Below are 112,196 nucleotides of genomic sequence, written 5' to 3' on the forward strand. Positions count from 1 at the left end.
TTGTCGCTTTAGCATGTATAGTTGTTGTTGTTTTTTTTTGTGTTTTTTGTGGGTGTGGGGGGGGGGGTTTTTTTTTCTTCACGTGAAACAGACGACCGCCCGGCCCCTCGGCGTTGTCAGAGCTGGAGCTTGAAGCCCACATGTGAGGCCTCGAAACCAAGTCGCTCGTAGAAGCGATGGGCGTCGGTCCGGGTGGCGTCGGAGGTCAGCTGCACCAACTGGCAGTTCTGACGGCGGGATTCATCCACGGCCCACTCGATGAGCAACGTGCCGAGCCCGCTGCCACGCTCGTCCGCGTGGATGCGGACGCCCTCGATGATCGAGCGCGTGGAGCCCTTCCGGGAGAGCCCGGGGATGACGGTGAGCTGAAGGGTGCCGACAGTGCGCCCCTCGCGCACGGCGACGGCCAGGTGCTGGTTGGGGTCCCCGGCGATGCGCGCGTGCGCCTCCAGGTAGGGCGTGAGGTCGTCCGGGGACTCGCGGCGGGCACCCAGGGGGTCGTCCGCCAGCATCTCCACGATGGCCGGGATGTCGGCGGCCACGGCAGGCCGTATCTCAAGATCTCCCATGGCCGCAGCTTATGCGGACATGGTGTCGTCAGTCCTGGACCGCCCGGCGCCGGGCGGACCCCGGCCTTTCGAGGTGACTCTCAGGCGGGGACGCGTACGGCTTCCACCGCGCGGACCAGCGGGGCGAGTTCGGGGTTCCTGGCCGCCTCGTCGAGTGCCTCGCGCAGGGCGGTGTCATTGGTGGGCCGCGCGTCGGCGAGCAGAGCCAGTCCCGCCTCGCTCACGTCCGTGTAGATGCCGCGACGGTCGGTGGGGCAGAGGTAGCGGGCGAGCAGACCGCGGTCCTCCAGACGCGTCACCAGGCGCGTGGTGGCGCTCTGGCTGAGGACAACGGCGTCCGCGACCTGCTTCATCTGCAGGTGACCGCCTTCACCGTCGTGCTGGCGGCTGAGGACATCGAGCAGTGAGTACTCCCGCACGCTCAGGTCGTGCTTGGCCTGCAGAGCGCGCTCGATGTGGGTTTCGATCCTCCCGTGGAGCAGGGAGAGGGCGCACCAGCCCTGGGCCAGGGCGGTGAGTGCGGGGTCTGTGGCGGTCATGGCTCTAGTTCCTCCGTCCCGAAGCGGCTGAACCCAGGATAGTCCACGCGTGAAATTGTCCGCGCTTGCAAGTAGTGCGCGTCTGCAAGTATTGTGAACGCACGCAAAGCGCACCTGCAACAGTCTGGGAAGGTGAACCCTATGCCTCTCGCGCTTCTGGCTCTCGCGATCGGGGCCTTCGGGATCGGAACCACGGAATTCGTGATCATGGGGCTGCTCCCCGAGGTCGCGGGTGACTTCGGCGTCTCCATCCCCACGGCCGGATTTCTGGTCACCGGCTACGCCCTCGGCGTCATGTTCGGTGCCCCCCTCATGACGATTCTGGGCACCCGCATCTCGCGCAAGCGGATGCTGCTGCTCTTGATGGGCCTGTTCATCCTGGGCAACGTGCTCTCCGCGGTGGCACCCGTCTTCCTCGTCATGGTGATCGGCCGCGTGGTCGCCTCACTCGCACACGGCGCCTTCTTCGGAATCGGCGCGGTCGTCGCGGCCGAGCTGGTCGCCCCCGAGAAGAAGGCCGGAGCCATCGCCATGATGTTCACCGGCCTGACCGTCGCCAACGTCGTCGGCGTACCCCTGGGCACGCTCGTCGGCCAGAGCGTCGGCTGGCGCGTCACCTTCGTGGCCGTCGCGGCGCTCGGAGTCGTCGGGCTGCTCGGCATCGCCAAGCTCGTCCCTGACATGCCCAAGGCCGAAGGAGTCCACCTGCGGCACGAACTCGCCGCCTTCAAGAACGTCCAGGTCCTGCTGGCGATGGCCATGACCGTGCTCGGGTTCGGAGGAGTCTTCGCCGCCATCACGTACATCGCACCGATGATGACGAACGTCGCCGGTTACGCGGACACGTCGGTGACCTGGCTCCTCGTCCTGTTCGGCCTCGGCATGGTCGCGGGCAACCTGATCGGCGGCAAGTTCGCCGACCGCAAGCTGATGCCGATGCTGTACGTCGCACTGAGCGGGTTGGCCGTCATGCTGGCCCTGTTCACGCTGACCGCCCACAACAAGGTCCTGGCGGCGATCTCGATCGCGCTGATCGGCGCTCTCGGTTTCGCCACGGTGCCGCCGCTGCAGAAGCGGGTCCTCGACCAGGCCCACGGCGCCCCCACGCTGGCCTCCGCGGTCAACATCGGCGCCTTCAACCTCGGCAACGCGCTCTCGGCCTGGCTCGGCGGCATCGTCATCGCGGCCGGCCTCGGCTACACGGCCCCCAACTGGGTCGGCGCTGTCCTCGCCGCCGCCGCACTCGTCCTGGCTGTCGTGTCCGCCGGCCTTGAGCGCCAGTCCAAGGCCTCGAGTCCGGTCGTCGCAAGCGCGACTCCCGAAGGGGCCCGGCAGGCGGAACCCGCTCGCAGCTGAGCTGACCGCAGACCCTCACTTCACCCTCACCCCGGGGCCAGCGTCGTCCCCGCACCCGTTCCACCGCACATCCCCGCAAGGAGAAACCCTCATGAGCACCACCACGGCTGTCGCGCCGCTGACCATCCAGGACGCGGAGATTCTCGTGACCGCAGCCCGTCGTGCGGCCGAGTCCGATGGAGTGAACGTCAGCGTCACCGTCCTCGACGCCGGCGGACACCTGCTCGCCTTCCGGCGTGACGACCAGGCCGTGCTGATCTCCGGCGAGACCAGCACCCGCAAGGCGTACACCGCCCTCCAGCTGAACGCCCCGACCGCGGACCTCGTCGACCTGGTCAAGCCCGACGGCCCGTTCCACAGCCTGCCCACCGCCTTGGACCGGCCGTTGCTCTTCATCGCGGGCGGCATCCCCGTCCACCGCGACGGTCGCCTCATCGGCTCGGTCGGTGTCGGCGGCGGCGCACCGGAGCAGGACCACGGGTTCGCCACGGCAGCCGTTTCAGAGCTCGTCTGACGCTCGACGAGGCTTGAGCGGGACGCGCCTCGCCACACAGAAGTCCCCCTCTGGACGCCGTGATCCCACGGTGTTCAGAGGCGGACTTCATTGCATGCGCTGCCCGGTCAGGTCAGCCCGCGGCGACCGTCAGGGGCGCGAAACGACGCGTCCAGTCGCCGGGGAGTTCGGGGGCGCCGTAGGTCATCACGGCGTTGAAGGCCTGGGACTTCACCCCTCGTGACTTGATCCACGCCAGTAGTTCCTCATGACGCACGTCGATGTCGGTACGCAGGGGGCGATCCGTACCGGCGGCGAGCGAGGTGACGAGAGCCTTCGCCGTCTCGGTGTCGCGGGCGATCAGCGGGCCGATGACATGGGTGTCCATGTTGGGCCAGGCGGCCGCGAAGCCGATGAGTTCGCCTCCGTCCTCGGCCACGCGCAACTGGTCTGCGAAAGCCGGGAGGCGGGTCAGGACATGGGTGCGGTCGGGGCCGAAGACCTCTGCGTCCAGGCGAAGCATGGCCGAGAGATCCTCAGCGGTCGCGGCGCGCGTGGCCACGGACGGCGTCGGTTCACCGGGGGTGAAGCGTCCCCGCACCATCTCCGCACGCCCGGTGACCTTGAAGCCCAACCCTTCGTAGAGCGGGCGGCCGTTCGGGGTCGCGTGCAGGGTGAGCGGTGTGGTGTCCGCCTGCTCGGCGACGTACTGCATGAGGCGGCGGCCGATGCCGCGGCGGGCGTGGCGTTCGGCGACGAGCACCATGCCGATGGCGCTCAGCGCGGGCCGGTTCGGCGGGCCGTAGTCGGTCACCACGCAGGCGCTCACCAGACCCCCGTCGGGGTCATCGATGCCGTAGCCGGTGCCGGCCGCGAGCAGCAGACCCCACTTGTGTTCCTCGCGGGGCCAGCCGCGGTCCTCGGAGAGATCGGCGCACGCCGTGAGGTCGCGCGGGGTGAGTCGGCGGATGGGCAGATCGGAGAGGGGAGGTGTCGACACGCAGGTCAGGCTGACTGACGCAGCCGGTCCGCGTCCACCGCTTTGCGGGCAGCATGCTGCTTTCGGCCACGTCGTGTCAGTCCCCATGGCTTGAGCACCGAGATCACCGTCATGAAGAGATAGGCGGTCAGGGAGACAATGGGGCCGGCCACCAGAGCGCTCGGCTGGGGCAGCGGAGTACCTGCCATGACCGTCGCGACCGCGGCGTTGACGCCGGGACGCAGCGCGAAGATCGACGCGACAGTTGTGGCCAGCGTGAGCCAGAACTTGGCATAGACCCAGCGGTGGCGGGCGAGGCCCCAGGGGGTGCCCAGTGACAGCAGCAGGCCGCTCAGCAGAGTGAGCAGAGCGAGCGGGATCACCAGCCAGTCCGTGAAGACCTTCATGGCGCGGCAGGCGGCCTCGACCATCGGGTCGGAACCCGTGGTGATCGCCGTGACGGCGAGCGCGAGCAGGCCGAGTGTGAGCCCCAGCCAGCAAGCGGAGGACGTCACATGGACGACGAGGGTGGACCGGCGAGCGGGACGGCGTAGTTTCACGTGAAACACCGTGCCGGGAGTGCCCCCTCGAGGGCGTCCGACAGAGGGAGTAACCCCAGGTACTAGCCTCGGCGTAGATGGCGAGACCGCATCCCTTGAACTGGACGGAACGCTGCTTCACGGGACGTCGGTGCCCGTGAAAATCTCCCGTCAACTGGGGCTCGAGGCCGAGATGGTGGCCCTGGACCGTGAGATCGGCGCGCAGTGCATCGGAGCGCTGGAGTGCGCGCGGCGGGTGCATGCCCTGCTCAGCGCCGCGGGGAAGGTGAAGATCGCGGACCAGCTCCGTGAAAAGTTCGGGTGTCACGGGCCGCTTGCATGGTCTGCGGCGACTCATTCTCCGATGTGGAGCTGTTCGGCGCCGTGCCGGTGTCGGTCGCGATCAATGTGGATCAGCGCGTCGCGGGTCTGGCGACTCACTGGTATGCCGGTCGCTATCTGCGGGAGGCATGCGAATTGGTGCGGCACGCCCGCTAATTGAGGGATTGCAGGGGCATATCCCCTGTCGAATTCCTTACTGGGCAAGGGGGACTTGTGCGTTTGGCGGGTGCCGGTATGGTCGACTCCGGTCCGAGGTCGGCGCGCTCGGCGCATCCCGGGCCATGCACGCAGGCCAAGTAGACAGCCTAACGGGACGGAGAGATCGAAGACCTGGTATTTCCGCTATGCGGCTTGCGGGGTCGCACCGGATGGCACGCTGCGGTGAGGAACTGCGGGCAATGTCACATTCCTCCCTTACTTGTCCGTAGCGGACCGGAATGCGGGTTCACTTGGGCCGCCGCATTCTGCCGCGGCAGAACGGGGAAAGAGCTACTTCCGATCGCGGGAGTACGCAGACCGACCGAAAGATGTTCGAGGCGAGGCACAGCATGGACGCTCCGACCACTACGTCGGCCGACTCCGGTTCCGGCGGCGGGGGCGGTTGGTTCACTCCGCGCAAGGCGCCGCCCACCGGCCCGGGCACGGACCAGCACACGCCGTCAGAGGGGCGCAAGGTCACGCCGATACGGCCCGTGGGCCGGCCCGAGCGAATATCGGACGACCACGCGGAGACGGTGCCCGCGCAGAGCCCCGCCCCGGCGGCGGAGGCCGTACCCGCACCTCAGCACGCGTCGGCCCCTGGCCCGCGCCCCCGACAGGCCGCCCCCGGCGGGAACACGCGCCCTGCCCAGCCCGGTCCGGACGCGACCGCGCGCCCCCATGCCGCCCAGCACGGACAAGGGTCGAGCCCCGCGCACCCGCCGCACTCCGCGCCCCCGGCACCGGCACCGGAGCCCACGGCAGAGGCCACCCCCCGCCCCGCTCCCGCGCCCGAAGCCTCCCCCGACGCGCGGCTCATCCGCCGCACGCTGGAGGAGGTCGGCCCCGACGCCGACAAGGTCACCTCGTACTTCTACGCGCTGCTCTTCGTGCGCCACCCCGAACTCCGGCCCCTGTTCCCCGCCTCGATGGACACCCAGCGCGACCGGCTCCTCAAGGCGCTGCTGACGGCGGCCGAGCACGCCGACAACAAGAGCGTCCTCGTCCCGTACCTGCAGAACCTGGGCCGTGGGCACCGCAAGTACGGCACGCAGCCCGAGCACTACCCCGCGGTCGGCGAGTGCCTGATCGGCGCGCTGACCCGGTACGCGACGACGACCTGGGACCAGGAGACGGAGGCGGCCTGGGTGCGCACGTACACGACGATCTCCCAGGTCATGATCGACGCGTCGGCAGCGGACGAGCTGCGCGCGCCCGCGTGGTGGTACGGCGAGGTGGTCTCGCACGACCTGAGGACCCCGGACATCGCCGTGGTCACGGTCCGGCCCGACCAGCCGTACCCGTTTCTCGCCGGGCAGTACACGAGCCTGGAGACGCCTTGGTGGCCGCGGATCTGGCGGCACTACTCCTTCGCCTCGGCGCCCCGCTCCGACGGGCTGCTCTCGTTCCATGTGAAGGCCGTCCCTGCGGGGTGGGTGTCCAATGCGCTCGTGCACCGCGCCCGTCCCGGCGATGTGATCCGGCTCGGTCCGCCCTCCGGTTCGATGACGGTGGACCACAGCTCCGACAGCGGGCTGCTCTGTCTCGGCGGAGGCACCGGGATCGCGCCCATCAAGGCTCTCGTCGAGGACGTCGCCGAGCACGGCCAGCGGCGCCGGGTCGAGGTGTTCTACGGGGCTCGCACCGACCACGACCTGTACGACATCGACACGATGCTGCGGCTCCAGCAGGCCCACCCGTGGCTGGCGGTCCGCCCGATCGTCGATCAGCAGGCCCATCTGCAACTGCCCGACGCGGTACGCGAGTACGGCCCCTGGAACGAGTACGACGCCTATCTGTCGGGCCCGCCCGGCATGATCCGCAACGGGGTCGACGCCCTGCGGGACATCGGGATCCCGGTGGACCGGATCCGCCACGACTCCGTGGAGGAGCTAGTCGCAACCGGCAACTGACGCCGGCAGCTGAGCGCCGGGCCCGAAGAAAGCCGCAGCAGGCGCCCGCGGACGAGGCCCGCGCGCTAGCCCTGAAGCCTCAGCCCTGAAGTCCCAGCCCCGCCCCGTCAGCCCAGGTCAGGCGCGTGCATCGCCCGTACGCCCTCGATGTTGCCGTCCAGGTAGTGCCGCAGGGACAGCGGGACGAGATGGACCGAGGCGATGCCGACGCGGGTGAAAGGCACCCGCACGACCTCGTACTCGCCGCACGGCTCCTCGATCTCGGGGCCGTGCCGCTGACTGAGGTCCATCGACTCGAGGCGGCAGACGAAGAAGTGCTGGACCTTCACGCCGGTGGCGCCGCCGTCCTCGCCGATGTGCTCGACGGTGTCCACGAAGCAGGGCACCACATCGAGGATCTTGGCGCCGAGCTCCTCGTGCACCTCGCGGTGCAGGGCGTCGACGACGGTCTCGTCCTCGGGTTCGACCCCGCCGCCGGGGGTCAGCCAGTACGGATCCAGGCCGGGCTTGGTCCGCTTGATCAGGATCAGGTCGTCGCCGTCGAGCAGGACGGCGCGTGCGGTGCGCTTGACCACGGGTCGGACGGTCATGGGAGAAATGTGGCCCCGCTGGTTCCACGTGAAACATTCCGTACCGACCTGGCCTCAGGCCAACGCCACCTGACCAGCGCTAGTTGATCACCAGGAATCGGTCAGCACGAACGGATCAGCACCAATCGACGGCGGTACGCAGCAGCCACTCGTGCGCCCGCGCGATGTGCGGCATGGCCAGCGTTCCCGTGCGCACAACGAGGAAGTACGTCCGCAGAGGGGGCACCGGGGGATCGAGCAGGGCCACGACCTCGCCGCGCTCCAGGGCCGGCGCGCAGAGGTAGCGCGGCAGTACCGAGAGCCCGGCACCGGCGATCGTGCAGGCGAGCACCGCGCGTAGATCCGGCACGATGACCGTGCCCGACGTGGCCGGGCGTGAGTCGAAGACAGCGGCCCAGTAGCGGGCGACGAACGGCAGCGACTCGTGCGCCTCGACCAGCGGCAGATCCTCCAGCGCGGCCACGCCGTTGCGGCGAAGGGTGCCGGGCCCTATGCGGGCAGCCCACCGTGGCGAGGCAAGGAGGACGTGCTCCTCGTCGCAGAGCGCAGTCGCGGAGAGCAGGGTGCCGCGCGGGCGGGCCGTCGTGATGGCCAGATCATGATGTCCGGCGCCAAGCCCTTCCAGGACTTCCTCGGCGTTGCCGAAGGAGGCGCGCAGGGCGAAGCTCTGGCCGTCGTCACGGGTGAGTGCGGTCAGGGCGGGCAGCGCACGCTCGGCGGTGAACTCCGGAGGCCCCGCGAGGTGCAGCGTGCGCACCGGCGACTCCTCGTCGATGCCGGTCTCGGTGATCTCCACGAGGGCGTCGAGGTGCGGAGCGGCTTTGTGCGCGAGTTCGTCGCCGATGGAGGTGGGGGTCACGCCACGCGCCTGGCGCAGGAACAGGGGACGGCCCAACTGCCGCTCCAGGGTGCGGATCTGAGATGTCACCGCGGGCTGCGAAAGGCCGAGCAGCGCGGCGGCCCGCGTGAAGGAGCCCGCCCGGTGCACGGTCACGAACGTGCGCAGCAGGGCGAGATCCATGGCGGTGTCCTCCCCTCTCGGCCTCCGGGTCGGCCTCAACTATAAATATGTCGATAGGTCTCTGTCGCTACCGTGATTGGACACTGACACAGAGTCAACTAGCCTTATGCGCGCGGTTCTTAGCGCGCAGGAACCGGGGACGGTCCGAGCCGCGAGGGGGGAGGCTCGGGCCGTCCATTGTGCGTAGCCGGTGATGAGACCGAGGCCGCGGCCGGCATGAAGTGGCCCGCGAGGGGCCCTAGACGGCCGTCTCGTCGAGCGCGCGCAGCACATCGGCCACCAGGTCGTCCGGATCCTCGGCACCGGCGGAGAAGCGGATGAAGCCCTCCGGGACATCGTCCCCGCCCCAGCGGCGACGGCGCTCGGCCGTGGACCGCACGCCGCCGAAGCTCGTCGCGTCGTCCACCAGCGTCAGGGACTCCATGAACCGCTCGGCACGCGCCCGCGTGGGCAGCGTGAAGGAGACCACGCACCCGAAGCGCCGCATCTGCTGAGCGGCGATCTTGTGCGAGGGGTCGTCGGGAAGACCCGGGTAACGCAGGCCCTCGATGTCGTCGCGGTCGCGCAGGGCGAGAGCGAGCGCGAGAGCGTTGGCGTTCTGCCGCTCCGCCCTCAATTGGAGCGTGGCGAGGGAGCGATGGGCGAGCCAGGCCTCCATCGGGCCGGGAATCGCACCGACGATCTTGCGCCAGCCCCGCACCGACGCGGTCAGCTCGGCGTCGCGGCAGGTCACGTAGCCGAGCAGGATGTCGCCATGGCCGGTGAGCTGCTTGGTGCCACTGGCCACGGAGAAGTCGGCGCCGAGCTCCAGGGGGCGCTGGCCGAGAGGCGTGGCGAGCGTGTTGTCGACCGCCACCAGGGCGCCACGCGCGTGTGCCGCCTCGGCGAGCCGCCGCACGTCGCACACGTCGAGGCCGGGGTTCGACGGCGTCTCGATCCACAGGAGCTTCGCGCCGTCCAGGACGTCGAGCTGGGCGTCGCCGCCGGTGGGGGCGGTGCGGACCTCGATGCCGAACGCCGTGAGCTGCTCGCGGACGAGCGGGAACACCTGGTAGCCGTCGCTCGGCAGAACGACCACGTCGCCGGACTTGAGCTGCGAGAACAGCACCGCCGAGATGGCGGCCATCCCGGACGCGAAGACGAGGGTGTCGACATCCTCCTGGCCGGGCGCCTCGAGCTCGCCGATGGCCCGCTCCAGGTGGGTCCACGTCGGGTTGTCGTCCCGGCCGTACGTATAGGGCCCCGAGACATCGCCCGGCAGGTGGAAGTGTGCGGCGAAGACCGGCCCTGGGAGCGTCGGATCGTTCTTCGAGGCCTCGGGCAGCCCCGCCCGCACTGCCCTTGTGCCGTCCCCGATCTGTGTCGATTGCGTCATGCCGCCCGCCCTTCCAGTGCCGCGCGTACCGCGTCGAGCAGACCGTCGCTCGCCGCCTCCACCATTCTCAGGCACTCCTCGAAGCCATCGATGCCGCCGTAGTACGGGTCCGGTACATCCAGGTCTGTCCCTGCCGAGGGGTCGTACGAGCGCAGCAGGCGGACCTTCTCAGCGTCCTGCGGGGTCGGTGCCAGCCGGCGCAGGGTGCGCAGATGCCCGGCGTCCAGGGCGATCACCAGGTCGAGCCGGGAGAACCACGAGGCGCTGAACTGCCGGGCCGTATGGCCGCTTTCATAGCCGCCGGCCGCCAGCACGGAGACGGTGCGGTGGTCGGCACCGTCCCCCTCGTGCCAGCCGTCGGTGCCCGCGCTGTCCACCCCCACGAGGCCGGCGAGACCGGCCTCGTGGACGCGCGCGCGGAAGACCGACTCGGCCATGGGCGAGCGGCAGATGTTGCCGGTGCAGACGAAGCACACACGGAACGACATGGGGCGGGGTCAGTCCTTGTCGTCGGGCAGGACGACGTTCAGCGCCCAGGAGACGACCGAAATGATCAGGCCGCCGAGGACGGCGGTCCAGAACCCCTCGACATGGAAGCTCTGGTTGAGCTGGTCGGCCAGCCACGAGGTCAGCAGCAGCATCAGGGCGTTGACCACGAGCGTGATCAGGCCGAGCGTCAGGATGAAGAGCGGGAAGGTGAGGAGCTTCACTATGGGCTTGACCAGGAGATTCACCAGGCCGAACAGCAGCGCCACGATGATCAGCGTGCCGACCTTCTTGCCGGTGCTGTCACCTGTCAGCGTGATCTTGTCGAGCAGCCACACCGCGACAGCAAGGGCCCCCGCGTTGGCGATCGTCTTGACTACGAAATTCTTCATGTGTCTGATCGTGGCAGACGAGACCGGATCATGAGAGTGGCCCTGCGAGGCCGCTCACGGGCAAGAGGCGGACAAGTGGGATGAAGGCATTCCGGCTGGACGAACTGGAAGCGGAACGTGCCGCGAACGACGGCGCGTATCTGCAGTTCCTGCGGGAGCGGAACATGTCGGTCGGGCTCTACGCCCTCGACGCGGGGGACCAGGACCCGCAGCAGCCCCACCAGCAGGACGAGGTGTATCTCGTCGTCAGCGGTCGCGGTTCGATCACCGTCGGCATGGAGACGACCCAGGTGGCGCGTGGCAGCGTCGTGTACGTGCCGGCGGGGGTGGCCCACAAGTTCCATCACATCAGCGAGGACCTGCGGGTTCTGGTGGTGTTCTCTCCGCCTGAGAGCTGACGGCGGGTCTCGGGGTTCCCTAGGGGGTCGCTCAGGGAACGACAAGGGGTCCGCGGCCCCCACAGGGCCCCTCGGCATGCCAGCATCGAATGCAGAAGCCGTATCGAAGCGGTACGGCTCGGGAGAGAGGTATGGACGATGGCAGTGCGAGAGATCTTCGCGGGCATGCCGTGGTGGGTTAAGTGGGTCGCGGTGCCGGTCATCGCCCTGGTCGTCTTCGGCGGACTGATAGCCAGCGTCGTGGGCTTCGTGATCGGTCTGCTCTTCAAGGTGCTGGTCTTCGTGGCCCTGGTCGGTGGACTCATCTACGTCGTACGGAAGTTCATCACGGGCTCGTCCTCGCGCAGCGACTGGTAGCTCTGGGCAACGGTTCGCTCGCGCGGGGGAAGTTTCCCCGCGCGGCCCTCTTGAAGTGGTGGCCAAGGCTAGAGTCCACAACTCGACGGCCGCACCCCCGTGATTCCCGAGAAGCGGGGGGGACCCCACGCGCTTCGGGAGTGAACCTTGGCCACGGCTGAACCGCTTTCCGCCGCCCCGTCTGCCGACATCACGTCCCCCGACACCATGTCTGCCGACGCCACGTCCCCACACGCAATGCCCCCACCCCTCGGCTGTCGCACGCACAGCTACGACGACGGTCAGGCCGAGGCCCACCCCGAGGGCGGCCCGACCGGCGCCCCGCCCACCCTCATCGGTTCCGTCCAGCGCGCCATGCGCCTCCTCGAGGCCGTCGCGTCGCACGAAGAGGGAGCCCCGGCCAAGCAGCTCGCCCGGGAGGCCGGCCTCGCGCTTCCCACGGCGTACCACCTGCTGCGCACACTCGCCCACGAGGGCTATCTCCGCAAGGAGACGGGCCTGTTCGTCCTGGGTGCGGCGGCCGAGCGGCTGAGTGGCGGCGCAGCTCAGCAGAATCGTCGCGGCATGATCACCGACGCCCTGCAGCACTGGCACGACGCCATCGGCGTCCCGGTGTACTTCTCGGTCTACCGCGAGGGCGAGATCGAAGTCGTGGCCGTCGCCGACACGCCCGGGAATCCGGCGGTCGCGGAATGGGCCGACTTCCGCGAGACGGGGCACGCGCACGCGATCGGCCAGTGCCTCCTCGCCCAGCTCGACGACGAGAGCCGACGCGACCACCTCGACCGCTATCCCGCGTATTCGATCACCCCGTACACGGTGCGCGATGACCGCTCACTGCTACGACGCCTCGACGGGCTGGGGCGCATGCAACCGGTCGTGGAGCGCCAGGAGTACGCGTTGGGCACGGTCTGCGCGGCGTTCCCCATCACCGTCGGGTCCACCGCGGCCACGATGGCGGTTTCTCTCCCGTCCCATCAGGCCGGTCGTCTGCTGCCCGCGGCACGACAGCTGCAGAACGAAGTCGGAAAACTCGTCAGGACACTCGCCTTCTCTATCAGCATCTGAAAACTCACTCCTTGTGATCCCGCATGTACGTTAAGCAAGATGCGAAGGGTGCCGGGAAGGTTATTCCCGGCCAATCGACGGCAAATTGACGGGGTAGGCGATGCGCGAGTCGGTACAGGCAGTACAAGCAGAGGTCATGATGAGCTTCCTCGTCTCCGAGGAACTCTCGTTCCGCATCCCGGTGGAGCTGCGGTACGCCGCGGCTGATCCCTACGCCGTGCGGCTGACCTTCCACCTCCCTGGGGACGCCCCGGTGACCTGGGCCTTCGGCCGAGAGCTCCTGGTGGACGGGGTGGCCGGTCCCTGCGGCGACGGCGATGTGCGCATCGAGCCGGTTGAACTGGCCGGCAGATCGGGCGAGATGCCGGGCGAGGTGCACATCAGGCTCCAAGTGGGCGGTGACCAGGCGCTGTTCCGGGCGGGCGTCGCTCCCGTCGTCGCCTTCCTCGACCGCACCGACAAGCTCGTACCGCTCGGCCAGGAGCGTGCGCTCGCCGACTTCGAGGCGCATCTCGACGAGGCACTCGACCGGATCCTCGCCGAGGAGCAGAGCGCCGGCTGACGGGCTCCAGGAGTCCCCGGATCATCAACTGAGGTAACGCTTCAGCAGACCGGTGCCCTCGGGGTGCCCTCGCAGGGGTTCAGCGCTTCCGTCGCCGGCCCCTTCCTCCGCGTGCCGGACCGGCCGCGGCAGCGGACGGGGATCCGGGCCGGTCGGCCGAGACCACCAGGGCCGCGAGCGCGGTCGTCACCGGTACCGAGGCGACCAGCCCGATTGAGCCCACCAGGGTCCGCACGATCTCCACGGCCACCAGCTCACTGTTGGCCACGGTGCCCACACTGCTCTGCGCGATCGAGAAGAGCAGCAACAGCGGCAGCGCCGCGCCCGCGTACGCCAGGACGAGGGTGTTGACCACGGACGCGATGTGGTCGCGGCCGATCCGGATGCCCGCGCGGTACAGACCGCGCCAGCCCATCGTCGGGTCCGCCTGATGCAGCTCCCACACCGCCGACGTCTGCGTGACCGTCACATCGTCGAGCACACCGAGCGAACCGATGATGACGCCGGCGAGCAGCAGACCACTCATGTCGATGGACGGGTAGAGACCGTGGATCAGACCCGTGTTGTCGTCCGTGTTGCCGGTCAGCGCCGCCCAGCCGATGAACAGCGAGCCGAGCAGACCGATCAGGACCAGCGACACGAGCGTGCCGAGCACCGCGACCGACGTCCGGGCCGTCAGGCCGTGACACAGGTAGAGCGCGATCAGCATGATGGCGCTCGCCCCGATCACCGCCACCACCAGCGGATTCGAGCCCTGCAGGATCGCGGGCAGGATGAAGAAGGTCAGGACCATGAAGCTGATCGCCAGCGCGACGAGCGCCATGACACCCCGCAGCCGGCCCACGACGACCACCGCCAGCGCGAAGATCCCGGCGAGCAGCGTCATCGGGAGCCTGCGGTCCACATCGGTGACGGAGTACTGAAGTTCCTTGGGCGCGTCGGGCGCGTAGGCCACGATCACCTTCTGGCCCTCGTGCAACTGCCGTGGTGAGTCCGGCTGCACGATCTCCGTGAACGTACGGCCGGTGTCCTTGCCGCTGTCGACGCGGACCGTGGTCTTCTTACACGTGCCTTTCGCCTGCTGCTCGGCGGTCTGGCCCTCGGCGGTCGACGTATCGCCGGTGGGGGTGTCGCCGGAGGCGTTGACGGACTTGCAGTCGACCTTGTCGACCTTTGTGACGGTGGCCTGTTGGGTCTGGCGGTCGAAGCCGACGCCGGTACGGGCGTGGGACGGGGCGCCGCCGGGCCAGAGCACCACGAGGCCGACCACGACCGCCACGGAGAACGGGATCAGTACCGCGGCGATGACCTTGCGCAAGTGCTTGGAAACGGGAGCGGCGGGGCCGTGGCTGTGGGAGTGCCCGTGTTCGGCGCTCCCCTGGCGGGGCGGCTGCGGCGGCGTGGACGGAGGCTGCGGCGTGCTGGTCACCGCCCGATCATCGCAAGAACGGCGGGGGCCCTCTGTTCAGCACGCCAGAAATGACGCTAGCGTGGGGGCACCTTTGCACACGCGGGAGCTCGGAGCACCGGGCTGAGAGGGCGCTGACCTCCGCTTCGGCGATGTTTCACATGAAACATCGCCCGACGGAAGCCGCTGCGTCGACCGCCGAACCTGTTACCGGGTAATGCCGGCGTAGGGAGTAGGTCTCATGACCACATCGGACGCACGCACGCCTGCCTCCAACCCGTCCGCAGAGACGGGCGAGGCCGGGAAGTCCATCGGCTGGCACAAGGGGTACGTCACGGGCTCACGCCCCGACCTCCAGGTGCCGGTCCGCCAGGTGCACCTCACCAACGGCACGGCGGTCACGCTCTACGACACGTCCGGGCCATACACCGATCCGAGTGTCGACACCGACGTCCGCAGGGGCCTCGCCCCGCTGCGGGAGAACTGGATCATCGGCCGCGGCGACACCGAGGAGTACTCGGGCCGCCCCGTCCGCCCCGAGGACGACGGCATCAAGCACACCTCTCCGCGCGGCGGCCTGCGCAACCTCGACGCGGTCTTCCCCGGCCGCCCCCGCCAGCCTCGTCGCGGCCGTGACGGCCGGGCGGTGACCCAACTCGCGTACGCCAGGCGCGGGGAGGTCACGCCCGAGATGGAGTACGTGGCCATCCGGGAGAACGTGGAGCCCGAGGTCGTCCGTGAGGAGATCGCCGCGGGCCGCGCGGTCCTGCCGGCCAACGTCAACCACCCGGAGATCGAGCCGATGATCATCGGCAAGCGGTTCCTGGTGAAGGTCAACGCCAACATCGGCAATTCCGCGGTCACTTCGTCGATCGAGGAGGAGGTGGAGAAGATGACATGGGCGACCCGCTGGGGCGCCGACACCGTCATGGACCTCTCCACCGGGCGCAACATCCACACCACGCGCGAATGGGTCCTGCGCAACTCCCCCGTCCCGATCGGCACGGTGCCGCTCTACCAGGCGCTGGAGAAGGTCGACGGCCGCGCCGAGGAGCTGACCTGGGAGATCTACAAGGACACGGTCATCGAGCAGGCCGAGCAGGGCGTCGACTACATGACGGTCCACGCCGGTGTGCGGCTGCCGTACGTCCCGCTCACCGCGAACCGCAAGACGGGCATCGTCTCGCGCGGCGGTTCGATCATGGCCGCCTGGTGCCTGGCGCACCACAAGGAGAGCTTCCTCTACGAGAACTTCGAGGAGCTCTGCGAGATCCTCGCGGCGTACGACGTCACGTACTCGCTGGGTGACGGTCTGCGGCCCGGCTCGATCGCGGACGCCAACGACGAGGCGCAGTTCGCCGAGCTGAAGACGCTCGGGGAGCTCAACACGATCGCGAAGAGCTTCAACGTCCAGACGATGATCGAGGGCCCCGGGCACGTCCCGATGCACAAGATCAAGGAGAACATCGACCTTCAGCAGGAGGTGTGCGAGGAGGCGCCCTTCTACACGCTCGGCCCGCTGACGACCGACATCGCCCCCGCGTACGACCACATCACCTCCGGCATCGGAGCCGCGATGATCGCGTGGTGGGGGACGGCCATGCTCTGCTACGTCACGCCCAAGGAGCACCTGGGCCTGCCGAACAGGGACGACGTCAAGACCGGCGTCATCACCTACAAGATCGCGGCCCACGCGGCGGACCTCGCCAAGGGGCACCCGGGCGCCCAGGACTGGGACGACGCGCTCTCCGACGCGCGGTTCGAGTTCCGCTGGGAGGACCAGTTCAATCTGGCCCTCGACCCGGACACGGCACGGGAGTTCCACGACGAGACGCTCCCGGCCGAACCGGCGAAGACGGCCCACTTCTGCTCGATGTGCGGGCCGAAGTTCTGCTCGATGAAGATCTCCCAGGACATCCGCCGGCAGCACGGCGGGACGAAGAGTGAGATCGAGGAGGGCATGGCGGAGAAGTCCAAGGAGTTTGCCGCCGCGGGCAACCGGGTCTATCTGCCGATCGCGGACTGACCTCGCCCACGCGGGGCGCCGGGCGCTGTCCACCGGTCGCCTTTCGCGGCCGGTGGACAGGGTGCTCCGGGACCAACGCCCGTCGGCCGTGGGCCCTTTCGTTTGGATCATGCTGGGCTCGCGGGGTCTGGCACGCGCTCCCCCAAGTTCTCGGCTTCGCTCGAACAGGGGGGACCCCCATGACCCCGCTCCCTGATCCAGCCTGATCCAAACGAAAGGCCCTAGTCCGGCTTGTGTTCCGGGCCTCCGAAGTCGGGGCTTGTGAAGTCCGGGCTCGAGTACGTCGGGCGCGGGCCCGCGGGGGAGCCGCCGTCGGTGCCCGGGCTGCTGAACCCGGGCCTGTTGTACCCGAGGTGCGGCATGCGGCCCGCTGCTCCGGGTCCGCCCCCGCGATTGGCGGGGGCCGACGGTGGTTCCGCGAGCGCCTCCCGGAGGAACGGCAGGATGCCGCGCTCCAGGAGCACGAGGCCCCAGGCTTCCCTGGCCCGGTCCACCTCCTCGCTCGACTCGGTGTGCGCGCCGGCCTGCAAGGACGTCGAGCCGTTGCGCAGAGCGGTGAGCAGCAGGCCCGCTCCGGCGACGAGGATGCCCGCCACCGTGAGTGCGCCGAACACCCAGCCGGCCATCAACAGGGTCTGGGCGAACGCCGGTTCCGGATCGAGCATCTTCAGGATGTAGCCGACGAGCAGGAAGATCGCGGCGGCCGTCCCGGCGAGCACGGGGGCGAGTACCGCGACGACGGCTATGACGCCGGCGCCCGTGGTCTCCGCCACCTCGCCCACGGTGGCGGCCAGGCCGATCGCTCCGCCGCCGGATTCCGCCGTGCTCTCCCCTTCGCGCAGCGGACGCACGGGCCGGGGCGAGGCGCGCAGGTCGGAGCGGACCTTCACGTAGTTCTGGTACTCGGTCGCGGCGGCGGCCGTGATCAGTGCGGTGGCGTTGAGCGCCATGGTGCGCAGTTGTTCGGGGTTGAGCCGCTGACCCACTGCGGCGAGATCAGGGCGGTCCGGTGCGGTACGCAGCGCCTCATCGAGGATCCGCTCGAACTCGGGGCGGTCCTCGTTCAGCAGGTGCGGAGCGCTGTTCATGTGCATCCCCCGATGCTCCGTAGGGCTTGGGGGCTCGCATGGGTACGAGCCGTCGGGCAGAAACGGAGGGGAGCCTGCTACGGATAAGCCGATGGTAGAGCGGCGACGGCACGCGGTGACAGGGGGTTTCCCGAATTCGGCCCGGTGGCCGGACTGAGCCCCCGTTCGGAGCGCCTGCCCGGGGAACGCCTAGCTATCCATGGGGAGTTGCTGGACCAGCAGCTTTCCGGCCATGGTCACTCCGCCGTCCATCGCGATCGCGCGCCCGCCCGCGTACACATGCGGGCCCTCGATCTGCGGGCGGCTGTCCTCGGATCCGTCCGCCGCGTCCTCGGTGCCCACCTCGCCGAGAAGGTACGGGATGGGGCTGTGGCCGTGGACGACGCGCGCGCCGCCGTAGGTGTCGAGGAGCTCACGCACGGCTTCGGGCCCGGATTCGTCGCGGAACGCGAAGCGCTTGGTGAATTTGCGGAAGAGGTCCCAGCATTCGTCCGCGTCGTTACGCGTGAGGGTCTCGCGGACCATGTCGTTGACCGCCTCGATCGAGTCGCCGTAGTCGAGGTACGAGGTCGTGTCGGAGTGCATCAGGAGGTGGTCGTCCTCCAGCTCGATCGCGTCGAGCCGGGACATCCACTGGAGATGGACGTCCTGGAGGCGGTCCATGTCCGACTTCTGCCCGCCGTTGAGCAGCCAGGCCGCCTGGAAAGTGGCGGTGCCGGCGCCCGAGTTGACCGGGGTGTCGCCGAAGCGCCTGGCGCCGAGCAGGAGCAGTTCGTGGTTGCCCATGAGGGCCTTGCAGTAGCCACCGGCGGCCGCGGCCTCCGCGGACAGGCGCATCACGAGGTCGATGACGCCGATGCCGTCGGGCCCGCGGTCGGTGAAGTCGCCGAGGAACCAGAGTCGGGCGGTGCCGGCCGACCAGCTGCCCTCGGCGTCGATGAGGCCCTGCTCGTGCAGGGCCGCGATCAGCTCGTCGAGGTAGCCGTGCACGTCGCCGACGACGTACAGCGGGCCGAGCCCCTCGGCGGGACGGGGCGCGGGCTCGGTGTCGATCTGCACCTGGACCGTGTCACCGCGGTTGATGACCGGCAGGTCGCGCTGGGTGGGCGTGTACCCGTCGGGCTGGTCGAACGCGGGGTCCTGAGGGGACGGCTCCGCGTAAGAGGGCTCCGGGGGGTGCGACGCGTCCGGGTGTGACGCCGATGGGTACGACGGCTCCTGGTGAGCAGGGTCCGGTTCCGCCTGCGCGGGCGCGGCAGGGGCGGGCGGAGCGGGGTCGTGGCCGGGCTCCTGGACGTACGCCGGTACGTCATGGACGTACGCCGGAACGCGGAAGTCGCGCAGCGTCGCCGTGCGCACCTCGGGTCCCTGACCGGCCCCCTGAGTCATCGACCCCTCCACCACCATTGCGCCGCCTCTGCACCGGATCGGACTGCCTGGTCGCAGCCGCCCGCGGTGTCGTGCGCCCATCATAGGAATGCGGCTCGCGCTGTGTGACGCACCAGGGGTGGTGAATCGGATCCGGGCGGCTGTTCACCGTGCTTTTCTCCCGAATTGGTACGGGCTTTTCCGGGTGGTCTTCGGGGTGACCACCCGGAAGCCGTCGTTCAGCCGTGTCCCGGGGAGCGGGGCGGGCTGACCGTCGTGCGGGGCGGACGGCGCTGGGACGAGGTCCTGACGATGAGTTCCGTCGGTATCACCTGCTCGACCGGCTGGTCCGATTCAACCCCTTCGATGGCGTCGATCAGTAGCTGGACGACCGCGGTGCCGATGCGCCGGGGCTTGAGCGAGAGGGTCGTGATGGGCGGTTCCGTGGTGGCGTAGACGGTCGATTCGCTGCAGCAGACGAGCAGCAGGTCCTCGGGGACGCGCAGGCCGTACCGGCGGGCGGCGGCGAGCAGGTCCGTGCCGTTGGGGTCGAAGAGTCCGTACACGGCGTCGGGCCGGTCGGGGCGGGCCAGGAGCCGGTCGGCGGCGACGGCCCCCGCGCACGGGTCGTGCGCGGGATAGGACTCGTACACGGGTTCCTGCCCGATCCGCTCGCACCAGTGCAGGTACGCGGAGGTCGACAGATGGGTGTACGTGTCCGTGGTCGTGCCGGTGAGCAGTCCGATGCGGCGGGCCCCCGCGGCGGCGAGGTGGTCGAGGATGCCGAGGACGGCGGCCTCGTGGTCGTTGTCGACCCAGGCGGTGACGGGGAGCGTGCCGGCGGGGCGTCCGTCGGAGACGACGGGCAGGCCCTGGCGGACCAGCTCGGTGACCACCGGGTCGTGGTCGGAGGGGTCGATGACGACGGTGCCGTCGAGAGCGACGTTCGACCAGACGTCATGGCGTGAGGTGGCGGGCAGGATGACCAAGGCGTACCCGCGGGCGAGCGCCGCCGAGGTGGCGGCTCTCGCCATTTCCGCGAAGTACGCGAATTCCGTGAAGGTGAAAGGTTCATCCCCGTAGGTCGTGACGGTCAGGCCGATCAGGCCCGACTTTCCGGTACGGAGCGTTCGGGCCGCCGCGGAGGGGCGATAGCCCAACCGGTCGGCGACCTCGCGGACATGGCGTCGGGTGGCGTCCGGGAGCCGGCCCTTACCGTTGAGCGCATCGGAGACAGTCGTGATGGACACCCCGGCGGCGGCGGCAACGTCTCTGATGCCCGCCCGCACCTGCCGGGTGCCTCGGCGGGTGGTCTCTGCCCGGCTCACCTGGTGCTTCCCTGCTGCTGTCATGGCGAGCCGATAGTAGGGCTCATGTGGCGGGGTGGCGTGAGTGCATATGCGCGCGTTGACAGGCACGTTTCTGCATGGCGGGAGCGAGTCAATGACCTTGGAAATCAAGGGAGTTGAGCGTATAGACGCCAGGACGTCGCTTGTCGGCGCGCGTGGGCCTGCCAAGTCGGCGATGTTGCGAGTAGGTCTCAACTCACCTTCACGGGGGATGCGCGCCACGGCGCGAGCTACCGGCGCGCGCTGAAAAGGGGAGCGCTCCCCCTCCTCCGTACGCCTACGGGAGGTCCGTGGCCGTCGTCATGGGTGGTGTCGGACGACCGCCCGGGAGGTCGAGGGCCCCGGAGCATTGGGGTCTGCCGCGAATCCTCTTAAGGTGAGCAGTATTGAAATGGTGGTCGCGAGGAGGACTGCGGTGAGCGAGACGAGCCCCAAGCTGCGTGCCGAGCTGGAGGGTATTCCCACCTACAAGCCGGGCAAGGCTGCCGCGGCCGGTGGACCGGTGGCGTACAAGCTGTCCTCGAACGAGAACCCCTATCCGCCGCTTCCCGGCGTGATGGAGAGCGCCGTCGCGGCGGCCGGTTCCTTCAACCGTTACCCGGACATGGCCTGCACCGGGCTGATGAACGAGCTGGCGGAACGATTCGCGGTGCCGGTCACGCACCTGGCCACGGGAACCGGCTCGGTCGGGGTCGCGCAGCAGCTGCTCCAGGCGACCAGTGGCCCCGGTGACGAGGTCATCTACGCCTGGCGGTCCTTCGAGGCGTACCCGATCATCACGCAGATCAGCGGCGCCAAGGCGGTGGAGGTGCCGCTGACGTCCGGCGAGGTCCACGACCTCGACGCGATGGCCGACGCGATCACCGACCGCACGCGCCTGATCTTCGTGTGCAACCCGAACAACCCGACCGGCACGGTGGTGCGCCGGGCCGAGCTCGAGCGGTTCCTCGACCGGGTGCCGAGCGATGTCCTGGTCGTGCTCGACGAGGCGTACCGCGAGTTCATCCGCGACGCCGACGTGCCGGACGGCGTCCAGATCTACCGGGACCGTCCGAATGTCGCGGTGCTGCGGACGTTCTCCAAGGCGTACGGGCTCGCGGGCCTGCGGGTCGGCTTCGCCATCGCCCATGAGCCGGTGGCGGCCGCGCTGCGCAAGACGGCGGTGCCGTTCGGCGTGAGCCAGCTCGCGCAGGACGCGGCGGTCGCCTCGCTGCGGGCCGAGGACGAGCTGCTCGGCCGGGTGGGCTCGCTGGTGTGCGAGCGCAATCGCGTGGTCGAGGCGCTGCGGGGGCAGGGCTGGACCGTGCCCGAGACGCACGCGAACTTCGTGTGGCTGCGTCTGGGGGAGCGCACCGCGGACTTCGCCGCGGCGTGCGAGCAGGCCGGTGTGGTCGTGCGGCCGTTCGCCGGCGAGGGGATGCGGGCCACGATCGCGGAGGCCGAGGCCAACGACGTCTTCCTGAACACGGCGGCGGCGTTCCGCAAGGAGCTGTAGACCGGGCGGCTGCGGCCGCTCCGTAGCGCGGTGGGGGTTCCCCGGAGTAAGGGGGGACCCCCCTTCTGCTGTCCGGAGCCGGTAGTACATAATGCTTGTGAATGTGAACGCTTTCACAAGCGCGCCCGGTTGATCCGGAGAGCAGTGGGATTAAAGGGGCAAACTGCCGCTGGACCACGGCGACTTAAGGAGATGACGCAGTGGACCCAACGTTGATGGCTCTGGCGCCGGAAACTCTGGCGCGATGGCAGTTCGGCATCACGACCGTCTACCACTTCCTTTTTGTCCCCCTGACCATCTCGCTCGCCGCGCTGACGGCGATCCTGGAGACGGCCTGGGTACGGACGGGCAAGGAGCACTACCTCCGGGCGACCAAGTTCTGGGGCAAGCTCTTCCTGATCAACATCGCCATGGGTGTCGTGACCGGCATCGTGCAGGAGTTCCAGTTCGGCATGAACTGGTCGGACTACTCGCGCTTCGTCGGCGACATCTTCGGCGCTCCGCTCGCCTTCGAGGCGCTGATCGCCTTCTTCTTCGAGTCGACCTTCATCGGTCTGTGGATCTTCGGCTGGGACAAGCTCCCGAAGAAGCTGCACTGCGCCACGATCTGGCTGGTGTCCATCGGCACGATCCTGTCGGCGTACTTCATCATGGCCGCCAACTCGTTTATGCAGCATCCGGTCGGCTACCGGATCGTGGAGCGGGACGGCACCAAGCGCGCCGAGCTGACCGACTTCGCCGCCGTGCTCTTCCAGGAGACGGTGCTCGTCAACTTCTGGCATGTGATCAGCGCGTCCATCCTGGTCGGCGGCGCGTTCATGACCGGCATAGCGATCTTCCACCTGCGCAAGAAGCAGCACATCCGCACCATGCGCATGTCGCTGCGCCTCGGCCTGGTGTCGGCCATGGTCGGCACGCTCCTCACCGTCGTCAGCGCGGACACGCTCGGCAAGGTGATGTACGAGCAGCAGCCGATGAAGATGTCGGCCGCGGAGGCGCTGTGGGACACGCAGAAGCCGGCGCCGTTCTCGATCTTCGCGTACGGCGATGTCTCCAAGGGCCACAACACCGTCGCCATCGAGGTCCCCGGTGTGCTGTCCTTCCTCGCCAAGAACGACTTCAACGCCGAGATCCCCGGGATCAACGACATCAACAAGGCGGAGCAGGAGAAGTTCGGGCCCGGTGACTACCGCCCCAACATCCCCACCGCCTACTGGTCGTACCGCTGGATGATCGGCTTCGGCGGTGTCTCGATGGCCCTGTGCACGGCGGGCCTGTGGCTCACCCGGCGCAGGTTCTGGCTTGCGCCGGAGCGCCGCACAGGCGAGGACGAAGTGCCCAAGCTGATGCTCACGAAGAACAAGGAGCTGATGCCGAAGCTGGGCATCTGGTGGTGGCGCCTGTCCCAGTGGACGCTGATCTTCCCGATCATCGGCATCTCCTGGGGCTGGATCTTCACCGAGACAGGGCGTCAGCCGTGGGTGGTCTACGGCGTGCTTCGGACCAAGGACGCGGTCTCCCCCGGCGTCTCGCAGGGCGAGGTCCTCACCTCCCTGATCGTGTTCGCGCTGGTCTACGCCGCACTCGCCGTCATCGAGGTGAGGCTGATGGCCAAGTACGTCAAGCAGGGGCCGCCCGAGCTCACCGAGGCCGACCTCAACCCGCCCACCAAGATCGGCGGCCCCGGATCCGGAGCGGATTCCGGCGACGCGTCCGATGCCGACCGGCCCATGGCCTTCTCGTACTGAGACTGAGGAGCTGCTGAGGCATGGAACTTCACGACGTCTGGTTCGTACTCATCGCGGTCCTGTGGATCGGCTACTTCTTCCTGGAGGGATTCGACTTCGGGATCGGGGTCCTGACCAAGGTCCTCGCACGCGGCCGCACCGAGCGGCGCGTCCTGATCAACACCATCGGACCCGTCTGGGACGGTAACGAGGTGTGGCTGCTCACGGCCGGCGGTGCGACCTTCGCCGCCTTCCCCGAGTGGTACGCGACGCTCTTCTCGGGCTTCTACCTGCCGCTCCTGATGATCCTGGTCTGCCTGATCGTGCGCGGCGTCGCCTTCGAGTACCGGGCGAAGCGGCCCGAGGAGAAGTGGCAGACCAACTGGGAGCACGCGATCTTCTGGACCTCACTGATACCGGCGGTTCTGTGGGGCGTGGCCTTCGGGAACATCGTGCGCGGCGTGAAGATCGACGCGCACAAGGAGTTCGTGGGCAGCTTCTGGGACCTGCTCAATCCGTACGCGATCCTGGGCGGGCTGGTGACGCTGACGCTGTTCACCTTCCACGGCGCGGTGTTCGCCTCGCTGAAGACGGTGGGCGACATCCGGGTGCGGGCGCGGAAGACGGCGCTGGGGCTCGGTCTGGTGGCCGCGGCCCTCGCGCTCGCCTTCCTGATCTGGACCCAAGCCGACAAGGGCGACGGCTCGTCGCTGATCGCGATGATCGTGACGGTGGCCGCCCTCGTCGGCGCCATCGTCGCCATCAAGGCGGGGCGTGAGGGCTGGTCGTTCGCGCTGTCCGGCATCACGATCGCGGCAGCCGTCGCGATGCTCTTCCTGACGCTGTTCCCGAACGTCATGCCGTCTTCGCTCGACCCGGACTGGAGCCTCACGGTCACCAACGCCTCGTCGAGCCCTTACACCCTGAAGATCATGACCTGGTGCGCGGCGGTGGCGACGCCCATCGTGCTGCTCTACCAGTCGTGGACGTACTGGGTGTTCCGCAAGCGGATCGGCACGCAGCACATCGCCGATGCCGCACACTGAGCCCCTGATGACGAGGGTGTGTTTCACGTGAAACCGATCGACCAGCGTCTGCTCCGGTACGCCAGGGCCACTCGCCTCTTCCTGATCGCGGTGGTGGTCCTCGGCGTGGCCGGGGCGGGCCTGGTCATCGCTCAGGCGATGCTCATCGCCGAGGTGGTGGTGGGGGCCTTCGAGCACGGTCTTGATGTCTCCGCCCTGCGTACACCGCTCTTGCTGCTCGCGCTGGTGGCGGCCGGGCGCGGTGTTGTCTCCTGGCTGACCGAACTGGCCGCTCACCGGGCCAGCGCGGCGGTCAAGTCGGAGCTGCGCGGACGGCTCCTGGAGCGCGCCTCCCAGCTGGGCCCGGGGTGGCTCGGCGGGCAGCGGACCGGATCCCTGGTGGCGCTCGCGACGCGGGGTGTGGACGCGCTCGACGACTACTTCTCGCGCTATCTGCCGCAGTTGGGCCTCGCGGTGGTGGTGCCCGTGGCGGTGCTCGCGCGCATCGTCACCGAGGACTGGGTGTCCGCGGCGATCATTGTCTGCACGCTGCCCCTGATTCCCGTCTTCATGATCCTCATCGGCTGGGCCACCCAGTCCCACATGGACCGTCAGTGGCGGCTCCTGTCCCGGCTTTCGGGGCACTTCCTGGACGTGGTCGCCGGACTTCCGACGCTGAAGGTGTTCGGCCGGGCCAAGGCGCAGGCCGAGTCGATCCGCCGGATCACCGGCGAGTACCGGCAGGCGACGATGCGGACCTTGCGCATCGCTTTCCTGTCGTCGTTCGCCCTCGAACTGCTCTCGACACTGTCGGTCGCCCTGGTGGCCGTGACCATCGGCATGCGGCTCGTGCACGGCGACATGGACCTCTACGTGGGACTGGTCATCCTCGTCCTCGCGCCCGAGGCCTATCTGCCACTGCGTCAGGTCGGCGCGCAGTACCACGCGGCGGCCGAGGGGCTCGCCGCAGCGGAGGAGATCTTCGCCGTCCTGGAGACCCCGGTGCCGCCCTCCGGCGCCGGAGCGGTGCCCGCGGCCACCGGTATCGCCTTCGACGGGGTGACCGTCCGCTATCCCGGCCGGTCCGCGGACGCTGTCTCGGAGGCCGACTTCGAGGTCGCGCCCGGGGAGACGGTGGCACTCGTCGGTCCGAGCGGCGTGGGCAAGTCGACGCTGCTGAGCGCGGCGCTCGGATTCGTCCGTCCCGACGCGGGGCGGGTCCTCGTCGGGGGCGCCGATCTGGCCGGTCTCGACCGGGAGGCGTGGCACGCGCGCGTGGCCTGGGTGCCGCAGCGGCCGCAGCTGTACGCCGGGTCGGTCGCGGACAACGTGAGGCTCGCGCGGCCCGACGCGTCGTCCGCGGAGGTCGAGGAGGCGCTGCGCGAGGCGGGAGCCCAGGACTTCGTCCGTGCGCTGCCCGACGGCGCGGACACCCTGCTCGGCGAGGACGGGGCCGGGCTCTCCGCCGGGCAGCGGCAACGCCTCGCCCTGGCACGGGCGTTCCTCGCCGACCGGCCCGTGGTGCTGCTGGACGAGCCGACGGCCGCGCTCGACGGCGAGACCGAGGCGGGGATCGTCGAAGCGGTCCGCAGGCTTGCCGCCGGCCGGACCGTCCTTCTGGTGGTGCACCGTCCCGCGCTGCTGGCCGTCGCCGACCGGGTGGTGCGTCTCGACGTACCGCGTTCCCCTGCGGTGGCGGGGGAGCCTGCGGTACGACCCGTGCCGCCGGCCGAGGCGGCCGAAGGGCCCGTCTACGTGGAGGGCCGTCACGTATCCGATCACTCCGGAGAGATCCGGGGCAGTGTGCTCGCGCGCGTGCGGGGTGCCGCGCGGGCGCGGCGGGGGCGCCTTGCCCTCGCGCTGCTGCTCGGAGCGCTCGCCCTCGGCAGCGCCGTCGGGCTCATGGCGACCTCCGGGTGGCTCATCTCGCGGGCCTCGCAACAGCCGCCCGTGATGTATCTGATGGTCGCCGTCACGGCGACCCGCGCCTTCGGGATCGGCCGCGCCTGCTTCCGGTACGCCGAGCGGGTCGTGTCGCACGACGCCGTGCTGCGGATGCTGGCCGACACCAGGGTCGCCGTCTACCGGCGCCTTGAGCGGCTCGCCCCCGCGGGCCTGCGCGCGACGCGCCGCGGCGATCTGCTCTCCCGGCTCGTCGCCGATGTGGACGCCCTTCAGGACTACTGGCTGCGCTGGCTGCTGCCCGCGTCGGCCGCCGCGGTGGTCGGTGCCGCCTCCGTCGCGTTCACCGCCTGGATGCTGCCCGCCGCCGGTGCCGTGCTCGCCGCGGGCCTGCTGCTCGCGGGGGTCGGCGTACCGCTGCTCTCCGGAGCCGTCGCCCGCCGCGCCGAGCGCCAACTGGCCCCCGCGCGCGGGACGCTGGCCACCCGCGTGGCCGAACTCCTCACCGGCACCGCCGAACTGACCGTCTCTGGAGCGCTTTCCGCGCGGACCGCGCAGGCGAAGGCAGCCGACTCCGTGCTGACGCGGATCGCGTCCCGCGCCGCCACCGCCACCGCGCTGGGCGACGGACTCACCGCGCTGATCACCGGCCTCACCGTGGCCGGTGCGGCCCTCGCCGGGGTGCAGGGTGTGCGCGAGGGCCGCCTCGACGGGGTCCAGCTCGCGGTCGTCGTCCTGACGCCGCTGGCCGCGTTCGAGGCCGTCATGGGCCTGCCGCTCGCCGTGCAGTACCGCCAGCGGGTCGAGAAGAGCGCCGAACGTGTCCACGAGGTCCTGGACGCGCCGGACCCCGTACGGGAGCCGGAATCGCCCGCGCAGGCGCCGCAGGATCCCTTCCCTCTGCTGGTGCGCGGTCTCGCCGCGCGCCACGACGGGCAGGGCCGGGACGCGCTCCACGGGGTCGACCTCACGCTGGAGCGGGGCCGCAGGGTCGCCGTCGTCGGCCCGTCCGGGTCCGGCAAGACGACGCTCGCGCAGGTCCTGCTGCGGTTCCTGGACGCGGGCGAGGGGTCGTACACCCTGGCCGGGCAGGACGCGTACGGGCTCGAAGGGGATGCGGTGCGGCGGCTCGTCGGGCTGTGCGCGCAGGACGCGCACCTCTTCGACAGCTCGGTGCGCGAGAACCTGCTTCTCGCGAAGAAGGACGCCACCGACGACGGACTGCGCGAAGCCCTGGCTGCCGCGCGCCTCCTGGAGTGGGCCGATTCGCTGCCCGACGGGCTCGGCACCCTCGTCGGCGAACACGGCGCGCGCCTGTCCGGAGGCCAGCGGCAACGGCTCGCCCTGGCCCGCGCCCTCCTCGCCGACTTCCCCGTCCTCGTGCTCGACGAGCCCGCCGAGCACCTCGACCTGCCGACGGCGGACGCGCTGACGGCGGACCTCCTGTCCGCGACCGAGGGCCGGACAACGCTGCTGATCACGCACCGAATGGCCGGCCTCGACGCCGTGGACGAGGTCATCGTCCTCGACGCGGGAAGGGTCGTGCAGCGCGGCAGGTACGAGGATCTGGTCGCGGTCGAGGGGCCGTTGCGCACGCTGTGGGAACGCGAGCGTGAGGCGGAGCTGCTGGTGGGCGCGTAGCCGTACGGACCGGGTGGCCCGGGCAGGACTCTTCCCGACTTTCCTCTCCAAATGGGACTAACTAGTCTCAAGGCATGTCAGCTGCTCCGGTGCCCGGCGCCACCCCACCGTCCGACGGCGAGCGGGACTCCTCCGACGCGCTGGAGGCGGCGACGCAGGCGACGCGCGGGCTCCAGGGACTGTCCGCCGAGCTGACCGCGCGGGTACCGCAACTGCTCGAAGCGATGCGGTCCGTAGGCACCGGTCTGGAGCTGCACACCACCCTCGACCGCATCTGCGAGACGGCCGCCGAGCTCGCCGACGCCCGTTACGCGGCGATCGGCGTCGTCTCCGAGGACGGCGAGGCTCTCTCGGACTTCGTCTTCCACGGAGTCGACGGGGAGACGGCGGAGCTCATCGGACGACTGCCCGACGGCCACCGCGGGCTCCTCGGCGCGCTCATCAACGACCCGGACCCGGTACGCCTCGCGAACCTCGCCGACGACCCCCGCTCCTGCGGCTTTCCGGCCCACCACCCGCCGATGCGGACCTTTCTGGGCGTCCCCATCCGCGTACAGGGGGAGATCTTCGGCAACCTCTATCTGACGGAGAAGCAGGGCGGTGTCGAGTTCAACGACTACGACCTGAACATGGTCCGTGTCCTCGCCACGGAGGCCGGCATCGCCATCGGCAACGCGCGCCTGTACGAGGCCGCCAGGCAGCGTGAGCGGTGGATCGACGGGTCCGTGGCCGTCACGACCGCCCTGCTGTCGGGCAGTGACGCCGAGGACGCCCTCCAGGTCGTCGCCGAACAGGCCAGACACTTGTCGGGCTCGGCGGCCGGCATCGTCCTCCTGCCGGCCGAGGAGGGCGGCATGGAGATCGTCGCCGTCTCGTCGGACGAGCCGTCGCAGGCCCTCGGCGTGATCATCCCGGCCGAGAGCGAGATCGTCACCGAACTCCTGGGCGGCGCGGCCGTGTTCATCGACGACGCGTCCACCGACCCGCGCATACTGACCGATCTCGCGCACGATTACGGACCGGCGATGATGCTGCCCCTCCAGAGCGACGGCCGGGTCCTCGGCACCCTCGTCACGCCACGCGCGCGTGGCGCCCGGCCCTTCAGCGACGCGGAGCGCACCCTCGCCACCCAGTTCGCGTCGCAGGCCGCACTCGCGCTGATGATGGCGGAGGCGCAGCGCGACCGGGAGCGGCTCGCGGTGTACGAGGACCGCGACCGGATCGCCCGCGATCTCCACGACCTCGTCATCCAGCGCCTGTTCGCGACGGGGATGATGCTGGAGAGCGCTCAGCGCAGGTCCGTCGTGCCCGAGGTGCAGGTCGGTGTCGGCAGGGCCGTCGACGAGCTGGACGTCACCATCCAGGAGATCCGCACGGCGATCTTCGCGCTCCAGCAGGGTCCCGCCGAGGCGCCGTCGGGCCTGCGCACACGGGTCCTGCGCGAGATCAACATGGCGGCCGTGCCGCTCGGCTTCACGCCCACGCACCACTTCGCCGGCGCCGTCGACACCGTGGTCGGCGAACTCACCGGCAAGAACCTCATCGCCGCCCTGCGAGAGGCGCTGTCCAATGCGTTCCGGCACGCGGAGGCCGCCCGTATCGACGTGGTCGTCGACGCGAACGTCACGCTCCCCGACGGGCAGCCCGGCGTCCGGCTGACCGTGGCCGACGACGGCGTCGGCATCCCGGAGGGCGGCCGGCGCAGCGGCCTCAAGAACCTCAAGCGGCGGGCCGATTCCCTGGGAGGCGACAGCTGGTACGGGCCGGGCATCGGGGAGGACGGGGGCGGCACGACGGTGATCTGGCAGGCGCCTCACTGAGGGTGCGATCAGGTACCGCGCCGGGCCCTGTTCAGGGGTACGGATCTGACCTACGGATCTGAGCCGTACAGGGCGCCCGCTCCCCTCTAGTCGTACGAGTTCAACAGGCGGTGCCCGCACGCCCCGGGCCACGACCTGGGGGGCAGTGGATCGGCCGGTCGGGGACGAGCGGCAACTCGACAGGGCCGCACCTGCACGTCGAGGTCCGCCTCACGCCCTACGCCGGGTCGGGGATCGCCCCGTGCCATGGGCTCGGGCAGCACGGGGTGCCGCTCTAGGGGGCACGGGGGCTGCGCGCGGGGCGGGTCCACGTGCGGAGGACCGTTTCTTCGGGTGCTTCCGGGAGTCTGCTTCTAGGAGTCGCCCGAAGCGCCGTCCCCGGAGGGCCGACGCGCCGCCAGGATCTGCTCGATGACCGCGGCCACGCCGTCCTCGTTGTTGGGCACCGTGTGGCCCGACGCGGCGGCGAGCACCTCCGGGTGCGCGTTGCCCATCGCGAACGAGGTGCCCGCCCAGGTGAGCATCTCCACGTCGTTGGGCATGTCCCCGAAGGCGACGACCTCGGCCGCTGTGATGCCGCGCTCGGCGCAGCACAGCGCGAGGGTGCTGGCCTTGGAGACGCCGGGGCCGCTGATCTCCAGGAGCGCGCTGGGGCTGGAGCGGGTGATCGCCGCGCGGTCGCCGACGGCCTCGCGGGCCAGGGCGAGGAACTCGTCGGGGGCGAGGTCCGCGTGGTACGCGAGCAGCTTGAGGACGGGCTGGTCGGCGCAGGGCGAGCCGTCGGCGAGGAGCTTCTCGGCGGCGGCGACGCTCTCCCCCGCCTCCAGGTGCAGCGGCGGGTACGTCGGCTCGTGGTGGAGGCCGCCGGTCCGCTCGACCGCGAAGGCCGTGCCGGGCGCGGCGGCGCGCACGATGCGTACGACGTCGAGGGCGGTCTCGGGCGCGAGGTCCCTGATCTTCACGAACCGGTGGCGGCCGGGGCCGCCGTGCAGGTCCACCACGGCCGCGCCGTTCCCGCAGATCGCCAGGCCGTGGCCGTGCACGTGGTCGCTGACAACGTCCATCCAGCGGGCCGGCCTGCCGGTCACGAAGAAGACCTCGATGCCCGCCCGTTCGGCGGCGGCGAGCGCGGCGACCGTCCGCTGCGAGACGGACTTGTCGTCTCGCAGCAGCGTGCCGTCCAGGTCCGTGGCGACGAGCCGGGGCGCGGGGGCGTTGGCGGCCGGGGTCCAGGGCCGAGGAGTCGGTGAGGTCACCGCACCAGTGTCCCGCATATGCGCGCACGGGCGTGCGGTGGGGCGCGCAGATGAGTACGGTCCTCGCGCAGGCGCCCCAACGCTTGTGCCGCGTCGCTGCGGTCCCTCAGCCGAGCTGGGCGAGGGCGTCCGTGGCGATGTTTTCGAAGACCTTCTGGTCGGCGGCGAACTCCGAGTCGGGGATGGGCCAGTGGATCACGATCTCGGTGATGCCCAGGGCGGCGTGCCGGCCGGCGAAGTCGACGAAGGCGTCCACGGACTCCAGCGGACGGTTGCGGTCCGGCGTGAACCCGGTGAGGAGGACCTTGTCGAGTTCGGCGGCGTCACGGCCGATCTCGGCGCAGGCACTGGCGAGCTTGGCCGCCTGTCCGCGAATGGCCTGAACCGACTCCTCGGGGGTGCCCGTCTCGAACAGCCTCGGGTCGCCCGTCGTCACCCACGCCTGCCCGTGCCGGGCGGCCAGTTTCAGTCCGCGCGGTCCCGTCGCGGCCACCGCGAAGGGCAGCCGGGGACGCTGCACGCAACCCGGGATGTTCCGCGCCTCCTGGGCCGAGTAGAACTCACCGTCGTACGTCACCGAGTCCTCGCTCAGCAGCCGGTCGAGCAGCGGCACGAACTCGGCGAAGTGGTCGGCCCGTTCGCGCGGGGACCACGGCTCCTCGCCGGCCTTCAGGAGTGTCGTCGCGTCGAAGCCGTTGCCGCCCGCGCCGATGCCGAGGGTGATCCGGCCACCGGAGATGTCGTCGAGGGAGATCAGTTCCTTGGCCAGCGTGACCGGGTGCCGGAAGTTCGGCGAGGTGACGAGCGTGCCGAGGCGCATCCGCTCCGTGACGGACGCGGCGGCGGTCAGGGTCGGCACGGCGCCGAACCACGGCCCGTCGCGGAAGGTCCGCCAGGCCAGGTGGTCGTAGGTGTACGCGGTGTGGAAGCCCAGCTCCTCGGCGCGCTGCCACGCGGCTCGGCTGCCCTCCTGCCAGCGGCGGTAGGGCAGGATCACGGTGCTCAGACGCAGGGCGGGCGTGGGCTGACGGGGCTGACGGTTCATGCCTGAGAGCCTAAGCGGCGTGCGCCGGGCGCGGGCCGGGGGTGAGGGCGGCGTGGGGCTCCGTGTCTCGCGGGTCCGGTCGGTCTCAGTCGGGAAACCGCAGGTAGCGAGGCGGGACGGCCTCCGTGAGCCAGACGCCGTTGGCGCTGACGCGGAACGTGTGGCCGTCTCGGTGCATCGCTCCCGCGTCGACGGACAGCACGACGGGGCGGCCGCGGCGGGCGCCGACGCGGGTGGCGGTCTCGCGGTCGGGCGAGAGGTGGACGTCGTGCCGGCTCATGGGCCGCAGCCCCTCGGCGCGGATGGCGTCCAGGGCCGGGGCGACAGTGCCGTGGTAGAGGTACGCGGGCGGGGTCGCCGGGGGCAGCCCGAGGTCGACGTCCACGCTGTGGCCCTGGCTGGCGCGGATCCGGGAGCCCTCGATCGCGAAGCGCCGCTTGTCGTTGGCGGCGACGACGTGGTCGAGCTCGTCCCGCGTGATGCGGAAGCCGTGGGCGGCGGCCGCGGCGAGCAGCGTGCCGATCTCGACCCAGCCGCCCTCGTCGAGGGTCAGTCCGATCCGCTCCGGCTGATGCCGCAGATGCTTCGAGAGGTACTTCGACACCTTGACGGTGCGTCTTTCATCCATCCCGTCAGAGTGGCGGGCGTCTCACTTCTCGTGCACGTGATTTTTCTGTTCGCAGGTTTGATCCACAGCCAAGTCCGGTTATCCACAGGGGATTTGACGATTCTGTGGACAACTGTCAAGTGATTGGCGGCATTTGGTCAACAGACGGCGATTTGTAGTGGTTTGAGGCAAGGGTGTCCAATGTTCTTGCTTGTACCTCCCGTTCGGTCGCGGCGGCGATGAACTCGGAGACGCTCTCAGCACCAACGAGGCTCCGTACAGCGCGGATCGTGGCACCGGGAAGAGCCACCGAATGGACCTCCTCCACAGGCGAGGTGACCGGACCATCCGACAGGTGCCGGTGGAGGTGCCGCGTGGCGAACAGCTTCATGGCGCGCGCCAGTTCGGCGTCGACCGACTGCTGCGCGAGCGGCCGGAGTCTGCGAACGAGCGAGGCCGCCTCGGCCGCCTCGGCGTCCGTCGGGGGCAACGGGCCGAGGTAGCGCGCGAAGACATGCTCGGTCGTGAACTCCAGGAAACGCGTGGCGATGTGCTCGATCTGACCCCTCAACTCCCTTAGATGACCGGAGATCGCGGGCAAGGGGACGCCGGACGCATGCAACTCGGCGGCCACAGCCAGCTCTTGAGGACTCGGGACCAGGAACTCGTCGTCGTGTCCGGGGATCTGTTCCAGGATCCCGAGCGCCACCGCGTCGGCGATGGCCGCCTCGTCCTCGCTGCCCCCGAACCGTGCCGCGAGATCGGCGCGCGAGATCCGATCGGCCTTCTCGTCGGTCCACGGCCCATCGACCTCCGCGACCAGGCCGAGCACACCCCCGAGCCCGCGCCCCGCGTCCCACGCCTCGAGCAGCTCCTTGATCGAGGCCAGGGTGTACCCGCGGTCGAGGAGGTCGGCGATCTGCCGCAGCCGGGCCAGATGCGTGTCCCCGTACACATTGGCCCTGCCGCGCCGCTCGGGGCGGGGGAGCAGTCCCCGGTCCTGGTAGGCGCGGATGGTGCGGACCGTGGCGCCGCTGCGGTGCGCCAGGTCCTCGATCCGGTACTCGGCCACAGCCTGCTCCGTCACGCTTCACATCCCTCTGCCGTGCTGTGTGGGAAGGCGGCGCCGTCCCGTGTTCCGGACGTCGACCGCATGCGGCCGGACCGAACGAAAGACCCTAGGACAGAGCGGTCCGGCCGATCGCGCCCGCCGCCGTCCTGGCCGCGGGCGACTGCGCCAGATACTCGACGGCCTTGCGCAGCGACCCCTCCTGCGAGGGATGGTACGACCGCCGCAGATAGCGGGGAATCGCCGCACCCAGCTCCCGCCAGCTGGGCAGCAGCCCCTTGCGCACCGCCCTGTTGTGCTCGGCCGGCGAGTAGCGCAGGCGTCCCGCGAGCTGAGGGTCGTGACGTATGAGGTACGCCGCGCCCCAGGCCCACAGGTACAGCATCACGGGAGCGGTGACGGCCATGCCCGCGACCCGGCGGGCGTAGCGGGGCAGACCCTCGCCGCCGCAGTGCTGGTACATGTCGAAGGCGACCGCGCGGTGCTCGACCTCCTCCGCGCCGTGCCAGCGCAGCAGGTCGAGCATGACCTCGTCCGTGCCCGCCGCGTCGAGCCCTTCGGCGTGCAGCACCCAGTTCCCCAGGACCGCGGTGAACTGCTCAATCGCAGCGACGACGGAGAGCCGGAAGCGCAGCCACTCCTGGGCGGAGACCGGGGCGCCCAGCGGCGGCCGCTCGCCGAGAAGCTTCTCGAAGAGGAAGTCGACGTACTTCGTGAAGTCCGCGGTGTCGAGCCGCTGCGCTGCCAGATGGTCGAGGACGTACGCGTGCTGCACGCTGTGCGTCGCCTCCTGACCCATGAACCCCTTGACGTCCACGAGCAGTTCGGGATCGTCGACGAGCGGCAGGCCCTCCTTGAACACCTTCACGAACCACCGTTCCCCCGCCGGGAGCAGCAGGTGCAGCACATTGATGACGTGCGTCGCCGTGGGCTCGCCCGGTATCCAGTGCAGCGGCGTCGTCTCCCAGTCGAAGGAGACCCGGCGCGGGGTGATCGCGTAGTGCTCGGTGTGCCCGGTGGGCTCGCTGTGTTCGGTGGGCCCGGCGCTCTCCCCGGTGCTCACAACGGCGGCTCCAATCGTGCGACGGCGCGCAGGGCCTTGGGCGTGAAGCGGGACATGAGGTGGGCGCCGCGGGCTTCCGGCGTGACGGGGACGACGGCCTGATTGCGTACGACGGCGGACAGGATCGCGTCGGCGACCTTCTCCGGCGGGTAGTTCCGCAGGCCGTACAGACGCGAGGACTTCTTCTGGCGGCGCTTCTCCTCTTCGGCGTCGACCCCGGCGAACCGGGCCGTCGCCGTGATGTTCGTGTTCACCAGGCCGGGGCAGATCGCGGAGACGCCGATTCCCTGGCCCGCCAGCTCGGCACGCAGGCACTCGCTGAGCATGAGGACGGCGGCCTTGGACGTGCTGTAGGCGGGCAGTGCCTTGGAGGGCTGGAACGCCGCGGCGGACGCCGTGTTCACGATGTGGCCGCCCTGTCCTCGCTCGGCCATCTGCTTGCCGAAGAGGCGGCAGCCGTGGATGACGCCCCACAGATTGACGTCGAGGACCTTCTTCCAGTCCTCCGGCGTGGTGTCGAAGAAGGACCCGGACAGGCCTATGCCCGCGTTGTTCACCAAGACGTCGACGATGCCGTACTCGGCGGCGACCTTCTCGGCGAGCTTCTCCATGGCCTGCTCGTCGGCGACGTCGACGGTCTCGGCCCACGCCTGGGGGGCGCCTATGAGCTGGGCCATCTCGGCGGTGCGGGCCGCGCTCTCCGTGTCCCGGTCGACGGCCACCACGCGCGCGCCGGCCTCGGCGAACGCGAAGGCCGTGGCCCGCCCGATCCCGCTGCCCGCGCCCGTGACCAGCACCAGCTGGCCGCCGAAGCGCTCGGCGTGCTTGCCTGTCGCCTTCGTGCGCCCGGCGGGCAGACCGGCCTCCCGCTCCTCGTTCGCCAGGACGAACTCGCTGATCCACGCGGACAGTTGATCCGGCCGGGTGCGCGGCACCCAGTGCTTGGCCGGCAGCGTGCGGCGGACCAGCCCCGGTGCCCACAGCTCCAGTTCGTCATAGAGCCGTTCGGACAGGAAGATGTCGCCCAGGGGCAGGACGAGCTGCACCGGCGCGTGCGCGTAAGCGTCCTCGCGGGGCCTGCTCAGCCGCGCCCGTACGTTGTCCCGGTAGAGCCAGGCGCCATGGGCGGCGTCCGAGGGCAGGGACGGCGTCGGATAGTCGCCCGCCGGCACCTTCTCCATGCGTTCGAGGATCTTCGGCCAGCGCTTGCCGAGCGGACCGCGCCAGGCGAGCTCGGGCAGTACGGGCGTGTGCAGCATGTACACGTACCAGGACTTGGCGCCCTGGCCGAGGAGCTGGCCCACCCTGCGGGGCGTCGGCCGCGCAATCCGCTTCTTGATCCAGTGCCCGAAGTGGTCGAGCGACGGGCCCGACATCGAGGTGAAGGACGCGATCCTGCCCTCGGTGCGCTTGACCGTGGCGAACTCCCAGGACTGCACCGAACCCCAGTCGTGGCCGACCAGATGGACCGGCTTGTCCGGGCTGACCGCGTCGGCGACCGCGAGGAAGTCGTCCGTCAGCTTCTCCAGCGTGAACCCGCCGCGCAGCGGCGTCGGGGCCGTCGACCTGCCGTGTCCCCGCACGTCGTACAGGACCACATGGAAGCGGTCCGCGAGCCGCTCGGCGACCTCCGACCACACCTCCTTGGAGTCCGGGTACCCGTGCACGAGCAGCACCGTGGGCCGGTCCGGGTCGCCCAGCTCGGCCACGCACAGCTCGATACCGCCCGTGCTGACCCAGCGCTCCCGCGCTCCGGCCAGCCCCTTGAGTCCCGTCATCAGATGCCCTCCGCCCAGCGCCGCACGTGCGGCAGATCGTCGTCCAGCCAGAACGCGCTCTGTTCGGGGTCCTTGGAGTCGGTGACGACCAGGATCTCCTCGAACTTCGCGCCCGTACCCCTGAAGCCGAGGTGCGGCTCCACCGCCCACAGGCCCGGCTGCGGCGGATGGTCGGAGAACTTGTACGGCGACCACAGCGGGGACCAGCCGTCCCGGTGCCCATGGATCGCGTCGCTCGCGAGCCCCTTCAGGGACTGTGTGCCGAAGCCGAACAGCGTCGGGGACAGCCGGCGCTCCTTGACCCGGTCCACCTTGTGCGCGATCACGCCGAACGGGTACGCGCGATGTCGGTTCGCGTAGCCCTGGCGGACCATGAGCCGGTCCACGTCCTCGTAGATCTCCCGCAGGGAACGGCGCTCGCGGACCTCGCGGACGATCAGCTCGCGGTGTGCCTCGAGGTCGGCGAGCAGCTTGTCCTGCACGGGATTGAGGCCGAGCGAGCCCGAGTAGCCGATGTCCGCCGTACAGCCCTTGTAGACCGGGGCCATGTCGAGGATGAACGGCATCCCCGCCTCCAGCTTCCGGTTCGTCGGGAAGAACTGGAGCGGGACCCGGAAGCCGGCGAACGCCGTGCGGTCGCCGAACCAGGCGAACGGCAGATGGAACCAGTCGCGCACGCCGCGCTCCCGCAGCCACTCCCGCTGCATCCGGGCGGCCTCGCGCTCCGTCACGCCCGGCTTGAGCTGCGCCGCGACGGCCTCCGCGCACTCGTACGCGAGGGACTGGACTTCTCTGAACCCCCGCAGCTCCGCGGAGAGTTCACGTACCACTGCTGGGGTCATGCCACCGTCCGTCCGTGTCCGGTCCGTTGCCGTACGCGCTCGTAACTTGACACTGATGAATGTGACAATGGTTGGCGGCTGCGTCAAGGGGTGTGCGCGGGAGCCTGTGGAAAACTCCGGGAGCTCACGGAGGGCGACTCAGGGAGGAACCCCTAGGGACCCGTAGTACTCGAGTCTGAGGCAGGGACAACCCCCTGGTCTGACGACCCGTGTGGTCTGCGCCACTACCTTCGAGGTGTGACTGTGATCGCGACCGAAAGCCTGAGCAAGCGGTTCCCCCGGGTGACCGCGCTTGACCGGCTCTCCATGGACATCGGGCCCGGTGTGACGGGACTCGTCGGAGCCAATGGAGCCGGCAAGTCCACTCTGATCAAGATCCTTCTGGGTCTGTCCCCCGCCACGGAGGGCCGCGCCGCCGTGCTCGGCCTCGACGTGGCCACCGAAGGCGCCGCCATCCGCGAACGCGTCGGCTACATGCCGGAACACGACTGCCTGCCGCCCGACGTCTCGGCCACCGAGTTCGTCGTCCACATGGCGCGCATGTCGGGCCTGCCGCCCACCGCGGCCCGCGAGCGCACCGCCGACACCCTCCGCCACGTCGGCCTCTACGAAGAGCGCTACCGCCCCATCGGCGGCTACTCCACGGGCATGAAGCAGCGCGTGAAGCTCGCGCAGGCTCTGGTCCACGACCCGCAGCTCGTCTTCCTCGACGAACCGACGAACGGCCTCGACCCGGTCGGCCGTGACGACATGCTCGACCTGATCCGCCGCGTCCACGCCGACTTCGGCATCTCGGTCCTCGTCACCTCGCACCTCCTGGGCGAGCTGGAGCGCACCTGCGACCACGTCGTCGTGGTCGACGGCGGAAAGCTCCTGCGCTCCAGCTCCACCACGGACTTCACCCAGACCACGACGACCCTGGCGATCGAGGTCACCGACTCCGACGAACACCCGGACGGCACGCGCGCGTTGCGCGAGGCCCTCGCCCGGCGCGGCATCGAGACCACGACCGGCGGGGAGCTCCCCGGCGCCGGACACACGGTGCTGATCACCACCCAGAGCGACGACACCTACGACCTCGTGCGCGACATCGTCGCCGAGCTCGGCCTCGGGCTGATCCGGATGGAGCAGCGCAGGCACCACATCGCGGAAGTCTTCCGCTCAGAGACGGACAACGAGCGGAAGGAGGCGGTCACCCATGGCGGTTGAGCAGTCCCTCACCCCCGCCGGTGAGCAGACCCGCATCCACAACATCGGCTACCGCCACTACGACGGCCCGCGCCTCGGCCGCGCCTACGCCCGCCGCTCGCTCTTCTCCCAGAGCCTGCGCGGCTCCTACGGCCTCGGCCGCTCGGCCAAGTCCAAAGTGCTGCCGATGCTGCTCTTCGTAGTGATGTGCACCCCCGCGCTGATCATGGTCGCGGTCGCCGTCACCACCAAGATGAAGGACCTGCCGGTCGACTACACGCGCTACGCGATCCTCCTGCAGGCCGTCATCGGGCTCTATCTCGCCTCCCAGGCACCCCAGTCCGTCTCGCGAGACCTGCGCTTCAAGACGGTCCCCCTGTACTTCTCCCGCCCCATCGAGCGCGGTGACTACGTCCTGGCGAAGTTCGCGGCCATGACCTCCGCCCTCTTCGCCCTGACGGCGGCCCCGCTGATCGTGCTCTACGTAGGCGCGCTGCTCGCCAAGCTCGACTTCGCCGAACAGACCAAGGGATTCGCCCAGGGACTGGTCTCCGTGGCCCTGCTCTCGCTGCTCTTCGCCGGCATCGGCCTCGTCGTCTCGGCGGTCACCCCCCGCCGCGGCTTCGGCATCGCCGCCGTCATCGCCGTCCTGACCATCTCCTACGGAGCGGTCTCCACCGTCCAGGCCATCGCCGACTCGCAGGACAACAGCGGCGCGATCACATGGCTCGGCCTCTTCTCGCCGGTCACCCTCATCGACGGCGTGCAGACCGCCTTCCTCGGCGCCACCTCCGCCTTCCCCGGCGGACACGGTCCCTCGACCGGCCAGGGCGTCGTCTATCTGCTCGTCGTGCTCGGGCTCATCGCGGGCTGCTACGGCCTCCTGATGCGCCGCTACCGGAAGGTCGGACTGTGACCACGATCAACATCGACCACGTATCGCGCTGGTTCGGCAACGTGGTGGCGGTCAACGACATCACGATGACGATCGCCCCCGGCGTCACCGGCCTCCTCGGCCCGAACGGCGCGGGAAAGTCCACCCTCATCAACATGATGGGCGGCTTCCTCGCCCCGTCGAACGGAACGGTCACCCTCGACGGAGAGCCGATCTGGCGCAACGAACAGATCTACCGTCACATCGGCATCGTCCCCGAGCGCGAGGCGATGTACGACTTCCTCACCGGCCGCGAATTCGTCGTCGCCAACGCCGAATTGCAGGGCCTCGGCACGCACGAGGCGCAAAAAGCGCTCGCCACGGTCGAGATGGAGTACGCGCAGGACCGCAAGATCTCGACGTACTCCAAGGGCATGCGCCAGCGCGTGAAGATGGCGTCCGCCCTCGTCCACGAGCCGTCCGTGCTGCTGCTCGACGAGCCGTTCAACGGCATGGACCCGCGCCAGCGCATGCAGCTCATGGACCTCCTGCGCCGCATGGGCGCCGAGGGCCGCACGGTCCTCTTCTCGTCGCACATCCTCGAAGAGGTCGAGCAGCTCGCCTCCCACATCGAGGTGATCGTCGCCGGGCGCCACGCGGCCGGCGGTGACTTCCGCAAGATCCGCCGCCTGATGACCGACCGTCCGCATCGCTACCTCATCCGCTCCAGCGACGACCGCGCCCTCGCGGCCGCGCTGATCGCGGACCCGTCCACCGCGGGCATCGAAGTCGACCTCAAGGAGGGCGCGTTGCGCGTCCAGGCCGTCGACTTCGGCCGGTTCACCACCCTGCTGCCCCAGGTCGCCAAGGCCCACGGCATCAGACTGCTCACGGTCTCGCCGTCCGACGAGTCCCTCGAGTCCGTGTTCTCGTATCTGGTCGCGGCGTAGGAGGCCCTGATGTACGACCCCACTGTCGCCCGGCTCACCTACCGAGCCCTGCTCGGCCGCCGCCGGGCCCTCATCCTGTGTGCCCTGCCCGTCCTGCTCATCGCCATCTCCGCGCTCGTGCGCGGCCTCACCGGGGCGGACGACCAGATCGCCGCCGACGTGCTCGGCGGGTTCGCGCTCGCCACGATGGTGCCGATCATCGGCGTCATCGCGGGCACGGGCGCGATCGGCCCCGAGATCGACGACGGCTCCGTCGTCTACCTCCTGGCGAAGCCGATCAAGCGCCCGACGATCATCTTCACCAAGCTGATCGTCGCCATCGCCGTGACCATGGTGTTCTCCGCGGTCCCCACCCTCATCGCGGGCCTGATCCTGAACGGGAACGGGCAGCAGATCGCCGTCGCCTACACGATCGCGGCCCTCGTCGCCTCCATCGCGTACGCCGCGCTCTTCCTGCTCCTCGGCACGATCACGCGCCACGCGGTGGTCTTCGGCCTCGTCTACGCCCTGGTCTGGGAAGCGCTCTTCGGGTCCCTCGTGGCCGGTGCGCGCACCCTCAGCGTGCAGCAGTGGTCCCTCGCCGTGGCCCACAAGGTGGCGGGCGGCGACCTCATCACCTCGGACGTCGGCCTCCCTCTGGCCACCGTCCTGCTCGCCGGGGTCACCGTGCTCGCCACCTGGTACGCGGGCCAGAAGCTGCGCACGCTGAAGCTCGCCGGCGAGGAGTGACGGCTCTTGACAGCGGCTTCACCCTCCCATCAGGACACTGGTCGGGAGGGTGACCTGCTTTCCGGGAGAGCGACCCGTTTTCCAGGAAGCTGATCTGTCCCAGAGACAGGAAGCTGATCTGTCCCAGAAAGGTGACCTGTTCCAGGAGGAGTGGAGATGACAGCGGAGCCGGAGCGTGAGCGGGACGAGACTTGGGAGGGCGTGGCTCTCGACGAGGACTTCATACGGTCCGCCGAGACCACGGAGCCGTCCGCGCGGGCCCGCATGCTCGCCGCACGCTGGCGGAACGAGTCCCCGGAGCCCCAGCCGTGGCGCTCCGACGAGCCGCCCGCGGGCTGGTTCTTCAGCCGCGCCCGCCGCCGCAAGTGGCGCAAGCGCTAGGGCTTGTCGTTTGGGCCGGACAGGCCCAGCCACGCGCCTGGCCACATTTTATTCGGTGGCGTCCAACTACCTGTAGGGGCACAGTAGTTCTGTCACCGCGCCGCGCACGGCGCCCGCCTACTGGGAGAGGAGCGAGACGATGTCGGTCAAGATTCCGTCGAGCTCCCAGCAGGGCAGCCCACGGCAGGCTCCGGAGTAGTTACTCACTCCGTACGAGCCGGCTCACGGGGAGGCTGCCCGGGGCGGCCGCTTCGAGCGCGCACCTTCCGGGTGCGCGGGCCGCCCACCCAGACTTTCCAGTGCCGCGACCCAAGGGAAACGGCACCCGCGGACGGCCGCGGCGACGGCAGGCCGTCAGGCCAGCAGGCGTTCCAGGACGACCGCGATGCCGTCGTCCGCGTTCGACGTCGTGACCTCGTCCGCGACCGCCTTGAGCTCCGCGTGGGCATTGGCCATCGCCACGCCGTGCGCCGCCCAGCCGAACATCGGGATGTCGTTGGGCATGTCGCCGAAAGCGATCGTGTCGGCCGCCTTCGCGCCCAGCCGGCGCGCGGCCAGCGAGAGACCGGTCGCCTTCGAGAGACCGAGCGGCAGCAGCTCGACGATGCCTTCGCCCGCCATCGTGACGCCCACCAGATCACCGGCCACGGCCAGCGCCACGGCGGCCAGCTCGTCGTCGGTCATGCCCGGATGCTGCACGTACACCTTGTTCAGCGGCGCCGCCCACAGCTCGGTGACATCCGTGAACGGGGTGACCGGCAGGGGGCCCTCCTGCACCTGATAGCCGGGCCCCACGACCACCTCGCCCTCGAGGCCGTCACGGCTCGCGGCCAGAGCCAGCGGCCCGGCCTCCGCCTCGATCTTGGAGAGCGCGAGACCGGCCAGCTGCCGGTCGAGGGTCACCGACGTCAGCAGCCGGTGCTCGCCCGCGTGATAGACCTGCGCGCCCTGCCCGCACACCGCGAGGCCCTCGTAGCCGAGGTCGTCGAGGATGTGCCGGGTCCAGGGCACGGCCCGCCCGGTCACGATGATGTGGGCGGAGCCCGCCGCGGTGACCGCGGTGAGCGCCTCACGCGTCCGCTCGGAGACCGTGTCGTCGGGCCGCAGAAGCGTCCCGTCGAGATCGGTCGCGACGAGTTTGTACGGGAACGGGTGATCCAGCGGAGCAGGGTGGCTCACTTGTTGATCGGCTCCAGGATCTTTCGGCCCCCCAAGTACGGACGCAGCACCTCGGGCACCCTCACGGAGCCGTCGGCCTGCTGGTGATTCTCCAGGATGGCCACGATGGTGCGCGGCACCGCGCACAGCGTGCCGTTCAGCGTCGCCAGCGGCTGGACCTTCTTGCCGTCACGCATGCGGATGGACAGGCGGCGGGCCTGGAAGCCGTCACAGTTCGACGCCGAGGTCAGCTCGCGGTACTTGCCCTGCGTCGGGATCCACGCCTCGCAGTCGAACTTGCGCGAGGCCGAGGACCCGAGGTCGCCCGTCGCCACGTCGATGACCTGGAAGGGCAGTTCGAGGCCGGTCAGCCACTGCTTCTCCCACTCCAGAAGCCGCTTGTGCTCGGCCTCGGCGTCCTCGGGAGCGACGTACGAGAACATCTCGACCTTGTCGAACTGGTGCACGCGGAAGATGCCCCGGGTGTCCTTGCCGTACGTACCGGCCTCGCGGCGGAAGCAGGGCGAGAAGCCGGCGTAGCGCAGCGGCAGCTTGTCCGCGTCGAGGATCTCGTCCATGTGGTACCCGGCGAGCGCGACCTCGGAGGTGCCGACCAGGTAGTAGTCGTCCTTCTCCAGGTGGTACACGTTCTCCGCGGCCTGGCCGAGGAAGCCCGTGCCCTCCATGGCGCGCGGGCGCACCAGCGCCGGCGTCAGCATCGGGATGAAGCCGGCCTCGGTGGCCTGCGCGATCGCCGCGTTCACCAGCGCGAGCTCGAGGAGCGCGCCGATGCCCGTCAGGTAGTAGAAGCGCGAGCCCGACACCTTGGCGCCGCGCTCGACGTCGATGGCGCCGAGCGCCTCGCCGAGCTCCAGGTGGTCCTTGGGCTCGAAGCCCTCGGCGCCGAAGTCACGGATCGTGCCGTGCGTCTCGAGGACGACGAAGTCCTCCTCGCCGCCGACCGGGACGTCCGTGTGCACGATGTTGCCCAGCAGGAGGGCGAGACGCTGGGTCTCCTCGTCGGCCTCGCGCTGCTCGGCCTCGGCGCTCTTGACGGCGGCGGAGAGCTCGCCGGTCTTCTTCAGGAGCTCCTGCTTCTCGTCGGGGGCGGCTTTGGGGATCAGCTTGCCGAGCGACTTCTGCTCGGAACGGAGCTCGTCGAAGCGGAGCCCGGACGACCTGCGCCGCTCGTCGGCGGAGAGCAGGGCGTCGACGAGTGCGACGTCCTCTCCACGGGCGCGCTGGGAGGCGCGCACACGGTCGGGGTCCTCACGAAGCAGGCGAAGGTCAATCACCCCTCAAGGCTACCGGTGCGCGGTTCCGCCGCACGAACCGATATCCCGTGCGTACCTTATGCCCGATTTGCCGGATATGAATTCGGCAATGGGCGATCGGCGCGCGGCGAAGCTCGTGGCCGAAATGGATCTTCTCGGGGCCGGTCGGGCACTGTGGACGCCGGTCAATGAAAAGGGTCCCATTCCCCGAAATGGGGCAGACGCGGCACGACCGCTTGACCGAATCCCCTTGTGCGGGCCGGGATTTGGCGGCGGGGTTGTCCACAGGAATGCGGCTCTCCGAAAAGTTATCCACAGGCTGTGCGAAAGATCTGTGGATGCCGGAAGAGATCGTTCCGAAAGCCGCATGATCGACGAAGGATTCCCGATCCAAACCCATCTCACACGCACTTTCGAGTGGAAATGGTTCGCTCTATAGAGTTGATCAAAGGAAAAGAGTGGACGAGGGGTGACGTGCGCGCCTGTGGACGGAGTTGTGCGCTGTAGAGCGATTTGTCGACCATGTAGTGAGATGGTGTCGACTTGTCCCCAGGTCGAGAAGCGCACCTGTGGATAACTTCTGTGGATGGCGAAAATCTGCAGGTAGGACTGGTTCTGAGGACGTCGAAATCCGGCGCCCGAAGACGCCGGAAGCCCGTCAGAATCCGTATGCGCGAAGGTGCCGGGACCCGTATGTCCGAAGGTGCCGCAAGCCGTACGTCCGAAGGCGCCGGAACCCGTATGCCCGAAGGTGCCGCCGGCTGGAACGCAAAGGCGTCAGAAACGGCCGTCCTGGCAGCGCGCGAGCCAGTCGGACGCCGCCATGAAGTCGCTGTCGGACGTTCCCGTCCGCGGAGTCCTGACGTCCGCCACGGTGACCCCGGCCCTCGGATACGAGCCCAGGAAGCGCACCTGCGGGCAGACCCGCTTGAGCCCCATCAGCGCCTCGCCCACCCGGCGGTCCGAGATATGGCCCTCCGCGTCGATGGCGAAGCAGTAGTTCCCGATGCCCTCGCCGGTCGGCCGGGACTGCAGCAGCATCAGGTTGACCCCGCGCACCGCGAACTCCTGGAGCAGTTCGAGCAGCGCGCCCGGATGGTCGTCGCGCTGCCAGATGACCACGGAGGTCTTGTCCGCGCCGGTGGGCGCGGCGGGGCGGGCCGGCTTGCCGACGAGGACGAAGCGCGTCTGCGCGTTCTCCGCGTCATGGATCTCGGTGACCAGTGGCACCAGGCCGTAGCGCTCCGCGGCGAACTCGCCCGCGAACGCCGCGTCGTAGCGGCCCTCCTGGACCAGTCGCGCACCGTCCGCGTTCGACGCCGCGGACTCCCACGTCACGTCCTCGGCGAGATTCGCCTTCATCCAGTTGCGGACCTGCGGCTGAGCCGCGGGGTGGGCCGTCACCGTCTTGATGTCCGACACCTGCGTACCGGGCCTGACCAGCAGCGCGAAGGTGATGGAGAGCAGCACCTCGCGGTAGATCATCAGCGGCTCGCCGGCCACCAGCTCGTCGAGCGTGGTCGTGATGCCGCCCTCGACGGAGTTCTCGATCGGCACGAACGCGGCCTCGGCCTCGCCGTTGCGTACGGCGTCGAGTGCGGCGGGCACGGACACCATCGGAACGAGTTCCCGGGTGGCGGTCTCCGGGAGCGTGCGCAGAGCAACCTCGGTGAAGGTGCCCTGAGGGCCGAGATACGCGTAGCTGGCTGACATATTGGTCACCCTAATGGGCCTCCAGCAGCGCCTGCCCCACGTACTCGCCCTTTGCTGCCCCGCCGGGCACCGCGAACAGCCCGCTCGACTCGTGACGGATGAAGTCCGACAGGGCGTCTCCCCGGTCGAGCTTGCGCTGCACCGGCACGAAGCCGCGCAGGGGGTCCGCCTGCCAGCAGATGAAGAGCAGCCCGGCGTCCGGCACCCCGTCGTGGCCGATGCCGTCGTGGTACGAGAACGGGCGGCGGACCATCGCGGCGCCGCCGTTCTGGTCGGGCCGGGTGATGCGCGCGTGGGCGTTGATGGGTATGACGAGCTTGCCGTCGGCGCCGGTCTTCTCCAGGTCCGGCTTCGTGGTCTCCGTGCCGCCGGTCAGGGGCGCGCCGTCGGACTTCTTGCGCCCGATGACGTCCTCCTGCGCCTTCCCCGACAGCTTCTCCCAGTCGTCGAGGAGCATGCGGATGCGCCGTACGACGGCGTACGAGCCGTCGGCCATCCAGGCGGGGTCGCCCGACGCGGGCACGAAGATCCGCTTGTCGAAGTCGGCGTCGGCCGGCTTCGGGTTGTTGGTTCCGTCGATCTGACCCATGAGATTGCGGGCGGTCATGGGGTGGGAGGTGGCGCCGGGCGAGCGGTTGAAACCGTTCATCTGCCAGCGCACCCTGGCCGCTTCCCCCGCCTCCCGCTGGACCGCGCGCAGGGCGTGGAAAGCGACCAGCGCATCGTTCGCGCCGATCTGCACCCACAGGTCGCCGTTGCTCCGGGCCTTGTCCAGGTGGTCGGAGAAGAAGTCGGGCAGCGGGTCGAGGGCCGCCGGCCGCTGCTTCTCCAGCCCCGTACGGGAGAAGAAGCTGTGGCCGAAGCCGAAGGTGAGCGTCAGCGATGAAGGACCGGCGTCGCCGGCAACGTCGGTGTCGGAGTCGCCGAGGCCTTCCCCGGCCATCAGCCGCTGGGCGGTGGCCGACCAGCGCCGCATCAGGGCAGCCGCTTCCTTGCGTCCGGCGCCGGGCGCGAGATCGAAGGCGATCAGGTGCCCGCGGGACTGTGTCGGGGTCGTGATGCCGGGCTGATGTTTCCCGTGAAACATCACGCGGTCCGCGCCGAGGGAGGTCAGCGACGCGGCGGCGTCGGGGGAGTTCGACGAGGCGGCCGCGTACCCCGCGGCGCCGCCCACGGAGCCCAGGGCGAGGCCCGTCGCGCCCGCGGTGCCGAGCAGCCGCCGTCGGGAGATGCCGGAGTCGGTCCGGTTCTCGGAGTGAGCCATGGTGGGGGTCAGCCGATCTTCGCGTTCTTGTTGACGGTCACTTGGTCGATGTCGGATGTGCGCACGGTGATCGCGATCTTCCAGTCGCCCGCCACGGGGATCTGTACGCCGCTCGCGCTCCAGTGTCCGGTGGCGATGTGGTCGGGAACGACCGGCAGGGGGCCGAGCTTCTTCGCGGCGAGGGTGAAGGAGACCTTCACCTCGGGGACGTCGAACGCCTTGCCGTTGGGGCGCTCCACATAGACGTGCATGTCGTTGCTGCCGGTGCGCCCGGGATCCATGTCCATCAGAAGCGTGCCCTTGCCGTCCTGGCCGCCCGTGTCGAACGGCAGCTTCAGGGAGAGCGGCCCCGACCGCTGGGAGGCCGCCGCGGTGACGGCCTTGGCCTCCTCCTCGGTGCGGCCCGGCTCGGTGGAGGTGAGCACGGTGGTGACGACGAGCAGGACGACGGCGACACCGGCCTCGGTGAGTACGGAGCGGCGCAGTCCGGAGCGGCCCGGGTCGGCGTCCCGTATGCGCTTCTCGCGAGCGGTCACGAGCGCGGCGCGCTGGCGGGCGAGCTGGGCGGACCGCTTGTCGTCGACATCTGAGCCGGAGCCCGTATCGCCGCCAGCGCCGGAGCCCGTATCGCCACCGGAACCGGAACCCGCTTCGCCACGACCACCTTCCCCCGACGACGACCGCTTCGAAGCGCCGCCAGTAGGTACTGTCACCGCCTCCTCCGACCGCGTGCGCTCCTCGGCCACAGTGGTTGCGGCGGCCTCCGGGGCGAGGCCCTCCGACAGGCGTCCCGTCCACTTCCGCGAGATCCAGGCGACGCCGACCAGGACGGCGACGAGCCCGATCTTGAGCAGCAGCAGTTGCCCGTAACGGGTGCCGGTGAGCGCCGACCAGGAGCCGACCTGGCGCCACGACTGGTAGAGCCCGGTCGCGGCCAGCGTGGAGACCGCGCAGAACGCCACCCGGGAGAACCGCCGGACGGCGGTGGCCTCGATCGACGGCGCCCGGTACAGGGCGACGAGCAGGGTGGCGAGCCCGCCGAGCCAGGCCGCCACCGCGAGCAGGTGCAGCACGTCGACAGGCATGGCGAGTCCGGCTTGGATGCCGGTGGAGGCGTGCTCGGCCATAGCCCAGGTGGCGGCGAGACCGGCGGCGACGACCGCGCCGCCGATCGCGAGCCCGAAGGCGAGGTCTTTCTTCTCCTTGGGGTCGGTCCGCTTCTCGTACGCGCCGAAGAGCACGGCGATGAAGAGGGCGGCAGCGGCGAGGAGCAGGAGCCGTGACACCAGTGCCGCGCCCGACTTGGTCTGCAGGACCTGCCCGAGGAGGGTCAGGTCGAAGATGTCACCGACCGCGCCGGACCCTGTGTAGGAGCCGCGCATCAGGAGCATGGCGAGGGTCGCGCCGGTGAGGGTGACCCAGCCGCCCACCACGACCCGCTGCACGGGGCGTACGCCCGCTCCGCGCGGCCAGCAGGCGAGGACGAAGGCCGCGCCGCCGACGGTGAGGATGAACCCCCCGTAGGAGAGGTACCGCGCGACGCCGTAGAGCCCGCCGACGACGCCGCCGCCCGCGGTCTGGTCGGGCAGTGCCGCGGTGGTCTTGGAGGGGGCGCCGATGGAGAAGGTGAACGCCCCGGAGACGGGGTGGCTGTCGGCCGAGACGACCTGGTAGGCGACGGTGAACGTGCCGTCGGGCAGCCCGGAGTGGAGGGGGACCCCGTAGGTCGTGCCGCCGAGGTCGGTCGTCCTGCCGGTGTCGACACGCTTCCCGGCCGGGTCGAGGACCCGTACCGAGCCGGAGGACATGGCGACCTCCTCCGAGAAGGTCAGGGACACCCGGGTGGGGGCCTGCTCGACCACCGCGCCCTGCTTCGGGTCGCTCCCGGTCAGCGCGGCGTGCGCGGAGACGGGCGCGGCGCCGGCGAGGAGGGCGCCGGTGACGGCGAGGAGCAGCAGCAACAGGTGCCGGAAGCGGGGAGCGATGGTCTTCACGAACGGTCAGCCCCTCAGTGCGACGTGTGCGACGTGTGCGACGTGTGCGACTTGCGCGATGCCGTCGACGCCGTCGACATCGACGACTTCGACGCCATCGACGCCATCGACGAGTGCGCCGACTTGGCCGTCGGGTTGTAGGTGGCGGCCTTCACCGGGAAGGTCACCGTGACGGTGCCGGACCTGGCGAAGTGCAGCTCCACGGACACCTTGTCGCCCTCCTTCGGCGTCTGCTTGAGGTTTTCGAACATGAGGTGGTTGCCACCGCGTTCGAAGTCGAGCTCGCCGTCGGCCGGGACCGGGAAGGACTTCTGCTCCTTCATCACCCCGCCCTTGGTGGAGTGGAGGGTGACCTGCTGGGCGATGGAGCTGGTCACCGAGTTGAGCGTGTCGGCGCCGCCGCTGTTGTGCACGATGAAGAAGCCGGCCGCCATGTCGCCGCCCGCGGGCGCCGGTATGAACGCCCCGCCGACCTTCACTGCGGGCTTGCCGGAGGACGCCGGCGCCGACGAGTCGCCGGAGCCGCAGGCCGTGAGGGCGAGTCCGGCCGCCAGCGCCGTGGCGCCGAGGGCGAGCGGTGTACGCCTCACGGCTGCTCCCCCTTGATGATCTTGGGCAGGTCCTTGGTGTAGTCGTCGACAGTGGCGTCCTCGCCGTACAGCACGTACCCGGCGTCGGTCTTCGGCGAGAAGGCGATGACCTGGGTGCCGTGCATCGAGACGAGCTTGCCGTGCTTGTCCTTCTCCGTCGGCTCGATGGAGATGCCGAGGGTGCGGGCGCTGCCCTGGATGGTGGCGAAGTCGCCGGTCAGGCCGATGAAGTCGGGGTCCTGCGCCTTGAGCCACTTGCCGAGGACGGGCGCGGTGTCGCGGTCCGGGTCGGTGGTGACGAAGACGACCTGGAGTTTGTCCTGTTCGGCCTTCGGCAGTGCCTTCTTGGCGACGGCGATGTTGCTCATCGTCAGGGGGCACACGTCGGGGCAGTGGGTATAGCCGAAGTAGATCAGCGTGGGCTTGCCCTTGGTCTGCTCGCGCAGGTCGAACTTCTTGCCGTGGGTGTCCGTGAGGACGAGGTCCGGCTTCTTGAAGGGCGAGTCGAGAACGGTCGCGGCCTTGTTCGAGCCGGTCTCGGCGGAGACCTCGGCCACGGGCTTGCCGCTGTCGTCACCACTGCCGCAGGCGGAGAGGGTGAGCGAGGCCGCGGCGATGAGCCCGGCGGCGAGCAGCGTCTTCTTACGGAGGGCCCGGCGAGGACCTGTGTGCGGGGTCTTACGGGGAGAGCGCATAGAAAAATGTCCCAGATGTGAGGCGGGCCGGTGTGCACCGGGGTCGGCCGGCGGCCACGGAGGGCCGACGTCTGCGCCGGCCCCGGTGCACACCCGCGGCTGGTTCAGCTGTTGGTACGACGGCGTCCCGCGAGCACCCCGAAGGCCACGCCGGCGGCGCCGACGACGATGCCGGCGATGCCGAGGGCGCGTGCGGTGGTGTCGCTGCCGGAGGAGCCGTCGGAGGAACCGTCGGAGGAGCTGTCCGACGAGGAGGCCGCGGCCGCCTTGTCGTCACCCGACGTGGCGCTGTCGTCGGCCGCGCCGCCGTGGTGGTCCTCGGTCGCGGCCGAGAGCTCCAGGGTGGGCGCCGGGTTCTCCGGCTCCTCCTGGCCCTTGGCCTGCGGCTCGATCCAGCGGACGACTTCCTTGTTGTCGTAGGTCTGGATCGCCTTGAAGACGAGCTCGTCCGTGTCCTCGGGCAGCTGCCCGATGGAGAGCGGGAACTTCTGGAAGAAGCCGGGCTGGATGCCCTTGTCCTTGCCCGAGCCGTCGGCGGTCCAGGTGACCTGGGAGACGGCCTGGTCGATCTTCTCGCCGTGCATCTCCAGCGGCTTGTCGAGCTTGGACTTGGTGACCTTGGCGGTCCAGCCGGGGATGGGCTCGGGCATGACCGAGGCCAGCGGGTGGTCGGTCGGGAAGTTGACCTCGACCTTGGTGGTCGCGGCGTCGTCGCGCTCGTTCGGCACCTTGAAGTTCACGACGGCGTATCCGCCCTTGGCGGCGACGCCCTCAGGCTGCACGCTCACGTGTGCGAAGGCGGGGACGGAGAGCACCAGGACGGCGGACGCGGCGGTGGCACCGACGGCGGCGACGCGGGAAATCCTCTTCATGGCAGAAACCACTCCACTCGGGTTCAGCGAGATCAGGCGAACGGTGAGTGCGCGCACCGGGAACGGGGCACGCGCGCGTGCCGCACGACACTCCTCCGCGCTGTGCGGGAACCCGTACAGGGCCCCGCGTGGAGTACGTGTGTCGTGTCAGGCAGCGAGACGGAACGCGTCGCCCGCGGGCGGGCCGCGCCTGATCACCGAGTGCTGAAGTGCCGTCGTGCGCAGGGGCACTGGCGCGAGGAGCTCGACGGGCACCACATGGGGCGCCGCTTCCGCAGCCCCGGGCAGACCGGCCCTGAGGGCGCGTACGAGCGCGAGAGCGGCGCGCAGGGAACGGACGAGCGCCCCCTGGGCGACTCCATGCGCCGAGTTCGCCGAGAGGCGGACGAGCCGGCCGAGCGCGAGGTCTCCATGGCGCAGCAGCCAGCCCGCGACGACTGCGGCGAGCAGGTGCCCGAGCAGCATCGGCAGGGACGGCAGCAGCGGCATGGAGGTGACCGCTTCGGTGGCGGTGTGGTGGTGCATGCCCGTTCCGGAACCGGGTTCGACGCCGGCGTCCGACAGGATCTTCTGCGCCTGCGCGGGGCTGATCGCCGCCATGCCGGAGCCGCACATGAGCCGGGCCGCGCGCTCCACGACCGAGGGTTCCTGTGCGGTCTGCGCCATCGTCATGGTGCCGTGCTGGCCCACTCCGAAGAGGGTGTGCAGACCGGTCTGGCCGGCCGCGAGAGCGGCGGCGATGCCCGGCAGCGAGCGCTCGCGCCCGGCGAGCGGAGCCGCCACGGCGAACACCGCGAGGAACCCGACGCCCAGCGTCCACAGCGGGACGGTGGCGCACGAGGCGAGCACATGTCCGGCCGCGGACAACGCGACGCAGACCGCGGTGAAGACCGCGGCCCTCAGCAGCCGGACATCCGTTCCGGTGCGCGCCTCGCGCTGGTGGGGGGCAGACATGGCGGGCTCATCATCGCACTGGGCTTACCCGCCTCATACGGCAGGTCCACAAGGTCCGGAATCTTCCGCCCCGCCCCCTTGAAGCCGGCTCCGGACACCGCTGAAGCCGGCTCCGTACACCGCCGCCACCGGTCCGCGCGTCCGCCGTATGGGCGGTATCACGCGAAACACGCGATTGCACAGGGGCCGTTGCGGCAATACGTATCGGTATGTCGAGCCGCGGCCTGGAGGCTGGAGCATGAGCATCTGGTGGTCTCTGCACTTGCGCCGCGAGGCCGCGAGCGTTCCGCTCGCCCGACGCCTGCTGATCGACACCATGGAGACCGCGGGCGTGGACCGCGACATCTCGTACGACCTGTCCGTCGCCCTCACCGAGGCCTGTGCGAACGCCGTCGAGCACGGCGGCGATCCGGACCCCGACGATCCGGCGGGCGCGTACCGGGTCACGGCCTACCTGGAGGGCGAGACCTGTCGCATCGAGGTCGCCGACTCCGGTCCCGGCTTCCCGGCCCTGCGCGGACGCGGCACGACGCTGCTCAAGCCCGCCCCCGACCACGCCGAGCACGGCCGCGGACTCTGTCTCATCCAGGAGCTCGCGGACCACGTCCACTTCGTCAACCGACCGGGCAGGGGCGGCGCGGTCGTCAGCTTCGACAAGGTGCTCAAGTGGCGCGAGGACGCGCCCCTGGTCTCGGCCTGATCCCCTCCGGGCACGAAAGCCCGACCCGTCCGGACACGACACCCTGACCCCTCCGGGCACGACAGTGGCCGGGCACCGTCACGCCGTGCCCGGCCACTTCGCAAACGCGTCTCTACGCGCGCGTGGTTCAGCCCTTGAGCTGAGCCATCCACGCCTCGACCTCGTCCGAGCGGCGCGGCAGACCGGCGGAGAGGTTCCGGTTGCCGTCCTCGGTCACGAGGATGTCGTCCTCGATCCGGACGCCGATGCCGCGGTACTCCTGCGGCACGGTCAGGTCGTCGGCCTGGAAGTACAGACCGGGCTCGACGGTCAGGCACATGCCGGGCTCCAGCGTGCCGTCCACGTACGTCTCGGTGCGCGCGACGGCGCAGTCGTGGACGTCGAGGCCGAGCATGTGGCCGGTGCCGTGCAGCGTCCAGCGGCGCTGGAGGCCGAGCTCGAGGACGCGCTCGACCGGGCCCTCGACGAGGCCCCACTCGACGAGCTTCTCGGCGAGCACACGCTGCGCGGCGTCGTGGAAGTCGCGGTACTTGGCACCGGGCTTGACGGCCGCGATACCGGCCTCCTGGGCCTCGTACACGGCGTCGTAGATCTTCTTCTGGAGCTCGGTGTAGCGGCCGTTGACCGGCAGCGTGCGCGTCACGTCGGCGGTGTAGAGGCTGTGCGTCTCGACGCCCGCGTCCAGGAGGAGCAGGTCGCCGGAGCGGACCGGGCCGTCGTTGCGGACCCAGTGGAGGGTGCAGGCGTGCGGGCCGGAGGCGCAGATCGAGCCGTAGCCGATGTCGTTGCCCTCGACGCGTGCGCGCAGGAAGAACGTGCCCTCGATGTAGCGCTCGCTGGTGGCCTCGGCCTTGTCGAGGATCTTCACGACGTCCTCGAAGCCGCGGACGGTGGAGTCGACGGCCTTCTGCAGCTCGCCGATCTCGAACGCGTCCTTCACGAGGCGGGCCTCGGAGAGGAAGACGCGCAGCTCGTCGTCGTGCTCGCGGGTGACCTTGTCGGTCAGGGCGGCCTCGATGCCGGCGTCGTGTCCGCGCACCACGCGGACCGGGCCGCTCGCCCCGGCCAGGTGGCCGGCGAGCTCGCGCACGTCGGAGGCGGGGATGCCGTAGACCTGCTCGGCCTCGGCGAGGGAGTGGCGGCGGCCGACCCACAGCTCGCCCTGGCCGTCCAGCCAGAACTCGCCGTTCTCGCGGTCGGAGCGCGGCAGCAGGTAGATCGTCGCGTCGTGCCCGGAGACCGTCGGCTCAAGGACGAGGACGCCGTCCTCCGTCTGGTTGCCGGTCAGGTACGCGTACTCGACGGAGGCGCGGAAGGAGTACTCGGTGTCGTTCGAACGGGTCTTGAGGTTGCCCGCGGGGACGACGATGCGCTCACCGGGGAAGCGCGCGGAGAGGGCGGCGCGGCGGGCGGCCGTCTCGGACGCCTGCGCGATCGGCTCGAGGCCGTGCAGCTCCGTGTCGGCCCAGCCGGACTTCATGCTCTCGGCGAGCTCATCGGACACGCCCGGGTACAGGCCGTTCTTGCGCTGCTTGATCGGCTCGTCGCTCTCGGTCTGAGCGATCTCCGGGTTCTCCGGGGTGAGCTCCTCCGACACGTCTTCCTCCTAGATACGGCCCTGGGATCGGCCTGGGTGCGGCCTGGGTACAACGATGGACCCCCACCATCGTACGGTCGTACGGAAGGGGGCCCAGGGCCGGAAGACCTGTTACATCAAGGGCTACGGGCTGTACCGCCCCGGTCACCGGGTCACTCGAAGCGCGCGGCGAGCAGCACGACGTCCTCGTCGCTGTCGGCGGCGTCGAGCCCGTCCGGCAGGACGGTGTGCAGGACGTGGTCGGCGATCGCGCCGGGGTCGTCGCGGATCGTGCGCGGGACACCGGCCGCGGCCGCGTGCAGACGGGCGAAGGCGCGGTCCATCGGGTCACCGGTGCGGTGCAGCAGGCCGTCCGTGTACAGCAGCACGGTCTCGCCGGGCTCCGGGCTGAACTCGACGCTCGGCGCCTCCCAGCAGGCCAGCATCCCGAGCGGCGCGGACAGCGACGTCTCCACGAACTCGGTACGTCTGTCGCCGATGACCAGCGGCGGGCTGTGCCCGGCCCCGGCCAGGACGATCTTGCGCAGGGCGGGCTCGCAGTACGCGAACAGGGCGGTGGCGCTGCGCGCGGGCTCGGTCAGCCGGAGCAGCAGCTCCAGATCGGACAGGACGGCGACGGGGTCCTCGCCCTCCATCACCGCGTACGCCCGCAGGCTGGCCCTGAGCCGGCCCATCGCGGCGACGGCGCTGGCCCCGGCGCCGGTGACGGAGCCGACGGCCAGGCCGAGCGCGCCCTCGGGCAGCGGCAGCGCGTCGTACCAGTCGCCGCCGCCGCGCGGGCCCGTGCGGCGGCGGGCAGCGAGCTGGACACCCGCGACCCGCGGGAGCCGCGGCGGCAGCAACTCCTCGGCGATGGTGCGGGACTTGGTGCGCGCCCGCTCCAGTTCGAGCAGGCGCGCGAGGTGTTCGGTGGCGTAGCGCGTGTACAGACCGACCAGGTGGCGCTGGCGTTCGACGGGCTCGGCGGGCTCGTCGTAGAGCCACACCACGGCGCCGAGCCGGCCCGCCGCCTCGGTCGCGAGGGGCACCGCGAAGCTCGCCGCGTAGCCGAGCCGAGCGGCGACCTCGCGGTGGCGCGGGTCGAGCCCGTCCTCGGACAGCAGATCCGCGTGCACCTCGGGCTCGCCGGTCGCGTCCGCGCGGTCGAGGATCCTCCCGTACGAGGTCGCGCCGCGCGGCACCGTCTCGATGTGGCCGAGGTCGGCGCGGGCGAGGCCGAGTCCGACGGTGGTGTCGGGCCCCAGGCCGTCGGCCGGTTCCAGGACGACGAGTCCGCGGCGCGCGCCGACGAGGGCGGCGCCGGCGCGCAGCACCTCGTGCAGGGCGTCGTCCAGGACGGCCGCCCTGGCCAGGCGCTCGGTGAGTTCGTGCAGCGTGGTGAGGTCGGAGACCCAGCCGGCGAGCCGGTCCTGGATCAGTGCTCCGGGGGCGCCGGGGGCTCCGGGCGCTCCAGCGGGGGAAGGGGGCGCGGGCGCGGGTGACGCGGGCGCGACAGTGTGTGCCGGTGGGGGAACCGTTGAATCGATTCCGGCCACTTTCGGAAAGTGTGGGGCTGTCATGGCGTCCGGCTTTCCGGCCGGTGCGTATTGCTCAATAGCATCGCAAACCCCCATGTGATTCTGCGCCGCCAGCAGTGTCTCCACATCTACACGCACCGATGAGGGGATGTCCAGCATTGTCCTGCTGGGATTCCTGGTGTCCAGGAGGCCCGTGCGGCATTAGTGATCTCTGATCGAACTTGGCTGAAAAGTGCCTCGGGTGAGGCCGTATTGCGGTCGACTGGCATTGTTCGACAGAGCGTCACAGCGGTCGTGATGGGTACGTTCTCGGAGAAGGCCAGGGGCAGTTGGGATCGACCCGGAACCTGGCGACGGACCCGGGCGTCCTAACCACCGACGACCGTGCCCCATCCTCCCGTGGGGGAGGCGGCGAGTAACACGCGCGACGGCAAACGCCAGGCGCCGCCACCCCACGCCAGGCTTTTCAAGTACGCGGCCGGCGCTCGGACTATAGGGGTTCCCCCTGCTCAAGGCTGGGGTGCGGCGCTCCCAGTATGTACGCTCAGTGAAGTGCTCGACACACAGTGTGATGTGGCCCACGGCGTTCTCTTCGGTCTACGGAAAGGAACGAGCGCTCATGCGCGAGATCCTCGGAAGGCGACGCAGGCTCCTGTCCAGGCGAAACAACGGGAAGTCTGATCAGCTCAGCGCGGCCCTGACCTTCGCGACCGCATGGCAGTGGCCCGTACTCCCGGGCGTGGGGCTCGTGGGGGCGAGGCGCCGTGACGGCGTCAGCTGCGCCTGCCCCGACCCGGAGTGCACGGTGCCCGGCGCACACCCCTTCGACCCCGGGCTGCTCGCCGCGACCACGGACGAGCGCATGATCCGGTGGTGGTGGACCAACCGTCCGACAGCGCCGATCGTGCTGGCCACGGGGGCCGGTGCGGGCGCGAGCGGCGGCCGCGCACCCTGCGCGGTGAGCCTCCCCTCGGTCGCCGGAGCCCGCGCCCTCGAGGCGCTCGACCGTACGGACATCAGGCTCGGCCCGGTCGTCGCCACCAGGGACCGTCTCTTCATCCTCGTGGCGCCCTACTCCATGGAGCAGCTGGGCGAGCTGCTCTACGCCCAGGACTGGGTGCCGGGGTCCCTGCGCTTTCACGGCGAGGGCGGCTATCTGGCCCTGCCTCCGTCCGGCACCGGCCTCGGCCAGGTCTGCTGGGAGCGCGCACCGCTGCCCGGCTCCGCGGCGCCCTGGGTGCCCGATGTGGAGGCCGTGGTGGACGCGGTGGTGGATGCCCTCACTCGTACGGGTGTGAGCGCGCCCGAGTTGTAGGGGAATTGGGCGCGCGGCGAGGGTGTGAAGGGGCGGCGCCGATATCTTCGGCGCATGCCCTCCCCCTTCCCCAAGCTCTCGACCGGCCTCGAGCAGGGGAGACCCCATTCGCGCCTTCGTCTGCTCGGTCTTCTCGCGGTCGTGGCCTTGACCGTTCTCCTCCCGCTGGCGGGCGCGTCCGCGGGCCCCGTCGGCGGCACGGCCACGGAGGACAGCCTCAACCCCGGCGAACTGCCCACGGGTGACGCCGGCAGCGCCGACAAGGTCGACGACAAACCGGGCGCGGGCGAGAGCGGCACGGCGGACACCGCGGCGACGGATGCGGCGGGCGAAGCGCGCCGGTCCCACGGGCGGCCGCCGGGTACTTCCTTCCTCACTGGTCTCGGCATCACCACGACGGCACGATGCGGACCTGAACTCGCCTCTCCCGACGGCATCGAGGCGCAGACCTGCGTACTGACCCAGGGGCGGGACACGTGGGCGAGGACCTACTACAGGAACGCGACAGGGGGGCCGCTGAGTTCCGTCCTGACGCTGATGGCTCCGGAGGGCCGCACCGTACAGATGCACTGCGCGGTGGGTGCCCAGGACGAACCGGGGACGTGTGACACGCCTCGGGAGCGCACTTCGGGTGAGGCGAGCGACTACTCGGCGGTGGCGGAGTTCGCGGGAGCCGGGGACGCCGGGCCGCTGCTGCTCAGGTCGGGAAGCAACGCGCCGACGCCGGCCGGACGCTGAGCGGACGGGACGATTTCCCGGGCGCAGGCCCACGGGGAAGTCCCGGAAAAACAAGGACCCGGTTGCTGGCGACGGGGGATGCACCAGCAACCGGGCTACTCGAACGGTAACAAGAGATCGGCCGTTAGCAAATTCGATCTCGGCTATTCGTATGCGGATTTACCTGCCGCTACGGGGAGTTGTGACCGGAGTCACCCGTTCCGAGGGCTTCCTGTGGCTGACCGGTCGGTCAGCTGAGCGTCACCTGTCGATTGGTGAGGCCGCCGCGTGCCCGGCGCTCTTCGACGGTCAGCGGTGCCTCGGAGGCGAGGGCCGCGGCGAGCCGCTCGGCGAACTCGGCGGCCGGCTTCTCGACATCCTCGGCGCTCACCCCGGTGGGCAGGTCCCAGACCGGAACGGTCAGGCCGTGCGCCCGGAACGAGCCGACCAGGCGCGTGCCCTCGCCGAGCGAGGACTCGCCGGCCGCGTGCAGCCGGGCGAGCGCGTCGAGCAGCTGCTCCTCGGGGTGCGGCATGACCCAGCGCAGGTGGTTCTTGTCGGGCGTCTCGCACCAGTAGGCGCCTTCGACACCGGACAGCTTCACGGTCGGGATGGCGGCCGCGTTGGCCCGCTCCAGGGAGGCGGAGACCTCCGGGCTCGCGTTCTCCGAGTCGGGCACCCAGAACTCGAATCCCGTGTGCACGACCGGCTCGAAGGCGGCCTCGGGGTCGAGCAGGTCCTGCAGACGCGGGCCGTCGGCGGGTGCGCGGCGCGCCTGCACCGGCGTACCGGGCTCGGCGGTGAGCGCGCGCTGAAGGGTGTCGGCGAGGTCGCGGCTCAGGTCGCCGGACGAGGTGTCGTTCTGCAGGCCGAGCAGGACCGAGCCGTCGTCGCGGCGCAGCGCGGGCCACGCCATCGGAAGCACCGTCGCGAGCGTCACGGAGGGAACGCCGTCCGGCAGGCTCTCCTTGAGGGTGAGCGGCACCGTCGCGGCGGGCACCAGCTCGCGCAGCGCGATCCAGTCGCCCTCGCCCGCGAGACCGTCGAACGGGCGCTGCACCAGCTCGGTCACCGCGTGCGCGGCGGCGCGGCCGTGGCAGGCCTTGTAGCGGCGGCCACTCCCGCAGGGGCAGGGCTCACGGGCGCCGACGACCGGGATCTCCCCGCTGCTGACGTGCGACTTGCCCTTGGTCTGGGGGCGCTTCTTGGCCATCTTGGGTGTCTCCCGGTTACGGCTCTCGTACGTACGGGCGCGAGCCTAGCCCCTCGTACGGCCGGGGGCGGGGATCAGGCCGGGGCGTCGGGCCTGAGCGGGATTCAGCCCAAGTCGTCGAAGGCGTCCGCGAAATCGAGGTCGGACATGCTCGCGGGCGCGCGGTTCGCCACGCGCGTAGCGAAGGTGCGCTGCCCCTGTGCTTCGCCTTCGGAGCGCACGTCCTTGTGCACGACCACCCAGACCGTCACTTCACCGGGGGCGTCGTCACGTACGCCCCAGTCGTCGGCGAGCGCCGAGATGATGTTGAGCCCGCGGCCGCCGTGCGCGGTGACCGAGGGCGTGGCCGGAACCGGGCGGGTCGGACCACCACCGTCCGTCACCTCGACGGTGAGACAGCCCCGCGTGTCGACCCTCCATGCGGCCCGGACGTCGCCGTCCCCGGCCATGTCGTCGCCCAGCGGCCTGCCGTGCCGGCAGGCGTTGCTCAGCAGTTCGGACAGGATCAGTACGGCATCGTCGATGACCGCTTCCGAGACCCCGCCGACGCGCAGCTGATCACGCATCCGGTGTCTTGCTTCGCCCACGCCCGCAGGGCCATGGGGTACGGCCATGCTCGACGACGTGGGCACCTCCTGTGCCACCACCAACGCCACCCCCGAGACCTCCTTTGCCCCACGCCACGGTGTGAATGCCCCAATGGACTGGACCGGAAACCGGCCAATCCACGCTCAGTGACGCACTCGTAACGATCGAATACGGAGTGAACGCGCCGGAGCACTCCCTGTGAGGAAAGTGGCCGGATTTAGTCCCTTCCGAGCTGGCGCAGAACCGCGCGGGGGCGGTTGGTGATGATCGCGTCGACGCCGAGGCCGACACACAGGTCGACATCCTCCGGCTCGTTGACCGTCCACACGTGCACCTGGTGGCCCGCCCGCTTGAGTTTCTCCACGTACCCGGGGTGGCTGCGGACGATCCGGATGCCCGGGCCCGCGATCGACACCCCCTTGGGGAGGCGGCCGTCGCGGTGGCGGGGCGAGACGAACTGCATCAGATAGACCGTCGGCAGGTGGGGCGACGCGGCCCGGACACGGTGCAGGGAGCGGGCCGAGAAGCTCATGACGCGCACCGGGGACGGCGCGTCCGGCGCTCCGGTGGGGGCGTCCAGGCCGAACCGCTTGAGGAGCATCAGCAGGCGGTCCTCGACCTGGCCGGCCCAGCGGGTGGGGTGCTTGGTCTCGATGGCGAGCTCCACGCGGCGGCCCGCGTCGGCGACCAGTTCGAGCAGCCGCTCCAGGGTCAGGACGGAGGTGTCCTCCCAGTCGGGGCCCTCCGCGCTGGTGCGGCCGGCCTCGCTGTTCTTCCAGGAGCCGAAGTCGAGGGCGGCGAGATCCGCCAGTTCCAGGGCCGATACCGCACCGCGTCCATTCGACGTACGGTTGACGCGGCGGTCGTGCACGCAGACGAGATGGCCGTCCGCGGTGAGCCGTACATCGCATTCGAGGGCGTCGGCACCGTCCTCGATGGCCCTTCTGTACGCGGCCAGCGTGTGCTCGGGAGCCTCGTCGGAGGCTCCGCGGTGGGCGACGACCTGGATCTGCTGCTGTCGTGCGAGGGTCACCGCGTCATGGTGCCATCGTGAGGCGCGGGGCCGCCCAGCGGATGCGTCCGTTTCGCCCGGCGTAAAGGATGGCACCGGACACACAGGAACGCCTTATGGTGCCCTGACGTCCCGTGGGAAAAGCTGACCGCATACAAACAGCAATGCCGATGGAATCAGCTGGTACAGCCGTGGATCGAGGAGAAGAGCTGTGAGCACCGAGAACGAGGGCACTTCAGTACCCCCGGCCCCGTCCGCACCTCCCGTGCCGGTGGAATCTCCCGCTACTTCCGCACCCGCCGGTTCCGCACCACCTCCGGAGCCCGCCGACGCGCCCACTGCGGTGATCCCGCCGGTCGAGGGCGCGGCGCCGGGGGCGCACGAGGGTGCCGGCGCGGCCTCGGGGGCTGCGCCGACACCCGGTGGGCAGCACGAGGCCGCGAACGCGGCCTCGGGTGGCTGGCCGCCTCCGCCGCCCGCCGTTCCGTCGTACGGGGACGGTGGCGGCGGAGGGCACCCCTGGGGCGCCTCCTACCAGGCTCCGGAGCCCACGCCGGGCCACCGGCGTGGCGGTCTGCTGGCCGCGGTGGTCGCGGCGGCCCTGATCGCGGGCGGTGTCGGCGGTGGCATCGGCTACTGGGCGGCCGAGCGCAACGACGACAGTGGCGCGGGTTCGACGACGGTCTCCGCCTCGGACAACCCGGCGGACTTCAAGCGTGACCCGGCCTCGGTCGCCGGCCTTGCGGCGAACGCGCTGCCGAGCACCGTCACCATCGAGGCGGAGGGCAGCGACGGCGAGGGCGGCACCGGCAGCGGCTTCGTCTACGACAAGCAGGGCCACATACTCACCAACAACCACGTGGTGGCCTCCGCCGCCGACGGAGGAAAGCTTTCGGCCACGTTCTCGAACGGCAAGAAGTACGACGCCGAGGTGATCGGCCGAGCCCAGGGCTACGACGTGGCGGTCATCAAGCTGAAGAACGCCCCGTCGAACCTGAAGCCGCTGGCGCTCGCCAACTCGGACAAGGTCGCCGTCGGTGACTCGACCATCGCGATCGGCGCGCCCTTCGGCCTGTCGAACACGGTGACCACGGGCATCGTGTCGGCGAAGGACCGCCCGGTGGCGTCCAGTGACAGCTCGGGCAGCAGCAAGGCGTCGTACATGAACGCGCTGCAGACCGATGCCTCGATCAACCCGGGCAACTCGGGCGGTCCGCTGCTCGACGCGCGGGGCGCTGTCATCGGCATCAACTCGGCGATCCAGCCGGGGAGCAGCGGTGGCATCGGCGGCTCCGGCCAGTCGGGCTCGGTCGGCCTCGGCTTCGCCATCCCGATCAACCAGGCGAGGAACGTCGCCAAGCAGCTCATCAAGACGGGCCAGCCGGTCTATCCGGTGATCGGTGCCTCGGTCGCGCTGGACGAGCAGGGTGACGGTGCGAAGATCACCGAGCAGGGCGCGGGCGGCTCGTCCGCGGTCACGGCGAACGGCCCGGCGGACAAGGCCGGCCTGAAGCCCGGCGATGTCATCACCAAGCTCGACGACACGGTGATCGACAGCGGTCCGACCCTGATCGGCCAGATCTGGACGCACCAGCCGGGCGACACGGTCAAGATCACGTACAAGCGCGGCGGCGCGGAGCACACGGTCGACGTGGTCCTCGGTGAGCGCAAGGGCGACAGCTGACCGAACTCCCGGCCGAACCCGCTACCCTGGTCCTCGCTCCGCCGGTCGCCGGCGGGGCGAGGGTGGGTTGCCCGAGCGGCCTAAGGGAACGGTCTTGAAAACCGTCGTGGCGCGAGTCACCGTGGGTTCAAATCCCACACCCACCGCTTGCAGGTAGGTGTTTGTAAGGGGCGTTCGCTATGGCGGGCGCCCCTTACGCGTGTCCTGGGAAGGCAGGTTCGTCCGGGGGCGTGGCGGCCTACGCCTCCGTGCCGTCGCGCCGGGTCATCCGGGCCGCCGAGGCGATCGTGGAGCGGGCCTCGCGTTCCGTCAGGCCCGTACGGGTCGCGGCCTCCACGAGGGCGTTCGTGAGGCTGTCGCCGAGGTCGCTCTCGTAGGCGCGGCAAGCGGCCCAGAACAGGCGGGTGTTGCGCTGGCCCTCATGCGCCGCGAGCACGAACTGGACCAGGCCCTGGCCGTGTTGGCCCGCATGTGCCGGTGACGGGTGGTGCGCGCGTGGCGGGGGCGTGAGCAGCCGCAGGAGCGCGGGCGGGCAGGGCGCGACGGGCAGGTGGGCGGTTCCTGGGACCGCGCTGTAGACGCCCTGGGCCGTGCGGGAGCCGGGGCCCACGAGATAGCCGCCCGCGCCACGGATGTCGATGCCCGGCGCGAGGCGTCCCGCCGAGTTGGGGACCACGACGTCCGGCGGTCCGGACAGCCACACATGACGGCCGCCGCTGGGCGTGGCCACGACGACGGTGTCCGGGATCGTGAAGAGGTGGCGCAGCGCCAGTTCGCGCAGTGCGGCCGAGGAGTCCGTACCGGACTTGGTGTCGAGGTCGACGCCGATGAGGTGGTGCGGGGGCAGCCCGCACGCGATGCCGTAGCCGGTGGCGCGGGGCGCCGCCGCGAAGAGATCACGGATGCGGCCCGGGTCGGTCGTGGCGTCGTACACGCCGTGGCCGGGGCGGCCGCACTCGCCGTGGCACGGGGCCGGGTCGGCTTCGTCGCGGTGCGGGGAGCGCAGGGCGGGGAGCTTCGTGCGGGAGAGCGGGATCACGGCCAGTCCGCGCTCGGCGGCGGAGAGGGCGTGGGCGAGGGCCAGGGTCGCAAGGGGCACTGCATGCCGGTCGGTGGTGGCCATACCTCCATGTTCGTACGAATGTTCGAGTAAAGGAAGGGGGGCTCGCCCGGGTGGAGCGTATTTACCAAAAATGCGCCGAAACGCTTCAGCCCCTGCGGCGGCCGACCTGTGCTGTGCCGGTGGGACGCAATCCCGGCTGAGCTGGGCCTTTAAGGGCGCGAAGCATGTTTATCGACATGTCCTCACGCTTGCGGGGGAATACCACCTTCCGGACTGGTTCGACGGGGATTCGGTGGGCAATTCTGATCTCGCGACGTCGTGAGCAACGACCGAGGCGGTCGGCCAACTGCCTTGGATCAACCAGCAGTTATCGCTTCTTGGAGGAATTGACATGGCACACATCCGTACCGCCCGCGCCCTCGCCGCCGTCGCCGCCCTGCCCCTCGCGGCAGCCCTCTTCTCGGGGGTGGCGATGGCTGACAACGGGTCCTTCGCGGACAACGGATCGAACGCGGGTGTGGCGACCGTGAGCGGCAGTGGTGTCGGCGGCAGCAACCACGGCAACTCGTCCACCGGTCAGCAGCAGGCGGTGGGCTCCGGCGCCTCGAACCAGAACAACACGGCCCAGGTGAACGGTTCCGCGTTCACGGCCATCGACCAGTCGAACGAGAACATCGCGGTGAACTTCACCGAGCTCTGGTAGCCGGCCGGCTCCTGTCGGCGGGGGCCATTTCCAGGGGTGCGTGACATCTGTGCGGCGGTGCTTCGGCATCGCCGCACAGGCGTTTTCGGGCACCGAGCGGCCCTTCACGCGCGCGTGCTGATCCCTTGACACCCGTACCGAACCTGGCGGACAGTCGTACCGAATCTGACGGTCAGTCAGAAAGCTTCCCTCGTAAGCAGACAGTCAGAGACCCTTGTTCGTACGAGGTCCGGGAGGGCCGCCGCCGTGCACCTCGCCCCCACCGAGCGCCAGCAGGAACTCCGCGCCGAACTGCGCGCCTACTTCCGGCAACTGATGCCGGACGGGCCGCCCGCCCACGACGATCGAACGGCCCAGCGGCACCTGCTGCGTCGCATCGGTGCCGACGGCCTCCTAGGGCTCGGCTGGCCCGTCGAGTACGGCGGCCAGGGCCGGGGCCCCGACGAGCAGTTCGTCTTCTTCGACGAGGCGTACCGTGCGGGCGCGCCGGTCTCCATGGTGACCCTGAACACCGTCGGACCGACCCTGATCAAGTACGGGACCGAGGAGCAGAAGGCGTACTTCCTGCCGCGGATCCTCGAGGGGGAGCTGGTCTTCGCGATCGGGTACAGCGAGCCGTCGGCGGGGACCGATCTGGCCTCGCTGCGGACTCGGGCGGTCCGCGACGGCGATGACTGGATCATCGACGGGCAGAAGGTCTTCACGTCGAACGCGCAGAACGCCGACTGGATCTGGCTGGCCTGCCGCACGGACCCAGAAGCCGCCAAGCACCAGGGCATCTCGATCATTCTCGTTCCGACGGACGCCGCCGGCTTCAGCTGGACGCCCATCGAGACCGTCGGCGGGCTGACCACGACCGCCACGTACTACGACGGGATCCGCGTTCCCGCCTCGCATCTCGTCGGGGACGAGAACGGTGGCTGGGGTCTCATCACCAATCAGCTCAACCATGAGCGGGTCGCGCTCGCCGCGATCGGGATGCAGGCGGAGGACTTCTACGCGGCGGTGCTCGAAGCGGTTCGTTCACCCGATCCGGTGACGGGGGCGCGCCGGATCGACCTGCCGTGGGTGCGGTCGCGGCTGGCCGAGGTGCATGCCCGACTGGCGGCAACGCGCCTGCTCAACTGGCGTTTGGTGGGGGACGTCGGGGCGGGGCGGCTCGCGCCGGGCGACGCGAGCGGCGTGAAATTCATGGGAACCGAATCGGCGGTCGAGGTGTACCGAATGTGTCAGGAGATCGCGGGCGACGCGGCGCTGGTTCGAGCCGGGTCGCCTGGGGCGTTCGGGGGCGGGGCTGGTGGTGACGCGGGCGTTGGGTCCGGTGGTGGCGGGTCGGGCGATGGCGCTCGGGGCGGGACGGCGGAGGGGGAGTTGGAGCGGATGAACAGGGCGGCGCAGATCAACACGTTCGGGGGCGGCGTGAGCGAGGTGCAGAGGGAGATCGTCGCGACGATGCGGCTCGGGATGAGGAGGGGGCGGCGGTGACCGGCGAGATGACGTACGCGGCGCTGAAGGCTTTCGAAGGGCTGCCCGCGGCCACCGCGGGGGTCGGCAAGGACCTGGTCAACGTGCCGATGATCAGGCACTGGTGCGAGGCGATGGGGGACACCAGTCCCGCGTACGTGGGGCCCGATGCCATAGCGCCGCCGACCATGCTCCAGGCCTGGACGATGGGTGGGCTCTCCGGGCACCAGGGGCGCAGCGGCGCCTACGACGAGCTGTTCGCGCTGCTGGACGGCGCGGGGTACACCTCGGTCGTCGCCACCGACTGCGAGCAGGAGTATCTGCGTCCGCTGCGGCCCGGTGACACGATCACTTTCGACGCGGTGATCGAGTCGGTGTCCGAGCGCAAGACGACGAAGCTGGGCACGGGGCACTTCGTCACGACGCGCATGGACGTCAGGGCGGGCGGCGAGATCGCCGGGACGCATCGCTTCCGGATCCTCAAGTACGCTCCCGCGGCGCGGGCAGGGCGTGCGGTGGGGGGAGCGCGGGGGCAGCAGGCCCTGCGGCCCCGTCCGGTGGTGAACCGGGACAACGCGGGGTTCTGGGAAGGGGTCCGTGAGCACCGCCTCCTCATCCAGCGGTGCGAGGGGTGCGGGACGCTGCGCTTTCCCTGGCTGCCGGGGTGCGGCGCGTGCGCCTCGCAGGACTGGGACACGGTCGAGGCGAGCGGCGAGGGGACCGTCTTCTCGTACGTGGTGATGCACCACCCGCCCTTCCCGGCCTTCGACCCGCCGTACGCGGTGGGTCTGGTCGAGCTGGCCGAAGGTGTCCGGATCATCAGCAATGTGGTCGGGGTGCCATACGACAAGGTCCGCATAGGGATGCCGGTACGGCTCGAATTCCTGCCGGTGGACGAGGAGTTGGTGCTGCCGGTCTTCCGGGCCGGTGACGGTTCGGGTGCCGCTGCGGGAGGGGAGGGCTGACGTGGACTTCACACCTACGCAGGACCAGGCGGCTGCTGCCGGTCTGGCCGCGCGGATCTTCGGTGACCTGTCGACCCCCGAGCGTCTCGCGGCGGCCGGCACCGTCACGGACCCCGAGCTGTGGAAGGCGCTCGGCTCCGCCGGTCTGCCGGGGGCGGTGGAGGAGACCGGGCTGCTCGGACTCGTGCTGATGCTGGAGGAGCAGGGCCGGACGACGGCGCAGGTGCCGTTCGCCGCCAGTTGCGTGTACGGGCTGCTCGCGGTGGCGGAGCATGGCACCTCCGAGCAGCGGGACCGGCTGCTGCCGGGTCTGCGGGACGGGACGGAGGTGGCCACGGGGGCGTTTCCGGCGCGGGCCGGGGTGCGGGTCGACGGTGCGGAGGAAGGAGAGGCAAGGGAAGCGGGGGAAGCAGGGACCGGTGGGGACACGGGGCGGCTCACGGGGGTGGTGCCCTGGGTTCCGTGGCTTCGGGACGCGTCCTGGGTTCTGGTGGCGACGGCCGACCGGGGTCTGTGGACAGTGCGTACGGGCGATGCCGGCTGCGATGCGGTCGAGCTCAGCGCGCCCTGGTCGGCGGGCCGGCTCGTTCTCGACGGGGCGCCGGCGGAGCGGCTCGGCGGGGCCGGTGCGTACGACCATGTGCTGGCGATGGCCCGGACCGCGTTCGCGGGGCTCCAGTCCGGGGTCTGCGCGGGGTCGCTGGCGCGGGCCGTGGAGTACACGAACGAGCGGGAGCAGTTCGGGAGACCACTCGCCGCCAAGCAGGGGGTCCAACTACGGGCAGCTGACGCCTATATGGATACGGAGGCCATCCGTGTCACCGCGTACGAGGCGGCATGGCGACGGGACGAGGGGCTGCCCTACGCGGACCATGCGCTGACCGCGGCCTGGTGGGCATCCGAGGCGGGCAGACGGGTCGTGCACGCGGGGCAGCATCTGCACGGCGGCATGGGCGCCGACCTGGAGCATCCCGTGCACCGGCATTTCCTGTGGGGCAGACAGCTCGACGCCTATCTGGGATGCGGGGGTGAACTGCTCGCGGAGCTGGGCGACCTGATTGCCGGAGACGACGGGAGCGGTGCGGAGGGGGCGGGGACGACGTGGGCGCGGAAGTGAAGGCGGAGAGGGAGGGAATGGATCAGGAGGAGGAAGTCGCTGTGGCGGAGGCAGCTGTGGGGATCGGCACGGAGCTGGCGCCGCTGGAGATTCCGGTCACCCGGACGCTGATCGTCTCCGGGGCCATCGCGTCCCGTGACTACCAGGACGTGCACCACGACGCGGAGCTCGCCAGGGAGAAGGGCTCCCCCGACATCTTCATGAACATCCTGACGACGAACGGACTCGTCGGCCGTTACGTCACCGATCACTTCGGCCCCGCAGCGGTGCTGCGCAAGGTCGCGATACGGCTGGGCGCGCCCAACTACCCAGGAGACACCATGGTGTTGACCGGGAGGGTGGCTGAGGTCCAACAGGGAGCCGCCGGTGGGAGCGGGCACGGGAGCGAGTCCGAGGGCGGGGGCGCCACGGTGGTGGTGCGGATCGTCGGGGCCAACGGGCTGGGCAAGCACGTCACCGGGACGGTGACAGTCACCCTCCCGAGCACTCCGAACCCCACGAGCACGCCGTCCCGTCCCTCGGCGTCGGGGAGGCCGGCATGAGCGTGCGGGCGAAGGACGGTCTTGGCGGGCGGGCGGCGATCGTCGGGATCGGGGCGACCGAGTTCTCCAAGGACTCCGGGCGCAGTGAGCTGAAGCTGGCGGTGGAGGCGGTGGGAGCGGCGCTGGACGACGCCGGGCTCTCTCCCGCCGATGTCGACGGCATGGTCACGTTCACCATGGACACCAGCCCGGAGATCACCGTTGCGCAGGCCGCCGGTATAGGGGATCTCTCCTTCTTCTCCCGGGTCCACTACGGCGGTGGTGCAGCCTGCGCCACCGTGCATCAGGCCGCGCTCGCCGTGGCGACCGGGGTGGCCGAAGTGGTCGTCTGCTACCGGGCGTTCAATGAGCGCTCCGGCAGGAGGTTCGGCTCCGGGGTGCAGCATCGGGAGCCGTCGGCGGAGGGGGTGGCGCTCGGCTGGGCACTGCCGTTCGGGCTGCTCACCCCCGCGTCGTGGGTGGCGATGGCGGCGCAGCGCTATCTCCACGCGTACGGCCTGGGCCCCGAGGCGTTCGGCCATGTAGCTGTCATGGACCGCGCGTACGCGGCCACCAATCCGGCGGCGTACTTCCACGGGAAGCCGATCACGCTGGAGGACCATGCGGCGTCGCGGTGGATCGTGGAGCCGTTGCGGCTGCTCGACTGCTGTCAGGAGACCGACGGCGGGCAGGCGATCGTCGTCACCAGCGTCGAGCGGGCCCGCGACCTGCCGCACCGGCCCGCCGTGATCACGGCGGCGGCCCAGGGGGCCGGGCGCAACCAGGAGCAGATGACGAGTTTCTACCGGGACGACATGACGGGCCTGCCCGAAATGGGTGTCGTGGCACGGCAGTTGTGGCGGTCGGCGGGGCTGGCGCCGGGCGAGATAGACGTGGGGATCCTCTACGACCACTTCACGCCGTTCGTGCTGATGCAGCTGGAGGAGTTCGGCTTCTGCGGTCCGGGTGAGGCGGCGGACTTCGTGGCGGAGCGACGGCTCCCGCTCAACACGCACGGCGGGCAGCTCGGCGAGGCGTACCTGCACGGGATGAACGGCATAGCGGAGGCCGTCAGGCAGATGCGGGGCACGGCGGTGAACCAGATAGCCGGCGCCGCCACGGCGCTGGTGACCGCGGGGACCGGCGTCCCCACATCGGGTCTGATTCTGGGAGCGGACGGCTGAACGCGGGGTGTGTCCCGGGGCCGGTCCGCACCCCGGCCCCTTCACTCGCCCTATGCACCGCACTTGCCCTATGCGCCGCACTCGCCGCAGGCACCGCCGGAAGCTGGTTGTGGGGCTGGTGCTGGTTCTGATGGCGCTGACCGCCCTCCCCGCGTCGGCGCGGGCCGAACCCGGCCTCCCCCGGCCGACTCCGACGCACGACCCCGACCCTGACCCCGACGCCCACCCTGTCCCTCTGGTCGACCTCGCGCCGCCGGCACCCGCTGCCTTCCCCGACTCCGTCCTCGACGACAACGCTGCATTCGACGACCCGGCCCCGGCCTCAGAACCGGCCCAGGCCCCAGACCCAGACCCGGCCCCAGAACCGGCCCCGGCCCCGGCTGGTGGTCCCTCCTCCGAAACCCTGCTGCCCCCGCTCTCCAACCCGCGGATGTTCCGCGGGTTGGCGTTCGACACCTGCATGGCGCCGTCGCTCGACACCATGCGGCGGTGGCGGGCGTCGAAGTACGGGGCGGTGGGCGTGTACTACGGGGGCCGCGGGCGAGCCTGTCCTCATCAGCCCCGGCTCGGGCACCGTTGGATGAAGGGGGTTCAGCGGCTGGGGTGGCGGGTGCTGCCGGTGTACGTCGGTTCGCAGTCGCCGTGTGTGGTCGGGTGGGCCAAGAAGGAGCACCGCATCGGCCGGCCCGCCTGGAGCGAGGGCGTGCGGGAGGGACGGGACGCCGTACGCCGGGCGTGGGCCGTCGGCATCCGGCCGGGCAGCCCGCTCTATCTCGACATGGAGGCATACAAGTACCGGCAGAAGAAGTGCGCCCGCACGACGCTCGCCTTTGTGCGGGGCTGGGACCGGCAGGTGCGCGGGAAGGGGTACGTGCCGGGGTTCTACAGCAGTGTGGACTCCGGGGCGGCGCACATGCGGGCCGCGGCGCGGGCGGGGGTGCGGGATCTGCCGTCGGTGATCTGGTTCGCACGCTGGCACACGCGGCCGCGGCTGTCCCGGGAGCCCGTGCTGTGGCGGTCCGCCTGGAGCCGGCAGCGCAGGATCCACCAGTACGCGGGGAACGTGAAGGAGCGGCACGGCGGGCGGACCCTCGTCATCGACCGGAATCTGGTGCACGCGCCGGTGGCCCGCATCCGATGAGCCGTCCCGGTCCGCGGGAGTGGCAGAGTGGAACGAAGCCCATGGAATGGCTCTCAGGGGTGAACCCTCAGGGGTGCGTACCGCGTCCTCCACCCTCAGGAGGTGGGGATACCACCACTCCTACAACCTGAGGCGGACATCGCTTCGGGACCTGCGGCCGATCCGCGAGGGTAGGGGGCGCTCCTAGCGTGGAGCCATGACCGCAACCATGGCGCCTGTCTGCTCCAGTGCATCGGATGCCGCGACGCGCAGCGCGCCGCGAGCCGCGATGACGCCTCACTCTTCCCACCCGGCGCCGTACACGCCGGCCGCCCACTCGACGCCGTACGGGCCGCACAAGTCGTACCCGTCGTTCGCGTCGTACGTGCGGGCGCGGCAGCCCGTGCTGCTGCGGACCGCCCGGTCGCTGACGGCGAACCCGTGCGATGCCGAGGACCTGCTCCAGACCGCGCTCACCAAGACATATGTGGCGTGGGACCGCATCGAGGACCACCGCGCACTCGACGGTTATGTGCGCCGGGCCCTGCTGAACACGCGAACGTCGCAGTGGCGTAAGCGGAAGGTCGACGAGTTCGCCTGCGACGAGCTGCCCGAGCCGGAGACAGTGGCGGCGGCCGACCCCGCCGAGCATCAGGCCCTGCACGACGCGATGTGGCGCGCGATCATGAAACTGCCGGCCCGTCAGCGCGCGATGGTCGTCCTGCGGTACTACGAGGACCTGAGCGAGGTTCAGACGGCCGAGGTGCTCGGGGTGTCCGTCGGCACGGTCAAGAGCGCGGTGTCGCGGGCCCTCGGCAAGCTCCGCGAGGACCCGGAACTGCGCCCGGCCCAGAGCTGAGCAGGACGACTCCCTGATCGATCATTCCCGGGGCTAGTGACATACCGACTGGTATGCGGTGAGAATCGGCGGAACATTACTGCGCCGTAGCGCCCACCGGGAGGACGCCGTGCTGAGCACGATGCAGGACGTACCACTGCTGATCTCGAGGATCCTGACCCATGGGTCGACGATCCACGGCACGTCCCAGGTGACCACCTGGGCCGGTGAGAGCGGGCCGCAGCGCCGGAGCTTCGCCGAGATCGGCGACCGTAGCGCCCAGCTGGCGCACGCTCTGCGCGACGACCTCGGCATCGTGGACGACGACCGCGTGGCGACCCTGATGTGGAACAACGCGGACCACGTCGAGGCCTACTTCGCGATCCCCTCCATGGGCGCCGTACTGCACACCCTGAACCTGCGGCTTCCCGCCGAGCAGCTGGTGTGGATCGTCAACCACGCCGCCGACCGCGTGATCATCGTCAACGGCTCCCTGCTGCCGCTGCTCGCGCCGCTCCTGCCGTCCCTCACGGGCGTGGAGCACATCGTCGTCTCCGGTCCCGGCGACCGTTCGCTCCTCGACGGAGCGCGCCCCCAGGTCCACGAGTACGAGGAGCTCATCGCCGGAAAGCCGGTCACGTACGACTGGCCGCAGCTCGACGAGCGCCAGGCCGCCGCGCTCTGCTACACCTCCGGCACCACCGGCGACCCCAAGGGCGTTGTCTACTCGCACCGTTCGATCTACCTGCACTCCATGCAGGTCAACATGACGCAGTCCATGGGCCTGACCGACGAGGACACCTCGCTCGTCGTGGTGCCGCAGTTCCATGTGAACGCGTGGGGCCTGCCGCACGCGACGTTCATGACCGGCGTGCACATGCTGATGCCGGACCGCTTCCTCCAGCCCGCGCCGCTCGCCGAGATGATCGAGAGCGAGCGCCCCACGCACGCGGCGGCCGTCCCCACCATCTGGCAGGGCCTGCTCGCGGAGCTCACCGCGAAGCCTCGCGACGTGAGTTCGCTCGGGCAGGTCACCATCGGCGGCTCGGCCTGTCCGCCCTCGCTCATGAAGGCCTTCGACGAGCTCGGCATGCGGGTCTGCCACGCCTGGGGCATGACGGAGACGTCTCCCCTCGGCACGGTCGCCCGGCCGCCGGCCGCGGCAGTCGGCACCGACGAGGAGTTCGCGTACCGCCTCACCCAGGGCCGGTTCCCGGCCGGCGTCGAGGCGCGGCTCTCGGGCCCCGGCGGCGAACTGCTGGCCTGGGACGGCGAGTCGGCCGGTGAGCTGGAGGTCCGCGGGCCGTGGATAGCGGGTGCGTACTACTCGGGCCCCGACAGCGAACCGCTGCGTCCCGCCGACAAGTTCAGCGACGACGGCTGGCTCAAGACGGGCGACGTCGGCACGATCAGCCCCGATGGCTTCCTCACCCTTACCGACCGCGCCAAGGACGTCATCAAGTCCGGTGGTGAGTGGATCAGCAGCGTCGACCTCGAGAACGCCCTGATGTCCCACCCGGACATCGCCGAGGCGGCCGTTGTGGCCGTACCCGACGAGAAGTGGGGCGAGCGCCCGCTCGCCACCGTGGTCCTGAAGGACGGCGCGAGCGCCGACTTCGAGACCCTGCGCGCGTTCCTCGGCGAGAAGGTCGCCAAGTGGCAGCTCCCTGAGCGCTGGACGGTGATCACCGCGGTGCCGAAGACGAGCGTCGGTAAGTTCGACAAGAAGGTGCTGCGCAAGCAGTACGCCGAAGGGGAGCTGGACATCACGCGGCTCTGAGCCCACAGCTCAGCGACGGTTTCACGTGAAACAGGGGCGCCCGAACGGGCCGCCCCTGTTTGTCAGTTGCGGGTGCTCAGTTGGTGCCGATCTTCGCGAGCAGGTCCACGATCCGGCCCTGTACCTCGTCGCTCGTCGAACGCTCCGCCAGGAACAGGACGGTCTCGCCCGCGGCCAGGCGCGGCAGCTCGGCCTCCTCGACGGCGGCGGTGTAGACGACGAGGGGCGTGCGGTTCAACTGGCCGTTCGCGCGCAGCCAGTCGACGATCCCCGCGCGCCTGCGACGCACCTGGAGCAGGTCCATCACCACCAGGTTCGGCCGCATCTGCGCGGCCAGCGTCACCGCGTCCGCGTCGGAACCCGCCCGCGCGACCTGCATCCCGCGCCGCTCAAGCGTCGCGGTGAGCGCGAGCGCGATCTCCTCGCGCTCCTCGATGAGCAGGACACGCGAGGGGTGCTGCTCACTGTCGCGAGGCGCGAGGGCCTTCAGCAGGACGGCGGGATCGGCCCCGTACGCGGCCTCGCGCGTCGCCTGTCCGAGCCCGGCCGTCACCAGGACGGGAACCTCGGCGGCGACGGCGGCCTGGCGCAGCGACTGGAGCGCGGTGCGCGTGATCGGTCCGGTCAGCGGGTCGACGAAGAGCGCGGCGGGGAAGGCCGCGATCTGCGCGTCGACCTCCTCGCGGGAGTGCACAGTCACCGGGCGGTAGCCGCGGTCGCTCAGGGCCTGCTGCGTGGTGGCGTCGGGCGCGGGCCAGACCAGGAGCCGGCGCGGGTTGTCGAGCGGCTCCGGGGGCAGTTCGTCGTCCATCGGCTGCGGCTGGGGCCGGACCGCCAGCTCGACGGCACCACCGGGCCCGTCCAGCGGCTCGGGTCCCTCATCGGCGTCCTGGTCGGGGGCGCCGATCGCGTACGAACGTCCGCGGCCCTCCGATGACGACGACAGCAGTGACTGCGGCTGACCGGGCTGGGACTGGCCGGACGGCGTCTGGGGCTGAGCCTTCGGCTGCGCCGGCGACGACGGTGACGGGGCCTGCGGGTGCGGGCGGGCCGCGGTCTCCGGCTGGGTGCCGGCGGGATCGGGCCGGGTGGACAGCCTGCGCCGGCGACCGGAGCCGCCGAGCGTGTGCTGCGTCTGCTCCTGCGGGGCCGCCGCGGGCTGCGGGACCTGGGGAGGCAGCGGGACCTGGAGCGACGGGTTGCCGCCGGCCGACTGAACGGGCTGCTGCCCGGACTTCGGGCCGGACGGTCCGCCTGGCGCGCCGCCCTGCGTGCCGGACGCCTGATTCGCCTGCCGACCGGGCTGCTTGCCCGCCACCGGGTTCGCCTGGCCGGGCTGGTTCGCGCGGTTCGGCTGTGCGGCCGCCGGTGAATTGGGCTGTGGGCTCGGCAGCGGCTGGGCCGTGCCGGGGGCCGCCGGCTGGGGCCGCGGCGGGCGCTGCTGCTCGGCGATCTGACGTCCGAAGGGAACGCCCTGCCCCAGCGTTCGTACGCTTATGGCGCGGCCCTGAGTCGAGTTGGGGTCTGCCGACGGGGCCTCGGCGGGGAGGGGCTGCGCGGCGCGGGGCCTGGCACGGTTCTCCTGCGGCAGCGCGGCGCGCGCCGCCGGAATCGTCTGGACAGGGTGCGGCTGCGGCGGAGTGTGGCCGTCGGAGGGGTGCCCCTGTGCGGCGTCGTGCCGCTCGCTGTCAGCACCCCTATCGGTGGCCGTCGTCGCATCGGTGTCGGCGACCGCAGCGGCATCCGGCTCGGGCGTCGTCCGGTCGGCCTCAGCGGGCGGGAGCGCGAATACGGTGCGTGCGGTGCTGCTCTGCTCGGCTTCCCGCTCCGGGGCGCTGCCGAGAGCGCGGCGTGCGCGACGCCCGGCGGGGACGTTCTGCCCGGCCTGAGACGCCTCGAAAGCCCCGGCCTGGCCCGAACCACCGGCAGGCAGCGCGGCCGGCTCCGCGTTGCGCCGGGCCCGCCGGCCCGAGGACGCTCCGACCGGCACACCCTGCGGCGGCACGGTCTCGCCCAGGGCGGGGGCTCCGGCGGCGTGTTCGGCAGCGGTCATCACGGAACCCTCAGCGGCACCGGGACCAGCGGTTCCCTCAGGAACGGCGGCCTCGGCCGGATTGGGCCGCCCACGCCGACGCCCTGTGCCGGTCCCGGCCCCCGTGTCACCCGCGGGCGTCCCGTCGGCCGGAGTCTGCGTGGCCTGCGCCGGCAGCTGCACCTGAGCGCTCCCGGGCGTTCCCGCGGTCGCGCCCTCCTCGGCCCGCCGCCTGCGTCGCCCGGTCGGAGCGGCAGCCACCGAGCCACCGCCACCCTGCCCGGCCTCGTCGGCGTCCGGCAGGGCACCCGCGACACCGCTCTCCAGGAAGGAGTCCACCGACGCGCCCGAAGCCCGCCGGGCCCGCCGCCGCCCGCCGCGCGTGCCCGAAGCCTGCTCGGGCAGCCCCGCTCCGGCCACGGCCTCCGCACCTGCGGGACCGGCCTGCGACGCGACCTCGACGGCCGTACCGGGAACAGCCGCCCCGACAGCACCCGAAGGATCAGCCACCGGAACCGCCCCGGCCCCGCCCCCGATCGGCACCTCGAGCACATACGCGCTGCCGCTCATCCCGGGCACCTCGTGCGTCTGGAGCACGCCGCCGTGCGCCCGCACGATGCCGCGCACGATGGGCTCGTGCACCGGGTCGCCGCCCGTGTAGGGCCCGCGCACCTCGATACGGACGCTCTCGCCGCGCAGTGCCGCCGCCACGACGATCGTCGAGTCCACGTATCCGCCGACGCCGCTGGTCGGTACGACGCCCACGCGCGCGTTGCCGGTGGCGTCGATCCCTGCGACGTCCGCGACGAGATGGGCGAGCGCGGTGGCCAGGCGGGCCGCGTCGACCTCGGCCTCGATGGGCGGGGCGTGCACGGCGAACTGTGCGCGCCCGGGCCCGATCAGCTCGACCGCCCCGTCGACGCCCGCGGCGACGACCGCGTCGAGCATCACCTTCGTACGGGTCAGCTGAGCGTCGCCCGAGTCGAGGAGCTGGTAGCCGAGCACGTTGTCGACGAGCGTCGTCATGCGGCTGTAGCCGGCCGCGAGGTGGTGCAGGATCTGGTTGGCCTCGGGCCACAGCTGGCCCGCGTCGTCCGCGGCCAGCGTGGTGAGCTGGCCGCGCAGTTCGTCGAGAGGGCCGCGCAGCGACTGGCCGAGGACGGCGAGGAGCTGCTCGTGCCGGGCCGCGAGTGCCTCGTAACGGTCCTTCTCGCGCTCGGCGAGAGCGGCGATCCGGTCCTTCTCGGCAGAGAGTTCCTCGGTGTGCTGCTCGGTGATCGTGGCGAGCTCGGCGGCGTGCTCCTCTTCGGCACGCGCGGTCTGCGCCTCATGCTCCTCGATGATGCGCGCGAGCGTCTCCGCGTGCTCCGCTGCGGCGCGCTCCGACTCCTTGTCGCGCCGGTCGATCTCCTCCGTGTGCGCCACGACGAGCTCGTCGTAGGGGCGCCGGTCGGTGAACGTCATCACGGCGCCGACCAGTTGGTCACCGTCGCGGACGGGCGCCGTCGTCATGTCGACGGGCACCTGCTCGCCGCTCTTCGACCACAGGACCTGCCCGCGCACCCGGTGCTTGCGCCCGGAGCGCAGGGTGTCGGCGAGCGGGGACTCCTCGTACGGGAACGGCTCGCCGTCGGCGCGGGAGTGGAGGACGAGCGCGTGCAGCTCCTGCCCGCCCAGGTCGCTGGCGCGGAACCCGAGGATCTGCGCGGCGGCCGGGTTGACGAGCACGATCCGGCCGTCGGTGTCGGTTCCGACGACGCCCTCGGCGGCGGCGCGCAGGATCATCTCGGTCTGGCGCTGCGAACGCGCGAGTTCGGCCTCGGTGTCGACGGTCCCCGACAAGTCGCGCACGACGAGCATCAGCAGCTCGGCCGCGCCGCCGTAGGACCCGTACGAGCTGTTGCCGTAGCCGTCGACGGCGTCGCGGCCGTCGGCGAGATTCGCGCTCGTGACCTCGACGGGGAACTCACTGCCGTCGGTGCGCCGAGCCATCATCCGGGTCGGCTTGGTGCGCCCGCGCTCGTCCGTGGTGTCGGGCCTGCGCATCGATCCGGGGATGAGCCGCGAGTCGAACTCGGGCAGCAGATCGAGCAGTCCGCGCCCCACGAGGGCGGTGCCCGGGGCCTCGAAGGCCTCCAGGGCGATGGCGTTCGCGTTGACGACGGTCCCGTTGGCGTTGACCAGCACCAGCGCGTCCGGGAGCGCGTCGAGTATGGCTGCGAGGCGAGCAGCGCCTCGGGATGGCCTGCTGCTCACGACGACGCTTCCTCCCTGATTACCGCACCTTGCCGACCGCGCGAGCCATCTTCCTACGTGGCTCGCGGCATGTCACGGGAGGGAGTCTACGGGCAGAGGTTGTGCTCGCGGCGCCGGATGAGAGGGAGGTCGCACGCGGAAGATGTGCCCTTGGAATGAAGATGGGTGAGAGCGAGGCCTTCCCCGGCCGTGTGACGGCGGGGCATGCGTGGGCATATGCCTGGTCACAGGGTGTCCGGCGCCGCGCCGCACCTTGGCACGCTCCCCACACAATGGCCCGCGCTCGTTCACGCACCGGTCGCGGGCAGTACGGGAACGAGCCCCTGCCACCGCGAGATCTCACAGCCGTCGGTCCTCTTGTACGTCGCATCGACGGGCCGGCCGTGCCATGTTCCGGTGATGCGGGCGGTCGCGGGGCCTCCGTACTGCATCGTGCACTGGGAGCCCGACGAGCCCGGCGCGAACGGGTCGCGGCCGTTCGCGGACAGCTCGTCGAGCCGCGCGCACGCGTTCTCGGGTTCCGGATGGGTACCGCCTGAGGGCTCGCACTCCAGCTCGTACGTCCCGTCCCTTCCGTCACCCGTGCCGTTGACGGCGACCCGTAGCCGGTCCTGGACGGCGGGCTTGGCGAACAACTGAGGGAGGCCGAGCGGACCCGTGTCGGCATGGGCGGCGGCGGGGACCGCGCAGAGCGCGGCGGCGGAGGCGGCGGCGGTGAGGGCGATGCGGCGCAGCATGAGGGCTCCACGAATGAGTGAGAAGAGAAGGCCGGGGAACCGCACCGTCCCGAGCGGCTCCACCGCGTCTAACGCCGGGCGGCCCGCGATGTTGCGGTGGGCACCGGGACACGAGGACGAACAGAAGGGCTTTGCTCTCCGGCCTGGACGCCTAGTACCGTGGGGGCCAATTGGTGACACCGCGCGATGCTGTGTCATCATCTGGACGCACCACTCGCGCTCGCGCGGGGGTCGTGCTGGAGGCGTCGCCTAGTCCGGTCTATGGCGCCGCACTGCTAATGCGGTTTGGGCCTTAAAGCCCATCGAGGGTTCAAATCCCTCCGCCTCCGCTCCAAGATCCGAAGCCCCGGTCCTGATGGACCGGGGCTTCGGCGTTTCGGACCCGCAAGACAGTGTTTGCCCAGCTCACAAGGGGTGTGGCAAACGGATTTCACATGACGGCGGCAGTCATGTAATGTTCTTCCTGTCGCCGGGAACGGGCCGAAGGGGCCGGGACCGAGACAAAAACAGAACAAGCACTCGTAGCTTAACGGATAGAGCATCTGACTACGGATCAGAAGGTTGCAGGTTCGAATCCTGCCGAGTGCACACAGATGAGAGGCCCCCGGAGAGATCCGGGGGCCTCTTGCGTTATGCCCGTGCGGGGGCGAAGTCGTACACGGCCCATTCGGTCAGTGGGACGTATCCGATGCGCTGGTAGAGGGCGTTGCTGGTGGCGTTGGCCGGGTCTGCGTACAGCGCGACCTCCTTGGCGCCCGCGGCCAGGGCGGCTCGGGTCACCTCGACCGTCACAGCGCCTGCGTAGCCGCGACCGCGCAGGTGAGCCGGGGTGTAGACGGGGTCCACCCGGACCATGCCGCCGACCAGCGAGGTCATGCCCGCCATGGAGACCGGGGTGCCGTCGGGGGTCTCCCAGAACGTGTAGTGCTTGTCGCCGAAGCGGGTGCCGGCCCAGGTGTCGGCGTCGATGGTGACGTCTTCCCCGACGTCGGCGGCGAACTCGCGGTGCCAGCGGAAGAGTTGCTCGCGGTCCTGCTCGCCCACGCGTCGGCCCCGGCCCGCCGGGACCGGCTCCGGCGGGGTGAGCGTGCCGAGGCGGTACAGACGGATCCGCTTGCTGAGTGTCGGCGTCGCGCCTGTGTGCCGCTGCCAGGACTCGGCGAAAGCGGTGGAGGTGTCGTGGGCCGCGCTCACGATGGGGAGTACGTGGCCGAGGGCGGCCAGGCGCTCGGCGAGGGCTTCGGCGCCCTCGGGGGCGAGAGGGGTGAGGCTCAGGGGGCCGTGCTGGGTGAAGCGGTAGAAGACGGCACGGACCTCGCCCGCCCGCTCCAAGGTGCCGAAGACGGGGGCATGCGCCCGGTATGCCTCTGTGCCGAGTGCGCGCAGTTTCTCGGTCGATGTCAGAGGCGTGGTGTGCAGGGCGGGGCGTGAGCGCAGGAAGTCTCCGGCCCGGGCGAGAAAGTCGTCGATGTCTTCGGTGAGGTGCCAGTCGTACGGTCGCATGCCTCATGGTTGCCGATGTGCTCCCGCTCCGGCCAGAGCTTCAGGGACCGGACGGCACGGCAACGCGATGAGGACGAAGCCCGGCGCTGCCACGGTCCTCACCCGTGATCACGTCCCCGAACAGCGGGAACGTACCGCGGCCCCTGGCGATGTCAGTGCCCGGGAGTAGCGTCCTGAGCATGACGTGGTGGTGCACCGGGGTGCGGTGGCGGGTCGGGGGCGGGCCGGCGCTGGGGTGGTACGGGGAGGGGAAGGGGGAGCGGGAGAGTCCCCTCGCCTTCGGGGAGGTGCTGGCTTTCCGGGCCGTGGGCGAGCGCAGATGTCTCGGGGTGTGGCGGGGCGGCCGGCGTACGCCGTGTCCGGCGGCGGCGGTGCTGTCCGGGCGGGGGACGCGCGCGCAGTGTGCCGAGTGCGCCGGGATCGACCGGGCGCACTCCGTCGCCGCGGACACCATGGCGGACGACCCGAGGCCTTACCACGTGTATCTCGCCTGGTTCGGGAGCGGGATGGTGAAGGTGGGGATCACCGGCGTCGGGCGGGGGTCCGCCCGGCTGCTCGAACAAGGGGCCGTCGCGTTCACGTGGTTGGGGCGCGGGCCGCTGATGGCGGCGCGGCGGGCGGAGGAACTGCTGCGCAGCGCGCTCGGCGTTCCGGACCGGATTCCGTACGCGCAGAAGCGGGCCGTACGGGCGGCGCTGCCCCCGGCCGGTGAGCGGGCGGGGGAGCTGGCCAGGGCGCATGCCACGGCCGTCGCGCTCGCCGGGTGGCCCGAGTCGCTGGAGCGGCTGCCGTGCGAGGTGGTCGATCACGCGGAGGTCTTCGGGATCGAGGGCGCAGTGGACGGCGCGGCAGGCGGTGGGCGGCTCGGGGGCGTGGGGGGCGTCGTGAGCGAGCTGGTCGAGGGCGGGGTGGTCGTGGGGACGCTGGTCGCCGCCGCGGGGCCGGATCTGCATCTCGTGGAGCCAATGGGGCCTCCCCTGCTCGGGCGAAGCCGAGAGCTTGGGGAAGGGCGGCGGCTCGTGGTCGACACCCGGCTGCTCGGCGGGTGGCAGCTGGAGGCGTTGGGGACGTCGGAGGGGGAGGCGGCGGACGTGGTGTCCTCCGTGCCGGTGAAGACGGTGAAAGAGGCGCCCGCGCCGCAGGCCGGGTTGTTCTAGGGCTGTGCTGAGCCTGTTCCAGGAGGAGGCGCGAGGGGGCGCCGGGCTTTGTCGACCGGATGGTCAAGTCTCGCTTCCCGTAGGGCAATGGGGGTGGACACCGTCCGTCGCCGCACCGCATCGTGAGGACATGAGTGATCACGGAGTAGCACCTGTCGGGCCGGAGGACAGTTCCGGTCACGCCCGTACCGTCCGGCCCGTGCCCGTCTTCGAACCGCCCTACTACGCCGCCGTGTTCACCTCGGTGCGCACGCCCGGGGACAACGGGTACGGGGCGACCGCCGAGCGGATGTCGGAGTTGGTCAGGGAGATACCGGGGTTTCTGGGGGAGGATTCCGCGGTCTCGGAAGGCGGGCTGCGGATCACCGTCGCCTACTTCCGGCACGAGGAAGGGCTCAAGGAGTGGGCCGGGAACGGGGAGCACCGTCAGGCCCAGCGGCGCGGGCGCGCCGAGTGGTACGAGAGCTACTCCCTCCATGTCGCCAAGGTCGAGCGGAGTCACGGATTTGAGCGCGGAGAGTAAGGCGGAGAACGGCGCGGCGAACAGCGCGGAGGGCGGTGCGGGCACCGACACGGCGGGCGTCGGTGAGGCTGATCGGGTCGCCCGGTTCCGGGAGCGGCACGGCCTGGCCGGACTCGTCGACGTGCACACGCACTTCATGCCCGAGCGGGTCCTGAAGAAGGTGTGGGAGTACTTCGACGCGGTGGGGCCGCTGACCGGGATGGCCTGGCCCATCGCGTACCGGGAGGAAGAAGCGCAACGGCTCGCGCGGATACGGGAGTTCGGGGTCGAGGCCTTCACCTCCATGCTCTATCCGCACAAGGCGGGCATGGCCGAGTGGCTCAACGGGTGGGCACGCGACTTCGCGCGCCGGACGCCCGGCTGTCTGCACACGTCGACGTTCTTCCCCGAGCCGGGCGTCGACCGGTACGTGCGCGAGGCCATCGAGGCGGGCACGCGCGTCTTCAAGGCGCATGTGCAGGTCGGGGCGTACGACCCGAATGACGAACTGCTCGACCCCGTGTGGGGGATGCTCGCCGAGGCCCGTATCCCCGTGGTCATGCACTGCGGCTCCGGGCCCGCCCCCGGCAAGCACACCGGGCCCGAGCCCGTCGCCCGGCTGCTCGCCCGGCACCCGCGGCTGCCGGTGATCGTGGCCCACATGGGGATGCCCGAGTACACGGACTTCCTCGACCTGGCCGAGCGGTACGGGGAGGTGCGCCTCGACACGACGATGGCGTTCACCGATTTCAGTGAGCGCTTTTCCCCGTTCCCGCGCGCCGAGCTCGCCCGGCTCGCCGGTCTCGGGGACCGGATCCTGCTGGGCACCGACTTCCCCAACATTCCGTACCCCTATGTCCACCAGCTGGAGGCCCTGGAGCGGCTCGGTCTCGGGGAGGAGTGGCTGCGGGCCGTGTGCCACGGGAACGGGGCACGCCTGTTCGGCCTTGCCCCCTCGGCGTAACCCTTGGTGTATCCCCCTGGCGTAACCCTGTGGACGGACGCTCCTGAGAGACCGCTGTGCGTTTCTCAGGGAATTCACAGGTTGCCGAAAGCCGGTTCTCAGAGCGGGCGCGCAGGGTGTGGAACATGACCGCGACCTCGCCCCAGGGGCGTACCGAACTGCTGAGGCCGGACGGGAGCCCCGTCCGGGTCCTCGTCGTGGACGACGAACAGTCGATCACCGAGCTGCTCTCCATGGCCCTGCGCTACGAGGGCTGGCAGATCCGCAGCGCCGGGGACGGGATGGGCGCGGTGCAGACCGCGCGCGAGTTCCGGCCCGACGCCATCGTGCTCGACATGATGCTGCCCGACATGGACGGCCTGTCCGTGCTCGGCCGGCTGCGGCGCGAGCACCAGGACGTGCCGGTGCTGTTCCTGACCGCGAAGGACGCCGTCGAGGACCGGATCGCCGGGCTCACGGCCGGCGGCGACGACTATGTGACCAAGCCGTTCAGCCTGGAGGAGGTCGTCGCCCGGCTGCGCGGCCTCATCCGCCGCTCGGGCGCCGCCGACCGGCGCAGCGAGTCCGTGCTCGTCGTGGGTGACCTGACGCTCGACGAGGACAGCCACGAGGTGTCGCGCGGCGGGGACGGCATCCATCTGACCGCCACCGAGTTCGAGCTGCTCCGCTATCTGATGCGCAACCCGCGCCGGGTGCTGAGCAAGGCGCAGATACTGGACCGCGTCTGGAGCTACGACTTCGGCGGCCAGGCCAACGTCGTGGAGCTGTACATCTCGTACCTGCGCCGCAAGATCGACGCCGGGCGCGAGCCGATGATCCACACGCGGCGCGGCGCCGGATATCTCATCAAGCCCGCAGTGCCTGTCGCGCCATGAGCGGACGGCGGCAGCCGCGCAGTCTGCGCAAGCGGCTCGTCATCACGGCTGTCGCGCTGATCGCCCTGGTGTGCGCCGTCATCGGAACGGTGACCACCATCGCGCTGCACACCTATCTGTACGACCAGCTCGACAAGCAGGTGCGCGGCGCGGTCGTCCAGTCCACCGGCGGACCCGGTCCGGAGCGGCAGGCGCAGAACCTGAACTTTCTCGGCGGTCCGAGCAGGCCGGGCACCATCGGCGCCCTCGTCGAGTCCGACGGAAGCGTCACCGAGGCCGCGAAGAGCGTCGCCGACCGGGACAACCCGGTCGTCCCGCTGACGGACGCGCAGACCGCCGCGCTGGAGAGCGTGCCGCGGGACGGGGGGACGCACAGCGTCAGCGTGCCCGGACTCGGCGACTACCGGATCTCCTCGAAGCCGGGCGGAAACACTGTGGTCGGCCTGCCCGAGAACGAGGTGCAGGACACCCTCAGCACCCTCATCGTCGTCGAGGTCAGCGTCACCGCGGCCGGTCTCGTCGCCGCGTCACTGGCCGGCGCCGCCATGGTCGGCGTGGCCCTGCGGCCCCTGCGTCGCGTCGCGTCCACCGCGACCCGCGTCTCCGAACTCCCCCTGCACAGCGGCGAAGTGGCCCTCCACGAACGGGTCCCCGACACCGAGGCCGACCCGCGCACCGAGGTCGGCCAGGTCGGCGCCGCCCTCAACCGCATGCTCGACCACGTGAACGGAGCGCTGGAGGCGCGCCAGCAGAGCGAGACGCGCGTGCGCCAGTTCGTCGCGGACGCCAGCCATGAGCTGCGTACCCCCCTCGCCTCGATCCGCGGTTACGCCGAGCTCACCCGGCGCGGCCGTGAGGAGACCGGGCCCGACACACGGCACGCGCTCGGCCGTATCGAGTCCGAGGCCCACCGCATGACCGGACTCGTCGAGGACCTGCTGCTGCTCGCGCGGCTCGACTCCGGCCGTCCCCTGTCGTACGAGGCGACCGACCTGTCGCCGCTGGTCGTGGACGCGCTGAGCGATGCCCGCGCGGCCGGCCAGGACCACGCGTGGCGGCTCGAACTGCCGGACGACCCCGCCCTCGTGCTCGCCGACGGGCCGCGCATCCATCAGGTGCTCGTGAACCTCCTGGCCAACGCCCGTACGCACACACCGCCGGGCACCACCGTGACCGCGCGCGTGCACCGGTACGGGCCGTGGGTCTGCCTGGACGTGCAGGACAACGGCCCGGGCATCCCGCCGGAACTGCTCCCGCACGTCTTCGAGCGGTTCGCACGCGGTGACACCTCCCGCTCCCGGGCCCACGGCTCGACCGGTCTCGGCCTCGCCATCGTGCAGGCCGTCGCGGCGGCGCACGGCGGCGCCGTGACCGTCGACAGCGTGCCCGGCCGGACCGTGTTCACCGTCCATCTGCCGGCCTGTGCCGAACCCGTCGCGTACTCACAGGCGGGCCACAGTCTCACCACACCGGCCTGACAGGGCAGTTGGCGAATGTCGGTGTCATGCGAACCGACTCTTCTCCGGGCACCGACCCCTCCCTGGGGGTGCTGCCGGCACGGGAGCACCTCCCGGCCGGCGTGGGCGATGCACCGGTCCTGGACGTAGTGATCCCGGTCTACAACGAGGAGCGGGACCTCGGTCCCTGCGTGCGCAGGTTGCACCGGCACCTCGTCGGAACCTTCCCCTACCGCTTCCGCATCACGATCGCGGACAACGCGTCCACGGACGCGACCCCGGACGTCGCCGCATCCCTGGCGGCCGCGCTCCCCGAGGTGCACAGCGCCCGCCTGGAGCAGAAGGGCCGCGGGCGCGCCCTGCGCACCGTCTGGTCCGCGTCCGACGCGCCCGTCCTCGCCTATATGGACGTCGACCTGTCCACCGACCTCAACGCGCTGCTCCCGCTGGTCGCGCCCCTGATCTCGGGCCACTCGGACCTGGCGATCGGCTCGCGCCTCGCGCGCAGTTCACGCGTCGTGCGCGGGCCGAAGCGCGAGTTCGTCTCGCGCGCCTACAACCTGATCCTGCGCGGCTCCCTCCAGGCCCGCTTCTCCGACGCCCAGTGCGGCTTCAAGGCGATCCGGCGCGATGTGGCGCGGGTCCTGCTGCCGCTCGTCGAGGACAGCGGCTGGTTCTTCGACACCGAGATGCTCGTCCTCGCCGAGCGGGCCGGGCTGCGGATCCACGAGGTGCCGGTCGACTGGGTCGACGACCCGGACTCGACGGTGCACATCGTGAAGACGGCCACCGACGACCTCAAGGGCGTGTGGCGCGTGGGCCGGGCGCTCGCGGTCGGCGCGCTCCCCCTGGACCGGCTCGCCCGCCCCTTCGGCGACGACCCGCGCGACCGCCAGGTCCCGGGCGTGCCACGGGGACTGGCCCGCCAGCTGGTCGGCTTCTGCGTCGTGGGCGCCCTGTCGACCCTCGTCTATCTGCTCCTCTACTCCGGATTCCGTACGTTCACGGGGTCGCAGGTCGCCAACGCACTGGCCCTGCTCGTCTCGGCCGTCGCCAACACGGCCGCCAACCGGCGACTCACCTTCGGCGTCCGCGGCCGCGACCGGGCCGTCCGCCACCAGGCGCAGGGCCTCGTCGTGTTCGCGATCGGGCTCGCCCTGACCAGCGGTTCGCTCGCCGCGCTCGGCGCCGCCTCCGCGGACCCGGCGCACTCCACGGAACTCGCGGTGCTCGTCGCCGCCAACCTCGCGGCGACGGTGCTGCGCTTCCTGCTCTTCCGGGCCTGGGTGTTCCCCGAGCCGCCCGCCCCGCCCGAGCCGCCCGTACCCGGTGCGCCGGACGCCTCCCGAGCCACGTACGACCACGAACTGAGGACCGGACGATGACCCTGCCCCACCTCCCCGCCGACGCACCCGCGCTGCCACCGCCCCCGGCCGCACCGGCCGCACCGGCCGCACCGGCCGTGCAGGGCCAGGGACACGGCCGCCCGAAGCAGCCCTCGCTCACCCGGGTCTGGCGCGGCCGTGCCGACGACCCGCGCTGGGCGCGCCCCGCGTTCCTCGCTCTGCTGCTCGTCGTGGCCCTCGCCTACCTCTGGAACCTGAGCGCCTCCGGCTACGCCAACTCCTTCTACTCCGCGGCCGTGCAGGCCGGGAGCCAGAGCTGGAAGGCGATGTTCTTCGGGTCGCTCGACTCGGCCAACGCCATCACCGTCGACAAGCCCCCGGCGTCGCTGTGGCCGATGGCGCTCTCGGTGCGGATCTTCGGCCTCAGCTCCTGGGCGATCCTCGTCCCGCAGGTCCTGATGGGCGTGGCGACGGCGGGCGTCCTGTACGCGGCCGTGCGGCGCCGGTTCAGCGCCGCGGCCGGACTGCTCACGGTGGCGGCGTTCGCGCTCACGCCCGTCGCGGCCCTGATGTTCCGCTTCAACAACCCGGACGCCCTGCTCGCGCTCCTGATGACCGTCACGGTCTACTGCGTCCTGCGCGGCATGGAGAACGGCCGGACGAAGTGGCTGGTGTGGGCGGGCGTCGCCGTCGGCCTCGCGTTCCTCGCGAAGACCCTCCAGGCGTTCCTGATCCTGCCGCCGCTGGCCGTCCTGTACGCGGTGTTCGCGCCGGGCAGGCCGCTCAGGCGGATCGGACAGCTGCTGCTCTCCGGACTCGCGATGGTCGTCGCGGGCGGCTGGTGGGTCGCGGTCGTGGAGCTGTGGCCCGCGTCCTCTCGCCCCTACATCGGCGGCTCCCAGAACAACTCGTTCCTCGAGCTGACCTTCGGCTACAACGGGCTCGGCCGGATCAACGGCGAGGAGACCGGCAGCGTCGGCGGCGGTGGCGGAATGGGCGGCGGCGGCAGCCAGTGGGGCGAGACCGGCATCGACCGGATGTTCAACTCCGAGATCGGCAGCCAGATCTCCTGGCTCCTGCCGGCCGCGCTGCTGCTGCTCGTCGCCGGTGTCGTCGTCACGTGGAAGGCGCGGCGGACCGACACGGCACGCGCCGCGTTCCTCGCGTGGGGCGGCTCGCTGGTGATGACCATGGTCGTCTTCAGCTTCATGGCCGGGATCTTCCACCAGTACTACACGGTGGCCCTCGCCCCCTACGCGGCCGCGCTCGTCGGCATGGGCGCGAGCGTGCTGTGGGAGGAACGAGCCAGGTTCACGGCGTCCGCCGCGCTCGGCGGCACGGTGGCGGTGACGGCCGTGTGGTCGTACGTCCTGCTGAACCGGACGCCCGACTACGTGCCGTGGCTGCGCTGGGCGATCCTCGTCGGCGGCGTCGCGGCGGGCCTCGGCCTCGCCGTCGCGGGCCGGCTGAACCGTCAACTGGCGCTCGGTGCGGCCGGGTTGGGCCTCGTGACCGCGCTGGCCGGGCCGACCGCGTACACCATCAGCACGCTCGGCACCGGACACAGCGGGTCGATCGTGACGGCCGGTCCTGCGGGGGCGAGCATGATGGGCGGCCGGGGCGGCGGCCCCGGTGGCGGCGGAGACGGCATGCGCGCCGGCGGGATGCAGCCGCCCGGCCAGGGCCGGCAGGGTCAGCAGGCCGGCCAAGGTCAGCAGGGCCAGCAGGGCGGCGGCATGGGCCGGCCCCCGACAGGCGGCATGCCCGGCCAGGGCCAGGGACAGAACCAGGGCACAGGCAACGGCAAGCTGCAGGGCGGGATGGGCACCCTGCCCGGCGGCGCCGGCCTGGGTGAACGTGGTGGCGCGGGCGGCATGGGTGGCGGCATGGGCGGTCTCCTCAACGGCGCCCAGGTCAGCGCCAAGGCCAAGGCCCTCGTCGAGAAGAACGCGGACGACTACACCTGGGCCGCCGCGGCCATCGGCTCGCAGAACGCGGCGAGCTACCAGCTCTCCACCGGGAAGCCCGTCATGGCGATCGGCGGCTTCAACGGCAGTGACCCGTCCCCGACGCTCGCCCAGTTCAAGAGCTACGTCGAGGACGGGAAGATCCACTACTTCATCGGTGGCGGCATGGGCGGGATGGGCGGCGGCAGCGGCTCCGCCTCCAAGATCCAGTCCTGGGTCGAGAAGAACTACACGAAGGTCACCGTGGGCAGCGCGACCTTCTACGACCTGACGAAGCCCAGGAGCTAGCCGCTCTTACGCGTCAGCGCCAGATCGGCGACAACCGGGCGGTGGTCCGAGGCGAGAGTCTCGGCCACCGCCGCGTCGCGTACCCGGACCCCCTCGCCCACGGCGACGTAGTCGATCCGCTTGACCGGACCCGCCGCCGGGAAGGTGTTCGCCCCCGGGTCGGCGGGCGTCAGCTCCTTCCACAGCGGTGCGAGTTCGGGCGCGTCCGGCACCGCGTTGAAGTCGCCGAGCAGGATCTGGCGGTCCCCGGGCGACGTACGTTCCGCGGCCATGATCCTGCGCGTGTCGGCGACCTGTGCGGCCCGTACCGAGGGGTCGGGCCGGTAGTCGAGATGGGTCACGAACACCTGGACCGGCACCCCGCGCACCTTCAGTTCGACCTCCCCGAAGCCGGGCGCGGGCGCAGGGACCGGGTTCGGGTCCTGCGTCGACAGGCGGGTGATCTCGTGGTTGACGGCGCCGCGGACCGGATACCGGGACAGGATCGCGACCCCGTACTCGCGGCGCGGCCCGCCCTCCACGACCGGGTCGAGGCTGTAGATCGGCGCGAACGACACATGCATCCCGAGCCGGTCCGCCAACTCCTGTGCCAGATCACGGTTCTGGCTGCGGGCGTCCCAGTGGACGTCGACCTCCTGGATCCCGATCACATCGGCGTGGAGGGCGCGCAGCGCCGCCTCCTGCCGGTCGAGATCGAAGACGTTGTCCATGCCGGAACCGGCGTGGATGTTGTACGTGGCGATGCGCAGCGGCACGGGTGGCGGTCCCCCGGCGGCCTGCGCGGGCGGCGCGGCGGCGAGTCCACCCAGCAGCCCGGCGGCGAGCAGAACGTGCGGTGTGCGGCGGTACTTGGACATCCGACCCCTCACTCATCAGGTTTCAGCGGGAGAACGCTAGCGGGTGTCCGGCGTCGAAAAGTGACTTGGCCGCCACGCGGCGACGGCTATACGGTGTACGACGTCACTCGACATACACTGTATAGGGGAATCTGGACATGACGGCGACGACCGCCGAGAACTCAACGGCCGCCACCGGCGGCGGCCACCCCCATCGCTGGCTGATCCTCGGCGTCATCTGCCTCGCCCAGCTCACCGTGCTGCTCGACAACACCGTCCTGAACGTGGCGATCCCCTCCCTCACCCGGGAGCTGGACGCCTCGACCTCCGACATCCAGTGGATGATCAACGCGTACTCGCTGGTCCAGTCGGGTCTGCTGCTCACCGCGGGCAGCTCCGCCGACCGCTACGGGCGCAAGAAGATGCTCGCGGCCGGGCTCGTGCTGTTCGGCGCCGGATCGCTGGTCGCCGGACTCGCCCAGTCCACCGGGCAGTTGATCGCCGCGCGCGCCGGCATGGGCGTCGGCGGCGCGCTCCTGATGACCACCACGCTCGCCGTCGTCGTGCAGATCTTCGACGACAAGGAGCGGGTCAGGGCGATCGGCCTGTGGGCCACTGTGAACTCCCTCGGCTTCGCCGCGGGCCCGCTCATCGGCGGCGTCATGCTCGACCACTTCTGGTGGGGCGCGATCTTCCTGATCAACATCCCGGTCGCGTTGGTCGGCCTGATCGCGGTCCTCGCGCTCGTCCCCGAGTCCAAGAACCCCCTCGGCGACCGCCCCGACCTGGTCGGCGCACTTCTCTCCACCATCGGTATGACGGGCGTCGTCTACGCGATCATCTCCGGTCCGCAGCACGGCTGGACGTCCGCGCACGTCGGCTTCTCCGCGCTGGTCGGGCTCGTGGTCCTGGCCGCGTTCGTCGTGTGGGAGCTCCGGATCCCGTACCCGATGCTGGACATGCACTTCTTCCGCAACCAGCAGTTCACCGGGGCCGTCGCCGGCGCGATCCTGGTCGCCTTCGGCATGGGCGGCTCGCTCTTCCTGCTCACCCAGCACCTCCAGTTCGTGCTCGGCTACGGGGCCCTGGAGGCCGGTCTGCGCACGGCGCCCATGGCCCTGACGGTCGTCGTCCTCAACCTCGCCGGCGTCGGCGCGCGCATCCTGCCGAAGCTCGGCACCCCCGCGACCATCGCCACCGGCATGTCGTGCCTCGCGGCCGGCCTCGCCGCGATCGCCCTGCTCGGCGGGGACTCGTACGGGGGCATGCTGCTCGGCCTCGTCGTGATGGGCGCGGGCATCTCCGTCGCCATGCCCGCCATGGCGAACGCCATCATGAGCGCGATCCCGCCTCAGAAGGCGGGCGTCGGCGCCGGAGTCAACGGCACGCTCGCCGAGTTCGGCAACGGTCTCGGTGTGGCCGTCCTCGGCGCCGTGCTGAACTCCCGGTTCGCCGCGCTCGTATCCGTCTCCGCGGCCTCGCTCCCTGCGGCGCTCGCCGCGGCGAAGTCGGGGGCGGAGCGGGAGCGGATCGCCGACGCGTTCTCCTCGGGTCTGGAGACCAGCCAGCTGGTCGGCGCGGTCGCCGTGCTCGTGGGCGGCCTGCTGGCCGCGGCGTTGCTCAGGAGGGCGGAGCGGGCAGACTCAGCGGTGACGGCCGCGGCGTAGCTGCACTTAGCATCGGTGGTGGCGGACCGGGCTATTCCGGTCCGCTGCCGGAACCGGGCCGGTACGAGGACTTTGGGAAGGTGCGCCATGGCGAAGGCAGCCGACCGCGCGGGGCGTCCGGCGCGGACGAGCGTCTGGCTGGAGGGCAAGACGCCGCGTACCCGCAGGAGCGAGGCGCCCAGCACGCTCGACCGGGAGCGGATCACCGAGGCCACGGTGAGACTCCTCGACGCGGAGGGCCTCGCCAAGTTCTCGATGCGGCGCCTCGCGGCCGAGCTCGGCGTGACCGCGATGTCCGTCTACTGGTACGTCGACACCAAGGACGACCTCCTGGAGCTGGCCCTCGACCGCGTCTTCGGCGAGATGGACCTGCCCGAGCCCGCGGCGCCCGACGGCGACTGGCGCACCCCGCTGAGGCAGCTCGCCGGGGTGTACCGCGCGAGCCTGGTGCGCCACCCCTGGACCTCCCCGCTCACGGGCCACTTCCTCAACATCGGCCCGCACTCGCTGGCGTTCTCGCGCCAGGTGCAGCGCATCATCGAGGACACCGGCCTCACCCCGCAGGGCCAGCGGGGTGCGATCGCCGCCGTCTTCCAGTTCGTGTACGGGTACGGGACCATCGAGGGCCACTTCGTGCAGCGCTGCGCGGACGCCGGGATGACCCAGGACGAGTACTACCACCACGCGATGGGCGCCTTCGGCGAACTGGCCCCGGAAATGGCCGAGGACTACGAGAACGCGCGGGTGCTGATGGCGGGCACCGAGGGGCACAAGGTGGAGGACATCCGCGAGGCCGACTTCCGGATCGCGCTCGACCTGCTGGTGGCCGGCATCGACACGATGGTCGCGGCCCAGCGGAACGCCTCCGGCTAGGACTTCACGCGAGACGCGCCGGAAATCCGCCGGTCGCCACAGGTCCCAGCGTTTCGGCCTCTACTCGCTGGGGGCGAGAGATGCCGGGAATCCGCCGGTCGCCACGGGCCCCCATCGTTGCGGTGTGATGCGGATGATGGACTTGCCCTGCTTGAGCATCGCCGCGCGGTATTCGTCCCAGTCGGGGTGTTCGCCCGAGATGTTGCGGAAGTACTCGACCAGCGGTTCCACCGACTCGGGCGAGTCGATGACCTCCGCGGTGCCGTCGATCTGGACCCACGGGCCGTTCCAGTCGTCGCTCAGGACGACCACGCTCACCTGCGGGTTCCGCTTGGCGTTACGGGTCTTGGCGCGTTCGGGATAGGTGGAGACGACGATCCGCCCGGAGTCGTCGACCCCGCAGGTCAGGGGGGAGGCCTGCGGGGTTCCGTCGGCGCGGGCGGTCAGCAGGAGCGCGCGGTGGCGCGGGCGGACGAACTCGAGCAACTCGTCCAGGGAGACGCGGGTGTTGGAAGCGATGCTGGGTGCCATGTCCAGCACCCTACGGCTTGGACCGCGCTCGAACCCCGGACCGCTCTCACACCTGCGGCAGCGCGTCCCCCTGCACCGCCTGGATGTCCAGCTCCACCTTCAGCGTCGTGCCGATCGCGGAGATGCCCGCCTGGACGACCTGGTTGTAGTTCATCGCGAAGTCCTCGCGCTTCAGCTCGGTCGTCGCCCGGAACGCCGCCCGGGTGCCGCCCCACGGGTCCGCGCCCGTGCCGAGGTAGCTGAGGTTCAGGTCCACGGGCCGTACGACACCGTGCAGCGTCAGCTCGCCGTGCACCGTCCAGCGGTCGGACCCGGCCGGCTCCAGGCCGGTCGAGCGGAACGTGATCTCCGGAAACGTCTCGACGTCGAGGAAGTCGGGCGTCTTCAGGTGCCCGTCCCGCATGCCGTTGCCCGTGTCGATGGAGGACGCCTTGATGACCGCCTCCACCCGCGACTTCTCCACGTCCTGGGCGATCTCGATGCGCCCGCCGAACTCCTTGAACCGGCCGTGCACGCTCGAAATGCCGAGGTGCTGCGCGACCGCGCCCACCGAGGAGTGCACCGGGTCGATCGTCCACGGCCCGGGCGGCGGCAGTTCGGCGCCGCCCTGCCGGGCGAGGACCACCGTGCCGACGTCGGCACGGCCGCTCGCCGTCACCATCGCCGTGGACGCCGTCGGCGCGTAACCGACCGCCGTCACGATCACCACGTACGGGCCCGGGGTCAGGGTCACCGCGTCGTGCACGGCCCCCTCGTCGTCGGCCTCGGCCCGCAGCACCTGCGCACCCGTCATGTCGGTCACCGTCACGACGGCGTGCGGCAGAGCCCATCCGTCCCTGGTACGGATCCGCGCGCTCAGTCCCATGCTTCTCCCTTGCGCCGGAGAACCGGCGCCGCTCTCGCGGGCGTGGCCGCCCGCCGCTGGGTCCTCGAACCGATGGCTGAGGCCCCTTTGGTCGATGGCCCGTAAACGGGCCGGACCCCGGTCCGGTGGCGGCCGGCCGTCCCCTGCCGTAGTGCCGCCACCGGTTCCGGGGTCCTTTTCCCACTACCGGGCCGGGGCGCGTCTCCGCTCGAAGCGCGCCCCCGCCCGGGGTCGTCACTCGCCGGGGTGGGCGAGCTCGATGTCGTGGCCCTCGGCGCCGCCGCCGTTGACCGTCAGACCGGTGGCCACCGGCGGGTAGCCGGTCGCGATGACCGTGTAATCGCCGCTGTCCAGGTCGGTGAAGGCGTACGCGCCGTCGTGACCGGTCGTCGCCGTGGCGACCACGTTGCCCGCCGCGTCGACGAGCGTGACCCGCGCGTCGTTCAGCGCGCCGCCCGCGGCCCGGACCACACCGGCGACCTGCGCACCGGAGTGCAGCTCGATCTCGACCCGGGTGACCCCGGTGCCGCCGACCTCGACGGGCAGCGCGAGCGGACGGTGGCCCGCCGCGTTGACCGCAACGGTCACGGCGCCCGGGACCAGCTCGGCGAAGGTGAACTCGCCCTGCTCGCCGGAGAGTCCGGTGGCCAGGACGTCACCGCGGACGTCGGTCACGATGACCATGGCGCCGGGGACCGGCAGCTTGCTGTCCACGGACTTCACGACGCCGCTCAGGCCGCTGGTGCCGCTGAGCAGGATGTCGTACGCGACCGGCTCCTCGCCGACGACGACCGTGGAGGCCTGCGGCTGGTAGCCGTCGGCCGAGGCGATCAGGACGTACGAACCGGCGCCGGGGGCGTCGAGGCCGTAGGCGCCGTCGCCCTGGGAGACCGCGCGGCCCAGCTGGCGTCCGCCGAGCGAGATCAGCGTGACCGCCGCCCGCGCCACCGGGGCGCTCTCGGAGCCGCGGACGAAGCCGCGGACCGGGGTGCCGCCACCGGTGGACGCCGTCGCCGGGACGCTGCCCGCCGTCGTGGCGACCGCCTGGAGACGCTGGGTCGAGCCGTCCGAAGAGGGCGCGGAGACCGCGGCCGCCATGGCCGGAACGAGCTCCTCCGCCTCGGGAGCACCGGCAGCCGCAGCCGCGGCCACAGGCGCCTCGGACTCGGACTCGGCGGCCGGAACAGCCTGGGAGTTCGAGGTACGCAGGGGGATCTCCTTGATGAACAGCGTGGCGATGAGCGCGAGCAGCGCGATCGGAGCGGCGATCAGGAACACGTCCGCGATGCCGTGCCCGTACGAGCTCTCCATGATCGTGCGCAGCGGCGCGGGGAGCTTGTCCAGGTCCGGGATGGCGCCGCCGCCGGTGCCGCCGTGGCCCAGGGCGGCACCCTTGGGACCGAGGTCGGCGAGGCCGTCCTTGACGTAGTGCGTGATGCGCGTGGCCATGATCGAACCGAGCGCCGAGACACCCATCGCACCACCGAGGGAGCGGAAGAAGGTGACCGTGGAGCTGGCCGAACCGATGTCCTCCGGAGCGACCTGGTTCTGGGTGCAGAGCACGAGGTTCTGCATCATCATGCCGATGCCGAGACCCATGAGCGCCATGAAGATCGCGACGCGCCAGTACGGGGTGTCGTAGCGGATCGTGCTGAGCAGTCCGAGGCCCGCCGTGATGAGGACGCCGCCGGAGACCAGCCACGCCTTCCACTTGCCGGTCTTGGTGATGATCTGGCCCGCGACGGTCGACGAGATGAACAGGCCGCCGATCATCGGGATCGTCATGACACCGGACATCGTCGGCGACTTGCCGCGCGCCAGCTGGAAGTACTGCGAGAAGAACACGGTGCCCGTGAACATCGCGACACCCACGAAGAGCGAGGCGATCGAGGCGAGCGTGATGGTGCGGTTGCGGAAGAGCCGCAGCGGGATGATCGGCTCCGCGGCCTTGGTCTCCACGAAGATGAAGATCAGCGCGAGGACGACGGCGCCGCCCACCATCGCGCCGGTCTGCCACGACAGCCAGTCGTACTTGTCGTCGGCGAAGGTCACCCACAGGAGCAGGGTGCAGACCGCGGCGGTGATGAAGAAGGCACCGGCCCAGTCGACCTTGACGTTGTCCCGCTTGACCGTGGGGAGCTTCAGCGTCTTCTGCAGAACGATGAGCGCGATGATCGCGAACGGCACACCGACGTAGAAGCACCAGCGCCAGCCGAGCCACGAGGTGTCGGTGATGACGCCGCCGAGCAGCGGGCCGCCGACGGTGGCGACGGCGAAGGTCGCACCGAGGTAGCCGGAGTAACGGCCCCGCTCACGCGGGGAGATCATCGCGGCCATGACGATCTGCGCGAGGGCGGACAGACCGCCGACGCCGATGCCCTGCACCACGCGGCAGGCGATCAGCATGGTCGGGCTCTGCGAGAGGCCGGCCACGACCGAGCCGCCCACGTAGACGATCAGGGCTATCTGGACGAGCGCCTTCTTGCTGAAGATGTCGGCGAGCTTGCCCCACAGGGGCGTCGTCGCGGTCATCGCGAGCAGCGAGGCGGTGACGACCCAGGTGTAGGCGGACTGGCCGCCGCCCAGGTCGCCGACGATCTCGGGAAGCGCGTTGGTGACGATCGTCGACGACAGGATCGCGACGAACATGCCGAGCAGCAGCCCGGACAGCGCCTCCATGATCTGCTTGTGCGTCATCGGAGCGCCGCTGCCGGGGGCGGCTGCGCCTCCATGCTTGGCGTGGCTGCCCCGCACACCTGCTGGTGTGGTTGTTGCCATGGGGTTCCTTTACTTACGCGGGTGTACGGGTGGTCTCTTCGGTGGCGTCCGGAAGTGCCTGCACGAGCCCCGGTGTGTACCGGCAGTCGCCGAAGCTCTCGCGGAGCCGGCTCATCATCGCGATCAGCTGCCCGACCTCGTCGTCGGACCAGTCGCTCAACCGGTAGGCGAGCAGTTCGGTCGAACGCTCGGAGAGCAGCTCGATCTGCTTCAGGCCCTGATCGGTGAGGCTGAGGATGCGGGAGCGCTTGTCTGCGGGGTCGGGCGACCGGTCGATCCAGCCGCGGTCGGCGACGTGCGCCACGTGGCGGCTGGTCACGGACATGTCGACGGCGAGCAGCTCCGCCAGGCGGCTCATCCGCATCTCGCCGTACCGGCCGAGGAGCATGAGAACCGCGGCCGAACCGGCCGGACAGTCGTGTGGCAGGGACCGCTGGAGGTCTCGTTTGACGGCACCGAAGGCACTGAACTGTCGGGCGAGCTCTTCGTACTGACTCTGCTCCGCCACGGCACCTCCTACGTTCGTTGCTTAGGGCAACCATAGAGACAGTTGGTTGCCGCAGGCAAACGAAAAGGGGTGTACGAGCCTAAAAACCCGGTAAAGGGGAGGGGTTGCACATGTAAAGCTGCAGCTCAGCATGGGTGTGGCGTCGCCCGCACGTATTCGCTAGGGTCCTTCCCCATGGCACACAACCCCCAGGGCCCGGCCCCCGAAGGCAACTACGACCCCGCGGGGAGCACCCAGATGTTCCGCGCCTTCGTCGACGAACCTGCCTCGCCGTCGCGCCAGCAGGCCGCCCCGGCGAAGTCGGGACCCGGCGCCGGTCTGATTCTCGGCATCGTGCTCGCCGTCGTCATCGTGGCCGGCGTGGCCTGGCTGGCCCTCAAGTAGGTCATCGCGGCTCGCGCGCGAGAGCCGCTCACTTCCATTCGACGGAGACGTCGCGCGTCTCCACGTGCATGCCGAGAGGCACCCGCCAGGCGTCGACGCACACGGTCCAGGTCCTCTTCTTCCGCTTCCCCGCGTCGATCGGCACGGGGAGGTCCTGGGTGGACTCGACGGTGGCCCAGTCGATGCCGAGGGCGCCGATGATGTGCGTCCCGAACGTCACCGTGCCCGAACGCACCGCGGTACCACCGGTGTTGACCATGTCCAGGGTCACGTCCTCGCACCACCGCTTGTCCGCGGCCTCGCGCTCCGGGTCCCCGACCTTCAGGGCGGCGGGCCCGCTCGGGGTGCCGGTGTCCGGGGCGGACGGCGTGGTCGTCGCCCCACCGCCGGAACTGCCGCCGCCGGAGCCGCCCGCGCCGGAACCGCCGGCGGACGGCGACCCGGACCCGCCGGGCCCCGACGCCTCGGACGCCCCGGAGCCGCCGTCGGTACGCGCCTGCGCTCCGGCCCCGGCGCCCGTATCCCCTGAACTGCCTTCGCCACCGGGGGACTTGCCGCCGCCTTCGGCGCTGCCCGTCCCGCCCTCCGACGGACCCGACGGACCCGGCGGATCCGAGTCGGCCCCGTCCAGCGGCACCAGCTCCACATCACCGGTCGGCGCCACCGTGCGCCCCGGCGTCCGCTCCGGCGTGGCACCGGCCGCGCCGACCGCCACATAACCATCACCGCCGCCGGAACTCCCGCACGCCGCAAGGAGACCGCCCAGGCAGACCACGGCCGCCGTCGCACCCGTCAGGGCGCCTCGGCGGCCGCGTATCGATGCTCGTCGCATCGCGCCAGTGTGTCTGACGGTCCGTCAATTCGGAAGCCCGTCAACGGCACCGGCGGCGCGCGCGGTGCGTCAGTCGGCGATCAGGCCTTCCCTGAGCTGCGACAGCGTCCGCGTGAGCAGGCGCGACACGTGCATCTGCGAGATGCCGACCTCCTCGCCGATCTGTGACTGCGTCATGTTCGCGAAGAAGCGCAGCATGATGATGCGGCGCTCGCGCGGCTGGAGCTTTGCGAGCAGCGGCTTGAGTGACTCGCGGTACTCCACGCCCTCCAGGGCCGTGTCCTCGTAGCCGAGGCGGTCCGCGAGCGAGCCCTCGCCGCCGTCGTCCTCGGGCGCCGGGGAGTCGAGGGAGGAGGCGGTGTAGGCGTTGCCCACCGCGAGCCCGTCGACCACGTCGTCCTCGGAGACACCGAGCACCGCGGCCAGCTCGGGCACGGTCGGCGAGCGGTCCAGCTTCTGGGCCAGCTCGTCGCTCGCCTTGGTCAGCGCGAGCCGCAGCTCCTGGAGCCGGCGCGGCACGCGCACCGACCAGGACGTGTCACGGAAGAAGCGCTTGATCTCGCCGACGACGGTCGGCATCGCGAACGTCGGGAATTCCACGCCGCGTTCGCAGTCGAAGCGGTCGATCGCCTTGATCAGGCCGATCGTGCCGACCTGGACGATGTCCTCCATCGGTTCGTTCCGGCTGCGGAAGCGGGCCGCGGCGTACCGGACCAGTGGGAGGTTCAGCTCGATGAGGGTGTCCCGTACGTAGCCACGCTCGGGGCTGTTCTCGTCGAGTGCGGCGAGCCGCAGGAAGAGGGAGCGGGACAGGGTGCGGGTGTCGATGGCTTCGGAAGCCCCGGATACCGGCGGGCTGTGAAGCACGTCGGGCGCTGACGCGCTCTTGCTGAGCGTGAGCACCTTCGAGCTGCCCTGGACTGCGGACATGCCACCCCCTTGAGGTTGCGGACGGTCGCGGCGGGCGCTCCCGTCTGGAAGGAACGCAGCCTCCACCTGAATACCGGAGGCGGGACTGCGGCAAACGCGGTTCCAGCAGAATGTCACATGTCGGCAACACGCTGTAGTGACATGTCGACATGGATGGGGTGAATCCGTGCAGGAAAAGGGGGGTGTGGCGGGGAACTGACGTATTTCGGCGGGGAAGTGCCGAGAAAGGCACTCCACTCGTTCCGGTTACGCTTCGATCCTGTTTGCGGATCGAAGCCGCGCGAAGCTTCTGGCCAGCAGCCTCGACACGTGCATCTGGGAAACGCCCAATTCCGCGCTGATCTGTGACTGCGTCAGATTGCTGTAATAGCGCAGCAGCAGGATCCGCTGCTCACGCTCGGGCAGCTGAACGAGCAGATGCCGTACGAGATCGCGGTGTTCGACGCCGTCGAGCTCCGGGTCCTCGTAGCCGAGCCGGTCGAGCAGGCCGGGCATTCCGTCGCCCTCCTGGGCCGCCTCCAGCGAGGTCGCGTGGTACGAGCGCCCCGCCTCGATGCAGGCGAGCACCTCGTCCTCGCCGATGCGCAGGCGCTCGGCGATCTCGGCGGTGGTGGGGGTGCGCCCGAACGCCGTGGTCAGGTCCTCGGTCGCGCCGGTCACCTGCACCCACAACTCGTGGAGCCGGCGCGGCACGTGGACCGTGCGGACGTTGTCGCGGAAGTAGCGCTTGATCTCGCCGACGACGGTCGGCATCGCGAACGTCGGGAACTGCACGCCGCGCTCGGGGTCGAAGCGGTCGATCGCGTTGATGAGCCCGATCGTGCCGACCTGGACGACGTCCTCCATCGGCTCGTTGCGGCTGCGGAAGCGGGCCGCCGCGTACCGCACGAGCGGGATGTTGGCCTCGATGAGGGCGGCGCGCACCCTGGTGTGCTCGGGGGTCCCCGGCAGCAGGTCTTTGAGCTGGGCGAAGAGGACCTGGGTCAGCGCACGGGTGTCGGCGCCCCGGCTCTTCGCGGGCGGTGCTTGAGGCGCTGTACTGGCCGGCACGGTCAACGCCACCTCTGTCTCTGTCAGCTCGTCCGTCAACTCATCCGTCAAAAGCGGTCATAGCATCACAAGACAGGTGCACTGTGTGCAAGCACCGCATAACTACGTGTTGAAGGGCAAGTTGGGGCATATGGAGCAGAAAAAAAGGCCCTTCGCCGTTCCGGTGAAGGGCCGCTCTGCCGTGCGGTTCGCTCAGAACTCGTAGTCCGCGATCACCCACGTGGCGAACTCGCGCCACTGCGCGACACCTGCCTGGTGGGCCGGGTGCTCGATGTACCGCTTGAGCGCATCGGTGTCCTCGACCGCCGAGTTGATGGCGAAGTCGTAGGCGATGGGGCGGTCGGTGATGTTCCAGTCGCACTCCCAGAACGTCAGCTCCGGGATCTGCTCACCGAGTGCGCGGAAGGCCTTGACGCCCTCGACGACGCGAGGCTCGTCGCGCTGGACGCCCTCATTGAGCTTGAAGAGGACCAGATGGCGGATCACGGGCACTCCTTGCAGACGCTGGCGAGGTCGCTCAGTTCCCGCCGCCGTTGACGACCCAGGTCATGAAGTCGCCGATGCTCTGAGCGGCGGACGAGACGCCCTCGAAGCCTATCTGGACGTAGTCCGCGGCCTTGGCCGGGTCGGTGATGATCACGTAGAGGACGAACACGACGACGACGAAGAGACCTATCTTTTTCGTCTGCACCACGCTCTGGCCTCCCTGCCTGTATCCCGTGTGACCCCTGTGCCGGGCGTGAGTGTATCCCGGACATCTGTTCAGCCGGTTATCCGGTTTTCGATGCCAACGGCCCGGCGGGCGGGGCGTTTTGCCCGATCGGTCTGCGTGCGGCTGGACATGGCCGGACATGCAGAACACCCCTCTTCTCCGGTGACCCGGGGAAGAGGGGTGTTGTCAGCGGTAGCGGTGGGATTTGAACCCACGGTGACTTGCGCCACACTCGCTTTCGAGGCGAGCTCCTTCGGCCGCTCGGACACGCTACCGAGAGAGATCCTAGCCCACGTTGGGCCGTGGTCTGAAATCCGTATCCGGGAGACCCGTCCGGAGCGCTTTCCAGGCACCCCTAGCGGTCCCGGAAGAAGGACGTGAGCTGCTGCGCGCACTCGTCGGCGAGTACGCCCTCGATCACTTCGGGGCGGTGGTTGAGGCGCCGGTCGCGGACGACGTCCCACAGGGACCCGGCCGCCCCGGCCTTCTCGTCGCGGGCCCCGTAGACGACCCGGTCGACCCGGGACTGGACGAGGGCGCCCGCGCACATCGTGCACGGCTCCAGGGTCACGACGAGCGTGCACCCCGTGAGCCGCCACTCCCCGAGCGCCGCGGCCGCCCGCCGGATCGCGAGCACCTCCGCGTGCGCGGTCGGGTCGCCGGCCGCCTCGCGCTCGTTGTGCCCCGAGGCGAGCACGGTCGTGCCGTCCGGGGCGAGCACGACGGCCCCGACGGGCACGTCACCGCCCTCGGCGGCGAGCCGCGCCTCCCGGACGGCGAGGCGCATGGCCTGCCGCCAGGGGTCGCGTACGGGGTCCGGTGTCTGGTCTGCGGTGCTCACGGGCGGAATGTAGCCGACCGCGGCCGGTACCGGCATCGTCGTGGAGAAAGGGGCACATGGTGGACGGGTGGGACCTATCGGACCGTTTCGAGGACCTCCGCCGCTCCCAGGACCTCGGCGATCTCGCTGAGGGCGTCGTTGGTGTCGAGGGCGAGGAGCTCCTTCTCGGAGACTCCGAGGTCGGCGAGGATCAGCCGGTCCCCGATCGGGCCCGGGGGCACGGCCTCGGCGGCGGGATCCGCCGCGTCGTCGTCCCCGGCCTCGTCCTCGTCGGCCGGGTCGGGCTCGCCGTCCTCGGTCCCGTCGAGATCCAGGGCGTCCAGCTCGTCCTGGTCGGGATCCTTTCCGAGCAGTTCGTCGGTGAGCAGGATCTCGCCGTACGAACTCCGGGCGGCCGCGGCCGCGTCGGAGACGTAGATGCGAGGGTCCTCCTCGCCGTCCACACGGACGACGCCGAACCAGGCGTCCTCCTGTTCGATGAAGACGAGCACTGTGTCGTCCTCGGCACCGGCCGAGGCTTCACGGGCCAGGTCGGTCAGATCCGACAGGGCCTCCACGTCGTCGAGCTCTGTATCGCTCGCTTCCCACCCGTCTTCGGTGCGCGCGAGCAGTGCGGCGAAGTACACCGTGACTCTCCCACTGGTCTCAGGTGTGCCGGTTGGGGTTCCCCCCGGCGGACTCGGGAGGCGGGGTGTGCAGTTCCGAGCCCCGCCCAATCGGAATCGTGGCAGAAACCATCGCTTCAGGAGAGGTCTTCCGCCCGCTGTGTTCGCGCGGCGTCACCAGCGGAGCGTGCGCATGCGCATCTGCTGCCGCATTCGTGCCGCCCTCGCACGGCGTGGCCGGACCCGGTCGCGCAGCGCGCGCGCCTCCGCGAGTTCCCGCAGGAACTGGGCTCGGCGCCGTCTGCGCCCGTCCTCGGCGTCCTCCGGCTCCGGGTCCTGTCCCCGGTCGTACCGGCCCTGATCCGGCATAGGCGCACCCCCCCAGTCGGTCCTTCCGACTTTCCCTCCGATGGCGGGTTTGATGCCAGCACGAGGGCGTCCCGGACCCGGTTACTGTTGAGGACATGCGGATCCACGTCGTCGACCACCCGCTGGTGGCGCACAAACTCACCACGCTGCGCGACAAGCGCACCGACTCCCCGACCTTCCGGCGCCTCGCCGACGAGCTGGTCACCCTGCTCGCGTACGAGGCCACCAGGGACGTGCGCACCGAGCAGGTCGACATCGAGACCCCCGTCTCGGGCACGACCGGCGTGAAGCTCTCCCACCCGCGGCCCCTGGTCGTGCCGATCCTGCGGGCCGGTCTCGGCATGCTCGACGGCATGGTGCGGCTGCTGCCGACCGCCGAGGTGGGCTTCCTCGGCATGGTGCGCGACGAGGAGACGCTCCAGGCGTCCACGTACGCGACGCGCATGCCCGACGACCTCTCCGGGCGGCAGGTCTACGTCCTCGATCCGATGCTGGCCACCGGCGGCACGCTCGTCGCGGCGATCCAGGAGCTGATCAAGCGCGGCGCGGACGACGTGACGGCCGTGGTGCTGCTCGCCGCCCCCGAGGGCGTGGAGATCATGGAGCGCGAGCTCGCCGGTACGCCGGTGACGGTCGTGACGGCCTCGGTCGACGAGCGGCTCAACGAGAACGGGTACATCGTCCCGGGCCTCGGCGACGCGGGCGACCGGATGTACGGGGCGGCCGAGTAGCCACCCCGTAAGGGATCTCGTCGCTCCGGTTCAGTTCAGCAGTGCTTCTTCGACGTGGCGGACGCCGCTGAGGGCTCGGCCAGCGCGGCCAGGGCCTTGTCGGCGTCCGCCTTCGCCGTGAGCTGCTTGAACGCGGTGCCGATGATCAGGTCGACCTCGGCCGGCTTGGCGCGGGTGTCGGTCTTCAGCTCGGCGCCGGCGAGCTGCGTGCCGAGGACCGGCAGCGCCGCGTCGGTGGCCGCCTTGGCGCCGAGCAGCAGCCCGGGGCCCTTGACCTTCTTGTCGTACGCCTTCGTCGCGTTGCCCACGTCGCCGATGGCGAAGCCACGTTTCTTCAGCTCGTCCGCCGTCTGTTTGGCGAGGCCGCTGCGGGGCGTGGCGTTGAGGACGTTGACCGTGACCTGGCCGGGCTTCGGCAGGGTCTTCGGGCTCGCCGAGGGCGACGCCGAGGTCTTCGTCCGGCAGTCGCCGGTGGCTCCCGCGGCCGAGGCCTTGTCACCGCCGCCGGTGAAGACGTCGATCAGCTGCAGAGTGCCCCAGCCGATCAGGCCGACCGCCACGACGGAGGCGACGACGGCGAGCACGATCCTGCTGCGCCCGCGGCTCCGGCGCATGCGCGGATACTTGTCTCCCGTGATGCGGTACTTGCCGCCCATGCCGGGGGGAGTGAGCATGCTCATGGGCGCAGCGTAGTGCGCCCCGGCGGTGATTCCTACTAAATGATCATTGGCCGACGCCGGGGACTACCCGAAAGGGTCAACGCGGGCGCGCGGCCCGCGGCTCAGCCCAGCTCGAGGACGCGGGCGTGCAGCACCTGGCGCTGCTGGAGCGCGGCGCGCACGGCGCGGTGCAGACCGTCCTCGAGGTACAGGTCGCCCTGCCACTTCACGACGTGCGCGAAGAGGTCGCCGTAGAACGTCGAGTCCTCGGCGAGCAGCGTCTCGAGGTCGAGCTGGCCCTTGGTCGTCACGAGCTGATCGAGGCGGACCGGGCGCGGCGCGACGTCCGCCCACTGCCGGGTGCTTTCCCGGCCGTGGTCGGGGTACGGCCGGCCGTTTCCGATGCGCTTGAAGATCACACGGAAAGCCTACCGGGCCCGGCTCTCCGGGCGCAGCCATGGAGACGGAGTGCGACTCTGGGAAATGACGCCCTAAACAGGGGCAAACCGGGAACACTCAATCCGGGGACAGGGGCCAGAAATGAGTGACAGCGAGCCGATACCGGCTGGGCCGGCGCATGCGAAGCCTTCATCGGGGGTAGGCGCGGGCGCCGGGTTGACGCCCGGAACCGCAGCTTCCTCGGCCCCGGGCGGGACAGGTGACGCTTCCCCCGCCGGGACCACGGCCCCTGAGCCCGTCACCACGGCCCCCGCTCTCCCGGCCCCCGCCCTGGAGATCGCCGCCGGGTACGCCTTCGCCGGGCCCGCCCTCGATCTCGGCGCGCTCGTGTGGGACGGCCAGTGCCTGCCGGACGCGCAGATCCGGATTCCGCTGGGGATGCTCAACCGGCACGGCCTCGTCGCTGGCGCCACCGGCACCGGCAAGACCAAGACCCTCCAGCTCATCGCCGAGCAGCTGGCCGCGCAGGGCGTCCCCGTCTTCCTCGCCGACATCAAGGGCGACGTCTCCGGCATCTCGGCCCCGGGCGAGCCGAGCCACAGGGTGACGCAGCGGTCGGCCGAGGTCGGTCAGGAGTGGCGGGCGACCGGCTGTCCGAGCGAGTTCTATGCGCTCGGCGGCATCGGCCCCGGCATCCCCCTGAGGGCCACCATCACCGGCTTCGGCCCGGTCCTGCTCTCCAAGTGCCTCCAGCTCAACCAGACGCAGGAGCAGTCGCTCGGCCTGATCTTCCACTACGCGGACCAGAAGGGCCTCGAACTCGTCGACCTCAAGGACCTGCGCGCGGTCGTCACGTTCCTCACCTCCGACGAGGGCAAGCAGGAGCTGAAGACCATCGGCGGGCTCTCCACCACGACGGCGGGGGTGATCCTGCGCTCCCTGACCGCGTTCGAGCAGCAGGGCATGGGCGACTTCTTCGGCGAGCCCGAGTTCGACAGCAGCGAACTGCTGCGCACGGCCCCGGACGGCCGCGGCCTGGTCTCCGTACTCGAACTGCCCGCCGTGCAGGACAAGCCGCATCTCTTCTCGACGTTCCTGATGTGGCTGCTCGCCGATCTTTTCCAGGACCTTCCCGAGGTCGGTGATGTGGAGAAGCCGAAGCTGGTCTTCTTCTTCGACGAGGCGCATCTGCTCTTCAGCGGCGCGTCGAAGGCGTTCCTGGAGGCGATCACGCAGACCGTGCGGCTGATCCGGTCCAAGGGCGTGGGCGTGTTCTTCGTGACGCAGACACCGAAAGACGTGCCGTCCGACGTCCTCGCCCAGCTCGGCAACCGGGTCCAGCACGCGCTGCGCGCCTTCACGCCCGACGACCAGAAGGCGCTGAAGTCGACCGTCAGGACGTTCCCCCACTCCGCGTACGACCTCGAGGAGCTGCTGACCTCGCTCGGTACGGGTGAGGCCGTGGTCACCGTGCTGAGCGAGAAGGGCGCGCCGACGCCGGTCGCCGCGACCCGGCTGCGGGCGCCCGAGTCGCGGATGGCGCCCGTCGACGCGGCCGCGCTCGACAAGGCCGTGAAGGAGTCGGCCCTGTACCCGCGCTACGCGAACGCCGTCGACCGTGAGTCCGCGTACGAGAAGCTGACGGCCCAGGAGGCCGAGACGCAGGCGCGCAAGGACGCCGAGGCGCGGGCCGCGCAGGCGGAGAAAGCAACGAAGGCAGAGAAGGCGGAGAAGGCGGCGGCGCGGGGTTCCGGGGGGCGCGGGAAGCCCAAGGAGGACGCGTCGGTCGTGGAACAGGTGGTGGGCAGCGGGATCTTCAAGTCGCTTGCCCGGTCGGTCGGTACGCAGTTGGGGCGGGAGATCTCGCGGTCGCTGTTCGGGACGCGGCGGAGGTAACGGTCTCGGTGGAGGTCCCGGTCCCGCGGGTGCGGGGCCGGGACTTTGTCGTGCGGGCGGCTCAGGTGCGGTCCTGCGGGTCCGTGTCCTGTGCCTTGTCGTCGGTCGGGGGCGTGGGTTCCGGGGTCTCGCGTGCGGGGCGTACGGCGCGACCGTCGCGTACCGCTTCGGCGCGCAGGAGGGCGCGCAGGACCGCGTAAGGGTCGATGGGCATGAGGGTGTCGTCCTTGTCGTGCGTGGGGGGTGTGCAGGCTGGGTCCGCCGGGAGGGCGGAGCCGGACTGTCAGCAGCGCAGGACGACGCAGCGCAGGACGTTCAGGGAGTTGAGGGTGGCGCGGGGCGCACGGGGGCGCGCGGGTGGCGCGGAAGGGCGCGCACGGGGCACGAGGGTGGCGCGTTCAACGGGGGGACGCGCCACCTGCGCCGTCGGCAGGCGCAGTGCGGTGTCGGGGGCGTCCTGGTGGAGCTCGCCGGGTTCGGTGGAGGAGGACGAGGAGGACGCAGCGTGCGCGGGCGCGCCCTCGGCGCACGGGACCGTGGACGCGAACGCCGTGCCGAGCAGGGTGAGGAGGACGAGCAACGTCCGGGCCCACGCGGGCCGTCGCGCGGTGCGGCGGCCCGCGCCCGCTGGGGAGGAGCGCGTGCTCATGGACGTAAATGTCCCCCGGTGGCGCCCCGAAGACGATCAGGGCGGACGAGATCCGCCCTCATGGGCTACGGGGCGCGGCGTGTGCTGACGCGCGGCGGGACCCCCTTCGGGTCCTGCTTCCCCGCGGCCTTGGCCGCCTTCGCCGCCGCCTTCATCTCCTGCTTGTGCGCCCGCACCTTCGTGAGCGACTCGGGTCCCGTGATGTCGGCGACCGACCGGAAGGACTTCGCCTCGCCGTACGCACCCGCGGCCTCGCGCCAGCCCTTGGGGCGTACCCCGAGCTGCTTGCCGAGCAGGGCCAGGAAGATCTGGGCCTTCTGCGTGCCGAAGCCGGGCAGGTCGCCCAGGCGCTTGAGCAGTTCCTTGCCGTCCTTCACGCCTTCCCAGACGGCGCTCGCGTCCCCGTCGTAGTGCTCGACGAGGTACTGGCACAGCTGCTGGATCCGCTTGGCCATCGAGCCGGGGTAGCGGTGCACGGCCGGCTTGGCGGACAGCAGCTCGGCAAAGGCCTCGGGGTTGTAGGAGGCGATCTCGTGCGCGTCGAGATCGTCGGCGCCCAGGCGCTGGGCGATCGTGTGCGGGCCCGCGAACGCCCACTCCATCGGTACCTGCTGGTCGAGCAGCATGCCGACGAGCGCGGCCAGGGGGCTGCGGCCGAGGAGCGCGTCGGCGTCCGGCTCCTGGGCGAGGTGAAGAGTGACGTCCATGTGTCGATGATCGCGCGGCGCGGGCCGGGGCGCACCCCTTTTCGACTTAGGTTAGGCTGCCCTAATTAGTAAGGCGGGTGAAGGCGGGGCGGGAAAGCGTGAGCGTCGAGGTCTACCGGGACGAGTGGGGCATACCCCACCTCCGTGCCGACAGCGCGCGGGAACTGGCCCACGCCCAGGGGCGCAACGCCGCCGCCGACCGGGCCTGGCAGATCGAGGTCGAGCGGCACCGTTCGCAGGGCACCTCCGCCGCCTTCCTCGGCCAGGAGGCCGCCGGCTGGGACCGGTTCGCCCGGCAGGCCCGTATCGACGACACGGCCCGGCGCTGCTACCGCGCACTCGACGAGGAGACACGCGGCTGGCTCGACGCGTACGTCGCCGGGGTCGACGCCGGACTGCGAGAACTCGGCGGCGCCGCACCGGAGTTCGCCCGCGCCGGCCTCGAACCGGGCCGCTGGCGGCCCTGGACCCCCCTCGGCATCTGGCTGTCCACACACATCCTGTTCACCGGCATGCCCGGCAAGCTCTGGCGCGACGAGGTCGTACGCCGCATCGGGCCCGGAGCCGTCGGCCTCTTCGCCACGGACGGCCCGGGCACCTCCGGCAGCAACGGCTGGCTCGTCACCGGCGACCGCACCGCCACCGGCGGCCCTCTGATCGCCGGCGACCCGCACCGCTACATCGAGGACCCGGGCGTCTACCAGCAGATACGGCTCGCCTGCCCGGATTACGACGTCGTGGGCCTTGCCGTCCCCGGCGTGCCCGGCATCGGCCACTTCGGCCACACCGGCACCGTCGCCTGGGCGATCACCAACGCGATGGCGGACTACCAGGACCTGTACCGGGAGCGGCTGCGGCGGCTCCCGGACGGCGGCGTGGAGGCGTTCGGGCCCGACGGGTGGCGGCCCGCGTTCCGGAGCGTGGAGACCTTCGAGGTGGCGGGCGGGCGGCCGCAGGAGGTGGAGGTGGTCGAGACCGAACGCGGGACGGTCGTCATCGGCGGACCCGACGAGGGCGAGGGCATCGCACTGCGCCAACCGCCCCGCGTACGCGAGGACTTGGGCTTCGCCGCGCTGCCCGCCCTGCTCCGCGCCCGGACCGTCGCCGACGTGGACCGGGCCCTCGACCGCTGGGCCGAGCCCGTCAACGTCGTCCAGGCCGCCGACACCGAGGGCGGTCTCCTGCACCGCGTCGCGGGCGCCGTGCCCGAGCGCGACCCCGAGAACCTGCTCCGCGTCGTCCCCGCCCACGAGCCCCGGCACGCCTGGCGCGGCCTGCGCGAGCTGCCCCGCGAGCCGGTCGGCACCGTCGCGGTCATGGCGAACCAGCGGGGCCTGGCCGCGCCCCTCGGCATCGAGTTCGCGCCGCCGCACCGGGCCGACCGCATACGGGAGTTGCTCGACGCGCGGGAGGTGTGGACGGCGCCCGGCATGGCCGCCGTCCACACCGACACCCGCCTCGCCTCCGCCCGCCCTCTGCTCCACCTGGTGGCCCGCCTCGGCGGCCTCGGCCCCGAAGCGGCGGCACTCAGGAAGCGGCTGCTCGCCTGGGACCGGCACATGGACGCGGACAGCGCGGACGCCGCCGTGTACGCGCGGGTGCGGTCGGCGGTCGTACGGAAGCTGGCCGCGCACCCCGCGTTCGCGCCCCTCACGGGGATGGGTCAGGCGTACCCGGAGGTCTTCCGGCCGTGGCTGGCCCTCGCGCCGCGCATCGCGTACGCGCTGGAGACGTTGCTGACGACCAGTCAATTCCCTGATGTGGACCGGGAGACGGTGGTCCGTGAGGCGGTCGAGGAAGCCGCCGGGACCTCGGCGACCGGGGAGACCTGGGGCGACCGGCACCGGCTCGCCGCCTGGCGGGCACTCCCTGACGGCGATGAGGCCGGTCCGGGCCTGCCCGGCGACCACGACTGCGTCCTGTCCACGTCGAGCGTCCCCGGCGTCACCGACCTCAGCGCCCGCGGCCCGGCCGCCCGCTACGTGTGGGACGTCGCCGACCGCGCGAACAGCCTGTGGGTGGTTCCGCTCGGCGCCTCGGGAATCCCCGGCTCGCCGCACCGCCGCGACCAGCTCCCCCTGTGGCTGCGGGGCGAACTGGTCCCCGTGGTCACGGACTGGACCCGCCTCACCAGAGAAGACCACCCTCATCAGAAGGGGCACCGCGTGTACGAGCAGACCGTCGAAGGGTTCGGCACCGTCCGCGTCAGCCCGGTCGACCCCGCCGCCGACCTCGACGTGCTCCACGGCTGGGTGCGCGAGGAGCGCGCCCGGTTCTGGGGCATGGAGGGCGCGAGCCGCGAGCAGGTGCGCGAGACGTACGAGCACCTCGACTCGCTCACCACGCACCACGCCCACCTCGTCCGCCTCGACGGCGACCCCGTCGCGCTCTTCCAGACGTACGAGCCCGAGGCCGACCGGGTCAGTGAGTGCTACGAGGCCGAGGACGGCGACATCGGCGTGCACTTCCTGATCGCCCCGGCCACGGACGGCGCCATAAGCGGCTTCACCGGAGCGCTCATGACCGTCCTCATCGCGTACGCGCTCGAAGGGCACGGCAAGCGGCGCATCGTGGTCGAGCCCGACGCGCGCAACGCGAAGGCGGTCGCGCTCCTGGAGCGCGCGGGCTTCGAACTCGGCCCCGAGATCGTGCTCCCGGAGATCGACCTGCCGGAGGTGTTCCTTCCGGAGAAGCGCGCCCGGATCGCGTTCCTCAAGCGCTGACGGCCCGCGGGCTCAGCCTCGTACGAGCATGATCACCGAGGCGGTGACGCCGACCACGACGATCACCGCGCGAAGGACCGCCGGGGGCAGCCTGCGGCCGAACCTCGCGCCGGTCAGGCCGCCCAGCGTGGAGCCGACGGCGATCACCGCGGCCGCCGCCCAGTCGACGTCGGCGACGGCGACGAAGACGACCGCCGCGACCCCGTTCACGATCGAGGCCAGGACGTTCTTCGCCGCGTTGAGGCGCTGGAGGTCGTCGTGGATGAAGCTGCCGAACATGCCCATGAGCAGCACGCCCTGCGCGGCGCCGAAGTAGCCGCCGTAGACACCCGTCCCGAGCACCCCGAACCACATCGGGACGCCGCCGTCGGCGCGCACCGCCGTGGCCTGGCGCTTCTTCGACCAGCGGCTGATCCGGGGCTGGAGCACGACGAGGACACAGGCGGCCAGGATGAGCACGGGCACCACCGCCGTGAACGCGTCGGCGGGCAGCTTCAGCAGGAGCAGCGCGCCCGTGAGGCCGCCGATCAGCGAGGCCGTGCCGAAGCGGAGCAGCCGCTTCTTCTGCCCCTTCAGCTCGCGCCGGTAGCCGTACGCGGCGCTGAGCACGCCCGGCACGAGGCCGATGTTGTTCGACACGTTGGCGAGCACCGGCGGATAGCCGAACGCGAGGAGCGTGGGGAAGGTGATGAGCGTTCCGGAGCCGACCACCGCGTTGATCGCGCCGGCGGCGACACCGGCCGCTCCGACGGCCACTGCTTCAAGTGCATCCACATCCGAGATCGTTTCGGAGCCCGACACCCAAGTCAATCCTCGTAATTTCTTGGGAAGTTCAAAGGCCTGGCTTGGAAGCACTCGGATGGCTACGGTTGGCGCGGTGACCCTCGACGATCTCCGTGTCTACGTCGCCGTGTGCGCGGCGGGCAGCCTCAGCGCCGTCGCCCGCGACCTCTCCTGCACGCAGTCGGCGGTGAGCCAGCACATCCGGCGCCTCGAACGGGAGGTGGGCGTCAGCCTCCTCGAACGGCACGCCCGCGGTGTCCTGCCGACCCCCGCGGGGCGCATCCTGCAGACCGCGGCCGCCGAGGGCATCGGCGGCATCGACGACGCGCTGCGCCGCCTGCGCGACCTGGCCCGCGGCGAGAGCGGCGCGGTGCGCGTCACCACGGGCGCGACGACCGTGCGCCACTTCATGTCCGGGGCCATCGTCGGCTTCCGGCGCCGCCACCCCCGGGCGAGCCTGGAATTCCAGACGGTCAGCTCCAGCCACAGTGCCTACGAGGCGCTCGCCGCGCACGACCTCGACCTCGCGTGGGTCACCATCGGCGCGCCGGAACGCGGCGTCGAGCAGCGCCCCGTCGTCGAACTCCCCTGGGTCCTCGCGGTGCGCCCCGACGACCCGCTGGCCGGCCGGACCCGGATCGGCCCCGGCGACCTGGCCGCCGCCCACCTCATCAGGCCGCCCGAACAGTCCACGTCGCGCTCCCACCTCGACCGGCACTTCACGGGGCTCGGGATCGTCAGGCCGGCCGGGTCGGACGCGGGCGTCGCCGACTGGGCCACCGCCGTGCACCTCGCCGAACTCGGCCTCGGCCACGCGCTCGTCCCCGAACTGCCCGGCTGGCGCGAGTCCGGCCGCGCGGGCGGTCCGGTCCTCGTCCCCGTACCGGACCTGCCGCCGCTCGCGGTCGGCTGGGCGGTCCGGCGCTGGTCCACGCTGACCCCACTGGCGAGGGCCTTCGCGGACCTGGTGGCGGAGCACTGCGGGAGGTAGGGGCTTCACGTGGTGGCCTGCGGCCGCCGGGGTCCGGGACCGGGGGACATCCCGTGCCTGTGGCGGGGGCCGGGTCTCCGGGGGACGCTGGAAGCATGACCACGACGTACGACCTGAACGCTCTCGCCGACAAGCACGTCGCCGCCGCCCGGTTCTCCCCCCACGGGCGCAGCGCGCACCTCCTGCTCCGCGAGGAGACCCTCCGGCAAAGCGTGATCGCCCTGACGGCGGGCGAAGTCCTGGAGGAGCACAACGCGCCGCCCGCCGCGACGCTCCAGGTGCTGCGAGGCGAGGTCGTACTGACGGCCGCCTCGGGCGACGTGACGCTCACGGAGGGCCGGCTCCACGCGCTCCCGCAGGAACGGCACGGGCT

104 protein-coding genes, 4 tRNA genes and 1 pseudogene (1 of these 109 running past the window's edge) are annotated in these 112,196 nt (G+C 70.7%); 51 read left to right on the top strand and 58 right to left on the bottom strand.

Annotated elements, in window-relative coordinates; translation table 11 throughout:
• Window positions 1–116 precede the first annotated feature (116 nt).
• On the bottom strand, window positions 117–569 hold the full coding sequence (locus ACWIGU_RS10460) for a GNAT family N-acetyltransferase (RefSeq protein ID WP_100597199.1): 453 nt from the start codon (window positions 567–569) through the stop codon (window positions 117–119).
• An 80-nt stretch (window positions 570–649) separates the two neighbouring features.
• Window positions 650–1,108 (bottom strand): MarR family winged helix-turn-helix transcriptional regulator, encoded by a 459-nt coding sequence (locus ACWIGU_RS10465; RefSeq protein ID WP_454399393.1) that lies wholly within the window; start codon window positions 1,106–1,108, stop codon window positions 650–652.
• A gap of 141 nt (window positions 1,109–1,249) precedes the next feature.
• Here ACWIGU_RS10465 and ACWIGU_RS10470 point away from each other — a divergent pair, with 141 nt between their 5' ends.
• Together ACWIGU_RS10470 and ACWIGU_RS10475 are read left to right on the top strand one after the other, a co-directional pair.
• Entirely contained in the window at window positions 1,250–2,464 is a 1,215-nt protein-coding gene (locus ACWIGU_RS10470) for an MFS transporter (protein WP_454399395.1), read from the top strand.
• 91 nt (window positions 2,465–2,555) lie between these two features.
• Window positions 2,556–2,978, top strand: coding sequence for a GlcG/HbpS family heme-binding protein (locus ACWIGU_RS10475; protein ID WP_454399397.1), 423 nt, complete (start codon window positions 2,556–2,558; stop codon window positions 2,976–2,978).
• A 112-nt stretch (window positions 2,979–3,090) separates the two neighbouring features.
• Here ACWIGU_RS10475 and ACWIGU_RS10480 read toward each other — a convergent pair whose 3' ends face one another.
• The gene (locus ACWIGU_RS10480) at window positions 3,091–3,957 is read right to left on the bottom strand and encodes a GNAT family N-acetyltransferase (RefSeq protein WP_454399399.1); all 867 of its coding nucleotides are present in this window, start codon (window positions 3,955–3,957) and stop codon (window positions 3,091–3,093) included.
• 5 nt (window positions 3,958–3,962) lie between these two features.
• Window positions 3,963–4,496 (bottom strand): DUF2269 domain-containing protein, encoded by a 534-nt coding sequence (locus ACWIGU_RS10485; protein ID WP_454399400.1) that lies wholly within the window; start codon window positions 4,494–4,496, stop codon window positions 3,963–3,965.
• A 345-nt stretch (window positions 4,497–4,841) separates the two neighbouring features.
• Here ACWIGU_RS10485 and ACWIGU_RS10490 point away from each other — a divergent pair, with 345 nt between their 5' ends.
• Together ACWIGU_RS10490 and ACWIGU_RS10495 are read left to right on the top strand one after the other, a co-directional pair.
• Entirely contained in the window at window positions 4,842–4,973 is a 132-nt protein-coding gene (locus ACWIGU_RS10490; RefSeq protein WP_454399402.1) for a hypothetical protein, read from the top strand.
• Between the two features lie 392 nt (window positions 4,974–5,365).
• Entirely contained in the window at window positions 5,366–6,928 is a 1,563-nt protein-coding gene (locus tag ACWIGU_RS10495) for a globin domain-containing protein (protein ID WP_454399404.1), read from the top strand.
• A 107-nt stretch (window positions 6,929–7,035) separates the two neighbouring features.
• Here the strand turns inward: ACWIGU_RS10495 and ACWIGU_RS10500 are convergent, their stop codons facing one another.
• The 5 genes from ACWIGU_RS10500 to ACWIGU_RS10520 form a co-directional block, all read right to left on the bottom strand.
• Window positions 7,036–7,518: an NUDIX domain-containing protein gene (locus ACWIGU_RS10500; RefSeq protein ID WP_454399406.1), complete on the bottom strand. Its 483-nt coding sequence runs from the start codon at window positions 7,516–7,518 to the stop codon at window positions 7,036–7,038.
• A 115-nt stretch (window positions 7,519–7,633) separates the two neighbouring features.
• Window positions 7,634–8,539, bottom strand: a complete 906-nt coding sequence (locus tag ACWIGU_RS10505; protein ID WP_454399408.1) for a LysR family transcriptional regulator — start codon at window positions 8,537–8,539, stop codon at window positions 7,634–7,636.
• Window positions 8,540–8,777: 238 nt separating this feature from the next.
• Entirely contained in the window at window positions 8,778–9,914 is a 1,137-nt protein-coding gene (locus ACWIGU_RS10510; RefSeq protein WP_454399410.1) for a cystathionine gamma-lyase, read from the bottom strand.
• Window positions 9,911–10,402 carry a low molecular weight protein-tyrosine-phosphatase gene (locus ACWIGU_RS10515; protein WP_454399412.1) on the bottom strand — a complete coding sequence of 164 codons (492 nt, stop codon included), beginning with the start codon at window positions 10,400–10,402 and terminating at the stop codon, window positions 9,911–9,913. The genes ACWIGU_RS10510 and ACWIGU_RS10515 overlap by 4 nt, the downstream gene beginning before the upstream one ends.
• Window positions 10,403–10,411: 9 nt before the next feature.
• Complete coding sequence (locus ACWIGU_RS10520; RefSeq protein WP_454399414.1) at window positions 10,412–10,792, bottom strand: phage holin family protein; 381 nt, start codon at window positions 10,790–10,792, stop codon at window positions 10,412–10,414.
• Between the two features lie 80 nt (window positions 10,793–10,872).
• Here ACWIGU_RS10520 and ACWIGU_RS10525 point away from each other — a divergent pair, with 80 nt between their 5' ends.
• The 4 genes from ACWIGU_RS10525 to ACWIGU_RS10540 all read left to right on the top strand — a co-directional run bounded on the left by ACWIGU_RS10525 (window position 10,873) and on the right by ACWIGU_RS10540 (window position 13,177).
• Window positions 10,873–11,190, top strand: a complete 318-nt coding sequence (locus ACWIGU_RS10525; RefSeq protein WP_100597187.1) for a cupin domain-containing protein — start codon at window positions 10,873–10,875, stop codon at window positions 11,188–11,190.
• A gap of 144 nt (window positions 11,191–11,334) precedes the next feature.
• Window positions 11,335–11,547: a DUF5326 family protein gene (locus ACWIGU_RS10530; protein WP_100597186.1), complete on the top strand. Its 213-nt coding sequence runs from the start codon at window positions 11,335–11,337 to the stop codon at window positions 11,545–11,547.
• A gap of 354 nt (window positions 11,548–11,901) precedes the next feature.
• On the top strand, window positions 11,902–12,615 hold the full coding sequence (locus tag ACWIGU_RS10535; RefSeq protein WP_454399670.1) for an IclR family transcriptional regulator: 714 nt from the start codon (window positions 11,902–11,904) through the stop codon (window positions 12,613–12,615).
• Window positions 12,616–12,715: 100 nt separating this feature from the next.
• Window positions 12,716–13,177 carry an SsgA family sporulation/cell division regulator gene (locus tag ACWIGU_RS10540; RefSeq protein ID WP_356277217.1) on the top strand — a complete coding sequence of 154 codons (462 nt, stop codon included), beginning with the start codon at window positions 12,716–12,718 and terminating at the stop codon, window positions 13,175–13,177.
• A gap of 79 nt (window positions 13,178–13,256) precedes the next feature.
• On the opposite strand, the gene ACWIGU_RS10545 is transcribed toward ACWIGU_RS10540, so the two are convergent.
• Window positions 13,257–14,606, bottom strand: a complete 1,350-nt coding sequence (locus ACWIGU_RS10545) for a YibE/F family protein (protein WP_454399417.1) — start codon at window positions 14,604–14,606, stop codon at window positions 13,257–13,259.
• Window positions 14,607–14,826: 220 nt separating this feature from the next.
• Between ACWIGU_RS10545 and thiC the strand changes: the two genes are divergently transcribed.
• Complete coding sequence (gene thiC, locus ACWIGU_RS10550; RefSeq protein ID WP_454399419.1) at window positions 14,827–16,611, top strand: phosphomethylpyrimidine synthase ThiC; 1,785 nt, start codon at window positions 14,827–14,829, stop codon at window positions 16,609–16,611.
• Between the two features lie 221 nt (window positions 16,612–16,832).
• Here the strand turns inward: thiC and ACWIGU_RS10555 are convergent, their stop codons facing one another.
• The 3 genes from ACWIGU_RS10555 to ACWIGU_RS10565 all read right to left on the bottom strand — a co-directional run bounded on the left by ACWIGU_RS10555 (window position 16,833) and on the right by ACWIGU_RS10565 (window position 20,419).
• Window positions 16,833–17,705, bottom strand: coding sequence for a hypothetical protein (locus ACWIGU_RS10555; RefSeq protein WP_454399421.1), 873 nt, complete (start codon window positions 17,703–17,705; stop codon window positions 16,833–16,835).
• A gap of 183 nt (window positions 17,706–17,888) precedes the next feature.
• Entirely contained in the window at window positions 17,889–19,088 is a 1,200-nt protein-coding gene (locus tag ACWIGU_RS10560; RefSeq protein ID WP_454399423.1) for a metallophosphoesterase family protein, read from the bottom strand.
• Between the two features lie 218 nt (window positions 19,089–19,306).
• Window positions 19,307–20,419: a LacI family DNA-binding transcriptional regulator gene (locus ACWIGU_RS10565; RefSeq protein ID WP_326774978.1), complete on the bottom strand. Its 1,113-nt coding sequence runs from the start codon at window positions 20,417–20,419 to the stop codon at window positions 19,307–19,309.
• 412 nt (window positions 20,420–20,831) lie between these two features.
• Between ACWIGU_RS10565 and hisC the strand changes: the two genes are divergently transcribed.
• The 6 genes and pseudogenes from hisC to ACWIGU_RS10595 form a co-directional block, all read left to right on the top strand.
• Entirely contained in the window at window positions 20,832–21,911 is a 1,080-nt protein-coding gene (gene hisC, locus ACWIGU_RS10570; RefSeq protein ID WP_356277229.1) for a histidinol-phosphate transaminase, read from the top strand.
• Between the two features lie 215 nt (window positions 21,912–22,126).
• Window positions 22,127–23,659 carry a cytochrome ubiquinol oxidase subunit I gene (locus tag ACWIGU_RS10575; protein ID WP_454399672.1) on the top strand — a complete coding sequence of 511 codons (1,533 nt, stop codon included), beginning with the start codon at window positions 22,127–22,129 and terminating at the stop codon, window positions 23,657–23,659.
• Between the two features lie 20 nt (window positions 23,660–23,679).
• Window positions 23,680–24,684: a cytochrome d ubiquinol oxidase subunit II gene (gene cydB, locus ACWIGU_RS10580; protein ID WP_356277231.1), complete on the top strand. Its 1,005-nt coding sequence runs from the start codon at window positions 23,680–23,682 to the stop codon at window positions 24,682–24,684.
• A gap of 27 nt (window positions 24,685–24,711) precedes the next feature.
• Complete coding sequence (cydD, locus tag ACWIGU_RS10585; protein WP_454399426.1) at window positions 24,712–28,206, top strand: thiol reductant ABC exporter subunit CydD; 3,495 nt, start codon at window positions 24,712–24,714, stop codon at window positions 28,204–28,206.
• Window positions 28,207–28,280: 74 nt separating this feature from the next.
• The gene (locus tag ACWIGU_RS10590; RefSeq protein WP_454399428.1) at window positions 28,281–30,026 is read left to right on the top strand and encodes a sensor histidine kinase; all 1,746 of its coding nucleotides are present in this window, start codon (window positions 28,281–28,283) and stop codon (window positions 30,024–30,026) included.
• 140 nt (window positions 30,027–30,166) lie between these two features.
• A pseudogene (locus ACWIGU_RS10595) lies at window positions 30,167–30,304 on the top strand (M23 family peptidase); the annotation flags it as partial.
• Window positions 30,305–30,379: 75 nt separating this feature from the next.
• Here ACWIGU_RS10595 and ACWIGU_RS10600 read toward each other — a convergent pair.
• From ACWIGU_RS10600 to ACWIGU_RS10630, 7 genes are all read right to left on the bottom strand, one after another.
• Complete coding sequence (locus tag ACWIGU_RS10600) at window positions 30,380–31,300, bottom strand: Cof-type HAD-IIB family hydrolase (protein WP_454399430.1); 921 nt, start codon at window positions 31,298–31,300, stop codon at window positions 30,380–30,382.
• 88 nt (window positions 31,301–31,388) lie between these two features.
• Window positions 31,389–32,327 carry an LLM class flavin-dependent oxidoreductase gene (locus ACWIGU_RS10605; RefSeq protein WP_454399432.1) on the bottom strand — a complete coding sequence of 313 codons (939 nt, stop codon included), beginning with the start codon at window positions 32,325–32,327 and terminating at the stop codon, window positions 31,389–31,391.
• An 85-nt stretch (window positions 32,328–32,412) separates the two neighbouring features.
• Window positions 32,413–32,955 (bottom strand): RNA 2'-phosphotransferase, encoded by a 543-nt coding sequence (locus ACWIGU_RS10610; protein ID WP_454399434.1) that lies wholly within the window; start codon window positions 32,953–32,955, stop codon window positions 32,413–32,415.
• 115 nt (window positions 32,956–33,070) lie between these two features.
• Window positions 33,071–34,021, bottom strand: coding sequence for a MerR family transcriptional regulator (locus ACWIGU_RS10615; RefSeq protein ID WP_454399436.1), 951 nt, complete (start codon window positions 34,019–34,021; stop codon window positions 33,071–33,073).
• A gap of 91 nt (window positions 34,022–34,112) precedes the next feature.
• A complete protein-coding gene (locus ACWIGU_RS10620) occupies window positions 34,113–35,066 on the bottom strand; it encodes a metal-dependent hydrolase (RefSeq protein ID WP_454399438.1) in 954 nt (317 codons plus the stop codon).
• Window positions 35,063–36,844, bottom strand: a complete 1,782-nt coding sequence (locus ACWIGU_RS10625; RefSeq protein WP_454399440.1) for an SDR family oxidoreductase — start codon at window positions 36,842–36,844, stop codon at window positions 35,063–35,065. Before ACWIGU_RS10625 ends, ACWIGU_RS10620 begins: the two co-directional genes overlap by 4 nt.
• The gene (locus ACWIGU_RS10630; protein WP_454399442.1) at window positions 36,844–37,686 is read right to left on the bottom strand and encodes a M24 family metallopeptidase; all 843 of its coding nucleotides are present in this window, start codon (window positions 37,684–37,686) and stop codon (window positions 36,844–36,846) included. The genes ACWIGU_RS10625 and ACWIGU_RS10630 overlap by 1 nt, the downstream gene beginning before the upstream one ends.
• A gap of 243 nt (window positions 37,687–37,929) precedes the next feature.
• Here ACWIGU_RS10630 and ACWIGU_RS10635 point away from each other — a divergent pair, with 243 nt between their 5' ends.
• The 5 genes from ACWIGU_RS10635 to ACWIGU_RS10655 all read left to right on the top strand — a co-directional run bounded on the left by ACWIGU_RS10635 (window position 37,930) and on the right by ACWIGU_RS10655 (window position 41,808).
• Window positions 37,930–38,895: an ABC transporter ATP-binding protein gene (locus ACWIGU_RS10635; RefSeq protein WP_454399674.1), complete on the top strand. Its 966-nt coding sequence runs from the start codon at window positions 37,930–37,932 to the stop codon at window positions 38,893–38,895.
• Complete coding sequence (locus tag ACWIGU_RS10640) at window positions 38,885–39,790, top strand: ABC transporter permease (protein ID WP_454399444.1); 906 nt, start codon at window positions 38,885–38,887, stop codon at window positions 39,788–39,790. The genes ACWIGU_RS10635 and ACWIGU_RS10640 overlap by 11 nt, the downstream gene beginning before the upstream one ends.
• The gene (locus ACWIGU_RS10645) at window positions 39,787–40,698 is read left to right on the top strand and encodes an ABC transporter ATP-binding protein (protein ID WP_356277260.1); all 912 of its coding nucleotides are present in this window, start codon (window positions 39,787–39,789) and stop codon (window positions 40,696–40,698) included. Before ACWIGU_RS10640 ends, ACWIGU_RS10645 begins: the two co-directional genes overlap by 4 nt.
• A gap of 9 nt (window positions 40,699–40,707) precedes the next feature.
• The gene (locus ACWIGU_RS10650; RefSeq protein WP_100597167.1) at window positions 40,708–41,427 is read left to right on the top strand and encodes an ABC transporter permease; all 720 of its coding nucleotides are present in this window, start codon (window positions 40,708–40,710) and stop codon (window positions 41,425–41,427) included.
• A gap of 156 nt (window positions 41,428–41,583) precedes the next feature.
• Window positions 41,584–41,808 carry an SGM_3592 family protein gene (locus ACWIGU_RS10655; RefSeq protein ID WP_100597166.1) on the top strand — a complete coding sequence of 75 codons (225 nt, stop codon included), beginning with the start codon at window positions 41,584–41,586 and terminating at the stop codon, window positions 41,806–41,808.
• A 354-nt stretch (window positions 41,809–42,162) separates the two neighbouring features.
• On the opposite strand, the gene ACWIGU_RS10660 is transcribed toward ACWIGU_RS10655, so the two are convergent.
• The 9 genes from ACWIGU_RS10660 to ACWIGU_RS10700 all read right to left on the bottom strand — a co-directional run bounded on the left by ACWIGU_RS10660 (window position 42,163) and on the right by ACWIGU_RS10700 (window position 52,322).
• The gene (locus ACWIGU_RS10660) at window positions 42,163–42,987 is read right to left on the bottom strand and encodes an HAD family hydrolase (protein ID WP_454399447.1); all 825 of its coding nucleotides are present in this window, start codon (window positions 42,985–42,987) and stop codon (window positions 42,163–42,165) included.
• Complete coding sequence (gene serS, locus ACWIGU_RS10665; RefSeq protein WP_454399449.1) at window positions 42,984–44,261, bottom strand: serine--tRNA ligase; 1,278 nt, start codon at window positions 44,259–44,261, stop codon at window positions 42,984–42,986. Before serS ends, ACWIGU_RS10660 begins: the two co-directional genes overlap by 4 nt.
• Window positions 44,262–45,017: 756 nt before the next feature.
• Window positions 45,018–45,953: a prephenate dehydratase gene (pheA, locus tag ACWIGU_RS10670; RefSeq protein ID WP_326774990.1), complete on the bottom strand. Its 936-nt coding sequence runs from the start codon at window positions 45,951–45,953 to the stop codon at window positions 45,018–45,020.
• Between the two features lie 10 nt (window positions 45,954–45,963).
• Window positions 45,964–47,217 (bottom strand): iron uptake transporter deferrochelatase/peroxidase subunit, encoded by a 1,254-nt coding sequence (efeB, locus tag ACWIGU_RS10675; RefSeq protein ID WP_454399451.1) that lies wholly within the window; start codon window positions 47,215–47,217, stop codon window positions 45,964–45,966.
• Between the two features lie 8 nt (window positions 47,218–47,225).
• Window positions 47,226–49,211: a copper resistance CopC/CopD family protein gene (locus ACWIGU_RS10680; protein ID WP_454399452.1), complete on the bottom strand. Its 1,986-nt coding sequence runs from the start codon at window positions 49,209–49,211 to the stop codon at window positions 47,226–47,228.
• A gap of 14 nt (window positions 49,212–49,225) precedes the next feature.
• Window positions 49,226–49,801, bottom strand: a complete 576-nt coding sequence (locus tag ACWIGU_RS10685; RefSeq protein ID WP_454399454.1) for a copper chaperone PCu(A)C — start codon at window positions 49,799–49,801, stop codon at window positions 49,226–49,228.
• Window positions 49,798–50,496: an SCO family protein gene (locus ACWIGU_RS10690; protein WP_454399456.1), complete on the bottom strand. Its 699-nt coding sequence runs from the start codon at window positions 50,494–50,496 to the stop codon at window positions 49,798–49,800. The genes ACWIGU_RS10685 and ACWIGU_RS10690 overlap by 4 nt, the downstream gene beginning before the upstream one ends.
• Before the next feature lie 104 nt (window positions 50,497–50,600).
• The gene (locus tag ACWIGU_RS10695) at window positions 50,601–51,368 is read right to left on the bottom strand and encodes a YcnI family copper-binding membrane protein (RefSeq protein WP_454399458.1); all 768 of its coding nucleotides are present in this window, start codon (window positions 51,366–51,368) and stop codon (window positions 50,601–50,603) included.
• Between the two features lie 147 nt (window positions 51,369–51,515).
• Window positions 51,516–52,322, bottom strand: a complete 807-nt coding sequence (locus tag ACWIGU_RS10700) for a hypothetical protein (protein ID WP_454399459.1) — start codon at window positions 52,320–52,322, stop codon at window positions 51,516–51,518.
• A 238-nt stretch (window positions 52,323–52,560) separates the two neighbouring features.
• Here ACWIGU_RS10700 and ACWIGU_RS10705 point away from each other — a divergent pair, with 238 nt between their 5' ends.
• Window positions 52,561–53,022 carry an ATP-binding protein gene (locus tag ACWIGU_RS10705; RefSeq protein WP_454399461.1) on the top strand — a complete coding sequence of 154 codons (462 nt, stop codon included), beginning with the start codon at window positions 52,561–52,563 and terminating at the stop codon, window positions 53,020–53,022.
• A gap of 127 nt (window positions 53,023–53,149) precedes the next feature.
• Here the strand turns inward: ACWIGU_RS10705 and ACWIGU_RS10710 are convergent, their stop codons facing one another.
• Together ACWIGU_RS10710 and ACWIGU_RS10715 are read right to left on the bottom strand one after the other, a co-directional pair.
• Window positions 53,150–54,619 (bottom strand): aminopeptidase P family protein, encoded by a 1,470-nt coding sequence (locus ACWIGU_RS10710; RefSeq protein WP_454399463.1) that lies wholly within the window; start codon window positions 54,617–54,619, stop codon window positions 53,150–53,152.
• 152 nt (window positions 54,620–54,771) lie between these two features.
• Window positions 54,772–56,295 carry a PP2C family protein-serine/threonine phosphatase gene (locus tag ACWIGU_RS10715; protein WP_454399464.1) on the bottom strand — a complete coding sequence of 508 codons (1,524 nt, stop codon included), beginning with the start codon at window positions 56,293–56,295 and terminating at the stop codon, window positions 54,772–54,774.
• Between the two features lie 460 nt (window positions 56,296–56,755).
• On the opposite strand from ACWIGU_RS10715, the gene ACWIGU_RS10720 reads away from it, so the two are divergent.
• Window positions 56,756–57,451, top strand: a complete 696-nt coding sequence (locus ACWIGU_RS10720; RefSeq protein WP_454399466.1) for a bifunctional DNA primase/polymerase — start codon at window positions 56,756–56,758, stop codon at window positions 57,449–57,451.
• A gap of 54 nt (window positions 57,452–57,505) precedes the next feature.
• Complete coding sequence (locus tag ACWIGU_RS10725; protein ID WP_454399468.1) at window positions 57,506–58,189, top strand: hypothetical protein; 684 nt, start codon at window positions 57,506–57,508, stop codon at window positions 58,187–58,189.
• A 229-nt stretch (window positions 58,190–58,418) separates the two neighbouring features.
• On the opposite strand, the gene ACWIGU_RS10730 is transcribed toward ACWIGU_RS10725, so the two are convergent.
• The 3 genes from ACWIGU_RS10730 to ACWIGU_RS10740 all read right to left on the bottom strand — a co-directional run bounded on the left by ACWIGU_RS10730 (window position 58,419) and on the right by ACWIGU_RS10740 (window position 61,002).
• A complete protein-coding gene (locus ACWIGU_RS10730; protein WP_454399470.1) occupies window positions 58,419–59,381 on the bottom strand; it encodes a DUF5926 family protein in 963 nt (320 codons plus the stop codon).
• Window positions 59,382–59,485: 104 nt separating this feature from the next.
• Entirely contained in the window at window positions 59,486–60,037 is a 552-nt protein-coding gene (locus tag ACWIGU_RS10735) for an ATP-binding protein (protein ID WP_454399471.1), read from the bottom strand.
• Window positions 60,038–60,186: 149 nt separating this feature from the next.
• The gene (locus ACWIGU_RS10740; RefSeq protein WP_454399473.1) at window positions 60,187–61,002 is read right to left on the bottom strand and encodes a glycerophosphodiester phosphodiesterase; all 816 of its coding nucleotides are present in this window, start codon (window positions 61,000–61,002) and stop codon (window positions 60,187–60,189) included.
• Between the two features lie 190 nt (window positions 61,003–61,192).
• On the opposite strand from ACWIGU_RS10740, the gene ACWIGU_RS10745 reads away from it, so the two are divergent.
• Window positions 61,193–62,665: a S1C family serine protease gene (locus ACWIGU_RS10745; protein WP_454399475.1), complete on the top strand. Its 1,473-nt coding sequence runs from the start codon at window positions 61,193–61,195 to the stop codon at window positions 62,663–62,665.
• Between the two features lie 61 nt (window positions 62,666–62,726).
• Window positions 62,727–62,811, top strand: a tRNA-Ser gene (locus ACWIGU_RS10750).
• A 92-nt stretch (window positions 62,812–62,903) separates the two neighbouring features.
• Here the strand turns inward: ACWIGU_RS10750 and ACWIGU_RS10755 are convergent.
• Window positions 62,904–63,788 carry a bifunctional DNA primase/polymerase gene (locus tag ACWIGU_RS10755; RefSeq protein ID WP_454399477.1) on the bottom strand — a complete coding sequence of 295 codons (885 nt, stop codon included), beginning with the start codon at window positions 63,786–63,788 and terminating at the stop codon, window positions 62,904–62,906.
• A gap of 331 nt (window positions 63,789–64,119) precedes the next feature.
• Here ACWIGU_RS10755 and ACWIGU_RS10760 point away from each other — a divergent pair, with 331 nt between their 5' ends.
• From ACWIGU_RS10760 to ACWIGU_RS10800, 9 genes are all read left to right on the top strand, one after another.
• Complete coding sequence (locus ACWIGU_RS10760) at window positions 64,120–64,431, top strand: hypothetical protein (RefSeq protein ID WP_454399479.1); 312 nt, start codon at window positions 64,120–64,122, stop codon at window positions 64,429–64,431.
• A gap of 246 nt (window positions 64,432–64,677) precedes the next feature.
• The gene (locus tag ACWIGU_RS10765; protein ID WP_454399481.1) at window positions 64,678–65,916 is read left to right on the top strand and encodes an acyl-CoA dehydrogenase family protein; all 1,239 of its coding nucleotides are present in this window, start codon (window positions 64,678–64,680) and stop codon (window positions 65,914–65,916) included.
• Window positions 65,917–65,924: 8 nt separating this feature from the next.
• The gene (locus ACWIGU_RS10770; RefSeq protein WP_454399676.1) at window positions 65,925–66,860 is read left to right on the top strand and encodes a bifunctional MaoC family dehydratase N-terminal/OB-fold nucleic acid binding domain-containing protein; all 936 of its coding nucleotides are present in this window, start codon (window positions 65,925–65,927) and stop codon (window positions 66,858–66,860) included.
• A gap of 1 nt (window position 66,861) precedes the next feature.
• On the top strand, window positions 66,862–67,977 hold the full coding sequence (locus ACWIGU_RS10775; RefSeq protein ID WP_454399483.1) for an acyl-CoA dehydrogenase family protein: 1,116 nt from the start codon (window positions 66,862–66,864) through the stop codon (window positions 67,975–67,977).
• Window positions 67,978–67,994: 17 nt separating this feature from the next.
• The gene (locus ACWIGU_RS10780) at window positions 67,995–68,519 is read left to right on the top strand and encodes a MaoC family dehydratase (RefSeq protein ID WP_454399677.1); all 525 of its coding nucleotides are present in this window, start codon (window positions 67,995–67,997) and stop codon (window positions 68,517–68,519) included.
• Complete coding sequence (locus ACWIGU_RS10785; RefSeq protein WP_454399485.1) at window positions 68,516–69,682, top strand: lipid-transfer protein; 1,167 nt, start codon at window positions 68,516–68,518, stop codon at window positions 69,680–69,682. The genes ACWIGU_RS10780 and ACWIGU_RS10785 overlap by 4 nt, the downstream gene beginning before the upstream one ends.
• Window positions 69,683–69,752: 70 nt before the next feature.
• Complete coding sequence (locus ACWIGU_RS10790) at window positions 69,753–70,823, top strand: DUF1906 domain-containing protein (RefSeq protein ID WP_454399487.1); 1,071 nt, start codon at window positions 69,753–69,755, stop codon at window positions 70,821–70,823.
• 196 nt (window positions 70,824–71,019) lie between these two features.
• Window positions 71,020–71,661, top strand: coding sequence for a SigE family RNA polymerase sigma factor (locus tag ACWIGU_RS10795; protein ID WP_454399489.1), 642 nt, complete (start codon window positions 71,020–71,022; stop codon window positions 71,659–71,661).
• Between the two features lie 109 nt (window positions 71,662–71,770).
• Complete coding sequence (locus tag ACWIGU_RS10800) at window positions 71,771–73,420, top strand: long-chain fatty acid--CoA ligase (protein WP_454399491.1); 1,650 nt, start codon at window positions 71,771–71,773, stop codon at window positions 73,418–73,420.
• A 76-nt stretch (window positions 73,421–73,496) separates the two neighbouring features.
• Here the strand turns inward: ACWIGU_RS10800 and ACWIGU_RS10805 are convergent, their stop codons facing one another.
• Both ACWIGU_RS10805 and ACWIGU_RS10810 read right to left on the bottom strand, forming a co-directional pair.
• Window positions 73,497–77,708 carry a PAS domain-containing protein gene (locus tag ACWIGU_RS10805; protein ID WP_454399493.1) on the bottom strand — a complete coding sequence of 1,404 codons (4,212 nt, stop codon included), beginning with the start codon at window positions 77,706–77,708 and terminating at the stop codon, window positions 73,497–73,499.
• Window positions 77,709–77,995: 287 nt separating this feature from the next.
• Window positions 77,996–78,445, bottom strand: a complete 450-nt coding sequence (locus ACWIGU_RS10810; RefSeq protein WP_454399495.1) for an SSI family serine proteinase inhibitor — start codon at window positions 78,443–78,445, stop codon at window positions 77,996–77,998.
• Between the two features lie 238 nt (window positions 78,446–78,683).
• On the opposite strand from ACWIGU_RS10810, the gene ACWIGU_RS10815 reads away from it, so the two are divergent.
• Window positions 78,684–78,774, top strand: a tRNA-Ser gene (locus ACWIGU_RS10815).
• A 186-nt stretch (window positions 78,775–78,960) separates the two neighbouring features.
• A tRNA-Arg gene (locus tag ACWIGU_RS10820) sits at window positions 78,961–79,033 on the top strand.
• Between the two features lie 42 nt (window positions 79,034–79,075).
• On the opposite strand, the gene ACWIGU_RS10825 is transcribed toward ACWIGU_RS10820, so the two are convergent.
• Complete coding sequence (locus tag ACWIGU_RS10825) at window positions 79,076–79,948, bottom strand: GNAT family N-acetyltransferase (RefSeq protein ID WP_454399497.1); 873 nt, start codon at window positions 79,946–79,948, stop codon at window positions 79,076–79,078.
• 179 nt (window positions 79,949–80,127) lie between these two features.
• On the opposite strand from ACWIGU_RS10825, the gene ACWIGU_RS10830 reads away from it, so the two are divergent.
• The 7 genes from ACWIGU_RS10830 (at window position 80,128) to ACWIGU_RS10860 (ending at window position 88,504) form a co-directional block, all read left to right on the top strand.
• Window positions 80,128–81,105, top strand: a complete 978-nt coding sequence (locus ACWIGU_RS10830; protein ID WP_454399499.1) for a DUF2797 domain-containing protein — start codon at window positions 80,128–80,130, stop codon at window positions 81,103–81,105.
• Between the two features lie 199 nt (window positions 81,106–81,304).
• Window positions 81,305–81,628 carry an antibiotic biosynthesis monooxygenase family protein gene (locus ACWIGU_RS10835; RefSeq protein ID WP_454399501.1) on the top strand — a complete coding sequence of 108 codons (324 nt, stop codon included), beginning with the start codon at window positions 81,305–81,307 and terminating at the stop codon, window positions 81,626–81,628.
• A 103-nt stretch (window positions 81,629–81,731) separates the two neighbouring features.
• The gene (locus tag ACWIGU_RS10840; RefSeq protein ID WP_454399679.1) at window positions 81,732–82,571 is read left to right on the top strand and encodes an amidohydrolase family protein; all 840 of its coding nucleotides are present in this window, start codon (window positions 81,732–81,734) and stop codon (window positions 82,569–82,571) included.
• A 125-nt stretch (window positions 82,572–82,696) separates the two neighbouring features.
• Window positions 82,697–83,446 (top strand): response regulator transcription factor, encoded by a 750-nt coding sequence (locus tag ACWIGU_RS10845; protein ID WP_356277355.1) that lies wholly within the window; start codon window positions 82,697–82,699, stop codon window positions 83,444–83,446.
• Window positions 83,443–84,924: a sensor histidine kinase gene (locus ACWIGU_RS10850; RefSeq protein ID WP_454399503.1), complete on the top strand. Its 1,482-nt coding sequence runs from the start codon at window positions 83,443–83,445 to the stop codon at window positions 84,922–84,924. Before ACWIGU_RS10845 ends, ACWIGU_RS10850 begins: the two co-directional genes overlap by 4 nt.
• A 26-nt stretch (window positions 84,925–84,950) precedes the next feature.
• Window positions 84,951–86,288 (top strand): glycosyltransferase, encoded by a 1,338-nt coding sequence (locus tag ACWIGU_RS10855; protein ID WP_454399505.1) that lies wholly within the window; start codon window positions 84,951–84,953, stop codon window positions 86,286–86,288.
• The gene (locus ACWIGU_RS10860) at window positions 86,285–88,504 is read left to right on the top strand and encodes an ArnT family glycosyltransferase (protein WP_454399507.1); all 2,220 of its coding nucleotides are present in this window, start codon (window positions 86,285–86,287) and stop codon (window positions 88,502–88,504) included. Before ACWIGU_RS10855 ends, ACWIGU_RS10860 begins: the two co-directional genes overlap by 4 nt.
• On the opposite strand, the gene ACWIGU_RS10865 is transcribed toward ACWIGU_RS10860, so the two are convergent.
• Complete coding sequence (locus ACWIGU_RS10865; RefSeq protein ID WP_454399509.1) at window positions 88,501–89,361, bottom strand: endonuclease/exonuclease/phosphatase family protein; 861 nt, start codon at window positions 89,359–89,361, stop codon at window positions 88,501–88,503. The genes ACWIGU_RS10860 and ACWIGU_RS10865 overlap by 4 nt on opposite strands.
• A 137-nt stretch (window positions 89,362–89,498) precedes the next feature.
• Here ACWIGU_RS10865 and ACWIGU_RS10870 point away from each other — a divergent pair, with 137 nt between their 5' ends.
• Together ACWIGU_RS10870 and ACWIGU_RS10875 are read left to right on the top strand one after the other, a co-directional pair.
• The gene (locus tag ACWIGU_RS10870) at window positions 89,499–91,007 is read left to right on the top strand and encodes an MFS transporter (RefSeq protein ID WP_454399511.1); all 1,509 of its coding nucleotides are present in this window, start codon (window positions 89,499–89,501) and stop codon (window positions 91,005–91,007) included.
• Window positions 91,008–91,094: 87 nt separating this feature from the next.
• Window positions 91,095–91,880, top strand: coding sequence for a TetR/AcrR family transcriptional regulator (locus tag ACWIGU_RS10875; protein WP_454399513.1), 786 nt, complete (start codon window positions 91,095–91,097; stop codon window positions 91,878–91,880).
• Window positions 91,881–91,940: 60 nt separating this feature from the next.
• Here ACWIGU_RS10875 and ACWIGU_RS10880 read toward each other — a convergent pair whose 3' ends face one another.
• From ACWIGU_RS10880 to ACWIGU_RS10895, 4 genes are all read right to left on the bottom strand, one after another.
• Window positions 91,941–92,411 (bottom strand): PPOX class F420-dependent oxidoreductase, encoded by a 471-nt coding sequence (locus ACWIGU_RS10880; protein WP_454399514.1) that lies wholly within the window; start codon window positions 92,409–92,411, stop codon window positions 91,941–91,943.
• Window positions 92,412–92,457: 46 nt separating this feature from the next.
• Entirely contained in the window at window positions 92,458–93,276 is an 819-nt protein-coding gene (locus ACWIGU_RS10885; RefSeq protein ID WP_454399516.1) for a YceI family protein, read from the bottom strand.
• Window positions 93,277–93,510: 234 nt separating this feature from the next.
• Entirely contained in the window at window positions 93,511–96,054 is a 2,544-nt protein-coding gene (locus ACWIGU_RS10890) for an MFS transporter (RefSeq protein ID WP_454399517.1), read from the bottom strand.
• 13 nt (window positions 96,055–96,067) lie between these two features.
• The gene (locus tag ACWIGU_RS10895) at window positions 96,068–96,562 is read right to left on the bottom strand and encodes a MarR family winged helix-turn-helix transcriptional regulator (RefSeq protein WP_454399519.1); all 495 of its coding nucleotides are present in this window, start codon (window positions 96,560–96,562) and stop codon (window positions 96,068–96,070) included.
• Between the two features lie 174 nt (window positions 96,563–96,736).
• On the opposite strand from ACWIGU_RS10895, the gene ACWIGU_RS10900 reads away from it, so the two are divergent.
• Window positions 96,737–96,946 carry a hypothetical protein gene (locus ACWIGU_RS10900; RefSeq protein ID WP_100599127.1) on the top strand — a complete coding sequence of 70 codons (210 nt, stop codon included), beginning with the start codon at window positions 96,737–96,739 and terminating at the stop codon, window positions 96,944–96,946.
• Between the two features lie 28 nt (window positions 96,947–96,974).
• Here ACWIGU_RS10900 and ACWIGU_RS10905 read toward each other — a convergent pair whose 3' ends face one another.
• The 9 genes from ACWIGU_RS10905 to ACWIGU_RS10945 form a co-directional block, all read right to left on the bottom strand.
• Window positions 96,975–97,778 carry a hypothetical protein gene (locus ACWIGU_RS10905; protein ID WP_454399521.1) on the bottom strand — a complete coding sequence of 268 codons (804 nt, stop codon included), beginning with the start codon at window positions 97,776–97,778 and terminating at the stop codon, window positions 96,975–96,977.
• 69 nt (window positions 97,779–97,847) lie between these two features.
• Window positions 97,848–98,708 carry an RNA polymerase sigma factor SigF gene (locus ACWIGU_RS10910; protein WP_100599125.1) on the bottom strand — a complete coding sequence of 287 codons (861 nt, stop codon included), beginning with the start codon at window positions 98,706–98,708 and terminating at the stop codon, window positions 97,848–97,850.
• A 246-nt stretch (window positions 98,709–98,954) separates the two neighbouring features.
• A complete protein-coding gene (locus ACWIGU_RS10915) occupies window positions 98,955–99,770 on the bottom strand; it encodes an RNA polymerase sigma factor SigF (protein WP_356277391.1) in 816 nt (271 codons plus the stop codon).
• A 180-nt stretch (window positions 99,771–99,950) separates the two neighbouring features.
• Window positions 99,951–100,244: a Dabb family protein gene (locus ACWIGU_RS10920; RefSeq protein ID WP_100599123.1), complete on the bottom strand. Its 294-nt coding sequence runs from the start codon at window positions 100,242–100,244 to the stop codon at window positions 99,951–99,953.
• A gap of 31 nt (window positions 100,245–100,275) precedes the next feature.
• The gene (locus tag ACWIGU_RS10925) at window positions 100,276–100,452 is read right to left on the bottom strand and encodes a hypothetical protein (protein ID WP_100599122.1); all 177 of its coding nucleotides are present in this window, start codon (window positions 100,450–100,452) and stop codon (window positions 100,276–100,278) included.
• Between the two features lie 208 nt (window positions 100,453–100,660).
• A tRNA-Ser gene (locus ACWIGU_RS10930) sits at window positions 100,661–100,745 on the bottom strand.
• A gap of 80 nt (window positions 100,746–100,825) precedes the next feature.
• Window positions 100,826–101,347 carry a tRNA adenosine(34) deaminase TadA gene (gene tadA, locus ACWIGU_RS10935; protein ID WP_454399525.1) on the bottom strand — a complete coding sequence of 174 codons (522 nt, stop codon included), beginning with the start codon at window positions 101,345–101,347 and terminating at the stop codon, window positions 100,826–100,828.
• Between the two features lie 38 nt (window positions 101,348–101,385).
• Window positions 101,386–101,937, bottom strand: coding sequence for a tRNA adenosine deaminase-associated protein (locus tag ACWIGU_RS10940; protein WP_100599120.1), 552 nt, complete (start codon window positions 101,935–101,937; stop codon window positions 101,386–101,388).
• A gap of 153 nt (window positions 101,938–102,090) precedes the next feature.
• The gene (locus ACWIGU_RS10945) at window positions 102,091–102,285 is read right to left on the bottom strand and encodes a hypothetical protein (RefSeq protein WP_454399527.1); all 195 of its coding nucleotides are present in this window, start codon (window positions 102,283–102,285) and stop codon (window positions 102,091–102,093) included.
• Window positions 102,286–102,380: 95 nt separating this feature from the next.
• Between ACWIGU_RS10945 and upp the strand changes: the two genes are divergently transcribed.
• Window positions 102,381–103,016 (top strand): uracil phosphoribosyltransferase, encoded by a 636-nt coding sequence (gene upp, locus ACWIGU_RS10950; protein WP_356277399.1) that lies wholly within the window; start codon window positions 102,381–102,383, stop codon window positions 103,014–103,016.
• Window positions 103,017–103,051: 35 nt separating this feature from the next.
• Here upp and ACWIGU_RS10955 read toward each other — a convergent pair whose 3' ends face one another.
• Window positions 103,052–103,696 carry a LytR C-terminal domain-containing protein gene (locus ACWIGU_RS10955; protein WP_454399529.1) on the bottom strand — a complete coding sequence of 215 codons (645 nt, stop codon included), beginning with the start codon at window positions 103,694–103,696 and terminating at the stop codon, window positions 103,052–103,054.
• Window positions 103,697–103,797: 101 nt separating this feature from the next.
• Complete coding sequence (locus ACWIGU_RS10960; RefSeq protein WP_003955420.1) at window positions 103,798–104,094, bottom strand: type II toxin-antitoxin system VapB family antitoxin; 297 nt, start codon at window positions 104,092–104,094, stop codon at window positions 103,798–103,800.
• Window positions 104,095–104,215: 121 nt separating this feature from the next.
• Between ACWIGU_RS10960 and ACWIGU_RS10965 the strand changes: the two genes are divergently transcribed.
• Complete coding sequence (locus tag ACWIGU_RS10965; RefSeq protein WP_454399531.1) at window positions 104,216–105,970, top strand: helicase HerA-like domain-containing protein; 1,755 nt, start codon at window positions 104,216–104,218, stop codon at window positions 105,968–105,970.
• Between the two features lie 61 nt (window positions 105,971–106,031).
• Here ACWIGU_RS10965 and ACWIGU_RS10970 read toward each other — a convergent pair whose 3' ends face one another.
• The 3 genes from ACWIGU_RS10970 to ACWIGU_RS10980 form a co-directional block, all read right to left on the bottom strand.
• Window positions 106,032–106,184: a hypothetical protein gene (locus ACWIGU_RS10970; RefSeq protein ID WP_199842118.1), complete on the bottom strand. Its 153-nt coding sequence runs from the start codon at window positions 106,182–106,184 to the stop codon at window positions 106,032–106,034.
• Between the two features lie 69 nt (window positions 106,185–106,253).
• Complete coding sequence (locus tag ACWIGU_RS10975; protein WP_454399533.1) at window positions 106,254–106,619, bottom strand: hypothetical protein; 366 nt, start codon at window positions 106,617–106,619, stop codon at window positions 106,254–106,256.
• Between the two features lie 65 nt (window positions 106,620–106,684).
• Entirely contained in the window at window positions 106,685–107,326 is a 642-nt protein-coding gene (locus ACWIGU_RS10980; RefSeq protein ID WP_454399535.1) for an HhH-GPD-type base excision DNA repair protein, read from the bottom strand.
• 98 nt (window positions 107,327–107,424) lie between these two features.
• Between ACWIGU_RS10980 and ACWIGU_RS10985 the strand changes: the two genes are divergently transcribed.
• On the top strand, window positions 107,425–110,049 hold the full coding sequence (locus ACWIGU_RS10985; protein WP_454399537.1) for a GNAT family N-acetyltransferase: 2,625 nt from the start codon (window positions 107,425–107,427) through the stop codon (window positions 110,047–110,049).
• Between the two features lie 12 nt (window positions 110,050–110,061).
• Here the strand turns inward: ACWIGU_RS10985 and ACWIGU_RS10990 are convergent, their stop codons facing one another.
• Window positions 110,062–110,823 carry a sulfite exporter TauE/SafE family protein gene (locus tag ACWIGU_RS10990; protein WP_454399539.1) on the bottom strand — a complete coding sequence of 254 codons (762 nt, stop codon included), beginning with the start codon at window positions 110,821–110,823 and terminating at the stop codon, window positions 110,062–110,064.
• Between the two features lie 103 nt (window positions 110,824–110,926).
• On the opposite strand from ACWIGU_RS10990, the gene ACWIGU_RS10995 reads away from it, so the two are divergent.
• A complete protein-coding gene (locus tag ACWIGU_RS10995) occupies window positions 110,927–111,823 on the top strand; it encodes a LysR family transcriptional regulator (protein ID WP_454399541.1) in 897 nt (298 codons plus the stop codon).
• Between the two features lie 95 nt (window positions 111,824–111,918).
• On the top strand, window positions 111,919–112,196 hold the 5' portion of the coding sequence (locus ACWIGU_RS11000; protein WP_356277426.1) for a cupin domain-containing protein. 49 nt of this gene lie beyond the right edge of the window; 278 of the gene's 327 nt are visible here — the first part of the coding sequence; its start codon is at window positions 111,919–111,921; its stop codon lies beyond the right edge, outside the window.

This window comes from Streptomyces sp. NPDC055400, from assembly GCF_053644375.1.

Bases quoted from the DNA above. Each gene is read 5' to 3' on its own strand.
- pheA (WP_326774990.1), bottom strand. From the start codon at position 45,953: ATGTCAGCCAGCTACGCGTATCTCGGCCCTCAGGGCACCTTCACCGAG.
- ACWIGU_RS10885 (WP_454399516.1), bottom strand. From the start codon at position 93,276: ATGGGACTGAGCGCGCGGATCCGTACCAGGGACGGATGGGCTCTGCCG.
- ACWIGU_RS10655 (WP_100597166.1), top strand. From the start codon at position 41,584: ATGACAGCGGAGCCGGAGCGTGAGCGGGACGAGACTTGGGAGGGCGTG.
- ACWIGU_RS10520 (WP_454399414.1), bottom strand. From the start codon at position 10,792: ATGAAGAATTTCGTAGTCAAGACGATCGCCAACGCGGGGGCCCTTGCT.
- ACWIGU_RS10475 (WP_454399397.1), top strand. From the start codon at position 2,556: ATGAGCACCACCACGGCTGTCGCGCCGCTGACCATCCAGGACGCGGAG.
- ACWIGU_RS10650 (WP_100597167.1), top strand. From the start codon at position 40,708: ATGTACGACCCCACTGTCGCCCGGCTCACCTACCGAGCCCTGCTCGGC.
- ACWIGU_RS10495 (WP_454399404.1), top strand. From the start codon at position 5,366: ATGGACGCTCCGACCACTACGTCGGCCGACTCCGGTTCCGGCGGCGGG.
- ACWIGU_RS10560 (WP_454399423.1), bottom strand. From the start codon at position 19,088: ATGACTCAGGGGGCCGGTCAGGGACCCGAGGTGCGCACGGCGACGCTG.
- ACWIGU_RS10640 (WP_454399444.1), top strand. From the start codon at position 38,885: ATGGCGGTTGAGCAGTCCCTCACCCCCGCCGGTGAGCAGACCCGCATC.
- ACWIGU_RS10825 (WP_454399497.1), bottom strand. From the start codon at position 79,948: ATGCGACCGTACGACTGGCACCTCACCGAAGACATCGACGACTTTCTC.
- ACWIGU_RS10910 (WP_100599125.1), bottom strand. From the start codon at position 98,708: ATGTCCGCAGTCCAGGGCAGCTCGAAGGTGCTCACGCTCAGCAAGAGC.
- ACWIGU_RS10725 (WP_454399468.1), top strand. From the start codon at position 57,506: ATGCCCTCCCCCTTCCCCAAGCTCTCGACCGGCCTCGAGCAGGGGAGA.
- ACWIGU_RS10505 (WP_454399408.1), bottom strand. From the start codon at position 8,539: ATGGATCTCGCCCTGCTGCGCACGTTCGTGACCGTGCACCGGGCGGGC.
- ACWIGU_RS10535 (WP_454399670.1), top strand. From the start codon at position 11,902: ATGCGCCTCCTCGAGGCCGTCGCGTCGCACGAAGAGGGAGCCCCGGCC.
- ACWIGU_RS10460 (WP_100597199.1), bottom strand. From the start codon at position 569: ATGGGAGATCTTGAGATACGGCCTGCCGTGGCCGCCGACATCCCGGCC.
- ACWIGU_RS10470 (WP_454399395.1), top strand. From the start codon at position 1,250: ATGCCTCTCGCGCTTCTGGCTCTCGCGATCGGGGCCTTCGGGATCGGA.
- ACWIGU_RS10695 (WP_454399458.1), bottom strand. From the start codon at position 51,368: ATGAAGAGGATTTCCCGCGTCGCCGCCGTCGGTGCCACCGCCGCGTCC.
- ACWIGU_RS10730 (WP_454399470.1), bottom strand. From the start codon at position 59,381: ATGGCCAAGAAGCGCCCCCAGACCAAGGGCAAGTCGCACGTCAGCAGC.
- ACWIGU_RS10610 (WP_454399434.1), bottom strand. From the start codon at position 32,955: ATGGATGAAAGACGCACCGTCAAGGTGTCGAAGTACCTCTCGAAGCAT.
- ACWIGU_RS10515 (WP_454399412.1), bottom strand. From the start codon at position 10,402: ATGTCGTTCCGTGTGTGCTTCGTCTGCACCGGCAACATCTGCCGCTCG.
- ACWIGU_RS10880 (WP_454399514.1), bottom strand. From the start codon at position 92,411: ATGGCACCCAGCATCGCTTCCAACACCCGCGTCTCCCTGGACGAGTTG.
- ACWIGU_RS10965 (WP_454399531.1), top strand. From the start codon at position 104,216: ATGAGTGACAGCGAGCCGATACCGGCTGGGCCGGCGCATGCGAAGCCT.
- ACWIGU_RS10755 (WP_454399477.1), bottom strand. From the start codon at position 63,788: ATGGCCACCACCGACCGGCATGCAGTGCCCCTTGCGACCCTGGCCCTC.
- ACWIGU_RS10510 (WP_454399410.1), bottom strand. From the start codon at position 9,914: ATGACGCAATCGACACAGATCGGGGACGGCACAAGGGCAGTGCGGGCG.
- upp (WP_356277399.1), top strand. From the start codon at position 102,381: ATGCGGATCCACGTCGTCGACCACCCGCTGGTGGCGCACAAACTCACC.
- ACWIGU_RS10945 (WP_454399527.1), bottom strand. From the start codon at position 102,285: ATGCCGGATCAGGGCCGGTACGACCGGGGACAGGACCCGGAGCCGGAG.
- ACWIGU_RS10860 (WP_454399507.1), top strand. From the start codon at position 86,285: ATGACCCTGCCCCACCTCCCCGCCGACGCACCCGCGCTGCCACCGCCC.
- ACWIGU_RS10780 (WP_454399677.1), top strand. From the start codon at position 67,995: ATGGATCAGGAGGAGGAAGTCGCTGTGGCGGAGGCAGCTGTGGGGATC.
- efeB (WP_454399451.1), bottom strand. From the start codon at position 47,217: ATGGCTCACTCCGAGAACCGGACCGACTCCGGCATCTCCCGACGGCGG.
- ACWIGU_RS10795 (WP_454399489.1), top strand. From the start codon at position 71,020: ATGACCGCAACCATGGCGCCTGTCTGCTCCAGTGCATCGGATGCCGCG.
- ACWIGU_RS10905 (WP_454399521.1), bottom strand. From the start codon at position 97,778: ATGCGACGAGCATCGATACGCGGCCGCCGAGGCGCCCTGACGGGTGCG.
- thiC (WP_454399419.1), top strand. From the start codon at position 14,827: ATGACCACATCGGACGCACGCACGCCTGCCTCCAACCCGTCCGCAGAG.
- ACWIGU_RS10575 (WP_454399672.1), top strand. From the start codon at position 22,127: ATGGCTCTGGCGCCGGAAACTCTGGCGCGATGGCAGTTCGGCATCACG.
- ACWIGU_RS10465 (WP_454399393.1), bottom strand. From the start codon at position 1,108: ATGACCGCCACAGACCCCGCACTCACCGCCCTGGCCCAGGGCTGGTGC.
- ACWIGU_RS10630 (WP_454399442.1), bottom strand. From the start codon at position 37,686: ATGACCCCAGCAGTGGTACGTGAACTCTCCGCGGAGCTGCGGGGGTTC.
- ACWIGU_RS10810 (WP_454399495.1), bottom strand. From the start codon at position 78,445: ATGCTGCGCCGCATCGCCCTCACCGCCGCCGCCTCCGCCGCCGCGCTC.
- ACWIGU_RS10720 (WP_454399466.1), top strand. From the start codon at position 56,756: ATGCGCGAGATCCTCGGAAGGCGACGCAGGCTCCTGTCCAGGCGAAAC.
- ACWIGU_RS10605 (WP_454399432.1), bottom strand. From the start codon at position 32,327: ATGAACCGTCAGCCCCGTCAGCCCACGCCCGCCCTGCGTCTGAGCACC.
- ACWIGU_RS10850 (WP_454399503.1), top strand. From the start codon at position 83,443: ATGAGCGGACGGCGGCAGCCGCGCAGTCTGCGCAAGCGGCTCGTCATC.
- ACWIGU_RS10970 (WP_199842118.1), bottom strand. From the start codon at position 106,184: ATGCCCATCGACCCTTACGCGGTCCTGCGCGCCCTCCTGCGCGCCGAA.
- ACWIGU_RS10890 (WP_454399517.1), bottom strand. From the start codon at position 96,054: ATGGCAACAACCACACCAGCAGGTGTGCGGGGCAGCCACGCCAAGCAT.
- ACWIGU_RS10975 (WP_454399533.1), bottom strand. From the start codon at position 106,619: ATGAGCACGCGCTCCTCCCCAGCGGGCGCGGGCCGCCGCACCGCGCGA.
- ACWIGU_RS10525 (WP_100597187.1), top strand. From the start codon at position 10,873: ATGAAGGCATTCCGGCTGGACGAACTGGAAGCGGAACGTGCCGCGAAC.
- ACWIGU_RS10625 (WP_454399440.1), bottom strand. From the start codon at position 36,844: ATGACGGGACTCAAGGGGCTGGCCGGAGCGCGGGAGCGCTGGGTCAGC.
- ACWIGU_RS10855 (WP_454399505.1), top strand. From the start codon at position 84,951: ATGCGAACCGACTCTTCTCCGGGCACCGACCCCTCCCTGGGGGTGCTG.
- ACWIGU_RS10870 (WP_454399511.1), top strand. From the start codon at position 89,499: ATGACGGCGACGACCGCCGAGAACTCAACGGCCGCCACCGGCGGCGGC.
- ACWIGU_RS10900 (WP_100599127.1), top strand. From the start codon at position 96,737: ATGGCACACAACCCCCAGGGCCCGGCCCCCGAAGGCAACTACGACCCC.
- ACWIGU_RS10785 (WP_454399485.1), top strand. From the start codon at position 68,516: ATGAGCGTGCGGGCGAAGGACGGTCTTGGCGGGCGGGCGGCGATCGTC.
- ACWIGU_RS10590 (WP_454399428.1), top strand. From the start codon at position 28,281: ATGTCAGCTGCTCCGGTGCCCGGCGCCACCCCACCGTCCGACGGCGAG.
- ACWIGU_RS10875 (WP_454399513.1), top strand. From the start codon at position 91,095: ATGGCGAAGGCAGCCGACCGCGCGGGGCGTCCGGCGCGGACGAGCGTC.
- ACWIGU_RS10565 (WP_326774978.1), bottom strand. From the start codon at position 20,419: ATGACAGCAGCAGGGAAGCACCAGGTGAGCCGGGCAGAGACCACCCGC.
- ACWIGU_RS10715 (WP_454399464.1), bottom strand. From the start codon at position 56,295: ATGCTGGACATCCCCTCATCGGTGCGTGTAGATGTGGAGACACTGCTG.
- ACWIGU_RS10865 (WP_454399509.1), bottom strand. From the start codon at position 89,361: ATGTCCAAGTACCGCCGCACACCGCACGTTCTGCTCGCCGCCGGGCTG.
- ACWIGU_RS10500 (WP_454399406.1), bottom strand. From the start codon at position 7,518: ATGACCGTCCGACCCGTGGTCAAGCGCACCGCACGCGCCGTCCTGCTC.
- ACWIGU_RS10705 (WP_454399461.1), top strand. From the start codon at position 52,561: ATGAGCATCTGGTGGTCTCTGCACTTGCGCCGCGAGGCCGCGAGCGTT.
- ACWIGU_RS10600 (WP_454399430.1), bottom strand. From the start codon at position 31,300: ATGCGGGACACTGGTGCGGTGACCTCACCGACTCCTCGGCCCTGGACC.
- ACWIGU_RS10955 (WP_454399529.1), bottom strand. From the start codon at position 103,696: ATGAGCATGCTCACTCCCCCCGGCATGGGCGGCAAGTACCGCATCACG.
- ACWIGU_RS10845 (WP_356277355.1), top strand. From the start codon at position 82,697: ATGACCGCGACCTCGCCCCAGGGGCGTACCGAACTGCTGAGGCCGGAC.
- ACWIGU_RS10830 (WP_454399499.1), top strand. From the start codon at position 80,128: ATGACGTGGTGGTGCACCGGGGTGCGGTGGCGGGTCGGGGGCGGGCCG.
- ACWIGU_RS10760 (WP_454399479.1), top strand. From the start codon at position 64,120: ATGGCACACATCCGTACCGCCCGCGCCCTCGCCGCCGTCGCCGCCCTG.
- ACWIGU_RS10540 (WP_356277217.1), top strand. From the start codon at position 12,716: ATGCGCGAGTCGGTACAGGCAGTACAAGCAGAGGTCATGATGAGCTTC.
- cydB (WP_356277231.1), top strand. From the start codon at position 23,680: ATGGAACTTCACGACGTCTGGTTCGTACTCATCGCGGTCCTGTGGATC.
- ACWIGU_RS10980 (WP_454399535.1), bottom strand. From the start codon at position 107,326: ATGGACGTCACTCTTCACCTCGCCCAGGAGCCGGACGCCGACGCGCTC.
- ACWIGU_RS10770 (WP_454399676.1), top strand. From the start codon at position 65,925: ATGACGTACGCGGCGCTGAAGGCTTTCGAAGGGCTGCCCGCGGCCACC.
- ACWIGU_RS10790 (WP_454399487.1), top strand. From the start codon at position 69,753: ATGCGCCGCACTCGCCGCAGGCACCGCCGGAAGCTGGTTGTGGGGCTG.
- ACWIGU_RS10555 (WP_454399421.1), bottom strand. From the start codon at position 17,705: ATGCACATGAACAGCGCTCCGCACCTGCTGAACGAGGACCGCCCCGAG.
- ACWIGU_RS10700 (WP_454399459.1), bottom strand. From the start codon at position 52,322: ATGTCTGCCCCCCACCAGCGCGAGGCGCGCACCGGAACGGATGTCCGG.
- ACWIGU_RS10690 (WP_454399456.1), bottom strand. From the start codon at position 50,496: ATGCGCTCTCCCCGTAAGACCCCGCACACAGGTCCTCGCCGGGCCCTC.
- tadA (WP_454399525.1), bottom strand. From the start codon at position 101,347: ATGCCGGTACCGGCCGCGGTCGGCTACATTCCGCCCGTGAGCACCGCA.